Annotated in this window: 82 protein-coding genes and 3 pseudogenes (1 of these 85 only partly in view); 21 read left to right on the top strand and 64 right to left on the bottom strand. The window is 57.2% G+C overall.

The window, feature by feature from the left end:
- Positions 1–338 precede the first annotated feature (338 nt).
- The 28 genes and pseudogenes from SOP97_RS06195 to mtnA form a co-directional block, all read right to left on the bottom strand.
- Positions 339–662 (bottom strand): ComEA family DNA-binding protein, encoded by a 324-nt coding sequence (locus SOP97_RS06195; protein ID WP_322948622.1) that lies wholly within the window; start codon positions 660–662, stop codon positions 339–341.
- A gap of 303 nt (positions 663–965) precedes the next feature.
- On the bottom strand, positions 966–2,894 hold the full coding sequence (locus SOP97_RS06190; RefSeq protein ID WP_411912034.1) for a polysaccharide biosynthesis protein: 1,929 nt from the start codon (positions 2,892–2,894) through the stop codon (positions 966–968).
- Between the two features lie 375 nt (positions 2,895–3,269).
- Entirely contained in the window at positions 3,270–3,458 is a 189-nt protein-coding gene (locus SOP97_RS06185; RefSeq protein ID WP_322948613.1) for a hypothetical protein, read from the bottom strand.
- A 331-nt stretch (positions 3,459–3,789) separates the two neighbouring features.
- Entirely contained in the window at positions 3,790–4,824 is a 1,035-nt protein-coding gene (locus tag SOP97_RS06180; protein WP_322948612.1) for an MraY family glycosyltransferase, read from the bottom strand.
- Entirely contained in the window at positions 4,821–5,786 is a 966-nt protein-coding gene (locus SOP97_RS06175; RefSeq protein WP_322948611.1) for a UDP-glucose 4-epimerase family protein, read from the bottom strand. The genes SOP97_RS06180 and SOP97_RS06175 overlap by 4 nt, the downstream gene beginning before the upstream one ends.
- Positions 5,780–7,036 (bottom strand): glycosyltransferase family 4 protein, encoded by a 1,257-nt coding sequence (locus SOP97_RS06170; RefSeq protein ID WP_322948610.1) that lies wholly within the window; start codon positions 7,034–7,036, stop codon positions 5,780–5,782. The genes SOP97_RS06175 and SOP97_RS06170 overlap by 7 nt, the downstream gene beginning before the upstream one ends.
- Before the next feature lie 7 nt (positions 7,037–7,043).
- Positions 7,044–8,177: a non-hydrolyzing UDP-N-acetylglucosamine 2-epimerase gene (gene wecB, locus SOP97_RS06165; protein ID WP_322948609.1), complete on the bottom strand. Its 1,134-nt coding sequence runs from the start codon at positions 8,175–8,177 to the stop codon at positions 7,044–7,046.
- Between the two features lie 23 nt (positions 8,178–8,200).
- Complete coding sequence (wbjC, locus tag SOP97_RS06160) at positions 8,201–9,319, bottom strand: UDP-2-acetamido-2,6-beta-L-arabino-hexul-4-ose reductase (protein WP_322948608.1); 1,119 nt, start codon at positions 9,317–9,319, stop codon at positions 8,201–8,203.
- A 3-nt stretch (positions 9,320–9,322) separates the two neighbouring features.
- Positions 9,323–10,357 (bottom strand): polysaccharide biosynthesis protein, encoded by a 1,035-nt coding sequence (locus SOP97_RS06155; RefSeq protein WP_322948607.1) that lies wholly within the window; start codon positions 10,355–10,357, stop codon positions 9,323–9,325.
- Complete coding sequence (locus SOP97_RS06150) at positions 10,350–11,561, bottom strand: glycosyltransferase (RefSeq protein WP_322948606.1); 1,212 nt, start codon at positions 11,559–11,561, stop codon at positions 10,350–10,352. The genes SOP97_RS06155 and SOP97_RS06150 overlap by 8 nt, the downstream gene beginning before the upstream one ends.
- 101 nt (positions 11,562–11,662) lie before the next feature.
- Positions 11,663–12,343: an EpsG family protein gene (locus SOP97_RS20310; RefSeq protein WP_411912031.1), complete on the bottom strand. Its 681-nt coding sequence runs from the start codon at positions 12,341–12,343 to the stop codon at positions 11,663–11,665.
- A complete protein-coding gene (locus SOP97_RS20305; RefSeq protein ID WP_411912030.1) occupies positions 12,273–12,662 on the bottom strand; it encodes an EpsG family protein in 390 nt (129 codons plus the stop codon). The genes SOP97_RS20310 and SOP97_RS20305 overlap by 71 nt, the downstream gene beginning before the upstream one ends.
- Before the next feature lie 2 nt (positions 12,663–12,664).
- Positions 12,665–13,681: a glycosyltransferase family 2 protein gene (locus tag SOP97_RS06145; RefSeq protein ID WP_322948605.1), complete on the bottom strand. Its 1,017-nt coding sequence runs from the start codon at positions 13,679–13,681 to the stop codon at positions 12,665–12,667.
- Between the two features lie 116 nt (positions 13,682–13,797).
- Positions 13,798–14,982 (bottom strand): oligosaccharide flippase family protein, encoded by a 1,185-nt coding sequence (locus tag SOP97_RS06140; protein ID WP_322948604.1) that lies wholly within the window; start codon positions 14,980–14,982, stop codon positions 13,798–13,800.
- Positions 14,983–15,056: 74 nt separating this feature from the next.
- Positions 15,057–15,311: a hypothetical protein gene (locus SOP97_RS06135; RefSeq protein ID WP_322948623.1), complete on the bottom strand. Its 255-nt coding sequence runs from the start codon at positions 15,309–15,311 to the stop codon at positions 15,057–15,059.
- A gap of 129 nt (positions 15,312–15,440) precedes the next feature.
- Positions 15,441–16,171, bottom strand: a pseudogene (locus SOP97_RS06130) (GDP-mannose 4,6-dehydratase).
- Positions 16,172–16,286: 115 nt separating this feature from the next.
- Positions 16,287–17,782 (bottom strand): annotated as a pseudogene (locus SOP97_RS06125) (MBL fold metallo-hydrolase RNA specificity domain-containing protein).
- Between the two features lie 230 nt (positions 17,783–18,012).
- Positions 18,013–18,243 carry a GNVR domain-containing protein gene (locus SOP97_RS06120; protein ID WP_322948603.1) on the bottom strand — a complete coding sequence of 77 codons (231 nt, stop codon included), beginning with the start codon at positions 18,241–18,243 and terminating at the stop codon, positions 18,013–18,015.
- On the bottom strand, positions 18,240–19,268 hold the full coding sequence (locus tag SOP97_RS06115; protein ID WP_322948602.1) for an IS30-like element ISPa59 family transposase: 1,029 nt from the start codon (positions 19,266–19,268) through the stop codon (positions 18,240–18,242). The genes SOP97_RS06120 and SOP97_RS06115 overlap by 4 nt, the downstream gene beginning before the upstream one ends.
- Before the next feature lie 539 nt (positions 19,269–19,807).
- On the bottom strand, positions 19,808–20,092 hold the full coding sequence (gene ihfB / locus SOP97_RS06110; RefSeq protein ID WP_090238453.1) for an integration host factor subunit beta: 285 nt from the start codon (positions 20,090–20,092) through the stop codon (positions 19,808–19,810).
- 153 nt (positions 20,093–20,245) lie between these two features.
- Entirely contained in the window at positions 20,246–21,940 is a 1,695-nt protein-coding gene (gene rpsA / locus SOP97_RS06105) for a 30S ribosomal protein S1 (protein WP_274088356.1), read from the bottom strand.
- A 152-nt stretch (positions 21,941–22,092) separates the two neighbouring features.
- The gene (cmk, locus tag SOP97_RS06100; RefSeq protein WP_322948601.1) at positions 22,093–22,779 is read right to left on the bottom strand and encodes a (d)CMP kinase; all 687 of its coding nucleotides are present in this window, start codon (positions 22,777–22,779) and stop codon (positions 22,093–22,095) included.
- Positions 22,776–25,031, bottom strand: coding sequence for a bifunctional prephenate dehydrogenase/3-phosphoshikimate 1-carboxyvinyltransferase (locus tag SOP97_RS06095; RefSeq protein ID WP_322948600.1), 2,256 nt, complete (start codon positions 25,029–25,031; stop codon positions 22,776–22,778). Before SOP97_RS06095 ends, cmk begins: the two co-directional genes overlap by 4 nt.
- Positions 25,028–26,134, bottom strand: coding sequence for a histidinol-phosphate transaminase (gene hisC / locus SOP97_RS06090; RefSeq protein ID WP_322948599.1), 1,107 nt, complete (start codon positions 26,132–26,134; stop codon positions 25,028–25,030). The genes SOP97_RS06095 and hisC overlap by 4 nt, the downstream gene beginning before the upstream one ends.
- Positions 26,135–26,225: 91 nt before the next feature.
- Positions 26,226–27,332: a prephenate dehydratase gene (gene pheA, locus SOP97_RS06085; RefSeq protein ID WP_322948598.1), complete on the bottom strand. Its 1,107-nt coding sequence runs from the start codon at positions 27,330–27,332 to the stop codon at positions 26,226–26,228.
- The gene (gene serC / locus SOP97_RS06080) at positions 27,332–28,417 is read right to left on the bottom strand and encodes a 3-phosphoserine/phosphohydroxythreonine transaminase (RefSeq protein ID WP_322948597.1); all 1,086 of its coding nucleotides are present in this window, start codon (positions 28,415–28,417) and stop codon (positions 27,332–27,334) included. Before serC ends, pheA begins: the two co-directional genes overlap by 1 nt.
- A 91-nt stretch (positions 28,418–28,508) precedes the next feature.
- Complete coding sequence (gene gyrA, locus SOP97_RS06075; protein WP_322948596.1) at positions 28,509–31,277, bottom strand: DNA gyrase subunit A; 2,769 nt, start codon at positions 31,275–31,277, stop codon at positions 28,509–28,511.
- Between the two features lie 246 nt (positions 31,278–31,523).
- Positions 31,524–32,600, bottom strand: coding sequence for an S-methyl-5-thioribose-1-phosphate isomerase (mtnA, locus tag SOP97_RS06070; protein WP_322948595.1), 1,077 nt, complete (start codon positions 32,598–32,600; stop codon positions 31,524–31,526).
- Between the two features lie 124 nt (positions 32,601–32,724).
- Here mtnA and SOP97_RS06065 point away from each other — a divergent pair, with 124 nt between their 5' ends.
- The 5 genes from SOP97_RS06065 (at position 32,725) to SOP97_RS06045 (ending at position 37,533) form a co-directional block, all read left to right on the top strand.
- Positions 32,725–34,044 (top strand): TRZ/ATZ family hydrolase, encoded by a 1,320-nt coding sequence (locus SOP97_RS06065; RefSeq protein WP_322948594.1) that lies wholly within the window; start codon positions 32,725–32,727, stop codon positions 34,042–34,044.
- Positions 34,045–34,214: 170 nt separating this feature from the next.
- Positions 34,215–34,913 (top strand): bifunctional 2-polyprenyl-6-hydroxyphenol methylase/3-demethylubiquinol 3-O-methyltransferase UbiG, encoded by a 699-nt coding sequence (gene ubiG / locus SOP97_RS06060; protein WP_322948593.1) that lies wholly within the window; start codon positions 34,215–34,217, stop codon positions 34,911–34,913.
- A 5-nt stretch (positions 34,914–34,918) separates the two neighbouring features.
- Positions 34,919–35,590, top strand: coding sequence for an N-acetylmuramic acid 6-phosphate phosphatase MupP (gene mupP / locus SOP97_RS06055; protein ID WP_322948592.1), 672 nt, complete (start codon positions 34,919–34,921; stop codon positions 35,588–35,590).
- A gap of 58 nt (positions 35,591–35,648) precedes the next feature.
- Positions 35,649–36,389, top strand: coding sequence for a YciK family oxidoreductase (locus SOP97_RS06050; RefSeq protein ID WP_322948591.1), 741 nt, complete (start codon positions 35,649–35,651; stop codon positions 36,387–36,389).
- A gap of 217 nt (positions 36,390–36,606) precedes the next feature.
- Positions 36,607–37,533, top strand: a complete 927-nt coding sequence (locus SOP97_RS06045) for a GGDEF domain-containing protein (RefSeq protein ID WP_322948590.1) — start codon at positions 36,607–36,609, stop codon at positions 37,531–37,533.
- Positions 37,534–37,666: 133 nt separating this feature from the next.
- On the opposite strand, the gene rluB is transcribed toward SOP97_RS06045, so the two are convergent.
- From rluB to SOP97_RS06010, 7 genes and pseudogenes are all read right to left on the bottom strand, one after another.
- Positions 37,667–38,863 carry a 23S rRNA pseudouridine(2605) synthase RluB gene (gene rluB, locus SOP97_RS06040; RefSeq protein ID WP_322948589.1) on the bottom strand — a complete coding sequence of 399 codons (1,197 nt, stop codon included), beginning with the start codon at positions 38,861–38,863 and terminating at the stop codon, positions 37,667–37,669.
- A 132-nt stretch (positions 38,864–38,995) separates the two neighbouring features.
- The gene (locus tag SOP97_RS06035; RefSeq protein WP_411912029.1) at positions 38,996–39,175 is read right to left on the bottom strand and encodes a DUF1289 domain-containing protein; all 180 of its coding nucleotides are present in this window, start codon (positions 39,173–39,175) and stop codon (positions 38,996–38,998) included.
- Between the two features lie 81 nt (positions 39,176–39,256).
- A pseudogene (scpB, locus tag SOP97_RS06030) lies at positions 39,257–40,009 on the bottom strand (SMC-Scp complex subunit ScpB); the annotation flags it as partial.
- A 2-nt stretch (positions 40,010–40,011) separates the two neighbouring features.
- Entirely contained in the window at positions 40,012–40,710 is a 699-nt protein-coding gene (locus SOP97_RS06025; protein WP_167376732.1) for a segregation and condensation protein A, read from the bottom strand.
- A 149-nt stretch (positions 40,711–40,859) separates the two neighbouring features.
- On the bottom strand, positions 40,860–42,074 hold the full coding sequence (locus tag SOP97_RS06020) for a tryptophan--tRNA ligase (protein WP_411912028.1): 1,215 nt from the start codon (positions 42,072–42,074) through the stop codon (positions 40,860–40,862).
- Between the two features lie 48 nt (positions 42,075–42,122).
- A complete protein-coding gene (locus SOP97_RS06015; protein WP_322948588.1) occupies positions 42,123–42,752 on the bottom strand; it encodes an L-threonylcarbamoyladenylate synthase in 630 nt (209 codons plus the stop codon).
- Positions 42,753–42,765: 13 nt separating this feature from the next.
- On the bottom strand, positions 42,766–43,629 hold the full coding sequence (locus tag SOP97_RS06010; protein WP_274088340.1) for a PHP domain-containing protein: 864 nt from the start codon (positions 43,627–43,629) through the stop codon (positions 42,766–42,768).
- A 153-nt stretch (positions 43,630–43,782) separates the two neighbouring features.
- Between SOP97_RS06010 and SOP97_RS06005 the strand changes: the two genes are divergently transcribed.
- From SOP97_RS06005 to SOP97_RS05985, 5 genes are all read left to right on the top strand, one after another.
- Complete coding sequence (locus SOP97_RS06005) at positions 43,783–44,082, top strand: YciI family protein (RefSeq protein ID WP_322948587.1); 300 nt, start codon at positions 43,783–43,785, stop codon at positions 44,080–44,082.
- 53 nt (positions 44,083–44,135) lie between these two features.
- The gene (locus SOP97_RS06000; RefSeq protein WP_322948586.1) at positions 44,136–44,537 is read left to right on the top strand and encodes a translation initiation factor 2; all 402 of its coding nucleotides are present in this window, start codon (positions 44,136–44,138) and stop codon (positions 44,535–44,537) included.
- Between the two features lie 3 nt (positions 44,538–44,540).
- On the top strand, positions 44,541–45,218 hold the full coding sequence (locus SOP97_RS05995) for a response regulator transcription factor (protein ID WP_322948585.1): 678 nt from the start codon (positions 44,541–44,543) through the stop codon (positions 45,216–45,218).
- A 321-nt stretch (positions 45,219–45,539) separates the two neighbouring features.
- Entirely contained in the window at positions 45,540–45,950 is a 411-nt protein-coding gene (locus SOP97_RS05990) for a Spy/CpxP family protein refolding chaperone (protein WP_322948584.1), read from the top strand.
- Positions 45,951–46,022: 72 nt separating this feature from the next.
- Positions 46,023–47,366, top strand: a complete 1,344-nt coding sequence (locus tag SOP97_RS05985; RefSeq protein ID WP_322948583.1) for a sensor histidine kinase — start codon at positions 46,023–46,025, stop codon at positions 47,364–47,366.
- Here the strand turns inward: SOP97_RS05985 and SOP97_RS05980 are convergent.
- Together SOP97_RS05980 and SOP97_RS05975 are read right to left on the bottom strand one after the other, a co-directional pair.
- On the bottom strand, positions 47,332–47,898 hold the full coding sequence (locus tag SOP97_RS05980) for a nitroreductase family protein (protein ID WP_322948582.1): 567 nt from the start codon (positions 47,896–47,898) through the stop codon (positions 47,332–47,334). The two genes, SOP97_RS05985 and SOP97_RS05980, sit on opposite strands and share 35 nt — an antisense overlap.
- 76 nt (positions 47,899–47,974) lie before the next feature.
- Positions 47,975–48,346, bottom strand: a complete 372-nt coding sequence (locus SOP97_RS05975) for a YkgJ family cysteine cluster protein (protein ID WP_274088333.1) — start codon at positions 48,344–48,346, stop codon at positions 47,975–47,977.
- Between the two features lie 153 nt (positions 48,347–48,499).
- Between SOP97_RS05975 and SOP97_RS05970 the strand changes: the two genes are divergently transcribed.
- Together SOP97_RS05970 and SOP97_RS05965 are read left to right on the top strand one after the other, a co-directional pair.
- Complete coding sequence (locus SOP97_RS05970; RefSeq protein ID WP_322948581.1) at positions 48,500–49,954, top strand: TrkH family potassium uptake protein; 1,455 nt, start codon at positions 48,500–48,502, stop codon at positions 49,952–49,954.
- Positions 49,955–50,037: 83 nt separating this feature from the next.
- Positions 50,038–51,492, top strand: a complete 1,455-nt coding sequence (locus SOP97_RS05965; RefSeq protein ID WP_322948580.1) for a TrkH family potassium uptake protein — start codon at positions 50,038–50,040, stop codon at positions 51,490–51,492.
- A gap of 16 nt (positions 51,493–51,508) precedes the next feature.
- Here SOP97_RS05965 and SOP97_RS05960 read toward each other — a convergent pair whose 3' ends face one another.
- Positions 51,509–52,510 carry an AraC family transcriptional regulator gene (locus tag SOP97_RS05960; RefSeq protein ID WP_322948579.1) on the bottom strand — a complete coding sequence of 334 codons (1,002 nt, stop codon included), beginning with the start codon at positions 52,508–52,510 and terminating at the stop codon, positions 51,509–51,511.
- 150 nt (positions 52,511–52,660) lie between these two features.
- Here SOP97_RS05960 and SOP97_RS05955 point away from each other — a divergent pair, with 150 nt between their 5' ends.
- Positions 52,661–52,978: a DUF962 domain-containing protein gene (locus SOP97_RS05955; protein WP_322948578.1), complete on the top strand. Its 318-nt coding sequence runs from the start codon at positions 52,661–52,663 to the stop codon at positions 52,976–52,978.
- A 244-nt stretch (positions 52,979–53,222) separates the two neighbouring features.
- Entirely contained in the window at positions 53,223–54,611 is a 1,389-nt protein-coding gene (locus SOP97_RS05950; RefSeq protein WP_322948577.1) for an adenylate/guanylate cyclase domain-containing protein, read from the top strand.
- An 8-nt stretch (positions 54,612–54,619) separates the two neighbouring features.
- Here SOP97_RS05950 and SOP97_RS05945 read toward each other — a convergent pair whose 3' ends face one another.
- On the bottom strand, positions 54,620–55,663 hold the full coding sequence (locus tag SOP97_RS05945) for a glycosyltransferase family 4 protein (RefSeq protein ID WP_322948576.1): 1,044 nt from the start codon (positions 55,661–55,663) through the stop codon (positions 54,620–54,622).
- Entirely contained in the window at positions 55,660–56,478 is an 819-nt protein-coding gene (locus SOP97_RS05940) for a UDP-2,3-diacylglucosamine diphosphatase (protein WP_322948575.1), read from the bottom strand. Before SOP97_RS05940 ends, SOP97_RS05945 begins: the two co-directional genes overlap by 4 nt.
- A 132-nt stretch (positions 56,479–56,610) precedes the next feature.
- On the opposite strand from SOP97_RS05940, the gene SOP97_RS05935 reads away from it, so the two are divergent.
- From SOP97_RS05935 to SOP97_RS05925, 3 genes are all read left to right on the top strand, one after another.
- A complete protein-coding gene (locus SOP97_RS05935; protein ID WP_322948574.1) occupies positions 56,611–57,363 on the top strand; it encodes an AraC family transcriptional regulator in 753 nt (250 codons plus the stop codon).
- 82 nt (positions 57,364–57,445) lie between these two features.
- Positions 57,446–57,781 carry a tRNA-binding protein gene (locus tag SOP97_RS05930; protein ID WP_322948573.1) on the top strand — a complete coding sequence of 112 codons (336 nt, stop codon included), beginning with the start codon at positions 57,446–57,448 and terminating at the stop codon, positions 57,779–57,781.
- On the top strand, positions 57,778–58,629 hold the full coding sequence (locus SOP97_RS05925; protein ID WP_322948572.1) for a DMT family transporter: 852 nt from the start codon (positions 57,778–57,780) through the stop codon (positions 58,627–58,629). Before SOP97_RS05930 ends, SOP97_RS05925 begins: the two co-directional genes overlap by 4 nt.
- A gap of 22 nt (positions 58,630–58,651) precedes the next feature.
- Here SOP97_RS05925 and SOP97_RS05920 read toward each other — a convergent pair whose 3' ends face one another.
- From SOP97_RS05920 to recQ, 6 genes are all read right to left on the bottom strand, one after another.
- Positions 58,652–58,933, bottom strand: a complete 282-nt coding sequence (locus SOP97_RS05920) for an Rdx family protein (protein ID WP_322948571.1) — start codon at positions 58,931–58,933, stop codon at positions 58,652–58,654.
- Between the two features lie 113 nt (positions 58,934–59,046).
- Positions 59,047–61,071 (bottom strand): FimV/HubP family polar landmark protein, encoded by a 2,025-nt coding sequence (locus SOP97_RS05915; RefSeq protein WP_322948570.1) that lies wholly within the window; start codon positions 61,069–61,071, stop codon positions 59,047–59,049.
- 263 nt (positions 61,072–61,334) lie between these two features.
- On the bottom strand, positions 61,335–62,738 hold the full coding sequence (locus SOP97_RS05910) for a DHA2 family efflux MFS transporter permease subunit (RefSeq protein WP_322948569.1): 1,404 nt from the start codon (positions 62,736–62,738) through the stop codon (positions 61,335–61,337).
- A complete protein-coding gene (locus SOP97_RS05905; protein WP_274088319.1) occupies positions 62,738–63,172 on the bottom strand; it encodes a MarR family transcriptional regulator in 435 nt (144 codons plus the stop codon). Before SOP97_RS05905 ends, SOP97_RS05910 begins: the two co-directional genes overlap by 1 nt.
- 82 nt (positions 63,173–63,254) lie before the next feature.
- On the bottom strand, positions 63,255–64,271 hold the full coding sequence (locus tag SOP97_RS05900) for a DUF2804 domain-containing protein (RefSeq protein ID WP_322948568.1): 1,017 nt from the start codon (positions 64,269–64,271) through the stop codon (positions 63,255–63,257).
- Between the two features lie 127 nt (positions 64,272–64,398).
- A complete protein-coding gene (gene recQ / locus SOP97_RS05895; RefSeq protein ID WP_322948567.1) occupies positions 64,399–66,525 on the bottom strand; it encodes a DNA helicase RecQ in 2,127 nt (708 codons plus the stop codon).
- A 166-nt stretch (positions 66,526–66,691) separates the two neighbouring features.
- On the opposite strand from recQ, the gene SOP97_RS05890 reads away from it, so the two are divergent.
- The 4 genes from SOP97_RS05890 (at position 66,692) to lapD (ending at position 70,435) form a co-directional block, all read left to right on the top strand.
- Positions 66,692–67,279, top strand: coding sequence for a YecA family protein (locus SOP97_RS05890; RefSeq protein ID WP_274088316.1), 588 nt, complete (start codon positions 66,692–66,694; stop codon positions 67,277–67,279).
- A gap of 9 nt (positions 67,280–67,288) precedes the next feature.
- On the top strand, positions 67,289–67,687 hold the full coding sequence (locus tag SOP97_RS05885; protein WP_322948566.1) for a YbaN family protein: 399 nt from the start codon (positions 67,289–67,291) through the stop codon (positions 67,685–67,687).
- 95 nt (positions 67,688–67,782) lie between these two features.
- Positions 67,783–68,475: a cysteine protease LapG gene (gene lapG / locus SOP97_RS05880; protein WP_322948565.1), complete on the top strand. Its 693-nt coding sequence runs from the start codon at positions 67,783–67,785 to the stop codon at positions 68,473–68,475.
- Between the two features lie 10 nt (positions 68,476–68,485).
- Positions 68,486–70,435 carry a cyclic di-GMP receptor LapD gene (gene lapD, locus SOP97_RS05875; protein ID WP_322948564.1) on the top strand — a complete coding sequence of 650 codons (1,950 nt, stop codon included), beginning with the start codon at positions 68,486–68,488 and terminating at the stop codon, positions 70,433–70,435.
- 75 nt (positions 70,436–70,510) lie between these two features.
- Here lapD and SOP97_RS05870 read toward each other — a convergent pair whose 3' ends face one another.
- The 18 genes from SOP97_RS05870 to flgD form a co-directional block, all read right to left on the bottom strand.
- Complete coding sequence (locus SOP97_RS05870) at positions 70,511–71,917, bottom strand: sigma-54-dependent transcriptional regulator (RefSeq protein WP_322948563.1); 1,407 nt, start codon at positions 71,915–71,917, stop codon at positions 70,511–70,513.
- A gap of 5 nt (positions 71,918–71,922) precedes the next feature.
- Positions 71,923–73,134, bottom strand: coding sequence for a sensor histidine kinase (locus SOP97_RS05865; RefSeq protein WP_322948562.1), 1,212 nt, complete (start codon positions 73,132–73,134; stop codon positions 71,923–71,925).
- A 183-nt stretch (positions 73,135–73,317) separates the two neighbouring features.
- A complete protein-coding gene (locus SOP97_RS05860) occupies positions 73,318–74,790 on the bottom strand; it encodes a sigma-54 dependent transcriptional regulator (protein ID WP_322948561.1) in 1,473 nt (490 codons plus the stop codon).
- 228 nt (positions 74,791–75,018) lie between these two features.
- Complete coding sequence (gene fliT / locus SOP97_RS05855) at positions 75,019–75,315, bottom strand: flagellar protein FliT (RefSeq protein ID WP_322948560.1); 297 nt, start codon at positions 75,313–75,315, stop codon at positions 75,019–75,021.
- A 29-nt stretch (positions 75,316–75,344) separates the two neighbouring features.
- Complete coding sequence (gene fliS / locus SOP97_RS05850; RefSeq protein ID WP_322948559.1) at positions 75,345–75,725, bottom strand: flagellar export chaperone FliS; 381 nt, start codon at positions 75,723–75,725, stop codon at positions 75,345–75,347.
- Between the two features lie 94 nt (positions 75,726–75,819).
- A complete protein-coding gene (fliS, locus tag SOP97_RS05845) occupies positions 75,820–76,206 on the bottom strand; it encodes a flagellar export chaperone FliS (protein WP_322948558.1) in 387 nt (128 codons plus the stop codon).
- A gap of 3 nt (positions 76,207–76,209) precedes the next feature.
- Positions 76,210–77,613: a flagellar filament capping protein FliD gene (gene fliD / locus SOP97_RS05840; RefSeq protein WP_322948557.1), complete on the bottom strand. Its 1,404-nt coding sequence runs from the start codon at positions 77,611–77,613 to the stop codon at positions 76,210–76,212.
- Positions 77,614–77,682: 69 nt separating this feature from the next.
- Positions 77,683–78,057, bottom strand: coding sequence for a flagellar protein FlaG (locus SOP97_RS05835; RefSeq protein WP_322948556.1), 375 nt, complete (start codon positions 78,055–78,057; stop codon positions 77,683–77,685).
- Between the two features lie 77 nt (positions 78,058–78,134).
- On the bottom strand, positions 78,135–79,649 hold the full coding sequence (locus tag SOP97_RS05830; RefSeq protein WP_322948555.1) for a flagellin: 1,515 nt from the start codon (positions 79,647–79,649) through the stop codon (positions 78,135–78,137).
- A 309-nt stretch (positions 79,650–79,958) separates the two neighbouring features.
- Positions 79,959–81,206 carry a flagellar hook-associated protein FlgL gene (gene flgL / locus SOP97_RS05825; protein WP_322948554.1) on the bottom strand — a complete coding sequence of 416 codons (1,248 nt, stop codon included), beginning with the start codon at positions 81,204–81,206 and terminating at the stop codon, positions 79,959–79,961.
- Positions 81,207–81,318: 112 nt separating this feature from the next.
- The gene (gene flgK, locus SOP97_RS05820) at positions 81,319–83,406 is read right to left on the bottom strand and encodes a flagellar hook-associated protein FlgK (RefSeq protein ID WP_322948553.1); all 2,088 of its coding nucleotides are present in this window, start codon (positions 83,404–83,406) and stop codon (positions 81,319–81,321) included.
- Between the two features lie 6 nt (positions 83,407–83,412).
- Complete coding sequence (gene flgJ, locus SOP97_RS05815) at positions 83,413–84,585, bottom strand: flagellar assembly peptidoglycan hydrolase FlgJ (RefSeq protein ID WP_322948552.1); 1,173 nt, start codon at positions 84,583–84,585, stop codon at positions 83,413–83,415.
- 14 nt (positions 84,586–84,599) lie between these two features.
- Entirely contained in the window at positions 84,600–85,703 is a 1,104-nt protein-coding gene (locus SOP97_RS05810) for a flagellar basal body P-ring protein FlgI (protein ID WP_274088300.1), read from the bottom strand.
- A gap of 11 nt (positions 85,704–85,714) precedes the next feature.
- Positions 85,715–86,434, bottom strand: coding sequence for a flagellar basal body L-ring protein FlgH (flgH, locus tag SOP97_RS05805; protein WP_274088299.1), 720 nt, complete (start codon positions 86,432–86,434; stop codon positions 85,715–85,717).
- A gap of 82 nt (positions 86,435–86,516) precedes the next feature.
- Entirely contained in the window at positions 86,517–87,302 is a 786-nt protein-coding gene (gene flgG / locus SOP97_RS05800) for a flagellar basal-body rod protein FlgG (RefSeq protein WP_274088298.1), read from the bottom strand.
- A gap of 46 nt (positions 87,303–87,348) precedes the next feature.
- Positions 87,349–88,089, bottom strand: a complete 741-nt coding sequence (locus SOP97_RS05795) for a flagellar basal body rod protein FlgF (protein ID WP_322948551.1) — start codon at positions 88,087–88,089, stop codon at positions 87,349–87,351.
- A gap of 202 nt (positions 88,090–88,291) precedes the next feature.
- The gene (gene flgE, locus SOP97_RS05790) at positions 88,292–89,638 is read right to left on the bottom strand and encodes a flagellar hook protein FlgE (RefSeq protein ID WP_274088296.1); all 1,347 of its coding nucleotides are present in this window, start codon (positions 89,636–89,638) and stop codon (positions 88,292–88,294) included.
- A 43-nt stretch (positions 89,639–89,681) separates the two neighbouring features.
- Positions 89,682–90,169, bottom strand: the 3' portion of a protein-coding gene (gene flgD, locus SOP97_RS05785) for a flagellar hook assembly protein FlgD (RefSeq protein ID WP_322948550.1). It continues 181 nt past the right edge of the window; 488 of the gene's 669 nt are visible here — the last part of the coding sequence; its start codon lies off the right edge, out of view; its stop codon occupies positions 89,682–89,684.

Genomic DNA, 90,169 nt, shown 5'->3' with positions numbered 1-90,169 from the left:
GCTTATGCCTGTCGGATCTACGTCGCAGCGTTCCGTGCAAGTATCGGGCTTTGGCGATTATGGCCACCTCACCCCGCTGCGCCGCCTCATCCGCTTCCTGTTCGTCAGGCCAGCATTTTGCCTCGGGCTTCCTTCAGATTCGCAGTCGCCCGCGACACCCTTGCCTTCAGCTAACACTTCCCCTTGCCGGGTGTGTAGAGGACTTTCACCTCCAAGTCGCCAGGCTCACCACCACAGTGAACCCGACAGCGCCAGTCACGGCGCTACGCGCCATGCCTGGCGCACCATAAAAAAGCCGGCAGATAACCGGCTTCGTTTCCCGCAACAACTTTTATCCGTCAGTTGATACTCAACTTATCGCGATTCTTCTCAAGCGTTGCTTCGCCAATCCCTTTAACTTCCAGCAACTCATCCACCGAAGCAAAGTCACCATGCTCATCACGATAAGCAACAATCGCCAGTGCTTTAACTTCACCAATCCCCAACAATTCACGTTGTAGAGTGGCCGCATCAGCAGTATTCAGATTGACTTTGGTGACGGCAGCTACTTCAGCACTCGGTGCTTCAGCGCCAGATGGGCTGGGTACTTCCGCCGCTGATACCATCAGCGAGAAAGAAGCCAGCAAGGCAAACAGCAGAGAGGAAAGTTTAGCGTTAAACATCGTGTGCATCCTTTCGTTAGTTTTATAGAAGCGCATGGCAATCCAGCTCCATACTTTCTCAAAACTAGACGTTGTTACGCCACTGTCAAACTACCCTGACAAAAATTGTTTACTTTGCGGCTTATGACGCGTTCAAAAAGCATCCACGTGCTGCATGGGCAGGCACATAACTCGATATGTGGGAGCGGGTTTGCCCAAGCAATTCAGGGAAGCCTCCATGGCCAAAATCAACGATGCACCCGTCATTGATTGTGGCACCAGCCGCCACTAAAAATTGAACACAAGGTATCAGTGAGCGTTTCGTTATGGCTCTATTCGGCGCTGCTGATAAATCCAGTCGACAATTTCACCGTCTGGTTTGTAGCCACTCACCGTCTCGCGCAATAGCTGGCGTACCCGGTCATAGTCATCGAGCTCAACGGCACCGAGCAACTCGCTCAAACGTACTTTGAACACCTCCCAGGGCAGATGTTCTTCATTGGCCCGCATGATCATTGGGTGCTCAGTCGGGCTGACGTTATCGCCAATCAGCAACTCTTCGTAAAGCTTCTCGCCAGGGCGCAAACCGGAAAACTCGATGGCAATATCGCCCTGCGGACTCTTCTTAGAGCGAACACTCAAGCCACTGAGATGAATCATCTTTTCCGCCAAATCGGCAATTTTGACTGGCTCACCCATGTCCAGTACGAACACATCGCCACCTTCCCCCATCGCACCCGCCTGGATGACCAACTGCGCCGCTTCCGGGATGGTCATAAAGTAGCGGGTGATATTCGGATGGGTGACCGTAACCGGCCCACCCTTACGAATCTGCTCGTGAAACAGAGGGATTACCGAGCCGGATGAACCCAATACATTGCCAAAACGCACCATGGTAAAACGCGTTTTATTTAACTGGCGCAGCGCCTTGTCATCCTCAAACAACACAGGCGCCGCTTCACGGCTAAGCGCCTGCAACACCATCTCGGCTAAACGCTTAGTACTGCCCATAACATTGGTGGGGCGCACTGCTTTGTCAGTAGAGATCAGCACAAAGTTGCTTACCCCTGCCCTGACCGCCGCCTGCGCAGTATTAAGCGTACCCAATAAATTATTCAGCACACCTTCGGCAATGTTGTGCTCCACCATCGGCACATGTTTGTAGGCGGCAGCGTGATAGACGGTGTCCACCTTCCAGGTCTGCATCACATCCAGCAGCCTATCGGCGTCGCGAATCGAGCCCAAAATCGGCACCAAGCGAAGTGGCAACGACTCACGCTTGATCCGCGCCTCCAACTCGCTGTGAATGCTGTACAGGTTGAATTCGCTGTGCTCGAACAACAGCAGCGTTGTGGGCTCGTTAAGCATTATTTGCCGGCACAACTCAGCGCCAATCGAGCCGCCAGCGCCGGTCACCATCACTACCTGATTACGAATACAACGCTCAAATAGAACCTGTTGCGGCGGCACCGCATCGCGCCCGAGTAAATCGGCGATATCGACTTCCTGCACATCCTCGACTTTCACGCGGCCACTGGCCAAATCCATAAAACCGGGAATGCTGCGCACGTGCAGCGGAAAGCACTCCAACGCCTCAAGAATCTGCCGCCGGCGCCCACGCGAGGCTGAAGGCATGGCCAAGAGGATTTCATCGGCGCCCGTTTCGTTGATCATCTGCTGGATGTGCTTGGAGGTGTAAACCGGCAGCCCGGCGATGGTGCGATTAGCAATACCTGAATCATCATCAATAAAAGCCACCGGGCGCATAGCACGCCCAAGACGCAAGGCGGCAATAAGTTGGTTACCCGCCGCGCCAGCCCCATAAATGGCCACTTTAGGCAAACCGTGCTCACGTCCCTGCAGTCGGCTGGGGTTCTCGGCGGAAAACCAATCGCCCATAAAATACTGGCGCATTACCAAGCGCAGCCCACCGAGTAATACCAGACTCAACCACCAATAGTTGAGCACCATCGAGCGCGGCACGAGCTTGGGTGCCCCCTGATACCAATAAACCGCCAACGCCAGTATTAACGCAGACAACGTAACGGCCTTGCCAATGGCCAGCAGCGCATCGTTACCGAAATAGCGCATCACGGCGCGGTACATACCGAAGCGAACAAACAGCGGAATGGCGATAACCGGCGCCAATGCAAATAACCAGGCATGCCCAGCCAAGGGTTCGACAGCCTTGCTATCTCCCAAACGCACCACAAACGCCAACCAAAGCGCACTCCAGATAAGCACCACGTCCATGGCGACCTGAATCAGTCGCTTCTGACGTCGTGGCAAACTAACCAGACGACTGCGCAACTTTTCAGCAAGTCTTAACACGATGATTCCTCAATCTTTAGAGCATGAACATAGCGAGATGGAGCCCTTGGTGGCTAAGTAATCATGATAATTGTTGGAGAGCTCAGCAGCGAATGCGCGGCCACCTAAAACCCAAAGCAATCGCCGCTTTAAAAAGCGGATTCAGTTGCAATGACGAACAACATTCGCCAAATCATAAGTATCAGCTGATACCTGCACTCAGCCACACAACCACCTGAACCACGAGATAAACACCAACGACCACATCAGCTCGCAATACCGTGCCGGTTGCACACACCACGCCTTCGTCTACCACCACTAGATACCCTGCACTAGCCCCAGCCTGCAGCCAGGCTCGGGCAGCAATCTGTACACCGTCTGCCAACTGAACACCAACGCCAAGGTGGGAGACTGACTCAAGCTGGCATCGTGATCGACTGTGGCATTGGCATTGGCGATAGCGCCCTCACCAATCACTGCATCAACATCCACCATCGCGAGCGCCATGATCGCTGTACCTGCGCCAATAACAGCGGAGGCACTCACACAAGCCCGTGGATGCCCACAGTTACTAAAGGCAGCCCCGCAGCATAAATGGCCTTGACGCACTGTTCACGCACTGCATTATTGCCAACTGTGGCAATGGCTCCTGTTACCTCAACCTCCAGCGCAGCCAAACCTGCCACACTGGTTACAACCTGCCTGCCAAAGCTCTCGCTTAGCTCAGGCCAACGATCATCGACAAAAGTGATCCTCTACCATTCGCCACTCAGCAGCGCCGCCTCTGCAACTGCCTTGCTGTTCCGACCAGCGCCGATGATGACTAACATCCGATCGCTCACACCTGCCTCTCCAACTCACCGGCATGGTATTTCACCGCCAGCCCCAGTAACGGCAAATAAGCAATCAGCAACCCTAGCAAACCATCTATCCCGCCAAGGCCAACCCAAAGCGCAATGGGCAGCAGCCAGAGAATATTGATGCCGCCTACGACAAGCGTCACCGGCAAATGCCGACCAAACTGGCGTGAGGCGCATTGGTAAGCATGGCTGCGGTGAGCCTCATACACCTTGTCGCCCCGCAACAGACGGCGTAACAGGGTGAAGGTTGCATCGACGATAAACACCCCAAGCAGGATTAACCAACTCCACAACAACTGCGGCGCGAACCAAGCAGCCTGCAGAGACAACAAGCCCAGAGTAATGCCGAGAAAACCACTGCCCGCATCGCCCATAAAGATCCGTGCCGGCGGAAAATTCCAAAATAGAAAACCCGTAACGGCTGCGGCCAAAAGCAGAGGCACAACAAATCCCGTAGGTTGGGCTGAGCCCGCGAAGCCCAACAACCCATACGCCAACGCACCACCCACACACACACAAATAGCCTCGACACTGGCAATACCGTCGATACCATCCATAAAGTTATAGAGATTGAGCAGCCACACCAGATACACCGCCGCCAGCGCATGGCCAAACCAGCCCAGATCAACGGTGAAACCGAACATCACCACAGGCGGCAGACCTCCCAGCCAGAACAGCGCCCATATGGCCGCGGCGAAATGCCCAAGCAAACGCCAACGCGCAGCGATATGCCCGTGATCATCGAGAAAGCCCAGCACAGCAATCCCCGCTCCTGCCCCCAGGAACGCCCAAGCCAACGGCCACGCGATAAAGCCCATCCACGCGAGTAACGGTAAGGCCAACAAAAAACTGACCACGATAGCAACCCCTCCACCACGCGGCGTCGGTACCGAGTGCGAACTACGCGCATTGGGAATATCCATCAGGCTGCGGGCCAGGGCATAGCGGCGCAACGCGCCAGTCAAAAAAAGAGCAACACCGGCCACCACCGGCAATAACAACCAGATACTCATTTTGCGTGCTGTTCCAGAAAGTGCTTGGCCGTTTTACGCAACTCGTCATCGACGCTCACCGGCGGTGTCCAGTTGAGTAGTTCACGTGTTTTGCTGATGTCGACTTGCAGCGAGCCGCATAGCCGTTGAGAAAGCGCTTTCTTCCCAAGCATCATTACACCCGCTTCGAGCATCCAGCTGGGAACTGGCAACAACCGCGCCGGCTTCCCCAGCGCAGCGCCCATCCTGCGCAACAACTCGCTAGTCGAAAGATCTTCGCCATCACTGACTAGAAAGGTCTGGTTAGCGGCGGCGGGACGATCGATGCAGGTCACGATCAAGTCCACCAGATTGTCCAGAGCAACCAGACTACGGCGGTTGTGGATGGCTCCAAGAGGCAAAGGTACACCCTTGTGCAGCCAGTGCATCATATTGAGGAAGTTGGCCTTCACACCCGGCCCATACACCAGCACCGGACGGATAATCACCACCTCCATCCCAGTTTCGTCTGCCAATGCGCGCAACCCCTGCTCGGCCTCCATCTTGGAAATGCCGTAGGGGTCCGCCGGCAGCGGCTTAGCATCGGCAAGGTAAGGCATACCGACTGGCGTGCCCTCACCGTTGACCTTGACTGAGCTGATAAAGATAAAGCGGCGCACACCCGACTCTGCAGCCTGGCAGGCAAGATTCAAGGTGCCCTCAACGTTGACCTTGCGAAACTCCGCAAGTGGGTCAGACGACTCATCGTGCATAACGTGGACCCGGGCAGCACTGTGAATAACCGCCTCAATGCCGTCGAGTGCAAGTTTCCAGTCTGTATTAGAGCCGAGTCCAGCCACGGACAAATGCCTAACGCCGCGTGGAACATTCATCGTCTCCGCACGCGAACAAACGACCACCTGCATACCGTCCCTGCAAAGGCGATTAAGCACGGATCGTCCGACGAACCCTGTACCGCCAGTCAACAGTACTTGCTTCAGCATTGTTTGCCGTCCCGGCGAGTAGCCTGACGAAACAAACGCACCAGATCCGAGAAGAGTTTTCCCTTGGAAAAATGCTCTTCATAGTAATGTTTACCCAACGCCCCCATCTCTTCGCGCTGCGACGAGCTCATCAGCGCCATCTGCTCGACAATACTGGCGAACGCCTGACGGTCACCCGATGAGCAGGCAAGACCGGCACCAGCCTCCTCAATGACGCGGGCCGCTTCACCATCGATCATTCCTAGGATCGGCTTACCGGATGCTAAGTAGGCCTGTACCTTGCCAGGGATGGTTTTCTCGAAGACTACATTAGTTTTCAGCGAGACCAGCAGTGCATCTGCTGTCGCGAAAAGAGGGGGCATGGCGTCGAGAGGATGACGTCCCAACAGAAACACATTGTCCAATCCTCGTTCGGCGACCTGCTGCTCTAGCCACTCACTCATCCTGCCGTCGCCCACGATCACCCAGCGCATGGCCAACTTACCGCGCGAAGACTCGGCAACATCGAGAATGGCGGGAAAATCCTGTGCCTCCCCCAAGTTGCCGGCAAATAGAATAGTAAAAGACTGCGGATCACGTTTAATCAAAGGCGATCCTTCTGCCGGCAAACTAGAAAATCCATCTTCGGCCCAGCTTGGAAAATACACGAGGCGTTCGGAAGGCATCTCCCGCGTACAGTACTTCTTCACACTGGAGCTAAAAGCTTTCGATTGGAGGAGCAAATAGTCGGCCCTGTTATAGATCCAGGACACCACTTTACCCGCTAGAGCGAGCAGGCGTGCATTGCTCAATACTCCAACCGCCTTTAATGTCTCGGGCCACAGATCCAGAACCCAGATAAATACAGGCACCCGCTTAAACTTCCCGATCACCAACGCGGGTATAGCCGACATGATCGGCGATACTGCATAGACGAAAATCGCGTCGAATTCTTTGCCGCGCAACCTCCAACAGCCCAACAAAGACCCGCTAACAAAGAAAGACACGTAGTTCAGGATGAGAGTGAGGCTGCGTTTACCCCGCGCAATGATCGGCACTCGTACAATCTTTGCACCACGATACTCAACGTAGTGCTCAGGCGACCGGCGGAAATCCTCAAATACTCGCCCTTCCGGATAATTGGGCAAGCCAGTCAATACCGTGACTTCGTGGCCACGCTGAACCAACCCCTCAACAAGATCGTTGACACGCATGTTCTCTGGCCAGAAATACTGGCTTACGATCAGAACCTTTAACTTTTGTTCGGACATATAAGGCTCAGTTGTTCTGCTTCCATACATTACGCATCACATAATCACGATAACTATGCACGATGCGGACTACCTTATCGGATACGTTAGGCATGCTGTAGTCGCCGACCAAGCGCAAGCTGCGTTCTTCACCACGGGCTTGGCTTTCAAGAATCTGCAGCGCCTGCATGACACGCTCAACCTCAAGGCCGACCATCATCACTACAGCTTCTTCCATGCCTTCCGGGCGCTCATGGGCCTCACGGATATTCAATGCAGGGAAGTTGAGGATCGAGGACTCTTCATTGATGGTGCCACTGTCCGACAGCACCGCTTTAGCAGTGAGTTGCAGCTTGTTGTAGTCCTTAAAACCTAGTGGTTTGAGTAATCGCACGTTTGCATGAAACTGCACCCCCATAGCATCCACACGCTTCTGAGTGCGTGGATGAGTGGAGATAATCACCGGATAACCATAATGCTCAGCCACGGTATTGAGCACAGCGACCAGCTTTAGGAAGTTTTGGTCGGAGTCGATATTTTCTTCGCGGTGGGCGCTGACCACAAAAAACTTGCCTGCTTCTAGCCCCAGGCGCTCTAGCACGTCCGAAGCTTCGATGCCATCACGGTAGTGGTTGAGCACCTCGAACATCGGGCTACCGGTCTTGATCACCATGTCTGGCGGTAGACCCTCACGCAGCAGGTAATCGCGCGCGATAGTGCTGTAGGTCAGATTAATATCAGCGGTGTGATCGACGATCCGCCGGTTGATTTCTTCTGGCACGCGCATATCGAAGCAGCGGTTGCCAGCTTCCATATGAAAAATCGGGATCTTGCGACGTTTGGCTGGAATCACCGCCATGCAGCTGTTGGTATCGCCCAACACCAGCAAAGCCTCGGGCTGCACTTCAGCCAGCACACGATCTACAGCAATGATTACGTTACCGATAGTCTCGGCACCTGATGCACCAGCGGCATTAAGAAAGTGATCCGGTTTGCGAATACCCAGATCATCAAAAAAAATCTGATTGAGTTCATAGTCGTAATTCTGACCGGTATGCACCAGCACATGCTCACAATTTTCATCCAACTTGGCCATGACCCGCGACAAACGAATAATTTCCGGACGGGTGCCGACAACGGTGACAACTTTCAGCTTTTTCATTGCAAATCCTTGTTCAAAGCGACTTATGCTTCGGTGCCGACCGGGCGGGGGAAGGTGTCCGGATTCTCACGGTCGAAAATCTCGTTAGCCCACAGCATCACGATCATTTCATCATCACCGACATTGGTGATGTCGTGGGTCCAACCGGGGACTGTCTCGACGATTTCCGGTTGATCTCCATCAGTGAACAACTCATAAAACTCGCCCGATATGATGTGGCGAAAACGAAAACAGGCCTTACCTTTGATGACCAGAAACTTCTCGGTCTTGGAGTGATGGTAATGACCGCCACGGGTGATACCTGGATGAGCGGTAAAGTAAGAAAATTGCCCGGAATCTTTGGTTTTGAGCATTTCCACGAACACGCCACGCTGGTCACCATATTTCGGCACTTCATAGGTGAAGCGCTCGGGTGGCAGGTAACTGAGGTAGGTGGAATATAATGCCCTCACCAAACCAGTACCAACTGACTCAGTGATCATGGACGCACGGCTGTCGCGGAAAGTGTGAAGTTGCTCAGCCAGTTCGCCAACGGTAATGCTGTACTCTGGCGAGACACTGACGAAGGACTGACCAACCCGCTTGCCCTCCATTACTGCAATGAAACACCCAACTACATCGTCAATGTACACAAGGGTTATGCGGGCCTGCGGATCATTGATCTGTAACGGCAAATCACGCGCAACGTTGTGGCAAAAAGTCGCAACCGCCGAGTTGTAGTTGGGACGCGCCCATTTGCCAAAAACATTCGGCAGCCGAAATAGATAGACCGGCGAACCCTGCTGGGTAGCCAGCGCTTTAAGGGCTTCTTCAGCGCCACGCTTGCTAACCCCATATGGATTGTCCAGTTCCGCCTGAATAGATGAGGTGTACAGCAACGGAATCTGGCGGCCACTGGATACAATCGCATCGCAAAGCGTACGAGTTAGATCTGAATTGCCGCGCTTGAATTCATCGGGGTCTTCAGGGCGATTGACCCCAGCCAGATGGAAAATGAAATCTGCCTGAGCCACCAATGCCGGTAGCACAGCCATTGAGTCATCGCGAGTGAAGCGCAGCACCTCCACGTCGCTGCGCTCGCTAAGGTGAGCCTGCAAGTTTTTGCCGACAAAACCATCAGCCCCCGTGATTAGCACTTTCATCGCTTATTCCTCGGCAGCAGCGTGTTCGCCACGCTGAATGGCGCGCATGAAGTCCAACTTAAGGAGCAAGCGCTGCATACCCTCGACATCCAAACGTTGAGTGTTATGGGAGTTGTAATCTTCTGTGCGGGAAATCTTCTCCTCGCCCTGCTCCACAAATTTGCCGTAGTTCAGGTCACGCAAATCCGCTGGTACACGGAAATACTGGCCACGATCTTCCGCGCAGGCCATTTCCTCACGGCTTAGTAAGGCCTCATAAAGCTTCTCGCCATGGCGCGTACCGATAACCCGAATCGGATGCTCAGGTTTGCCCACCAACGTAGTCAACGCCTTGGCCAGAACCTCAACCGTAGCGGCAGGAGCCTTCTGTACGAAGATGTCTCCATTATTGCCATGCTCGAAGGCATACAGCACCAGATCAACCGCATCGGCCAAAGTCATCATAAAGCGCGTCATGTTTGGGTCGGTCAAAGTCAACGGCGTGCCCGCACGTATCTGCTCGATAAACAGCGGAATAACCGAACCGCGTGAAGCCATGACGTTGCCATAACGAGTACCACATATCACAGTTTTCTCGTCATCGACATTACGTGACTTAGCCACTATGACCTTTTCCATCATCGCCTTGGAAATCCCCATAGCGTTGATCGGGTAAACAGCCTTATCCGTACTCAGGCAAACCACACGTTTGACACCATTTTGGATCGCTGCTTCGAGCAGGTTCTCGGTACCCAGAACATTGGTTTTAACCGCCTCCATTGGGTGAAACTCACAGGACGGAACTTGCTTCAAAGCTGCCGCATGGAAAATGTAATCCACGCCGCGCGTGGCATTCAGGATGCTCTGGTAATCACGTACATCGCCGATATAGAACTTCAGCTTAGGGCTAGCATAGCGCTTGCGCATGTCGTCCTGTTTTTTCTCATCACGGCTAAAAATACGGATTTCAGCGATATCGGTATCGAGAAAACGCTTGAGAACAGCGTTACCGAAAGAGCCAGTACCTCCGGTAATCAGTAACTTCTTGCCTTTAAACATGATCATTTCCTTTAAAAATATCCAACAATTTAGCGACCTGCATATCAGGCATTTTATTTTCAACAATGAATTTCTTAGCCGACTCACCCTTGCTAATAAACTGATTATCAGAAAGCTTTGAAAGCTCTAACAATTTTATCTTCAACCCATCATCACCTCGGGGTATTAGGTAACAAAAATCATAGTAATCTTCTGGTATACCGTCGAGCCTATACATCAGAACCGGCACACCAGAAGACATGTATTCTATTATTTTTGATGGAAACGAATACTTTGTAAACTCAGAGTTATTATCCCGCGGATTGATCAAGAGCGCTGCATTTCTTTGCAGGGTGAGCACCGAATCCCGATCCAACTGCCCGAAATATTTGACTTTCGCACCAGTAGCAACGACGCCCTCGACATACTTTCGATCATCCCCATCACCGCAAATGAACAGTTCGTAGTCGTCGACTCCAGAACCAATGTAGGAGTCAAGTAAATTTCTTATTCCATAGCGGCGATCCAATGTACCGGTGTACAAAAAATATTTCTTGCGCTGGACCACTTCGGGAATGGAAATATAACGATTATCCGCAATACCTTCGATAACAATTTTTTTTATGCCTTCATCAAATTTATTCAGCATTTCTCTCGTAATTGCAACAATGCTGTCAGCTCTGTTTACGATCGAATATGACATAAGCGATAGCAAATGGAATATAAATTTAGCTAAACCTTTTCTGACTGCCATGTACTCCGGCAGATCGGGAACAATGATACAAAGATGCGTATCCCTCTTGACACGCTTCACAACATAGCAGGCCAATAAAAACGGCAAATGCATAGAATAGCAAACCAGGAAGTGAGGCTGACTTGGGTTAACCTTCATTTCTGCTAGGATGGACTTGATCGCCAGAATGGTTTTATGGAGATTTTTAAAAATGGTTAAATTGAAAAAGCCGACATTCAGAACAGTGGCACACCCCAAAGACTCACGAACGGTAACAGGCCGATAAAATAGATTTTTATAGCGTTTCGGGTAAGCACCAATGAAAGGAAGGCTTATTACCGAAATTGCATTCACAGAGTCATTCTGAGAAAAACCAGTTATATAGTTTTTCTGAAGTGTATCTGCGGCATACTGCATGCTGCCCTTAGAATTTTGAGAAATATTATCTTTGTCGCCCTCGCTGAAAATGCCACCTAAAAACAAAATATTCATGAGAACCTCACCTGAACCAATTCCAAAAGGCAGAACAATGCACATCACTCCACAAAAAAAATAGCACTCAACTACACCTTATTTACCGCATCAGTTCAAAATTAGATTATTTTTGAATAGCGGAACAAGAGAGAACTGTGCGACGGGAAAAATAAAAAAGAACATAAGATACCCAGAAAAAATAAAAATATAAAAACTAAAAATAAATAGGTGCGCCTTAACAAAAACAAGGAACCAGCACAATGCATAATATTAAAAAACAAGACAGTACGAAACAGCCTGATAAAAATTTCAGACTCAAAGTACAACACCAGGAAAAACAAGGAAAAGATATTCAAATTTAGTATAAATACGAGCTCTTTATCGCGACCGTAAGCGCATTCAACCCGGCACAAACTCTTCCGTTCCGCCAGTACAACAAACGTCATTAAGACCATGGAAACCAAGTGAACAAAAACAATGGTAAATGCGCTTTTTAAAGACGTATCATAATAATTAAAATGAGCAGCCACGGCCGCTGGCAAAGGCACATTAAACCTCACTAACACATAACAAATAACAAGCATCATGTATACTAAAAAGAAACCTCTCAGCGAAACCACTCGATTAAGCGGCATAAACATGAACACTATAAAAATCAGAGATGACTGGTGAACAGTGGCTGCGACCAAAACAAATAAAGCATATTTCATCTTACAATAGGGTTTAGCCTCAAACAGCGTCAGCATCCCCTGCAAAAGAATCGCAAACGAAAGAAAATTTCGCATTAGAACGAAATCCAAGGAAAAAAAAAATCAAATACAACACCAACGAAACGAACGGTGACACTGTTCGCTTGATCATATACCTGAAAACCAAATACAAGGTCACGAACGATATTAGTATTTGAAAGCTTTGAAAGGACAGGCCCGACTGACTGGCGAGGATGTTTAACGAACCATAACCAATTTCCGCCCCCCAACTCGCAAGCGTGTCACGCGTAGAATAGTAAAACTCATAGGCCTCTCTGTCCCCGTTCCAATAGTTCCAGCCATACAAAACCCACATCACCAGAAAAATCGGCAACGCTAGAAAGACCGACAACAGCTTATTTCTGGACATATCTACCTGCAGTTTGAAAATTTACTCTTAATAAAAAAAGAGATACTTTCAGTCTTTTTAACACCCAGTACTTTTCTGATAACGCGAGAAGCGATTGACCTTGGTGAAAAAAACTTTGGATGCAATATTATCTTTGCTACCGCGACCTCAAAGGGGAGGTCAGCTAGGAATGCGGTCGGATGCTTCAATGGAAAATCCATTGCTTTTGTTTGCAAGCCACAGAACCTTTCGACCATGACATCATGCGTTGTGTCCCCACCATGGGTAGAATCGCTATCAACACCGATATTCTTGATCTGATTGTATCTTGGGACAATCGCGTAAACATTATGCACGCGCATTGTAAAACTCATCTGATAGTCCCAAGAATAGAACCGGCCGAGATTATCCTTGGAGTCAATTTCATAGTCAAGATTATACTTGTCCTGATAATAGAGCCATTTGTACTGATAATCATCTTTTATTCTTTTCTTTATATAACTATCTCGCCAGAGCTCCAACTCACCATCGTATAGCTTTGTAAACTTGTCGGACCAAGATGCCCAACCGCACGGCATCATATTCTTAGTAAATACATAACAAGAACCATCCTTCGGCGCATACTCTTTCAGATAATTAGTCCCACACACCCACAAAACACGAGAGTCATGTTTGTACTTAATCAGCATTTCCTCGCAAAACTTGAAGAACGTCAACTCCGGAAGATTGTCGTCCTCAAGAAAAATGGCACAGTCTTCGCGCTCGAAAACCCACTTGGCACCTTCAGCTATATTTGAATAAACGCCGATATTTTTTTCTTCATACTTCCGGATAACCTCACAGTCCCATGTAATAGCCTCTTCAATGGACTGCCTGCAACGCTCTACCAGCGCCGTCTCTTCCTCATTTCTCCCCCCATCTGCCAACAAATATAACTTTGCAGGGGCCACTTTCGCTATTTGCCTTAGCACTTCCAAAGGCTTGTCTACTCGTTTGAACAGAAACAAAACAACCGGGATACTGAAATTCGCCACTATCATCACGCACTCCAAAAAACCTATAAGATTAACCTGCTTTATTAGCGATATTCCATCGCCTCTGATTCAAAAATAAACATATACACAGTTAAACCATCACCAATAATTAAACTATCAAGCTAATAACCCTTCACCTTATTTACTAACGAGTAACTATAAAATATTTCCAGCAGTGCAGAGCTGACCAAGGCCAACACAACAGAATAAACACTCCAACTGAGAGACAGATATGCCGCACAAAAAACATAAAATGAAATTACCGAAAAAACCTGATTCCTTAATACAAAATCATACCGCCGATGAGGAATAAATATAAAATATATATGACTACCCACAACTAGAAAAGTCATTATATTGAAACTAAGCAGCATCGACAAATAGTAGGCTTCCTGCATATCATGTACCGATATCAATCGAACGACCCAGTACCCCCCGACCACCACCGACAACATGCAGAGCAACCCGATGAAGACCTCAATTTTTATTATCTTATTAACGACATTTTTTTGCGCCTTTTTCACCATCATGGGAAAGAGCGCTGCGTTAATATTCGAAGCTAGCAAACTCGGCACAGAGAATATCTTATTTGCCAAATCGTAAATTGCAACCTCTTTCATTCCAAATAACGAGCCGATTATAATCTCTACACTTTTCTGTTTTAGTGTATTTGTTGCACTCGACCAAAAAAATGGTTGCACCTCAAACAACAGTGCTTTTACTTTAGCCATTACAGGCCACTTGAGAGGCTCACGGGAGAACTTAATAGCCATACCAAATGCTATCAACGACGCAAGCACATTGGTGATAATGACAATAAACGCATAAACATCTACATCACCAACACTATCAACAAGAAAAAAAATTGCAGGCAATGATATGAGTTTTAACGACAGCTGAATAATCGTAAGAATTTTCATTTTTTGCATACCGTGAAAATACCACTGAGGCAAAAATATGCATGAAACTGTGTTAGCAAAACACAAAACAAAGAGTAAGTAATTAGCCCTCATAAACGGAACATTCATAATTAGGAACGCAAATATGGCGACGGCAAACAACTCAAGACATAATTTCGCAGCTGTCACCAAGGATAGCAGCGAAGCTTGCAGCTCCTTATCATCTTGATCGAGCGATATCAGCTTTGCCGCATGCATATCAAATCCAAAGTTTATAAAAACCATGAAATAAGCAGCAATACTGGTTGCAAAAACATAAAGTCCGTAATTTTCGAGCCCTACCGTATTGATAACAAATGGGTAGATCAAGATATAAAAAAAAGAATTCACTACCTGTAAAATAGTCATATGGGAATAGTTACTTATAACCTTAACATTTTCCCTGTAGATTTTCTTGATCTGAGCCAGGTTCAAAATATACCTCACAAAAAGCTAACGAACCTATACGACATCAGATCAACACCATGACTTGCAGTAGCGCACAGCCCCCTCACCCGTTTTAGTGTGAACTCTGAGGTGTAGGTTTCTAACGCAATGCCCGGCTTCAAGCGCACTGATGGGTTGACATTAATATCAAACCCGAGCACCGAACGCTGCTTGTCAAGCTCGATAGCCAACGGCAACCCAACATAGCCAAGACCAATAGCAACTAACTTTAACTCGTCAAAATTCAACATAATAATTCCTACACTTCTAATTCAATCGTAATTCTCAGAAGGCCCTTAAAAAGCCATCAAAGAATAAATCGCGGCGGCGGTGCCGCTCCTACCGGTTGGGACGGATGCTCAGCTCCTCGTCCTTAACGTCTAACCACTCACGCCCAAGCGTTCTCGCTGATAGCTGCCGCCTTTGACATGGCGACACCATTCGAGGTTTTCTAGAGACCAAACGACTGTCTTGTGAATACCGGACGCAAAAGTTTCCTCCGGCGTCCAACCCAGTTCGCGCTGAATTTTGCTGGCCTCGATGGCGTAGCGTAGGTGTTGGTAATCAGCGTTGGCAATCCGTAAGTACGGCTCCAGGCGCGGACCAAATGATCGGAGCTTGCCTTGCTGGCGGAGTACGGCGAGCTTGGCGCGTAGGGGGTAGTTTCGAGAAACAGTTCGGCGGGGTCTTCGAGATCGCCATACACCTCGTCCGTTGAGATGTGATGGAAGCGAAAGGCTGCCTTGCAGGCATCGCCCAAGCCTTGCCAATACTGTCGTGTAGCTTCTAGCAAATGGTAGGTGCCAACGATATTGGTTTCAATAAAAGCTGCAGGGCCGTCGATCGACCGATCTACGTGGCTTTCCGCTGCCAGGTGCATCACGGCATCGGGCTGATGGTCGCGGAACACACGATCAACTTCAGCACGATTACAGATGTCCACCTGCTCAAAGGCATACCGCTCGCTGGCACTACTGTCAGCCAATGACTCGAGGTTACCGGCATAGGTGAGCTTGTCGAGGTTAATCACACTATCGGTTGTGTGGCTAATAATGTGGCGAATAACGGCAGACCCAATAAAACCTGCACCACCTGTCACGAGTATTTTCATAAAAACGCAGCAACCATCATTGGTAGTTAACTTAAAGCAGCTTGGCTGCTTAAGGATGAAAGGGCTTCACTTGATTGGGCTTGAACGGCTCAGCCTCTGAAAACACTCGCGACAGTCATGGATCGTTTGCACCACTGGGAATGACCAATTCCAGATCACACCCGGCCTGCTTGTACAGTGCCTTGAGACGTTCGCCGAGTTCGTGCTTAGCGCTCGGCTCACCATGCACAATGCGTACTTGGCTAGGCCAGTGGCGCATGCGTGTGACGAAGCCCACCAAGCCTTTTTGATCGGCATGGGCTGAGTAGCCGCCTATGGTATTAATTTTGGCGCCAATCTTGTAGCGCTCGTGGTCGAAATCCACGTAACCACCGCGCTCACCATACATCTGGATGGATCGACCAGGTGTGCCTTGTGCCTGGTAGCCGATGAAGAGCACGTCGTGACGTGGGTCGTGGAGCATAGCTTTTAGATAATTGACTATTCGACCGCTGCTGCACATACCGTTCCCGGCAATGACAATGGCCGGACGAGCGGTTTGCGCCAAATGACGCACCATTGCCAAATGTGCCTGGTGGCTGTCGACGGTGAGCAATTGCTCGAAAGCAAGTGGCTGACGCCCCTGTTTGACGCGTTCAAGCGCTTCGCTGTCCCAGAAAGGTTTTAGCTCGCGATATACCTGGGTAAAGCGACTGGCCAGGGGCGAGTCGAGGATGATCGGCAATGTTGGCCAATCAATTTCGACTGCGCTGGAGTGCTTGCCATCCTCCAGTGACAGATTAGGCGCGGCGGCTTTCGCCTGACCTTTACCGCCCGCATCAAGCCTTTTGCTGTGAATGATGTCTTCTAGCTCATAAAGCAGTTCTTGCGTGCGCCCAATGCCAAAAGCAGGGATCAACACTGTGCCGTTATTGGCCAGAGCTTGTTCAATGACCCGTTCCAGCCGCTGCCTCCGGGTGCGCCGGTCTTCGTGTAAGCGGTCGCCATAGGTGCTTTCGATCACCAGGATATCAGCGCGAGATGGCTGGCTTAGGTGCCAGCATGCGGCGCGCCGAGATCGCCGGAGAAGACGATACGTTTCTTCTCGCCCGTCTTAGGATAATGCACGTCGATCTCGACATAGGCTGAACCGAGGATGTGCCCAGCCCGTTGTAGACGGATACGGCAGGTCAGTCTCTCGCTCTCATGCAGGTTGAACCAGGCCTTATAGGGCAAGGCGATGATGCGCTGCTCGACCAATTTAATGTAGCGCTCAACCTGCTTTTGATCGCGACTGAAACCCAGCTTGAAGCCATCTTCGAGGACGACGGGCAGCAACTTGGCAGAAGGCTCGCTGCATAGAATCGGCCCCTCAAAACCGGCCGCCAGCAAATAAGGGATACGCCCCACATGGTCGATATGCACATGGGTGGCGACCAAGGCTTTGATCGTGTCGAGCGGGAACTCAATAGCCAGGTGATCGGCAGCAGATTTACCTTCACCCGACGTTTCCGCACCTTGAAACAGACCACAGTCGATCAGAAGGCTGTGCTCGTCATCCATCAGCAACTGATGACAGGAACCGGTCACGCCATCTTTGGCGCCGTGGTGAAGAATATCTGGGTAGTCCATGGTGTCGGTCCGTGTTAATCCGTTAACGGGGGGCGAGCGAAAGGGCTTTAGCGTGTAATCCTGCATTTACGATCACTGCATATGGGAACCAAAGCCCAAGAAATCAAATAATCAGCGACTGGGCAGCTGGTATGACCATAGGCCAATACAAGCAATGCTTACAGCTGTGGATGACCACCCGCGTAGAAAACAGAGATTCACGACAAATCCTTGCAACACGATTAGATTTATCAGCAATTGTTGATAGAACTAGCCATTTTGGCGGAGCGTTTTTTTAACATTAGGCGGATCAAGGCAATAAATATACCCAGCATACCGCCCAGCACCAAACCCAGCGCTACTATCAGGGGCTTCTTGGGTTTTATTGGTTGAGCCGGTAATGCCGACGCTTGTTCTACACGGTATAGCGATTCTGGTGTTATAGAATGGGCGGTTGCAGGAGCTGAGTGCAACACGGTCATTGAATTGAAGCTGGAGCATCATGCCGCATAGTCATGGCCTTCTGCATCACCTCACCCATAACTTCGATGGGGCACTTGAAGTCGAAGCGCTTACGCGGTCGCATGTTCAGTTGCAGTGCAATAGCGTCGAGTTCTTCTTGGCTGTGTACCGACAAGTCCGTGCCCTTGGGCAGGTACTGGCGGATCAGGCCATTGATGTTTTCGTTGCTGCCGCGTTGCCAAGGGCTATGCGGATCGCAGAAGTAAATCGCCACCCCGGTCTGCTGGGTGATTTCAGCATGCCGCGCCATTTCTCGGCCCTGGTCGTAGGTCATGCTCTTGCGCATCGCCAGCGGCATGCCATTGAGCGCTGCACTGAAGCCTTCCATCGCCGAGGTCGCCGTCGCGTCGTTCATCTTTACCAGCATCAGGTAGCCACTGGTGCGCTCTACCAGCGTGCCTACAGACGAGGCGTTGGCCTTGCCCTTGATCAGATCGCCTTCCCAATGCCCTGGCATCAGTCGGTCTTCGATCTCCGGTGGGCGCACATGGATGCTGACCATCTCGGGGATCTGGCCACGCCGATCCACGCCGCCAGAGCGCGGCCGGCGCGTCGTCTTACTTTGGCGCAGGCAGATGATCAGCTCCTTACGCAGCTCGCCGACCGGCAAGGCATAGATGGCGTTATAGATCGTCTCGCGACAGACGTATGCATCTCTGAGGCTGGGAATGTTCATGCTGCGCAGCTTGCCGGCAATCTGCTCGGGAGACAAACGCTCGCGCAGCATATGGGCCACCAACTGAAAGCGCTCACCACCCGGCAACAGCTTTCGTTTCGGTCGACAGCCTTGGCGGCGGGCCTGCATCTGCTGCTGGGCCATGCGGGCCGAGTAGCCACCACAGACATCTCGATTGCGGCGCAGCTCCCGGCTGATGGTCGAAGGGGATCGGGTGATCAAGCAAGCAATCTTGCGCAGGCTGAACCCTTGGGCACGGCTGATTTGAATGGTGGCGCGTTCTTCAACGCTGAGTTCGGAATAAGACATAGGGGCAGCACCGTACCGGAAAGGTCAGGTGTTGCACTCAGTTTTTGCCGCCGCCATGTCTTAAGACAGCTATCAATACTAAGGCGAACCAGTTTGTCGTGAATCAAGACAGGCATTTTGCCATTTCTTGGCCGAAAATCCCATGCCGGATAGCTGGAAATTCATCCACAAGGCATAACAAGGCCAAACCCAGTAACAACCTACTGCCCCCCCAGCATTACAAGCAGGACAGCAACACATCACCCATCAGCCGCTTTTGAACGTGCTGAGCAACGATATAGTACGTAGAGGTATTTCCAGGTGAGCATTGTGCGCACTGGACAGCACAGTAAACGGCATAACCTGATGAATGATGCTGCACAGCCAACCGAAGCATAAAGGGCAGCTCGGGCTCAGACAGCCAGCCCATCACGCTATATCTGGCATTTACAAGATGACCGCCTCATTAAACCTTAGAGGCTTCATTTTTTGGAAGGGCTAGGACCTAGATATTGCTTCGGCGTAGCCGCCGCTTAATGACTGAGTAAAACCCAAAGACGTTATTCGTCCTCATTCACCCGATCACGCAGCTCTTTTCCCGGCTTGAAGTGCGGCACAAACTTGCCATCCAAGCTCACGGAGTCACCCGTCTTGGGATTACGCCCTACCCGCGGTGCACGATAGTGCAGGGAAAAGCTACCAAAGCCGCGAATCTCGATGCGATCGCCGGTCGACAAGGCCTGCGACATTTGCTCAAGCATGGTCTTAATCGCTAACTCGACATCTTTTGATGAGAGCTGCCCCTGATGGGTGACGATGCGCTCGATCAACTCCGACTTGGTCATGGTTTTCCCTTCTTTTTCAAGCGGCTAGATCACTAGATAGAACGGTTTTAGCATGCCTGATTGGATTTGAACAGCCTATAAAACAATACCTTAGCGATTTTCAGGCAGAAAAAAGGGCGACCGAAGTCGCCCTTTTTTCTGGATTAGCTGAACTTAGTTCTGCTTTTCCATTTGCGCGCGGAGCAGATCACCAAGGGTGGTCGGGCCCGCAGCAATGTCAGAGGTAGCTGGCTTGTCGCGCAGGCTCTGAATTGCTTCTTTTTCATCTTCAACGTCTTTCGACTTGACCGACAAGCTAATTACGCGGCTCTTACGGTCAACACTGATGATCTTGGCTTCTACTTCTTCGCCTTCTTTCAGTACGTTGCGCGCGTCTTCAACGCGGTCACGGCTGATTTCGGAGGCTTTCAGTGTGGCTTCGATGCCTTCAGCCAGGGTGATGATTGCGCCCTTAGCGTCAACTTCTTTAACGATACCGCGCACGATGGTGCCTTTATCGTTAACAGCAACGTAGTCGGAGAACGGATCTTCTTCCAGCTGCTTGATGCCGAGGGAAATGCGCTCACGCTCTGGATCAACGGAGAGGATAACGGTTTCCAGCTCGTCGCCCTTCTTGAAGCGGCGTACAGCTTCTTCGCCTACTTCGTTCCAGGAGATGTCGGACAGGTGAACGAGGCCGTCGATGCCGCCATCCAGACCAATGAAGATACCGAAATCGGTGATCGACTTGATGGTGCCGGAGATCTTGTCGCCCTTGTTGAACTGACCGGAGAAATCTTCCCACGGGTTAGTTTTGCACTGCTTAATACCCAGGGAGATACGACGACGCTCTTCGTCGATATCCAGAACCATAACTTCCACTTCGTCGCCAACGTTAACGACTTTCGAAGGATGGATGTTTTTGTTGGTCCAATCCATTTCGGATACGTGCACTAGGCCTTCCACGCCTTCTTCCAGCTCTGCGAAGCAGCCGTAGTCGGTCAGGTTGGTTACGCGCGCAGTAACACGGGTGTCCTGCGGGTAACGCGCCTTGATGGCAACCCATGGATCTTCGCCCAGCTGCTTAAGGCCGAGGGAAACACGGTTGCGCTCACGATCGTACTTGAGGATCTTGACGTCGATTTCATCGCCAACGTTGACGATTTCCGACGGATGCTTGATGCGCTTCCAAGCCATGTCGGTGATGTGCAGCAGGCCGTCGACGCCACCCAGATCCACGAACGCGCCGTAGTCGGTGAGGTTCTTGACGATACCTTTGACTTGCTGACCTTCCTGCAGGGATTCCAGCAGCGCTTCGCGCTCTGCGGAGTTCTCGGCTTCGAGGACGCTGCGACGGGAAACGACAACATTGTTGCGCTTCTGGTCCAGCTTGATGACTTTGAACTCGAGCTCTTTGCCTTCCAGGTGAGTGGTATCACGCACCGGACGGACATCGACCAAGGAACCTGGCAGGAACGCACGGATGCCGTTAACGTCGACTGTGAAGCCGCCCTTAACCTTACCGTTGATAACGCCCGTAACCACTTCTTCAGCGGCGAAAGCTGCTTCCAGAACGATCCAGCACTCGGCACGTTTGGCTTTTTCGCGGGACAGCTTGGTTTCACCAAAGCCATCTTCAACCGCGTCCAGGGCAACGTGAACTTCGTCACCGACCTTGATGGTCAGCTCGCCAGCGTCGTTGTGGAACTGCTCAAGCGGGATGAGGCCTTCGGACTTCAAACCAGCGTGAACGGTTACCCAACCAGCTTGGTAATCGATGTCGACGATGATAGCGGTGATGATCGAGCCAGCCTGAAGATTCAGGGTTTTTAGGCTTTCTTCAAACAGTTCAGCAAAGCTTTCGCTCATTTTAATTCCTGTTGATTCAGGGCAGGGAATCCGCCCAAACCACACTCCAGACAATGTGGGTACGTTTATGTAAAAAGAAGCAGACGGGTCTAGGACTGGGTTCCCGTAAACTTCCTTGGCGAGCCGGTCAGCTTAAGCAGCTGTGGCTCTGGTCATCCAGCGAGGTCGCGACTGGCGACTTCGCTGAGGATTCGTTCAAGCACTTGTTCAATCGAGAGTTCAGTGGAATCCAGCTGAATGGCATCGGCCGCCGGCTTGAGTGGGGCCACTGCACGCTGAGTATCGCGCTCATCGCGCGCCTGAATCTCATCAAGAAGACTCGCGAGATTAACATCATCGCCTTTGGCCTTCAACTGCAAGTAGCGCCGCCGGGCACGTTCCTCGGCGCTGGCGGTGAGAAAAACCTTTAGTGGCGCATCGGGAAATACCACGGTACCCATATCGCGACCATCGGCGACCAGCCCGGGCATCTCCTGAAACGCTTGCTGGCGTTGCAGCAGCGCATCACGCACGGCCGGCAAGGAGGCGACCAGCGACGCGCCGGCACCGACTTGTTCATTACGAATCAGGTCGGTGACCTCATCGCCTTCAAGAATAATGCGCTGACCATGGCCATCACCGGCAGCAATAAATTGCACATCCAGATGAGCGGCAAGCAGCTTCATGGCTTCTTCATTGGTCAGGTCGACGCCGTGATTGCCCGCTGCGAATGCCAGCAAACGGTAGAGCGCGCCCGAATCCAGTAGATTCCAGCCCAACTTCTTAGCCAACAAGCCAGCAACCGTACCTTTGCCAGAACCGCTCGGCCCATCGATGGTGATAACCGGTGCGACGATCATGCCTTACCCTCCTCGGCGACACGGATACCCACCTGAGCCGACAACGCCAGAAAGTTAGGGAACGAGGTGGCCACGTTGGCGCAGTCGTGGATGCGGATTGGCGCCGTTGCACGCAGGGACGCCACGCTAAACGACATGGCGATACGGTGATCACCGTGCGCCCAGACCTCACCACCACCGATGCTGCCGCCGTCGATAATAATGCCATCCGAGGTAGGCTCAACCTTGACGCCAAGCGCCGCCAAACCATCAGCCATAACCTGAATACGGTCGGACTCTTTGACGCGTAGCTCTTCAGCGCCACGCAGCACAGTCCGCCCTTCGGCCACCGCGGCAGCAACAAACAGCACCGGGAATTCGTCGATAGCCAGCGGCACCAGGTCTTCCGGAATATCAATACCTTTGAGCTTGGCGCTGCGCACACGAATGTCGGCCACTGGCTCGCCGCCGACTTCACGCTGGTTTTCCAGGGTAATGTCGCCGCCCATCAATTTGAGGATATCGATGACGCCGGTACGGGTCGGGTTGATCCCAACATGTTCAAGCACCAGCTCGGAGTCTTCGGCGATGCTGCCGGCAACCAAGAAGAACGCGGCCGAAGAAATATCCGCCGGCACTTCAATATGGGTGGCGGTGAGCTTATGACCAGACTCCACAGTGGCAGTATTACCCTCAACCATGACTGGATAGCCGAAGCCACGCAGCATGCGCTCGGTATGGTCACGGGTCGGCGCCGGCTCGATCACCGTGGTCGAACCCGCCGCATACAAACCCGCCAACAACATGCAGGATTTGACTTGCGCACTGGCCATCGGCATTTCATAGGTCATGCCACCCAGGCGCGCACCGGCACGAATCGTCAGCGGCGGACGCCCTTCAGGCCCGGTTTCAATAATCGCACCCATGGTCCGTAATGGCTTGGCCACGCGATTCATCGGGCGCTTGGACAACGAGGCATCACCGGTCAAGGTGGTATCGAAGGACTGAGCCGCCAGCAGGCCCGCCAACAGGCGCATCGAGGTGCCCGAGTTACCCAGGTAGATCGGCCCAGGTGGTGCCTTCAAACCATGCAAACCAACACCGTGCACAGTGACGCGGCCATGGTGCGGCCCTTCGATGACCACGCCCATATCACGGAACGCCTGAATGGTTGCCAGCGCATCCTCACCCTCAAGGAAGCCCTCAACCTCAGTTACCCCTTCAGCCAGTGAACCGAGCATGATCGAGCGGTGCGAGATGGATTTATCACCTGGCACACGAATTCGCCCAGAGAGTTTGCCGCCAGGGTTAGCCAGAAAAATCAGATCGTTCGAGTGCATAGCGTCCACATAGGCCCTACGGGCGAGAATTTTGCCGAAATGCTCACGGGCCACGCGGGCGCGCGTAAATACGCCCAGCAATTGGTGCCCGTCCCCAGCGTCAACCGCGTCGCGCAAGGCGTCAAGGTCGTCGCGAAATACGTCCAGCGTGCGCAGCACCGCCTCGCGATTGGCGAGAAAGATGTCATGCCACATGACTGGATCACTGCCGGCAATGCGCGTGAAGTCGCGAAAGCCGCCGGCAGCGTAACGAAAAATCTCCAGGTTCTCACTGCGCTTGGCCAGCGAGTCGACCAGCGTAAAGGCCAGCAGGTGCGGCAGATGACTGGTCGCAGCGAGCACCTGATCATGATGCTCGACGTCCATATGCTCGACATCCGCACCGAGCTCGCGCCACAAGCCATCGACCAACGCCAATGCGGCCGCATCACTCTGCTCGCTCGGCGTCAGGATCACCTTATGCCGACGAAACAGCTCAACATTGGCGGCCTCTACACCGCTTTGCTCGGAGCCGGCTATCGGATGGCCCGGCACAAAGCGCACAGGCCGACCCGCAAAGGCCAGGCGTGCAGCGCGCACTACATTGCCCTTAGCACTGCCGACATCGGTCAGCACCGTAGCACCAAGGTCAAGCTTCGCCAGCTCACCCAGGAGCTTCTCCATGGCCAAAATAGGCACGGCCAGCTGAATCACCGCGGCACCCTGACAAGCCGCCGCCAGGTCGGCCTCACAGCGATCAACCACACCCAAGTCGACGGCCATACGCTGCGACTCGGGATCCAAATCGACCCCCACCACCTCACTAAACAGGCCGCGCTCGCGCAGGCCCTTGGCAAAGGAGCCACCAATCAACCCCAAGCCGATAACCACCAGGCGCCCGAGCTTAGGCGCAGCAGATGGCAGCGACGTGTCAGCCGCGTTTAAATCACTCACGCGCGCAACACCTCAGCCAGCGCCTCAAGAAAGCGGGCGTTCTCCGCGGGCAAACCAATCGACACGCGCAAGAAGTTCGGCATGCCATAACCGGCCACTGGCCGCACAATGACGCCAGCGCGTAGCAACGCCTGATTGATCGCCGCCGTGTCACGAGCAAAATCCACGGCAATAAAGTTGCCTTTTGACGGTATCCAGCTCAGCCCCAACTCGCGCAAGCCAGCTTCCAGCTGCGCCATGCCGGCATCATTAAGCTGACGGCTTTGCGCCAAATAATCGCCATCATCCAGCGCCGCACAGGCGGCGGCCAAAGCCAGGCTGTTGACGTTGAATGGCTGACGCACACGATTGAGCACATCCGCTATCTGCGCCGAACTGAGCGCGTAGCCAACACGCAGCGCCGCCAGGCCATAGGCCTTAGAGAAGGTGCGCGAGACCAGCAAATTGTCATAACGCGCCAGGTACTTGAGGCCGTCCGGCAGCTCATCACCCTCGGCGAACTCGATATAGGCCTCATCCAGCACCACCAGCACATTGCTGGGCACGCGCGCGAGAAAACGCTCCAGCGCATCAGGGGCAAACCAGGTGCCGGTTGGGTTGTTCGGGTTGGCGATAAACACCACACGGGTGTTTTCATCGATGGCGGCGAGCATGGCCTCAAGGTCGTGGCCGTAGTCCTGCGCTGGCACCACTTTGCCCTGCGCGCCAACAGCCTGGGTGGCAATCGGGTAGACGGCAAAGGCGTATTGGCTGAACACCGCATTCAGACCCGGCGCCAGGTAGGCACGCGCGACCAGGTCGAGAATGTCGTTGGAGCCGTTACCCAGGGTGACCTGATTAACCTGCACGGCGCAACGCGCAGCCAGACGGCTTTTCAGCTCAAAGCCGTTACCATCGGGGTAACGGGTCAGTTCAGCCAACTCAGCGCGGATCGCCTCAAGCACTTTAGGGCTAGGGCCGAGCGGGTTTTCGTTACTGGCAAGCTTGACGATGCTGGCCGGGTCCAGATCCAACTCACGGGCCAGCTCATCCACCGGTTTGCCTGGTACATAGGGCGACAACTGCTGAACGCCTGGCTGGGCCAAGGCGAGGAAATCGGTCATAACAAAGCCTCACGCTTAAAGCCGCAAGCCCCAAGTACAGCCCGGCGTCGATGCGCGTGTAGCTTGAAACCCGAGACCTGCCGCAGCAGTTTTAAAGTACCGCTTTGGGGTAGGAACCAAGGACCTTGAGCGCCACGGCTTCCTGATTGATCTTTTCCAGCACGTCCTTGATCAACGGGTCGCGGTGATGGCCGACGAAGTCGATAAAGAACACGTAGGTCCACTTGCCGCTGCGCGACGGGCGGGTTTCGATGCGCGTCAGATCGATGCCGTTGTTGTGGAACGGCACCAGCAACTCATGCAGCGCGCCCGGCTTGTTGCTCATGGAAATAATCACCGAGGTCTTGTCGTCACCGGTCGGCGGCACTTCCTGGCTACCAATGATCAAGAAGCGCGTGGAGTTGTCCGGGCGGTCCTCAATCTTCTCGGCAATTTTGCTTAGGCCGTACAGGCTTGCCGCCATATCGCCGGCAATCGCCGCGCTGTTCCACTCGCTTTTCACCCGTTTGGCGGCATCTGCGTTGCTCGATACGGCCACACGCTCAACGTTGGGATAATGCGCATCCAGCCACTTACGGCACTGCGCCAGCGACTGAGCATGGGAGTAGATACGGGTGATTTTGTCGGTTTTGGTGGTTTCGCCGACCAACAGATGGTGGTGAATGCGCAGCTCGACTTCACCACAGATGACCATGTCGTGCTCAAGGAAGCTGTCGAGCGTGTGGTTGATTGCACCTTCGGTGGAGTTCTCCACCGGTACCACACCAAAGTTCACCGCACCGGCGGCGACTTCACGGAAGACTTCATCAATCGCCGCCATCGGCACGCTGATCACTGCGTGACCAAAGTGCTTCATCGCCGCTGCTTGCGAGAAGGTGCCCTCTGGACCGAGATAAGCAACCTTGAGCGGGTTTTCCAAAGCCAGGCAAGAAGACATGATTTCGCGGAATAACCGCGCCATTTCTTCGTTACCCAGTGGGCCCTTATTACGCTCCATGATGCGCTTGAGCACCTGAGCTTCACGCTCAGGGCGATAGAACACCGGCTTCTCGCCTTCCGGCAGGGCCTTCATTTTGACCCGTGCCACTTCTTCGGCGCAGCTGGCGCGATCACTGATCAGCGCGAGAATCTTTTCATCGAGGTTATCGATGCGCAGGCGCAGGGCCTGCAATTCCTGCTCGGACACTACATCAGTCATCAGCCGTGCTCCTTTTCGAACTCAGCCATGTAAGCGACTAGCGCCTCTACAGCATCCAGGCCCACCGCGTTATAAATCGAGGCGCGCATGCCACCCACCGAGCGATGCCCTTTGAGGTTGAGCAAGCCACGGGCATCGGCGCCGGCAAGGAAGGCCTTGTCGAGCTTCTCGTCAGCCAGACGGAACGGCACGTTCATCCAGGAGCGCGCATTAACGGCAATCGGGTTGCTGTAGAAGTCGCTGGTATCGATGGCCTTGTATAACAGGTCCTTCTTGGCGCGGTTGATGCGTTCCATAGCGGCTACGCCGCCCTGCTCTTTCAGCCACTCGAACACCAGGCCCGAGAGGTACCAGGAGAACGTCGCCGGGGTGTTGTACATCGAGCCATTATCGGCGGCGACTTTGTAGTTGAGCATGGTCGGGCAGACGCTGCGGGCACGGCCGAGCAGGTCTTCACGCACAATGGTCACCACCAAGCCGCTGGGGCCGATGTTCTTCTGCGCGCCGGCGTAGATCAGGCCGAATTTCGACACATCGATCGGCCGCGAGAGGATGTCGGAGGACATATCCGCGACCAGCGGCACGTCACCCACCTCAGGAACCCAGTCGAACTGCAGACCACCAATGGTTTCGTTGCTGGCGTAGTGCAGGTAGGCGGCGTCTTTCGACAGCTGCCAGTCGTTCTGCCCAGGAATGGCGAAGTAGTCATAAGCCTTGGCGCTGGCCGCGACATTGATGTTGCCGTAGCGGCTGGCTTCTTCGATGCTTTTCTTCGACCAGATACCGGTGTCGATGTAGTCGGCGACGCCGTCTTCGGGCAGCAGGTTAAGCGGGATTTCAGCAAACTGCTGGCTGGCACCACCCTGCAGGAACAGCACCTTGTAGTCGGACGGAATGGCCATCAGATCGCGCAGGTCCTGCTCGGCCTTTTCCGCGATGGCGGTGTATTCCTCACTGCGGTGACTCATCTCCATCACCGACAGGCCTTTGCCTTGCCAGTCGAGGAGTTCCGCTTGGGCGCGCTGCAGAACAGCTTCAGGAAGCGCGGCTGGGCCGGCGCAGAAGTTAAAGGCTCGCTTGCTCACATCCACTCTCGCTCAAAAATGGTGAGCGGCTGGCTATCAACCAGCCGCCAAATCCTACGCCGTCACGGGCGGGGAAACCCGCCCTGACCGATTACTCGTCGCTGATTGGGCTTTCGTCAGCAGCGGCCTCAGGTGCAGCATCTGCATCCTCGACCACGCCTTCAACAGCCTCTTCACCGTCCAGCAGCTCTTCGTCGTCTTCCGCCGAAGGCTCCTGCACACGCTCAAGGCCAACCAGAGTTTCATCCTTAGCCAGCTTGATCAGGGTCACGCCCTGGGTGTTACGGCCGAGGCTCGATACTTCGCTGACACGGGTACGTACCAGGGTGCCCTGGTCGGAAATCAGCATGATTTCCTCGCCTTCCAGCACCTGCACCGCACCCACCAGCTTGCCGTTACGCTCGTTGCTGACCATGGCGATCACACCCTGGCCGCCACGCCCACGACGCGGGAACTCTTCCATCGCCGTGCGCTTGCCGTAACCGCGCTCGGAGGCCGTCAAAATCTGCGCACCTGCTTCCGGAATCAGCATGGAGATAATCTCCTGCCCTTCCGGCAGGCGCATACCGCGCACACCGCGAGCGGTACGGCCCATGGTGCGCACTTTGCTTTCTTTGAAGCGAATCACCTTGCCGCCGTCGGAGAACATCATCACCTCGCGCGCACCGTCAGTCACGGCAGCGGAGATCAGGGTGTCATCTTCGTCCAGCTTGAGGGCGATCAGGCCCGAGCTGCGCGGACGGCTGAACTGCACCAGCGGGGTCTTCTTCACGGTGCCTTTGGCCGTGGCCATAAAGATGTAGGCACCGGTCGGTTCATCCGGGGTTTCGTCGTCGGCGTCATCGCCTTCGGCGAGGTCTTCGACTTCTTCAGTCTCAACCACTACACCTTCGATATCGTCCTGCTCATCGCCTTCAGGCGCTTGCTGACGCAGCGCTTCCAGATCGATCTGCAGCATGGCGGTGATGCGCTCGCCTTCGTCCAGCGGCAACAGGTTGACCAGCGGACGACCACGGGCGGCACGCGAGGCTTCCGGAATCTCGTAGGTTTTCAGCCAATACACCTTGCCCTTGCTGGAGAACAGCAACAGCGTGGCGTGGCTGTTGGCGACCAGCAGATGCTCGATGTAGTCCTCATCCTTGATCCCGGTTGCCGATTTACCTTTACCGCCACGACGCTGCGCCTGGTAGGCGGTCAACGGTTGCGACTTGGCATAACCGGTGTGAGAGATGGTGACCACACGCTCTTCTTCGGTGATCAGGTCAGCCAGGCTCAGATCCAGACGATTGTCGAGAATCTCGGTACGACGAGCGTCGCCGAACTCGGCCTTGATCGCTTCCAGTTCTTCGCGGATGACTTCCATCAGGCGCACGGAGCTGGTGAGGATGCGGATCAGCTCGCCGATCTGGGTGAGAATTTCCTGGTACTCGGCCAGCAGTTTTTCATGCTCAAGGCCGGTCAAACGGTGCAAGCGCAGCTCAAGGATGGCCTGAGCCTGCTCGGGCGACAGGTAGTACTTGCCGTCACGCAGGCCGTACTGCGGATCAAGATCATCCGGGCGGCAAGAATCAGCCCCAGCACGTTCAACCATCGCTTCAACGGCAGTGGATTCCCATGCTTTGGCAATCAGCGCGATCTTGGCTTCTGCCGGCGTCGGCGAAGCTTTGATCAGTGCGATAACCGGGTCGATGTTGGACAGCGCCACCGCCTGACCTTCAAGGATGTGTCCACGCTCACGGGCTTTACGCAGCTCAAACACCGTACGGCGGGTGACCACTTCACGGCGGTGCAGAATAAAGGCTTCGAGCATGTCCTTGAGGTTAAGGACCTTCGGCTGGCCGTCGATCAACGCCACCACGTTGATGCCGAAAACGCTCTGCATCTGGGTTTGGGCGTAGAGGTTGTTGAGTACCACTTCCGGTACTTCACCGCGACGCAGCTCGATGACGATGCGCATGCCGTCCTTGTCGGACTCATCGCGCAGCTCAGTGATGCCTTCGAGCTTCTTCTCTTTGACCAGCTCGGCGATCTTCTCGATCAAGCGCGCTTTGTTCAGCTGATACGGCAGCTCGCTGACAATGATCTGCTGGCGGCCGCCGACTTTATCGATGTCTTCGATAATCGCGCGAGCACGCATATAGATGCGCCCACGACCCGTACGGTAGGCCTCGATGATGCCGGCGCGACCATTGATGATCGCCGCCGTTGGGAAGTCCGGGCCCGGGATGTACTGCATCAGTTCATCGACCGTCAGCTCGCCGTTGTCGATCAGGGCCAGACAGCCGTTGATCACTTCCGTGAGGTTGTGCGGGGGAATATTGGTGGCCATGCCCACGGCAATACCGCTGGAGCCGTTAACCAACAGGTTAGGCACCTTGGTTGGCATCACCGCCGGGATCATTTCGGTGCCGTCGTAGTTCGGCACCCAATCCACGGTTTCTTTATGCAGGTCAGCCAGCAGCTCATGGGCCAGCTTGGTCATGCGCACTTCGGTGTAACGCATGGCGGCGGCGTTATCGCCGTCCACCGAACCGAAGTTGCCCTGGCCATCGACCAGCAGGTAGCGCAGGGAGAATGGCTGCGCCATCCGTACGATGGTGTCGTACACCGCGGTATCACCGTGCGGGTGATACTTACCGATTACGTCACCGACCACACGGGCGGACTTCTTGTATGCCTTGTTCCAGTCGTTACCCAACTCACTCATGGCAAACAGCACACGGCGGTGCACGGGCTTCAAGCCATCACGTGCATCCGGCAGTGCGCGCCCGACAATTACGCTCATCGCGTAGTCGAGGTAAGACTGCTTGAGTTCGTCTTCAATATTGACCGGGAGGATTTCTTTGGCCAGTTCGCCCATGAGTAGCCTTGTTCCTTTTTCTGGTGAAACTCCGCGCCGCTCATCCTGAGTGGTGTGGAGCCTGTCGCCGAGCCTTGAGGCTCATAGCGACTCACGACAAATCAATAAGTTATGCCATGTATCTGCGCAGGTGAGAGGCCCATAACGAGCACCCCCGAAAACCGCCGGAGCTTACCACAATCGCCGCGACGCACCTATCCCCAGCACCAGCCTGGCGACTGGGTGCGTGCGCGCACTGGACAAAACTCAATGCAGACGCTTGCGGCACATCAATTGCGCCATTTTTTCGGCATCCGGACGATCAACCACACCCTTTTCGGTGACGATAAAGTCGATCAGGTCGGCCGGAGTGACATCAAACACTGGATTGAGCGCGTCTATTTCACCGGCGATACGCTTGCCGCCCAACTCCAGCAACTCACTGGCATCACGCTCTTCCAGCACGATGTCGTCGCCGTGCTCGGTGGCCATATCAATGGTCGAGCTGGGCGCCACCACCATAAAGCGCACCCCGTGGTGCATGGCATTGACGGCCAACTGATAGGTGCCGATCTTGTTGGCTACATCGCCATTGGCGGCGATGCGGTCAGCCCCAACAATGACCCAGGTAATACCGCGGGTCTTCATCAGGTGCGCAGCGGCCGAGTCGGCATTCACCGTCACTGGAATACCGTCCGCCGCCAGCTCCCAAGCTGTCAGGCGCGAGCCTTGCAGCCAGGGGCGGGTTTCATCGGCATACACGCGCTCCAGCAAGCCATCGTGAAAGGCCGCTCGAATCACCCCCAAGGCCGTGCCAAAACCACCAGTGGCCAGCGCCCCGGCGTTGCAGTGGGTCAATAGGTTCTGCTGATTACCCTGGTGGCGGCGAATCAAATCAACTCCCAGCTCGGCCATGGTCAGGTTGGCTTCGCGATCACCCTGGTGAATACCCACGGCGCAAGCCTCAAGCAGGGCCAGCGGGTCATCCGTGCTTTTAAGCCGATCGAGCCGATCGCGCATGCACTTGAGCGCCCAGAACAGATTAACTGCCGTCGGCCGCGAGTCGGCCAATAGCTGAAAGTCCGCGTCCAGCGCAGCACGCCAGTCACCCCCAGCCTGCAAGCGCGAGCGCAGCGCCAGAACAATGGCATAGGCCGCACTGATGCCGATAGCCGGCGCGCCGCGCACCACCATGCTACCGATCGCCTCAGCCACATCAGCGGCCGAGTGGTAGCTGAGCCAGGCTTCCTCGAAGGGCAGCGCGCGCTGATCGAGCAGATGCAGAACACCGTCACGCCACTCAATGGCCTTGACCTTCTCTGCCGCTAGCAATTGCTCGCGCATCACACACCTCCACCGAAAAAAGCCGGCCATTATACGCACAGCGCGCCAGATCGGCGGCAGCCGCTTCAAGCCCAGGGCGTTCCCCTATAAACTCGCCGTTCTCCTGACTGCCGGAAACGCCAACATGCCCCAAGCCCCGCTCGACCTTCTGCTCCTGCCTACCTGGCTGGTCCCGGTCGAACCTGCCGGCGTGGTGCTGGTAAACCACGGCCTGGGCATTCGCGACGGCCGCATTGCACTGATCGCACCACGCGCCGAAGCACTCAAGCACAGCGCACTGCGCGTACTGGAACTGCCGGACCGCCTGCTCACCCCAGGGCTGGTCAACGCCCACGGGCACGCCGCCATGACCCTGTTCCGCGGCCTCGCCGATGATTTGCCGCTGATGACCTGGCTGGAGCAGCACATCTGGCCGGCAGAAGCCAAATGGGTCAACGAGCAGTTCGTACAGGACGGCACCGAGCTGGCGATTGCCGAACAGCTCAAGGGCGGCATCAGCTGCTTCTCTGACATGTACTTTTTCCCGGAAACCGCCAGCCAGCTGGTGCACAGCAGCGGCATCCGCGCACAAATCACCATCCCCGTACTGGACTTCCCCATCCCTGGCGCGCGCGACGCTGATGAGGCGCTGCGTAAGGGCCTGAGCCTGTACGGCGACCTCAAGCATCACCCGCGCATTAAAGTCGCCTTCGGCCCGCACGCGCCCTACACCGTGAGCGACGACAAGCTGGAAAACATCTGCATGCTGGCTGCCGAGTTGGACGCCGGCATCCACATGCACGTGCACGAAACCGCTTTTGAAGTGCAGCAAAGCCTGGAACAACGCGGCGAACGCCCCCTTGCCCGCCTGGCTCGCCTAGGGCTGCTCGGCCCGCGCTTCCAGGCCGTGCACATGACCCAGATCGACGATGATGACCTCGCCCTGCTGGTGCACAGCAATACCAGCGTGATCCATTGCCCGGAATCTAATCTCAAGCTAGCCAGCGGCTTCTGCCCAGTGGAGAAGCTCTGGCAGGCCGGGGTCAACGTCGCCATCGGCACTGACGGCGCAGCCAGCAATAACGATCTCGATTTACTCGGCGAGACCCGTACCGCTGCCCTGCTGGCCAAGGCCGTCGCTGGCTCTGCCACCGCCCTGGACGCTCACCGCGCGCTGCGCATGGCCACACTCAACGGCGCGCGAGCCCTCGGCCTGGATGAGCACATTGGCTCACTGCAGCTGGGAAAGGCCGCCGATTTGGTGGCATTTGACCTCTCCGGCATGGCCCAGCAACCAGTCTATGACCCGGTATCGCAGCTGCTCTATGCCGGCGGACGCGCCTGTGTCGAGCACCTGTGGGTCGGCGGCAAACACCTGCTGGACGCCGGCCAACTGACCCGCCTGGACGAACAACGCATCATCGCCAACGCCCGCGCCTGGGGCGCAAAGATCGCTGGGCGCTAGCATGGCCCTGCAGGGCTTGCGGGAGGCGCTTTAGCCGCGACCAACAGCCCACACTGCGACAAACTGACATACATTGGTCGCCCAAGTGGCAGCCACTCCACCCGGCGAAACTGGCACCATGAGCACCTTGCGCTCCCACTCTCGCCGCAGCCTGATTTGTAGGGATTTATATGAGCAACGTCGACCACGCCGAAATCGCCAAATTCGAAGCCCTCGCCCACCGCTGGTGGGACCGCGAGAGCGAGTTCAAGCCGCTGCATGACATCAACCCGCTGCGCGTCAACTGGATCGACGAGCGTGCCGGCCTGGCCGGCAAGAAGGTGCTGGATGTCGGCTGCGGGGGCGGCATCCTCAGCGAATCCATGGCCCAACGCGGCGCGACCGTCACCGGTATCGACATGGGTGAAGCGCCACTGGCCGTGGCCCAACTGCACCAGTTGGAATCCGGCGTCAGCGTTGAGTACCGGCAGATCACCGCTGAAGCCCTCGCTGAAGAAATGCCCGAGCAATTCGATGTGGTCACCTGCTTGGAAATGCTTGAGCACGTGCCTGACCCGGCCTCAGTGATCCGCGCCTGCTACCGCATGGTCAAGCCCGGTGGCCAGGTGTTCTTCTCCACCATCAACCGCAACCCCAAGGCGTACCTGTTCGCCATCATCGGCGCCGAATACATCATGAAGTTGCTGCCGCGCGGCACCCACGACTTCAAGAAGTTTATCCGCCCCTCCGAACTGGGCGCCTGGAGCCGTGACGCCGGCCTGCAGGTTAAAGACATCATCGGCCTGACCTACAACCCGCTGAGCAAACGCTACAAGCTGGAAGCCGACGTTGACGTCAACTACATGATCCAGACCCTGCGCGAGGAATGATCGGCATGCGTTTACGAGCAGTTCTATTCGACATGGACGGCACCCTACTCGACAGCGCCCCGGACTTTATTGCCATCTGCCAGGCCATGCGCAGTGAGCGTGGCCTGCCCGCGATTGCCGACAAGCTGATTCGCGACCAGGTCTCCGGCGGCGCACGCGCCATGGTGGCCGCCAACTTCGCCATAGATCCCGAAGCCGAAGGCTTCGAGGCGCTGCGCCTGGAATTTCTCGAGCGCTACCAAGAGCATTGCGCAGTCTTGACCCAACCGTTCGAGGGCATGGCTGAACTGCTTGATGATATTGAACAGGCCAAGCTGGTCTGGGGCGTGGCCACCAACAAACCGGTGCGCTACGCCGAACCGATCATGCAGCAATTGGGTCTGGCGCTGCGCTCAGCAGCACTGGTTTGCCCGGACCACGTCAGCCGCAGCAAGCCTGACCCGGAGATGATCCTGCTGGCCTGCACCCAGATGGGCGTAGAACCAGCCGCCACCCTATTTGTCGGTGATGACGAGCGCGACATCGAAGCCGGCCGTGCTGCAGGCTGCAAGACCGCCGCCGTGACCTACGGCTATATCCACCCGCAGGACAACCCCCGCAACTGGGGCGCCGATGTGGTGGTTGATCATCCGCTGGAATTGCGCGCCGTACTCGACCGAGCACTGTGCAGCTGCTGAAGACTGCTCGCGGGCGCGCGCCGAAGCCGCCCGCCCCTAAAGAAATGAGGTTTTATTGATGTTTGACTACTCCGCCCGCCCCGACCTGCTCAAGGGCCGTGTGATTCTAGTGACCGGCGCCGGCCGTGGCATTGGCGCTACCGCCGCCAAAACCTTTGCCGCACATGGCGCAACGGTACTACTGCTGGGCAAAACCGAAGCAAACCTCAGCCAGGTTTACGACGCCATCGAAGCCGCCGGCCACCCTCAGGCGGCGGTGATCCCGTTTAACCTGGAAACCGCCCTACCGCACCAATACGACGAACTGGCCGCGATGATTGAGGCGGAGTTCGGCAAGCTCGACGGCCTGCTGCACAACGCCTCGATCATCGGCCCGCGCACGCCGCTGGAGCAACTCTCCGGCGATAATTTCATGCGCGTTATGCAGGTCAACGTCAACGCCATGTTTATGCTCACCAGCACCCTGCTGCCATTGCTAAAACTCTCGCAGGACGCCTCGGTGGCATTCACCTCCAGCAGTGTCGGGCGCAAAGGCCGTGCTTATTGGGGCGCTTACGCCGTGTCGAAGTTTGCCACCGAGGGCTTGATGCAGGTACTGGCCGATGAGGTCGATGGCGTCAGCCACGTGCGCGCCAACAGCATTAACCCCGGCGCCACCCGCACCAATATGCGTGCCCAGGCCTACCCGGCTGAAAACCCGGCGAACAACCCGCTACCCGAAGCGATCATGCCGGTCTATTTGTACCTGATGGGGCCAGACAGCGCAGACGTCAACGGCCAGGCCTTTGACGCGCAATAAACCCCAGCACCGCCCGCCGGTTTTCCGGCGGGCTTCCATTTAACTGGCAGCAAATTGCCATCAGCCTTGCCAATTTACCGGCAAACCCTTGCCGCATCCCGCCACTACCAACCAATAACCCACTGAAATAAAAGCCCTTTTATTGCAAAACTGGGATTGGCACGGAATTCGCTATATAGCCACTAGTCGTCGCGAACAGCGCTAGAGGTAGAGCTTCATGGCCCCGCACAATCAGTCCAACACCATCGATTTCGATGCTGCCAAATTACAGCGTCTTGGCTATGCCACTCGCCTGCAGAAAACCCTTAAGCCGGTTAGCCTCGGGCAACTGCGCCAGCAATTAAGCCTGCGCCTGCAAACCTCCCTGGAAGTCGAGCGTATCCTCGAACTGTTCTTCAGCGAAGTGCAGCGCCTGGTGCCCCTTGGCGCCCTGAGCTACCAGCTGGCGTCCTGCGACCTGCGCCTGGACTTAGGCGAGCGCGCCAACCACTCGGCCGGCTACCGCCTGAACCATGAAGGCGAGTACCTCGGCGAACTGACCTTCCGGCGCAACCAGCGCTTCAGTGAAGATGAGCTGGGCCAGCTCGAATCACTGCTCGCCAGTCTGCTGTTTCCGCTGCGCAACGCCTTGCTCTACCGCGCCGCCGTGCAAAGTGCATTACGCGACCCGCTGACCGAAACCGGCAACCGCATCGCCATGGAACAGACACTCAAGCGCGAAGTGGACATTGCCCGACGCACGTTGCAGCCCCTGTCGGTGCTGATGGTCGACATCGATCACTTCAAGCGCGTTAACGATGACCACGGCCACATCGTCGGCGACCAGGCACTCAAAGCCGTGGCCAACGCCCTGAAAGACAGCCTGCGCAATGTCGACATGGTGTTCCGCTACGGCGGTGAAGAATTTATGGTGCTGCTCTCCAGCACCAGTCGCGAAGCCGCCTCGATGGTCGGCGAACGCCTGCGCATGGCCGTAATGGGCATCCAATACCTGGTCGAGAACCAAGCCATCGAGCTGTCAGTCAGCCTCGGCTGCGCCACCCTGCTGCCAGGCGAGTCGATGGACAGCCTGCTGCGCCGCGCCGACAACGCACTGTTTGTTTCCAAACGCGATGGCCGCAACCGCCTGTCGATGGCCGGTTAAACACAACGACCAAAAAATGATGGGACATAGGCCTAACGTCGCCCAGCGACGACGCATAGGATGACCACCCTGGCTGACAGACCATAAAAAAAGGCGACCCGAAGGTCGCCTTTTTCATATCCGCTCGCGCGAATTACTCCGGCTTTGGACCGCGACCAAAACCTGGGCGCTGACCTTCACGGCTCGGCTGGCTGCGACGTTTAACCGGCGCACCAGCAGGCTTGCGGGCCGGACGATCGGCCAACTCAACGCCTGGGCGTTGCGCACCCGGCTTGGCCGGACGCTTGTTATTGACATCACGCGGGCGCTCGGCAACTGGGGTGCCTTTGCTTTGATCATCACGTGGGGCACGCGGTGTGCGCGCCGGACGCTCGCCACGCTCAGCACCTTCGCCACGCGCAGGACGCGAACGACCCTGATCACTGCCCGCTGCCGGGCCGCCACCATGGGCTGGGCGCAAAGTCCGCTCTGGACGCGCAGCACGCCCCACCGGCTTGGCCGATTTGCGCTGCAGACGGTCGATCTTGTCGCGGGCTTTTTCCTTCATGTCCGGCAACGCCACCGACTTGAGGCCGACTTCTTCGCTGAGGATATCCACTTCGCGCTGGCTCATTTCGCGCCAGCGCCCCATGGTCAGGTCCGAGGTGATAAATACCGGACCAAAACGCACGCGCTTCAGACGGCTGACCACCAACCCCTGGGATTCCCACAGCCGGCGCACTTCACGGTTACGACCTTCCATTACCACGCAGTGGTACCAGTGGTTGAACCCTTCGCCGCCAGGCGCTTCTTTGATGTCAGTGAACTTGGCCGGGCCATCTTCAAGCATCACGCCCGCTTTCAGGCGCTCGATCATCTCTTCGTCGACTTCGCCACGCACGCGCACGGCGTACTCGCGGTCCATCTGATAAGACGGGTGCATCAAGCGGTTAGCCAGCTCACCATCGGTGGTGAACATCAGCAAGCCAGTGGTGTTGATGTCGAGGCGACCGATGTTGATCCAGCGGCCATCTTTCGGCCGTGGCAGACGGTCAAACACGGTCGGACGGCCTTCTGGGTCGTCACGGGTGCAGATCTCGCCTTCGGGTTTGTTGTAGATGATCACGCGGCGCACGCTCTCGGCGGCTTCTTCGCGGCGGATCACTTTGCCATCGACGGCAATCGCGTCGTGCAGGTCGACACGCACGCCGAGGTTGGCGACGGCGCCATTGACCTTTACGCGGCCAGCACTGATCCAGGCTTCGATTTCGCGGCGTGAAGCCAGGCCCATACGCGCCATGACTTTCTGTAGTTTTTCGCCTGCGGGGCTGTATTCTTCGATTTCACTCATCTGGGCACCTCCCGGTGTTATCGCTAGTGATTCGGACGATCTAGGCTGGGCCTATTCGTCGAAGGGGCGCGGAGCATACGCGAAACGCGGCGCTTACGCACGGGTTGAGGTGAGCGATCTGATCGGTGGCCGTCAGCGTTTCTTCCGCCCCACGGCTGCCAGGCTCAGCAAACGCAGATCGGCCTCAGCCAAAACAGCACGCTGAGCCACTTTGCCGAGCTTCTTCCACGCTTTGATCTCGGCCTTAGTACGCCCGCAACCACGGCAGGTATCACGCTCGAACTTACACAGCTTGATGCAGGGGTCTTTCACCGGATCAATACCGCCAGCAATGCGCCAGTCGCACCGCAGACCTCAGTCAGGTAACTGCTCTTTATCCAGGATTTCGTGGGGTTCATCGGCCTCTTCATGCGCATCGTCCTGCTCGGCTAAATCGTCGAAGTCGGTCTTCAGACCCTGTTCCATCGAGTCGAGTTCAGCCAGCAAGCTGCTGAAGCTGGTTTCCTCGCCTGCGTCCACTGCCGGCTCATCAGCCAAGGCCAAATCGGCACGTGCCTGCAGGCTTTGCGGGGCCTCGGAGTCATCCTCAAAGGCCAGCACGGGCTCAGGTTCCAGCTCACGCAAGGCGGCCAGTGGCGGCAGTTCATCGAGGCTTTTCAGGTTGAAGTGATCGAGAAAAGCCTTGGTGGTGGCGAACATCGCCGGTTTACCCGGCACATCGCGGTGGCCCACCACACGGATCCACTCGCGCTCCAGCAGGGTTTTGACGATATGGCTGTTGACCGCCACGCCGCGTACGTCTTCGATCTCACCGCGGGTGATCGGCTGACGGTAGGCAATCAGCGCCAGGGTTTCGAGCATGGCACGCGAGTAACGCTGCGGTCGTTCTTCCCACAGGCGGCCGACCCAAGGCGCGTACTTCTCGCGCACTTGCAGGCGATAACCCGTCGCCACTTCAACCAACTCAAAAGCCCGCCCTTCACAGGATTTACCCAAGTGCGCCAGGGCCTTCTTGAATACGCTCGGTTGCGGCCGCTCGGCTTCTTCAAACAGTTCGAACAAGCGCTCCAAGGATTGCGGCTTGCCGGAGGCCAGGAGAAAGGCTTCAAGCAGGCTGGCCAGCTCACGCGGTTCATTAAGGTTCATGCTTATTCCGCCCGTGCGCGCACATGGATTGGCCCAAAAGCCTCGTTTTGCACCAGTTCGACCAGGGATTCCTTGATCAACTCCAGCACGGCCATAAAAGTCACCACCACGCCGAGCTTGCCCTCTTCAGCACTAAACAGGCTGACAAACGGCACGAAAGCACCACCTTTAAGCCGTTCAAGCACATCGCTCATGCGCTCGCGGGTCGACAGCGTTTCGCGGGTGATTTGATGGCTTTCAAACATGTCGGCGCGGCGCAACACCTCGGCCATCGACAACAGCACCTCTTCCAGGCTGACATCCGGCAACAACTTGCGCGCCCGCGCCTCGGGCGCATCCAGGCGCGGCACGGTCAGGTCACGGCCAACCCGGCTAAGCCCGTCGATACCTTCTGCCGCCGCCTTGTAACGCTCGTATTCCTGCAGGCGGCGGATCAGCTCGGCACGCGGGTCGTCTTCTTCGGCCTCGATTTCACTGGAGCGCGGCAACAGCATGCGTGACTTAATCTCGGCGAGCATGGCGGCCATCACCAAGTACTCGGCGGCCAGCTCCAGGCGCACCGACTGCATCAGCTCGACATAGCCCATGTACTGGCGGGTAATTTCCGCCACGGGGATATCTAGCACGTCGATGTTTTGTTTGCGGATCAAATACAACAGCAGGTCCAGCGGGCCCTCGAAGGCTTCGAGAAACACCTCCAGGGCATCCGGCGGAATGTACAGATCCAGCGGCATTTCGGTAACCGCCTGGCCATACACCAAGGCAAATGGCAGCTCCTGCTGGGCATTGGCCTGGCTATCGGGGTGTTCCTCGGGCGGCACGCTGGACATGGTCACTCTCGACAGTAGGTTCAGCGGTAATTCAGGCCAAGGGCCAGGCGGACTTCGCTAAGGGTTTCCCGTGCTTCTGACCGAGCACGTTCGGCGCCATCGGCAAGAATCTGCCGAACCAGATCAGGGCTGTCCTGATAGTCGTCCGCCCGTGCCTGCAGCGGCTGCAACTCAAGCTGCACCGCTTCAATCAACGGTGCTTTACATTCCAGGCAACCGATACCGGCGCTGCGACAACCCTGCTGGACCCATTCGCAGGTTGGCGTATTGGAGTAGAGCTGGTGCAACGACCACACCGGACAATTGGCCGGGTTGCCGGGATCATCCCGGTGCACCCGCGCCGGATCAGTCGGCATGCGGCGGATTTTTTCCTCGATCGCCGGCGCGGTGTCGCGCAGGAAGATCGCATTGTTGTTGGACTTGGACATTTTGCTGCCATCCAGCCCGAGCAACTTGGGCGACTCGCCCAGCAAGGCCTGCGGCTCAGCCAGAAGAATCTTGCCGCCGCCTTCCAGGTAGCCATACAGGCGTTCTTTATCACCCAGGGTAATGCTTTGCTGGTCCTTGAGCAGGGCGCGGGCAGTTTCCAGCGCCTCACCATCACCTTGCTCCTGATAAGCCTTACGCAGGCTGTTATAGAGCTTGGCCGTCTTCTTGCCGAGTTTGATGATCGCGGCCTCAGCCTTTTCCTCAAAGCCCTGCTCACGGCCATACAAATGATTGAAGCGCCGCGCCACATCACGGGCAAATTCGATATGCGCCAGCTGATCACTGCCCACAGGTACCACACCGGCGCGGTACAGCAGGATGTCGGCCGCTTGCAGCAAGGGATAACCGAGAAAGCCGAAGGTGCTGAGGTCTTTGCCGTGCAACTGTTCTTGCTGTTCTTTATAGGACGGCACGCGCTCCAGCCAGCTGAGCGGGCAGATCATCGATAGCAACAGGTGCAGCTCGGCATGTTCGGGGACTTGCGACTGAATAAACAGCGTCGCGGAACTGGGGCTCACGCCGGCAGCCAACCAGTCCACAGCCATATCCATGACCCGCTGGGACAAGGGGCCGACATCATCGTAATCAGTGGTTAATGCATGCAGGTCAACAATGCAGAAGAAGCATTCATAGCTGTGTTGCAGCTTGATCCAGTTCTTCAGCACCCCCTGGTAATGCCCCAAGTGCAACAAACCACTCGGGCGCATGCCAGAGAACACGCGACGTTCGGCGTCAGCAAGACTCAAAACGGGTTACCTGTAAAAACGAAGGAGCTCGATTATATAGAGGCGGGCTCAAAGATCATCCGTAAAAGGCGACGGATCACCACAGCCGACCCGAAACACCTCAGGCTCATCCTCGAGCAGGCTGACCACAGTGGAGGCTTCAAGCCCACCGAAACCGCCATCAATGATCAGATCAACCTGATGTTCGAGGGTCTGGCGCATTTCGTAAGGGTCGCTCATCGGCACTGTTTCACCTGGCAGGATCAAACTCACGCTCATCAACGGCTCGTTGAGTTCTTGCAGCAGCGCCATGGCAATCGGGTGACTGGGCACACGCAGGCCAATAGTGCGGCGCTTGGCATGCAACAACATGCGTGGCACTTCACGGGTGGCGTTGAGGATAAAGGTGTAAGGCCCGGGGGTATGGGCCTTGAGCAAACGGAACGCCGCAGTATCCACTTTGGCAAAGGTGCTCAGCTCTGATAGATCACGGCACACCAAGGTGAAGTTGTGCTTGTCATCCAGCTGGCGCATGCGGCGGATACGCTCGATAGCCGTCTTGTCACCAATGTGGCAACCCACGGCATAGGACGAGTCGGTCGGATAAACCACCACCCCGCCGCTACGGATGATTTCCACCGCCTGCTTGATCAGGCGCGCTTGCGGGTTTTCCGGATGAATCTGGAAGAATTGGCTCACACTCGAATCCTGATCAGATTGCAGTAGGCTGTTGGACATGCTTAAACCGTGCCCACAGGGGCGGTAGATCCTCGGGAACTGGGCGATAAACACCCAACTCAGACCACTGACCCGGCGCGTGAAAATCACTGCCCGCCGTGACAAACATACCAAACTCGCGCGCCAGAATTGCCAGGCTACCCACCTGATCGGCCGGCTGCATACCGTTGACCACTTCCAACGAATGCCCGCCGGCCCCGACAAAATCGGCAATCAACTTGCGGCGCTTACTCCGAGTAAAGTCGTACTGCCACGGATGCGCCAGGCTGACCCAGGCACCTGCACGGCGCAAGGTGTCGACGGTCTGCGCCAGCTCCGGCCAGTGCTGTTTGACATCACCCAGCTTGCCCGAGCCCAGCCATTTACGAAACGCTTCGGCGCGGTCTTTGACGTAACCGCCGCGCACCAAGAAATCGGCGAAATGCGGACGCGCCGGAGCATTACCACTGTCGCCCAACTCCTGCTGAATGGCCCGCGCGCCGTCCAGCGCACCGGGCATGCCTTTAGCGTCCAAACGCTTGGAGATTTCCGCCGCACGCAACCAGCGCCCCTCATGCAACTCGGCAATCGCCTGCTGCAAAGCCGGCGCTTCACGGTTGAAGGCATAACCCAAGACATGGATGGTCGCGCCGCCCCAAAGGCAGGACAACTCGATGCCATTGACCAGTTGCATGCCCAAGGCTTGCGCCGCCGCGCCGGCTTCATCGAGGCCATCCAGGGTGTCGTGGTCGGTTAACGCCAGCACCCGCACGCCGCGCTCAAACGCCCGCGCCACCACCGCAGCTGGCGCAAGTGCGCCGTCTGATGCGGTGCTATGGCAATGCAAATCAACTTCCATAAGGCGCGCTTTCCGAGTCATTTATGTTTGTTATTATGCCGGCAGATGTGGATTCTTGCTGGCTTGCGCCACTATTTCCTCGACATTGCCTGAACAGACTGTTTTTCTCCCACGGCTGCGGCCACCGCTAACGACTTCATACTAAGGATCAAGATGCTCTACGCAATCATTGCCACCGATGTGGAAAACTCGCTGGAAAACCGCATGAATGCTCGCCCGGCGCACCTGGCGCGCTTGGAGCAGCTGAAAACTGAAGGCCGCTTGATCCTCGCCGGCCCGCACCCAGCAGTCGACAGTAATGATCCAGGCCCAGCAGGCTTTTCCGGCAGCCTGGTCGTCGCGGAATTTGAATCGCTGCTGGCCGCGCAACAGTGGGCCGACGCCGACCCTTACCGCGCCGCCGGGGTGTATGCCTCCGTGCTGGTCAAACCCTTCAAGCTGGTTTTGCCTTGACGCCATCTTTGCGCTGAACAGCCCATAACAACAATGACACGCGAGGAGTTCCGATGCGTCCAGGCCCGCTGTTTCTACTCTTGACCCTGTGCTTGCCGGCCGTTACTCAGGCCGAAGAGAACCCGCCACAGCCATTGGCCGAAGCCACCTCGGCGCAGGCGCAAATCGACGATCTGGAACAGCGCCTGGCGATTAGCGAAGAACAACGCCAGGCCCTTAGCGTGGAGCTACAAAGCGCCAGCAACGAACACGAAACTGTGCAGTTGCAGCGCCTGCGTCAGGACAATCAGCGCCTCAAACTCGAACTGAAAAAAAACCAGGCTAGCGCCCCGAAACCTCTCATCAGCGAGCAACAAATGTGGTTTGCCACGGGCGCTGGAGCGGGGTTGCTGGGAGTGCTGATCGGTGCATTGTTACGCGGCGGGCGCCGCTCACGCCGCGAGTGGCTGAACTGAGCCATGAATGACCTGCTGCTTATCGACGACGATGTCGAACTCTGTGAACTGCTGGCCAGCTGGCTGACCCAGGAAGGCTTTCAGGTCAGCGCCTGCCATGACGGCCATAGCGCCCGTAACGCCCTTGCCGCACACAGCCCAGATGCCGTGGTGCTGGATGTGATGCTGCCTGACGGCAGCGGCCTGGAACTGCTCAAGCAATTACGCAGCGACCATCCGGACCTGCCGGTACTGATGCTATCGGCCCGTGGCGAACCACTGGACCGGATCCTTGGCCTGGAGTTGGGTGCCGACGATTACCTGGCCAAGCCCTGCGACCCGCGCGAACTCACCGCACGTTTGCGCGCGGTATTGCGCCGCAGCCTCGCGGCTACGCCCGGCAGTCCGCTCGACCTCGGCGATTTACATTACAGCCAGGCCCGCGGCACGGTGACCCTAGGCGAGCAGGAGGTCACCCTGACCCTCTCGGAAAGCCGCATTCTCGAAGCACTGTTACAACACCCCGGTGAGCCGGTGGATAAGCAAACGCTGGCGCAGCTGGCCCTCGGCCGCAAACTGACCCTGTATGACCGCAGCCTGGACATGCACGTCAGCAACCTACGCAAAAAACTCGGCCCGCATGCCGATGGCCGCCAACGCATATTGGCGCTGCGCAGCCGCGGCTACTACTACAACGTTTAAAACCTGCTGCGCGTCGGCCCTGCTGCGTTAAAAACCGGCTCGGCAAGCCGCTTGCGGCTAACGCGCTTTAGCGCGACCCGAAGGGCGAGTGAAACGAGTAATGCTCATTTACAGCAGTAAACTCGCGTGCGAGCCCAGTCCGCGTCCTCGCCGTTTTTTGCCTTGCATGACTCTAGCTCGCGAGGTTTTGCACAGTCTTTAAGTCAATCAGCTGCGCTGCGCCCTTTACCTAAGCTTTACCTTGCCCTGACGGCCCTTGACCTTGACCGCCCTAGACTGGGCTCATCCGGTGTTTACCGGTTTCAGACAAGGAAACACACCATGCGCAAAACACTTACCGCCGTACTGCTCGCCCTGACCCTGCCGACCCTCGCCATGGCCATGCCTGAAGGCGGCCCACGGCATAATGGCGGCGAGCACGGTGCCCGCATGTTCAAAGAGCTCGACCTGAGCAAAGAGCAGCACCGCGAAATCCGTAAATTGATGGGCGAGCAGATGAAAGGCCGCCATGCGATCACCCAGCGTTACCTGGAGAAACTCCCGGCCGCTGAGCAAAAAGCCATGCAGGATGAACTGAAAGCCGCCAAGGACAAACAGCACAACGCCATCCGCGCGCTGCTCACGCCCGAGCAACAGAAGGCCTTCGACGAACACCAGAAAAAAATGCAAGAACGCCGCGCCGAGCATAAAGCCTTCAAGGCCTGGCAAGCTGAGCAAGCAAAGAAAAGCTAAACCCATCCCCTTAAATCTGCGCCCATCAGGCCACAAGCCTTGATGGGCGTTTCTGTTACCCAAGGAGCTACCGTGCGATCACTGTTCTGGCGCATCTTTGCCAGCTTTTGGCTGGCCATTGCCCTGGTTGCCGGTTTGTCCATGCTACTTGGGCGCATGCTGAACCAGGACGCCTGGCTACTCAGCCAACACCCCGGCATGGATGACCTCGCCGAGACCTGGACCCAACGCTACGAAGAGCAAGGCCCGGCTGCCGCTCAGGCTCTGCTGGAACAGCGTAAACGCAGCTTTCGCATCGACGTACAGGTGCTTGATAACAGCGGCCAACCGGTGGTTAAAGGCACCTTCCCGGCCCGTGCAGCCGCCTTTGAAGCGCGCCACCGCAACGAGAAGCGCCTGCCCTGGCGCCGCCTGAGTGTTGATTACACCAGTCCCAGCAGCGGCGAAACCTACCTGTTTATCTACCGCATCCCGATCCCCGAAGTTGCGGCCTGGCAACGCGACAGCTTGCTCTGGCCGCTCAGCGCACTGGCGATTGCCATGCTGGTTCTGACGCTGTTCAGCCTCTGGCTCACCTTGTCGATCACCCGCCCGCTGAATCGTCTGCGCGGCGCCGTACATGATCTGGGGCAGACCGCTTATCAACAGAGCAGCCTGGCCAAGCTGGCCGAGCGACGCGATGAGCTCGGCGTGCTGGCGGCTGACTTCAACCGCATGGGCGAGCGTGTACAAGGCTTGATCAGCAGCCAACGCCAGTTGCTGCGCGATGTCTCCCACGAACTGCGCTCACCGCTGGCCCGCCTGCGTATCGCGCTGGCCTTGACCGAGCGTGCAGATGCTGTCGAGCGAGAGAAGTACTGGCCGCGCCTGAGCCAGGAATGCGATCGATTGGAAGCACTGATCAGTGAGATTCTCGCTCTCGCCCGCCTCGATGCAGAACCGGGCGCTGCGCAGCCAATCGACCTCGCGAAGCTGCTAAACACCCTGCGCGAAGAGGCGCACCTAGACGCACCGCAGCAACAGATCAATATTCAGCTGGAGCCCGACCTATTGCTCAACGGCTGGGCGGACATGTTGCAACGCGCGCTGGACAACCTGCTGCGCAATGCCCTGCGCTTCAATCCTGTCGGGCAACCCATCGAACTGACGGCCAGCCGAAACGCCGAGCAACTATGCCTGAGCGTACGCGACCACGGCCCCGGCGTAGCCCCCGAGCAGTTGGCGCGCCTTGGCGAACCCTTTTACCGCGCCCCCGGGCAAACCAGCAGCGGTCATGGCCTGGGATTGGCCATCGCCCGGCGTGCGGCCGAGCGCCATGGTGGCCAGCTGGAACTGAGTAACCACGCACAAGGTGGCTTTGTCGCCACCCTGCGTGTGCCGCTTACTCCGCCGAATCAGACGCCGGCCAAGAGCTGACAAAATCACTCACCTGTACCGCCGGCACCGCGCGCAATTCGCGCGCCGGCGTGCCAAGGTAGAGGTAGGCAATCAGCTGCTCATCTGCACCCAGGCCCAAGCCGGCAGTGACGTGTGGGTTGTAGGCCATATCCCCCGTGCGCCAGACCGCGCCGATGCCCTGAGCGTGGGCCGCCAATAAAATGCTGTGAGCGGCGCAGCCGGCGGCTAGCACCTGCTCCTGGGCTGGGACTTTCGAATCAGCCTGCACGCGGGCAATCACCAACACCAGTAACGGCGCACGCAACGGCATCGCCTGGGCTTTGCTCACCGCCTCCGGGCTGGCATCGGCCGGTAATGCACCGGCAAACAGCTCACCCAGCTGCGTCAGCGCGTCCCCCTCAACCGTCAGAAAACGCCAGGGCCGCAACTGACCATGATCAGGCGCACGTAAGGCCGCGCGAAACAACAGTTCGCGCTGCGCGGCATCGGGTGCCGGCGCCACCAAGCGCGGCGCAGAAACACGGTTTAGCAACGCATCAAGAGCGTCCATCAGTCACCTCGGCAATTCAATCAATTGGCCATTCTAGTGCCTGCGGAGCACGCGCGGGCAATCCCATGAGCAGGTTCTAGGCCACTCGCTCAGGCGAAACACTGGGCGATACCGGTGGCATCAACGGCGGCAAACCGTGTGCACTGCGCGCCGCATCACACTGCGGGTTGTGCTCGCCGTTAACCCAGGAGGCCTCGAATTCACGGCAGGTGCTGGAGCGTTCTTTATAGAGCGTGCAGCGCACGCCCTGGCCGACATCCCCCATCAAGGCATTACAACGCGTCGGTTTACTGTCCGTGCCGCGCATGGCAACACGCTGGGGGGTGATCAACACCACCTGATCGTCCGGCATCAGACCACCGGCCGACTGGCACTCACCCCAGAAAAAAGACACACGAAAGTGCGCGCAGCACGCGCCACAGCTCAAGCAAGGATTGCTATCAGACATGATTTTGAGGACTCAGAAACCGGCAGAGGGCCGGCACCGGGCGGCTATTCTATGCTGCGCCAAGCGCTTGTAAAGCGCCTAATGCAACCGCTGTACAGCCGCCACAGCGCGCGTAGAATAGCGCCCCTTTGCCCCAGTTACCGAGCCGACCCCATGTCATTGCCGACACTGCGCATCATTGCTTTTATCCTCGGCATATTCCTGATCACCCTAGCGGCCAGCATGCTGATCCCGATGCTGACGCTGCTGCTGTATTCACGCTCCGATGACCTCAATGCTTTTCTCTGGTCCAGCCTGGTCACGGCTGCTGCGGGCATTGCCATGGTCATCCCCGGCCGGCCCAAAGATGCGCAGCTGCGCCCGCGTGACATGTACCTGCTGACCACTGGCAGCTGGCTGGTGGTGTGCATCTTTGCCGCTCTGCCGATGGTGCTGATCCACCACATCAGCTACACCGATGCCTTCTTCGAGACCATGTCGGGCGTTACCACTACAGGTTCGACGGTGCTCTCCGGCCTGGATCACGCCTCACCTGGGCTGCTGATTTGGCGCTCGATGCTGCAGTGGCTGGGCGGGATCGGCTTTATCGGCATGGCCGTGGCCATTCTGCCGCTTTTGCGGGTCGGTGGTATGCGCCTGTTCCAGACCGAGTCATCGGACTGGGGCGAGAAGGTCATGCCGCGCTCGCACATGGCCGCCAAATACATCCTGTTTATCTACCTGACGCTGACCCTCGGCGGCTTCATTGGCTTCTGGCTGGCCGGCATGACGCCGTTTGATGCGATCAACCACGCAATGACCTCCATTTCCACTGGCGGCTATTCGACCTCAGACTCATCGCTGGCCAACTGGAACCAACCCGCCGTGCACTGGGTAGCGGTGCTGCTGATGATTTGCGGCGGCCTGCCCTTTACCCTGTATGTCGCGACGTTGCGCGGTAACCGTAAAGCCCTGTTTAAAGACCACCAGGTCCGCGGCTTTCTCGGTTTCCTGCTGGCCACCTGGCTGGTTTTCGGCACCTGGCTGTGGCTGCACTCGGACAACAGCTGGTGGGATGCTTTCCGGATTGTCGCGGTGAATGTCACTTCAGTGGTCACCACCACCGGCTTCGCCCTGGGCGATTACACCACTTGGGGCAGCTTCGCCGTGCTGCTGTTCTTCTACCTGACCTTTGTTGGTGGCTGTTCGGGCTCCACCTCCGGCGGGCTGAAGATCTTCCGCTTTCAGGTGGCCTACGTATTACTCAGGGCCAACTTGCAGCAGCTGGTGCATCCACGCGCGGTGATCAAGCAGCAATACAACAACCACAACCTCGATGAAGAGATCGTCCGCTCGCTGATCACCTTTTCCTTTTTCTTCACCATCACCATTGGCGTGATTGCCCTGGGCCTGACCTTACTCGGCCTGGATTGGGTCACCGCCCTCACCGGGGCCGCGACGGCGGTGTGCAACGTGGGTCCTGGCTTGGGCCCGATCATTGGCCCTGCTGGCAACTTCTCCAGCCTGCCAGATGCCGCCAAATGGCTGTTAACTATTGGCATGCTGCTGGGCCGCCTGGAAATTCTGACCGTACTGGTGCTGGTCACTAAGGCATTCTGGCGGCATTAAATGAGCACCTGCCGGATGATTAACTGACCAGGCGCGGCGACAGTCTCTAGAATCTCGCTATTACTGCAATGGAACACGCTTAAATGGCTTGGCCGACCTTACGGATCATCGCGTTTATCAATGGCATCTTTCTCCTGACGCTGGCCATCGGCATGGCCGTGCCCATGCTGACGCTGCTGCTGTTTGAGCGACCTGACGAACTCAATGCCTTTCTCTGGTCGAGCCTGATCACCTTTGTCGTGGGCATCGCGATGATCGCCCAGGGACGGCCCAAGGATATCCAGCTGCGCCCGCGCGACATGTACCTGCTGACGGTCTCCAGCTGGGTGCTGGTGGGGCTCTTTGCTGCCCTACCCTTTATGTTCTCTCTGCGCGTGGGCATCACCGACGCGGTGTTTGAAAGCATGTCAGGCATCACCGCCACGGGCGCCACCGTACTGACCGGACTGGATGACATGTCGCCAGGGATTCTGATCTGGCGCTCACTGCTGCACTGGCTCGGCGGGATCGGCTTTATCGCCATGGCCGTGGCGATTCTGCCGATGCTGCGTATCGGTGGCATGCGCCTGTTCCAGACCGAGTCCTCGGATCGCTCAGAAAAAATCATGCCGCGCTCACACATGGTCGCCAAATACATGGTCGCCGCCTACGTCGGCATCAGTTTGCTTGGCTGCCTGGCGCTTTGGATTGCCGGCATGGGCGTGTTTGATGCGATCAACCACACCATGTCGGCGATCGCCACCGGCGGGTTCTCCACCTCCGACCAGTCAGTTGGCAAATGGACCGAACCGGCTGTGCACTGGGTCACCATCGTGCTGATGATTCTCGGCAGTTTGCCCTTTGTGCTGTTTGCCTCGATGCTGCGCGGCAACTACAAAGCCTTGATCAGAGACCAGCAGGTACGAGGTTTCCTGGCGATTTTGCTCAGCACCTGGCTGCTGCTGGGCACCTGGTACTACCTGAGCACCGAACTGCACTGGCTCGAAGCCATTCGCCATGTGGCGTTCAACACCACCTCGATTATGACCACCACCGGCTTTGCCCTCGGTGATTACACGCTGTGGGGCGGCTTTGCCGGCATGTTGTTCTTCTACCTGGGGTTTATCGGCGGCTGCTCGGGCTCGACCGCCGGCGGTTTGAAGATCTTCCGCTTCCAGGTGGCCTATGTACTGCTCAGGGCCAACCTGCTGCAGCTGATTCACCCCCGTGCGGTGATCAAACAACAGTACAACCGCCATCACCTGGATGAGGACATTGTCCGTTCTATTCTGACGTTCTCGTTCTTTTTCACCATCACGATTGCCGTGCTAGCCCTGGGCTTGACGCTCTGCGGCCTGGACTGGATCACTGCACTTAGCGGCGCGGCCAGTACGGTGTCCGGTGTCGGCCCCGGCATGGGCCCGATCATCGGCCCGGCGGGTAACTTCTCCAGCCTGCCGGATGTAGCCAAATGGCTGCTGACCTTCGGCATGCTGCTTGGCCGTTTGGAAATCCTCACCGTGTTGGTGCTGATGCTGCCGGCCTTCTGGCGACACTGAGGACGAATGCGCTCCGCTACAGGCGCGCCCGGTACTCACCCGGCGTGGTGTCAAACCAGCGGCGGAAGGCGCGGAAGAAATTACTCGGGTCAGAAAACCCCAGCAGGTAGGAAATTTCCAACAGGGTCAAATTGACCTGCCCCAAGTACTGCTCGGCCAGCTCGCGGCGGGTGTCATCGAGCAGATGCTGGTAGCTGGTGCCTTCATCCTGCAAGCGCCGCTGCAAAGTGCGCTCTGACAACAACAGCGCCTGCGCCACCGCCTCACGCTTGGGCTCCCCCTGGGGCAGCAGGCGGCATAACACCTGACGCACCTGATGGGTGACCCGCGAGCCGGAAAATCGCGCCAGGTAATCACCGGCGAAACGGTCATGCAGCTGCGCCAATGCCTCATTGGCCGAGGGCAGCGGCGCATCCAGATCAGCCCGTTCAAACAGCAACGCATAGTGCTCAGCGTTGAATTTCAGTGGGCACTGAAACACGTCCTCATAGGGCAGCAGATTCTGCGGAGCCGGCCCCATCAAACTGACGCGCCGCGGACGCAGCGTTTTGCCTGTAAGCCACCGACAGAAGGCCAATGAGTGCGCCAGCGAGGCTTCCGCACTCTGCCGGGCCGACGGCAGGCGATCACCGTGGATCGCCAGGAGCATTTCATAACCTTCAGGCGTCGGGTGAAAACTGAGGTCTGCACCCTCAGCAATAATCCGCTGATAACGCACCAAACGGGCAAAGCCTTCCTGCAGATTGCGGCTGCTCATCACCGCATAACCCACCACATTAAACGCCGAGGGCCGCTGGATCTTCGCCATGTTCAGGCCAATGGCTGGGTTACCGGAAGCCTGCACCGCCAGGTGCCAGAGACGGGTCATGGCATCCTGAGCAAAACGCGCGTCGGGGTCACTCAACGCGGCGTATTCGAGACCGAGCTGAGCAAACAGGCTATGGCAATCAACGCCGCCCAGTTCCAAGGCCGCCACAATGCCCGAGGCCCAGCTGGATGAAGTGGTTCGTTCGCTCATCACTTATTCTTATTAGGGTCAGGAAGACGCAGAAGGATACTAAACTGGCACCGAATGTCAGTGGCCCGGTACGCCAGGCAACCTAGACTGCTAGCAAGCCGCTGCCGCTGCAACCCTGACGGCTACCAAACAAATAAGAGGTGCCTCTGGATGACCCGCGAAACCCACGAACGCTTCAACAGCTTCGCCGAGTTCTACCCCTACTACCTGCAAGAACACAGCAACAGTACCTGCAGACGGCTGCACTTCATCGGCACCACGCTGGTGCTGGCGATTCTGGCCTATGTAGTGCTCACCGGCGCGCTCGGCCTGCTTATCGCCCTGCCCTTTGTAGGCTACGGATTCGCCTGGGTCGGCCACTTCTTCTTTGAACACAACAAACCCGCCACCTTCCGCTACCCGCGCTGGTCGCTGATGGGCGACTTTGTCATGTTCAAGGACATGCTCACCGGGCGAGTGGCTTTTTAAGCCACAGAACGGCCCTCTAACTTCGCCACGCGGACCGACGCGCCCGGCTCAAGCCCGCGCCTTAGCGACGCATTAAGTGCCCTTACGCAGACGCCTGTCACAGCCCGCGCAGCCTTTCGACAGGTGCGCTTGGCGGTGGCCGCAGGCTTGGTTATGATCCTCGGCTATTTTGCGCAGCCCGTTCGGTGCGCCACCCAGGTGCCCGACAGAGGCGCCAGACGAGCAGCAGGGATTGTTCTATCGCATGAATGTCAAAAGCGCCCCTCGACTTCCCACCTTACCGTCACCACCGCTGCGCGAGTATTACTCACGCGTTCTGGCCTATATCGCCATTGCCGCCAGTATTGCCGCCGGAACTTATGTCCAGCATTTCGGCTATGACATTCTCTGGATGGTGCCCTACGCCCTGCTCTACCCACATTTGGCGCACCACCTGAGCCTGCGTTTCAAGCGGGAGCACCCTCAGCGCACCACCCTCAGCCTGCTTTTCATCGATGCACTGCACTGTGGCGCCGTGCTTACGCTGCTGGGCTTTTCGGTGGTGCCCTCACTGATGGCGCTGCTGATCATGGCCTTCAGCGCCTTAGTCATCGGCGGCCTGCGCTACCTTGGGCTGGCCGCGCTAATCGCCTTTAGCAGCGCAATTTTTATCTTTGCCCTAACCGACGTCACCGCGAACTTCCAGTCCCCGGTACTGGTGGCGCTGGTCAGCATTGCCTTCACCACCCTGTATATCTGCATCACGGCCTACTTCGTGCACCAGCAGGGCCTACGCCTGACCCAGGTACGCAGCGACATCAGCCGCGAGCAAGAAAAAGCCGCACGGCTGGCGCGCAACCTGGCCAAATACCTCTCGCCGCAAGTGTGGGAATCGATTTTTACCGGCAAAAAGAGCGTGCGCCTGGAAACTCAGCGCAAGAAGCTCACGGTGTTCTTCTCGGACATCAAGGGCTTTACCGAACTGGCCGAAGAGCTGGAAGCCGAGGCCCTGACTGACCTGCTCAACACCTACCTCAACGAGATGTCGAAGATCTGCCTGAAATACGGCGGCACCATCGACAAGTTTGTCGGCGACTGCGTGATGGTGTTCTTCGGCGACCCAAGCAGCAAAGGTGCGAAGAAGGATGCGGTGAATGCCGTGTCCATGGCCATCGCCATGCGCAAACACATGAAGGTGCTACGCCAGCAGTGGCGCGCCCAAGGCATCACCAAGCCGTTGGAAATCCGCATGGGGCTGAATACCGGTTACTGCACGGTGGGCAACTTCGGCGCGGACACGCGCATGGACTACACCATCATCGGGCGCGACGTGAACCTGGCCAGCCGCCTGGAAAGCGCCGCCGATTCGGGGGAAATCCTGATTTCCCATGAGACCTACTCGCTGGTCAAAGACGTGATCATGTGCCGCGACAAGGGCCAGATCAGCGTCAAGGGCTTTACCCGCCCGGTGCAGATTTATCAGGTGGTGGATTTCCGCCGCGACCTGGGCGCCACCTCCAGTTATGTCGAGCATGAGCTGCCGGGTTTTTCCATGTACCTGGACACCAATGGCATCCAGAACTTCGACAAGGAAAAGGTCATCCAGGCCCTCAGTCAGGCAGCCGATAAGCTGCGTGACAAGGTGATCATGTAAGCGCCTGATCACGCCCTACTGCGTGTAATTTCTGCACCAAACGGCCTGCACAGCTCACCGTCTAGCAGCGGCTGCTGCGCCAGAAATTCCAGCGCCGAGGCCCGCCAGGATTGCCGCGCGGCCAGCTCGGCGCAGCGCGCGCGATCCAGGCTCAAGGCCGCCACACAGGCCGCGCGTAAATCCTCATCCATGACGCCGCTGACGCCCGCCTGCAACACATCCAGCGGTCCGGCCACCGGAAACGCCGCCACCGGCGTGCCACAGGCCAAAGCCTCAAGCATCACCAAACCATAGGTATCGGTGCGCGAGGGAAACACCAATACGCTGGCGCTCTGAAAAGCCTCGGCCAGCGCCTGGCCATGCTGGTAACCGAGAAAGCGCACCTGCGGATAAGCCGCCTGCAGCGCCTCACGCAGTGGGCCGTCACCGACCACACGCTGCTCTCCCGGCAGGTCGAGGGCCAGAAACGCCTCAATATTTTTCTCTGGGGCAATCCGCCCCACATACAAAAACACCGGTTCTGCCGCACGCGGCGGCCTGACCGACGGCTGGAACAGCTGCGTATCAACGCCCTTGCGCCACAACAGCAAGCGCTTAAACCCCCAGCTAGCAAACACCTCGCGCATGCGCTCGGTGGTGACCAATACCGCCTGACTGGGTTGGTGAAACGCTCGTAAAAACCCATACCCCCAGCTCAACGGCACCCAGGGCCAACGGGTGTGCACGTATTCCGGAAAGCGCGTATGGATGGCGCTGGAGAATGCCAAGCCACGCTTGACCAACCAGCGCCGCGCGGCCCAACCCAGTGGGCCTTCGGTGGCCAAGTGCACGCAATCCGGCTGAAAGTCCCTAATGGCTGCGCCCACCCGCCAGAGATCCCACACCAGGGCAATCTCTGGATAACTGGGGCACGGCAGCGCCCGAAAATCTGCCGGCGATAGCAACTTGACCTGATGCCCCATGCCGCGCAGCTCGCTAATCAGCGCCTGTAAGCTGGTGACAACGCCATTGACCTGCGGCGACCAGGCGTCGGAGACGATCAGCATCCTCACAGCGCCGGTTCTCCAGCAGCCACTGAAGCCGCCTGCAGCTGATGCGCCTGATCATCGGCCAGGCGATACAGCTCGATACTGCCATCCAGGTGTTCGATCAGCGCCGTGCAGGACTCCACCCAATCCCCGCAATTCATGTACTCCACCTCACCCATCGAGCGAATTTCGGCATGGTGAATGTGCCCGCAGATCACGCCATTAAAACCACGCTTGGCGCACTCATGAACGATGGCTTGTTCAAAGTCGCTGATAAAGCTCACCGCAGTTTTAACCTTGTGCTTGAGGTAAGCCGACAGCGACCAGTAGCCGTAGCCATAGCGGCAGCGCCAGTAATTCAGCCAGCGGTTGAGGGTCAGGGTGAACTCATAGGCCGAGTCACCGAGAAAGGCCAGCCAGCGGTGATAACGGGTGATCACATCAAATTGATCGCCGTGAATCACCAACAGCCGGCGACCATCGGCGGTGATGTGCTCGGCCTCGTCGACCAGCTGCAGATTGCCGAGCATCAGGCTCGAATAGCGCCGCAGAAATTCGTCATGGTTGCCCGTGACGTAAATCACCTCGGTGCCACGCTTGCTCATGGTCAACAGGCGGCGGATGACGTTGCTGTGTGCCTGCGGCCAGTACACACCGCGGCGCAGTTTCCAACCGTCGATGATGTCGCCGACCAGGTAGATCTTGTCGGTTTGATAGCGCTTGAGAAACGCGGCCAGGTGTTCGGCTTGGCAGTCCCGAGTCCCTAGGTGAACATCGGAAATCCACAGGGTGCGGACACGTTGCTTGCGGCTGGGCTTGGCGAGCTGAGCGCTGGTCATAGACGACCTCCGGCTGGGTTTGCTCGAGTCTGCTAAGCGCCAGTGAAGCTGCCATGACAAGCGCATGGCAGTTGAATGACAGACCGCCAGGCAGATCTATGGGTAAACTTGGCGCCTGAAAAGGAGCCCTGCATGCCCACGCCGCTGTCGTTGCGTCATTACAGCCATGAACTACTCAGCCACAGCCATGACCACGCGCAGTTGGTTTTTGGCCTGAGCGGCATACTGGAGTTCGAAGTTGCCGGGCATGGCAGCCAAGTAAACAGGCAGACCCTGGCCGTGGTGCCCAGCGCTGCCCTGCACGCCTGCGGTAGCGAACGTGGCAGCCATTGCTTGGTACTCGATGTGCCTTGCGAGCGCTGGTTGCAGCAGCAACTGGGCAGCCACCTGGATGCCACTCGCCGACTGCTGGAAAAACCGGCAGCGGTCAGCCTCACTCCCGCGCAAAGCCAATTGGTCAATTGGCTGGCGGCCAGCGCGATCAATGACCCAGTGATTGCCCAGCAAGGCGCCGCACTGCTCTTGGCCAGCCTGACCCACGCCGATACGCCGGCCCACGAAAGTAATGCCCTGCCACTGGCCGCGCTGGATGCACATATCGATCAGCATGCCGCCCACCCGCTGCAGGTGGCGGATCTGGCGCGCCTGACAGGCCTGTCAGCGGCACGCTTTCATGTGCGTTTTCTCAGTAAAACCGGACAAACGCCTATGGATTATGTGCGCAGCCGCCGTCTGCAGTTGGCGCGTCAACTCTTGCAAAGCAGCAACCTGGCCATTGGTGACATCGCCGCACGTGTGGGTTACGCCTCACAAAGCGCCTTTACCGCGGCCCTCTCCCGGCAATTTGGCCTGTCAGCACGCGCCTTACGTGTACAGCGCGAGTAATGCGACAAACGCCGCAAGTCCTGCGACAGACTTTTGCCCGGCAGCCCCCTAGACTCCGCTGCTTAGTCTGAGGAGCCGTAGCATGCAACAGATCGAGTGGGAAGACTTTCAACGGGTAGAACTGCGCGTCGGCACCGTGCTGTCTGCGGCGCGCAATGAAAAAGCCCTGAAGCCCGCCTATGTATTGCAGGTCGACCTCGGCGAGTTAGGCGTCAAACAATCCAGCGCCCAGCTGACGGACCACTATCAATGCGCACAGTTGCTCGGCCGCCAAGTGCTCTGCGTGTGCAACTTTGCCGCCAAACGGATTGCCGGCGTGCGCTCCGAAGTACTGGTGACCGGCGTGTATGACGCCGACAACAAGGTGGTGCTGGCCAGCTTCGACAAGCCTGTAGCAAACGGTGCACGCCTGCTATGAACCCACGTAACGCGCTGTGGGCCATCCATCTTGGCGCCCTGCTTTTCGGCCTCTCAGGCATTTTTGGCAAGCTGGCTAACACCACCCCACAGATGATCTCTGCCGGCCGCGCGTTCTTCGCCGTGGTGGTGCTGCTGCTCTTTGCCAAGCTGATCAGCAATGCACAACTGGTGCGCCTCAGCCTAAAGCAGCTGAGCCAACTGGCCCTTGGCGGTGCGTTACTCGGTGGGCATTGGTGGAGCTTCTTTGAGGCGGTGCAGATATCTGGCGTAGCCATCGCCACCCTGGGTTTTGCCAGCTTCCCAGCGTTCACCGTGCTGCTCGAAGGGCTGCTGTTCCGGGAGCGCACGCAGCGAGTCGAATACACCATGGTGGCGCTGGTCTGCGTAGGCTTGGTGCTGGTTACGCCAAACTTCAATTTGGCCAACCAGGCCACCAGCGGACTGCTCTGGGCAGTCCTGTCGGGTTTTCTGTTCGCTTTGCTGTCGCTGCTCAATCGCGCCAGCACTCGCGGTATCGATCCGGTGCAGGCGGCGCTGTACCAGAACCTAACGGTGTTACTGCTCTTTATGCCGCTGGCCTGGCCAAGCCTACCCAGCGTTCAGACACAGGATTGGCTGTGGATGGCCATGCTCGGGATCTTCTGTACCGGCCTGGCGCATAGCTTGTTCGTGGCCAGCCTGAGGGTGCTCAAGGCACGTACCACCGCGGTTATTTTCGCCCTTGAGCCGGTTTATGGAATTGCCTTCGCCTGGCTGTTGTTCAACGAACAACCCACCCTGCGCATGCTTGCCGGCGGCCTGCTGATTGTCAGTGCCATCTTTCTCTCGGCGCGCATGGCCAAGTAATCTCAAGACAGACTGGCGGCGCTCAACGGTCGTTATGCCCCAGATCACGCGCGGGGTCGATCTGGTCACGCAGGCGCTGCTTGAGCACCTTGGCCTCGGGAAAGCCGCCATCGGCCTTGCGCTCCCATATCTGCACGCCATCACAGGTAATACGGAACACGCCGCCAGTACCCGGTTCGAGGCTGACCCGGGACAAATCATCGGTAAAGCTCGACAGCAACTCTTGGGCTAACCAGGCCGCGCGCAATAGCCACTGGCACTGGCTGCAATAGGTGATCACCACTTCGGCTTTTGAGGTAGACATTGGCAGGCTCACAACGGATGAAACGCGGATGATAGCGCGCGCCCACTCAAGCTCGACATAACAAAACGCCCGCGTACCAGAGGCACGCGGGCGTTAGTCAACGGCGCCTTGAATCAGGCGATCTTAGCCAATAGCTGACGGGCTTCCTGTTTCTGCTGCTCATCGCCCTCATTGATCACTTCATTGAGGATTTGGCAGGCACTGTCCAAGCTACCCTGCTCGATATAAGCCAACGCCGTGTTCAGTTTTGAGACGTTATCGTTGCTGTCCGCCAGCTCATCGAAATCATCCAAAAAGGCTACGTTAAGCTCGTCGGTCTCCCAACTGTCATGTGGGCTCTCCTCCACCAACATCGACTCAGCAAACGGGCTACGCGCATCTCGCGCTGAGGGCTCAAAAATATCTGAACCCTTGCGCTGCTCGGCAGCACTGCCTGGCTTGTCCAGCGCCTTATTCTTCGCCGCGGGGGCAAAGGGGCTCACCAGGTCCCAGTCGGCATCCAAGGACATCTCATCGAGGTTGAGCTGAACGTCATTCGCAAACGGCTCAACGGGCGCGGCCTCGACTTCATCGAGTTGCAGCACCATGTCATCAATCTGGCTGGGCGAAGGCACATCGAGCAGCTCAGCGTGCCGCGCTTTCAACTCGTCGATACGAGCCGGATTAAAGCCAGATTCACGCAGCCGTAACTCCTGCGCATTAAAGCCCTGGGCATCACCCAACAACGCCAGCACTTCGAGCAGACGAAAGCCAATATCACTGCGTTGCGGCTGCGCTTCCCAGGCCCGTTCCAAGGTGCTGGCAGCCTCAGTTAAGCGGCCATAGGCGATGTAGACATTGGCGCTTTGCAAGGCATCCTCACCCGCCGCAGGCCATACCGGGCCGGCACGCGTAGCGTCGCGAGGGCTTGTTGAAACCGCAACAGCGGGTTCGGCCGGCACTACACGCTGCGCCTTGGGTGGGTTAGGTATGACCGCAGGCATAACAGGCAGATGCGCGGGTTCTAGCGGCTTTCTAGCACGCCAGAACAAACCTGCAACAGCGGCGAGCAACAGCACCAGCAGCCCGGCGATGATCCCCAGCCAGTTGCTGCCTGACTCAGGCGCCACCGGTGGATTGACCGCAACCACGGCAGGTGTAACCGCAGCAGCGGCACTCGCGCGACTGGCAGCCAACTCAGCCTGGAGATCAGCAATCTGCTGATCACGGGTGCTCATCTGCTCCTGCAACTGCTGCACCTGCTGGCTCAGCTGCGCCAGGCTCTGCTGCAATTGCAAGGTTTCAGCGGTTTGGATGGCCAGCTCCTGCTCGACGCGCGCCTGCTCCTGGATCAGCACCTCAGCCGGCAAATCAGCGCTGACGGCGGGTGCGGGTGCAGCCTCGGCGTCCTCAACAACTTGTAAAAAGCCTTCTGCAACAGCCGGATCAACTGCGCTGGACGGCGCACTGGCGATGCGGTCGGGCAATAACAATTTCGCACCGGCACGCAGGCGGCTGACATCGCCCTCGATAAAGGCCTGAGGATTCAGGGCCTGGATATCGTCCATCAGCGCCTGGGGTGCCTGGCCAGTACCCGCGGTCAAGCGCGCGGCAATCTTCCACAAGCTATCGCCACTGACCACGCTGTAACTGTTTCCCTGTTGCGCAGTCGGCAAAACCTTCGGCTGGGCGCGTTCGCTAACCGCAGAACGCGGTGTGGCAGGCACCGCAGAAGGTTCGGGCAAACGGTTATAGGCAGCAGAGCTGGGGGGATCGAGCAGTACGGTGTACTCGCGGTATAACTTGCCGCTGGGGCGCACCACCTCAACGATAAAGTTCAGATAGGGCTCGCGCACTACTTGGGTCGACACCACGCGAATCACGCTTTTACCGCCTCGCAGCAGTGGGGTGAAGCGCAGGCTATTAAAAAAATACAAACGTTCAACGCCGGAACGGCTGAACACATCAGCGGGTGCCAGGCGCACGCGCATGTCGGCGTCACTCAGATCGCCCACATCAAACAATTCGATTTCAGCATCCAACGGCTGACTAAGCGCCGAATGCAGCGTGATTTCACCCAGCCCTAGTGCTGGGACCAGTCCCGAATAGAGGGCTGAGCCGGAGGCCAAACCAATCAGTAACTGACGAACCTTTGCCATAAAAAACGCTCCCGGTGAATCCGTCTCTGTGCTCTCGCCGCTTCCCATTGAAGGCGTGCGCGTCCAGCGCTTACGAACGTACAGAAGCCGGCAAATGCTGCGCGGGGAGATACATTCCGTGTTTAACCCGGCTGGTGCATGGCGGCAATAACGAAGGACTGACTGCTGAAAAGCCAACAGTTATTTGGCAAAAAGCCAGCACAGGCGCAAGCATAGGCTAACGGTCAAGAAAACGACAACTCCGTCACACTGAAGCCTAGCGCTCAGCGCCTGCTCGACTTGACGCCCCAGGCTGCCATTACCGTGACGGCGAACACCCCGGCCACCAGCCAAAAGCTCTGTTTAAAGGCCAGCATATCGGCCGATTGATCGCCGCCTTCAGCGCTGTGCCGCCACTCCAGAAAGAACGTCAGCAGATTCACCCCAAACGCGCCACCCAATTGACGGACGAAGGTAATGGCCCCTGCGCCCTGAGCCAGTTCTGCAGGGCTGAGGATATCCAGCGAGCCAGTGCTCAACGCCGGCAGCAATATCCCCAGGCCGACACGCCCCACGCTGGCCCAGAAGCACAGCACAAGAAATGACGCGCCCTGCTCGATCCAAGCTAACCCTGCCGCCGATAGGGCAAAAATCAGCAGGCCAGCACTCAGCAGCAGCGCCGCAGACAGTCGATCACTGAGCCAACCACCGAGAAAGGACGCCATGCCCATTAATAAACCGGCCGGCAACAGCAACATGCCCGCCCGGCCGGCGCTGAAACCTTCAACGGTTTGCAGATACAGCGGGATTAGGTAAGTCGAGCCATACAACCCCAAGCCCAGGGTCAGCGCGACCCAGCTGGCACTACGAAAACCCGCATGCCGCCACAACGTCAGCGGCAGTAAAGGCTGAGCGGCACGCCGGCTGCGCTGGATAAACACCAGGCCGGCCAGCAGCGCCAGAGTGCCGGGTAACCAGACGCGAGGAGCGTCCCAGGCAAAACGCTGCGCTTCAGCAAAGAAAAACAGCGCGGCGAATATCGCCACACTCAACCAGGCAAAGGCTTGGATATCCAGGCGCGGCGTGCTGCGCTCACGCACACTGGGCAACAACCACTGGCCGGCCAGCATGACCAGCAGACACAGCGGCAACGGCATCCAGAAGATCGCCGCCCAGCCGAAATGATCGACCAAGTAGCCGCCAATCCCCGGCCCCAATGACGGCGCCAGCATGACCCCCAGGCCATACAGGCCCAATGCCATACCGCGGCCGCCGTCGGCAAATACACGAAAGATCAGCACCATGGCCAACGGCTGCACAATCCCGGCGCACAGCCCCTGCACAATGCGCAGGGCGATCAGTTGCCAGGCGGCGTGAGCCACCAGGGCCAACAACGAGCTGATGATAAACAGCAGCAGACCGAACTGCGCCGTACGCCGTGCGCCAAAGCGCGCCTGGGCCCAGGCAGCCAACAACAAGCCAGCGGTCATGGCCGCGAGAAATCCAGTGGACAGCCACTGCGCCAGCGGCCGGCCTATAGAAAAGTCCGCCATGATTGTTGGCAAGGCGACGTTGATACTGGTGGAGGCCAGCACCATGGCCATGCTGCCGACCATCAACAACGCCAGCAGCCACTGCGGGTAACGCGGCCCGAAACGTTGCTGCAGCGCCTGCAGGTCATCACGCATTAGCGCTTTTCCAGGTTACTCAACACCTGGGCATAGACCTTCTGGCAGCGCCGTAATTCCTCTTCATCGATGCCGGCGAAGGCTTCCTCACGCAGTTGTGAGGAGATCGCCTCGATCTTTTCAATCAGCGGGCGGGCTTCTGGCATCAGGGCAATTTTCTTCGCCCGACGGTCTTCAGGCACGGCCAGGCGGCTTACCAAGCCTTGGGCTTCCAGGCTGTCAAGCAGACGCGCCAGGGTGGGCCCTTCGACGCCAACGCTCTGCGCCAATTCACGCTGGGTCGGCAACTCAGCAAAACGCCCCAGATGCAGCAGGACCAACCAACGAGCCTGAGAAAGCCCCAGGCCGACCAAGCGGCGATCCAGTTCAGCGCGCCAGGCGCGGGAGAGTTGAGCAACTTGCATGGCAAAGCGGTGTTGATCGGTAAGTGACATGGTTAACGGCTCTTAACTATAAAAAACTAATTATTAGCCAGCTAACCATAACCCCTTTAGCGAGGCAAGCCTGCAAAGGGTTTCACCACTTTACGTACTGATCCTCGACAAAGCCCCAGCGCTTATCGATGCGCACTTCGGGCTTTCCGAGCGGACGTAATACGCCGCTGAACTGACCGAAAATCTGTTTGAAGTTACTCGCCAGCAGCCCCACGTTCAGCCGCTCTTTGTGCAAACCACGGCCCTCGAACCTCAGCTCTACCTGACCGTCATAGGAGTGGATCAACCAGGGCTGCAATGGCTGCTCGCGATCAAAGGCAAAACGCACCGTATCCACCTTGTGCAGTTCACCGTCGAGCCAAAAACAATTTTCGGTAAAGCTGGTTTCATTAACCCCGCAGGACAGATTCAGCCCCACCCGCTGCTCGCCCGCCTGAGCGGATAAACAGGCCCAGTTCCAGTGGGTTTCAGGGCGCATATAACCGCCTGACCAGTCGTGATGCGCAAATGCGCCAATCTGCGCCAGGTCAAAATCACCCAGCGTGCTGCGTACCTGCCCCGTGCAGCGTACCCCGGCGACCTTCTGCGCATAGACCCAGCCATTAACACCCGCTGGCGTATTGATGCACAACGGCTGAAACGTTGGCGGCGCATCGGAAAAGCAGGCGTCGATATGCGTGCCGTCATCCAGCTCCACCAGCAGGCGTTTTTCTTGCGACGTGGCGCAGTTTTCTAGGCGCAATCGGTTGCGTCCGCTGCGCAACTCACACACGCCGTCATTCGGTTGCTGAGAGAAGTGCGTTCCAAACCCCAGCGGCAGCTTGAACTGACGTTCGATCATCCGCCCGCTGGCCGGGTGAAACAGGTAAACAAAACCCACTCCCAGCAGACTGAGATTGGCCAGGGCGCAGCCGCCAATCAGCTCATCACTGATCAGGCCGAAATACTGGAATTGATGGAAGCGCCGCCACTTGGCTAAAGCACCTAGCTTGAGACCCATGGGCGAGCGAAAGTCGAAGTCGCGGTAATTGATCAGCCCCGGCGCAGCGGGAAAGATGCCGTAGTGCGGCTGGCCGTTGGCCTGAATCAGTCGGTCCATGGGGCAATTCATGCAAGGGAGACCCGGCGATGCTAGCACCGGAACCGCTGCACACACATTCACCCCACGCGCCAAGCACAGCGGCAAAATCGGTCATTTGCGCAAAGCGCGCGATTACGGTCGCGCTCTAGGCTTCGAATTCTGCCTGCAAGGCCGCGCGCACGCAGTGCAGGATGCCCAGCTCAACGCGCCCGGCAAACTGCTCGCTGATGGCGGCTACCGGCGGTAACTCGCCCTCGCCGTCGAGAAAGGCGTCCTGAATCTCGCCAAGCAGGGCCTCGGGCACATCCAGCGCCTGCTCCAGCGACAACTGTTGCCGACCAATCGCTTCAGCCAACAGGCCGTAGACATTCTTTTCGCTGCAACTGAGCTGGCTGGCGATCTGCGCCGGGGTCATGCCGGCACGTGCCAGGCTGACCAACTCGTGACGCAGATCGACCACCGCGCGCGGCGCGTCATCACCTGCACCGAGCACAGCCAGGAAGGCCTCGCCGTAACGCTCCAGCTTGCGCGCACCGACGCCACTGACCCGCGCCATCTCGGCCAGGGTGCTGGGCTTGCTGCGCAGCATTTCCAGCAAGGTGGCATCCGGGAAGATCACATACGGCGGCACGCCATGTTCTTCCGCCAACTTGCGCCGCAGGGCACGTAGGGCGTCCCACTGACCGCGCTCCTCACCACGCACCAATTGGCTGGCGGCACTGCTGGACGCCTTGGCGCTTTGTTGCGGCTTCAGGTCGCGGCGCAGCTGCAGGCTGACCTCACCTTTGAGCAAGGGCCGGCAACTGTCGGAAAGACGCAGGCCACCGAAACCCTCAAGGTCGACATCCGCCAACCCGCGCGCCACCAGTTGGCGGAACAACGAACGCCACTCGCCTTCGGCAAATGCTTTACCAATACCAAACACAGCTAGATGCTGATGGCCGACCGTACGGATTTTATCGTTGTCACGACCGAGCAATACATCGACCAGATGCCCCACGCCATAACGCTGGCCGGTGCGGTAGATCGCCGACAGCGCCTGACGCGCCGGCTCGGTGGCGTCCCAGGTCTGTACGCCGTCCATGCAGTTGTCGCAGTGTCCGCACGGTTGCGGCATGTCTTCATCGAAGTAGGCCAGCAGCGACTGACGGCGGCAGCGGGTTTCCTCGCACAGCGCCAACATGGCGTCGAGTTTGTGCTGCTCGACGCGCTTATGCCGCTCGTCACCTTCGGAGTTGTTGAGCATCTGCTTGAGGAAAATCACATCCTGCAGGCCGTAAGCCATCCAGGCATCCGCCGGCAAACCGTCGCGGCCAGCGCGACCGGTTTCCTGGTAATAGGCTTCCAAGGATTTCGGCAGATCTAGGTGAGCGACAAAACGCACGTTGGGTTTGTCGATACCCATGCCGAAAGCAATGGTCGCCACCATGATCAGCCCTTCCTCGTTGAGAAAGCGCTTCTGGTGATAGGCGCGCAGCTCGTTAGCCAAGCCGGCGTGGTACGGCAGCGCCGGGTAGCCCTGCTCAGACAGGAATGAGGCGACCTCCTCGACCTTCTTGCGCGACAGGCAATAGACGATGCCGGCATCGCCTTTGCGCGCGGCGAGGAAGTTCAGCAACTGCTTGCGCGGCTGCTCTTTGGGCACGATGCGGTAGAAGATATTCGGCCGGTCAAAGCTCGACAGAAAACGCTCGGCATTCTGCAGGTGCAAACGCTGGACGATTTCCTCACGGGTGCGCATATCTGCAGTAGCAGTCAGGGCAATACGCGGCACATTGGGGAAGAGCTCGGCCAGCTGGCCCAATTGCAGGTATTCCGGGCGGAAGTCATGCCCCCACTGCGACACGCAATGCGCCTCGTCGATGGCGAACAGAGCGATCTCAAGGTTCTGCAAGAAGCTCAACATGCGCGGCTGCACCAGCCGCTCCGGCGCGAGGTAGAGCATCTTGACTTCGCCGCGCTTGATCCGCTCGGCAATCTCGCGCTGCTCGTCGTTGCTCAAAGTCGAATTCAGCGCCACCGCGGCCACGCCCAGCTCGTCGAGAGTCGCGACCTGATCGTCCATCAAGGCAATCAGTGGCGACACCACCACCGCCAACCCCTCACGCAGCAACGCCGGCACCTGGAAGCACAGCGACTTGCCGCCGCCAGTAGGCATCAGCACCAAAGCATCGCCGCCACTGGCCACGCGCTCGATAATCGCACCCTGGCGGCCACGGAAGCTGTCGTAACCGAATACGTCTTTAAGGATGCGTTGTGCGTGCTCGAGCATGAAGGGTCTCCGAAACGAGCTGCGCATTATACGCAAGTGCCGGATGCGCACGCGCAGCCGTGGCGGAGTTTGATCTGATTTTCACCGCCCGCGGCCTGCGGCTATGGCCGCTAGGGTCGCTCTAGACTAGAATCCAGCCTCGTTTACTCTTTCAAGGTAGCCCCCGATGTCCTTCGCCGAGCAACTCTCCCGCCTGCAAGCCTTCCTCGATGCTGATGAGCTGCATGATGAGGCCCTGGACTACATCGCCGCCCACGGCTACCTGACAGCCCTGTCGATTTGCCCGGAAAAAGTGCCTGAGCGCGAATGGATTGACGCGCTGTTCTCCGAGCCGCCGCATTACCGCAGTGATGCCGAGCGCGAAGAGATCGAAGCCACCCTGATCCAACTGCAAAGCCATATCGCCCGCCAACTGGCCAGCGATGATGAGCCGGACGTACCGTGCGAATTGGACCTCGGCGATGAGCCGGACGACTCCGACCTGCGCGGCTGGTGCATTGGCTTTATGGAAGGGGTATTCCTACGCGAAGCCGTGTGGTTTGACGACGCTGAAGATGAAGTCAGCGAATTGTTGCTGCCGATCATGGTCGCCTCCGGCCTGTTTGATGAGCAGCCCGAGTTCGAAGAAATCGCCAGCGATCGCGACCTGGTTGACAGCATGGTCGAGCAAATCCCCGAGCTACTGACCGCCCTCTTCCTGCTGTGCAATGCGCCGGAAGAAAAACCTGCCCTACTGAAGCCCCGCCAGCACTAAGCACGCGCGATGGCGCGTGATATTCAGCTGCAGCGCAACCCGGCCATCCGCTACGCATTGCTGGCCATCGGCTGGCTGAGCGTGGCGCTGGGGGTGATTGGCATCTTTCTCCCAGTGCTGCCCACCACGCCGTTTCTGCTGCTGGCGGCGGCCTGCTTTATGCGCAGCTCGAAGCGCTTTTACCTGTGGCTGGTCAACCACCGCAAACTGGGCCCGTGGATTGTTGATTACCTTGAAGGCCAGGGCATTCCGCTCAAGGGCAAGGTCTACGCCATCAGCCTGATGTGGCTGAGCATTGGCCTATCGTGTTACCTGGTACCGCTGTTCTGGGCCAGGGCTTTTATGTTGACCAGTGCGGTGCTGGTCAGCCTGTATATCCTCAGGCAGAAAACCCTGAGCAAGCGCTAGCAAGCGGTCAAACCCGGCGACATTGGGTATATTCAGCGCGGCAATTATCAACAGCAGCACCTAAACTCCCCCAATCTCCGGCCAAGGCGTGGCACATGCCTCTCCGTCAGCTTACTTATGGATGGTCCAAGCGCCTCAACCGAGCGTTGCTGGGCGGCTGCATCCTGCTGATCAGCCTGGCCAGCGCTCTGGCCAACTGGGACTTCGGCGTAATCCTGCAAAAAGCTGAAAGCCGCTACGGCAATCTCGGGCCAGCCAAACCGCGCATCCTGGCCTGGGAGGCGCAAATCAAGGCCAGTAGCTCCAGTAGCGAGACGGACAAGCTCAACGAGGTCAATCGCTTCTTTAATCGGCAGATTCGCTTTACCGATGACATAAAAGTCTGGAAACAGAACGACTACTGGGCCACCCCCGTGGAGATGCTGGTCAAGGGTGAGGGGGACTGCGAAGACTATTCCATCGCCAAGTATTTCACCCTCCGCCGTCTCGGCATCCCCAGCGAAAAACTGCGTATCACCTACGTCAAAGCGCTCAACTACAACCAGGCGCACATGGTGTTGACGTACTACGCCAGCCCCGGCGCCGAGCCGCTGGTACTGGACAACTTGATCAACCAAATAAAGCCCGCCTCGCAGCGCAAAGACCTACTGCCGGTCTATGCATTCAATGCCGAAGGGCTCTATCTCCCAGGTTCTAACAGCAAGAAGAGCGATTCAAAAAGACTCTCGCGCTGGCAGGATCTGTTGAAAAAAATGCGCACGGAGGGCTTCGCCATCGGCGAAGGCTAGGAGGAACCTTATGTCTCTACTCAAGCAGCTATTTCTTGCCATCTGCCTGTTTCTGGTTGTGGCCTTTACGGGCAGCTTTATCGCCAGCGTGGAAAGCTCGCGCGAGCAACTGCTCAGCCAGTTGCGCTCACACGCTCAAGACGCTGCAACGGCGCTGGGGCTGTCGATGACGCCGCACGCGGACGACCCGGCGATGATCGAACTGATGGTCAGCTCGATTTTCGACAGTGGCTACTTCAATAGCATCCGCGTGGTGCGCATCCCGGGTGACGAAGTCATTGTTGAGCGGCGCAGCAGCGACTCCACCGCCGAGAGCGTACCCGCCTGGTTCAGCCAACTGGTCGACCTGCAGCCCCAGGGCGGCGACGCCTTGATCATGCGGGGCTGGGAACAAGCCGCACGGGTTGAGGTGCTCAGTAACCCACAATTCGCCCTGGCCAAACTCTGGGACAGCGCCATCGGCAGCCTGATCTGGCTGCTGATTTGTGGCTTAGTCAGCGCGGTGCTCGGCGGCTGGCTGTTGCGCACGCAATTGCGCCCGCTGGACAACATGGTGCAACAAGCCCAAGCCATCACCCGCCGCGAGTTCCTCACCCTGCCCACCATACCGCGCACGCCGGAACTCAAGCGTGTGGTCACGGCGATGAACCAGATGGTGGAGAAACTCAAAACCCTGTTCGCCGAAGAAGCCGCACGCAGCGAAAAACTACGCACAGAAGCCTACCAAGACAGCATCACCGGCTTGGCCAACCGCCGCTTATTCGACATCCGCCTGGCCAACCAACTGGCGCTCCACGAACAAAATGCTGAAGGCTATTTGTTCCTGCTGCGGGTCAACGACCTGGCCGGGCTCAATCAGCGCTTAGGCGGCCAGAAAACTGACGCGCTGATTGCCGCCATCGGCGAGTTGCTCAAGCGCCTGCTTGAGCAAAACAGCCGTGCAGACTGGCTGGCCTCACGCAGCCGAGGCGGCGAATTCAGTCTGCTGATCCCAGGCATTGGCAGTGAAGAAGCCGAACTGCTCGCCGGCGAACTGCACAGCGGCCTGGAGAACCTGCGCCAGACTGGCGCCAGTGACTGCACACCGGTAGCGCACATTGGCATTGGCGCCTTTCGCCCCGGTGAAGAAGCCAGCCAGGTCATCAGCCGTGCCGACCAGGCCCTGGCACAAACGCAAAATGACCCAAGCCGCCATTGGGTACGCCTGGATGATTACCAGACCCAAGCGACCCAGAGCCTGCATGACTGGCGCACCTGGATCGACGATGCGCTGAACCAGCGCAAGTTACAGTTGTATTTTCAACCCGTCGTGCAATGCGCTGACCGTAACCAGCTGCTGCACCACAAGGTGCTGGCGCGCCTGCTTGACCCGCAGGGTGAAGCCATTGCCGCGGGGCGTTTTCTCCCCTGGATTGAGCGCCTCGGCTGGACCGCACGCTTTGACCTGGCGATGCTTGAACACAGCCTGGCGCACCTGAGCCAGCATGCCGCGCCACTGGCGCTGAGCCTGTCAGCAGCCACCCTGCACGACAGCGCCACACTCAAGCGCATCGTTGAAATTCTCAAGCAGCATCCGCAGCAAGCCAGCCTACTGACCTTTGAAATGGACGAACGCCACCTGCCACCGGCAGCCGAACTGGAAGCCCTCAGCCAGGCCATCCGCGACAGCGGTTTCAGCTTGGGTCTGCAGCATTTCGGGGGGCGCTTCAGCCTAATCGGCAACCTCACCCACCTAGGCCTGGCCTACCTGAAACTGGATGGCACCTATATCCGCGCGATCGACCAAGAAAGCGACAAGCGCATGTTTATCGAAGCGGTATTCCGCGCCACAAACAGCATCGACCTGCCGTTAATTGCCGAGATGGTGGAAACCGAAGGCGAGCTTGCAGTGCTCAAGGAGCTGGGGCTTTACGGCGCCATGGGCCGCCTACTTGGCGCACCGAAGCCGTGGAAGGATTAATCAACGTCGTAGCCCGGATGTAATCCGGGCTACAGGCGGTAGCCGGACTACTCAGGCGTATAGGTTTCAGCTGACCTAACTGGCAAACAGGTAGCCTTCCACATCCATCCCCGCATCACGCATCTGCGCCAGCTTGTAGCGCAGCGTCCGCGGGCTAATCCCCAGGCGCTCAGCCGCTTCTTTGCGCCGGCCACGCTCGGCACGCAGGGTGTCGATGATCATCTGAAATTCATGACGCCGCAGGTCATCACCCAAGGCACCGGAATCTGCCGCTGGCGCCTCGAATGACACCGACGCGTTGTCACTTGGCACGGCAAACAACGGTGGCGCACTCGGTAGTGGCGCAGAACCAATCGGCGCCTGCAGGCAGAGATCCTGCGGCTGAATCAAACCACCTTGTTGCAGGATCAACGCGCGCTGAATGGCGTTATCCAGCTCACGTACGTTACCCGGCCAGCCGTAGCTGGTCAGGCTCATCTGCGCTTGCGGAGAAAGACGAATCGGCGCGTGATTCATTTTCTTCACGTACTTGGCCAGCAGACGCTCGGCCAGCGGCACGATGTCCGCCGGACGCTCACGCAGCGGCTGCCAAGCCAGTGGGAACACCGACAAGCGATAGTAAAGATCCTCTCGGAAGCGCCCCGCCGCCACTTCTGCGGCCAGGTCACGGTTGCTGGTGGCCAGCACACGAATATCCAAGGTGATCGGCTTACGCGCGCCCACCCGCTCTACCTCGCGCTCCTGCAGCACGCGCAACAGCTTGGCTTGCAAGCCCAGCGGCATTTCCGAAATTTCGTCGAGCAAAATCGTGCCGCCCTCGGCCAACTCGAACTTACCCGGTGCACTGGCAATCGCCCCGGTAAAGGCACCCTTTTCATGCCCAAACAGCGTAGCTTCGAGCATGTTGTCCGGGATTGCCGCGCAGTTGATGGCGATAAAGGGTTTGCTCGCACGTGGCGACTGCTGATGAATAAAGCGCGCCAGCACCTCTTTACCGGTACCCGACTCACCGGTGATCAACACCGTGGAATCGCTCTGCGCCACGCGCGCGGCCAAGGCCAGCAGTTGCACGCTGGCTGGTTCTACCGCGACCGGGCCATCCTGCTCGCTGGCTGCGACTCGCCCCAACGCATGCCGGTCCACCAGGCTCAACAAAGCCTTGGGCTCAAACGGTTTGACCAGATAATCTGCCGCGCCTTGGCGCATGGCATCCACTGCGCGCTCAACCGCGCCGAACGCAGTCATCAGCAGCACCGGCAATTGCGGCTGACGCTGACGAATCTGCGCCAGCAGCTGGTGGCCATCCATACCGGGCATGTTGACGTCACTCACTACCAGGCCAAAGGACTCCTCGGCAATCGCCAGCAACGCTGTTTCGGCGCAATCGACCGCGCGGTAATCATGCCCGCCCAACGCCAGGGTATCGGCCAATGCCTCGCGCAATGAGCGGTCATCCTCGACCAACAGAATTTTGCTCGCCATGGGGATTACTCCTGAATCAAAGGGTGCACAGCACCGAGTAGCGGCAAGGTAATAGTGGCGCAGGTACCACGCCCCGGCCGCGAGCGCAGCTGTACGTCGCCTTGATGGGCGCGCGCCACAGCCTTGACCACAGCCAAGCCAAGCCCAGTACCGGTGGTTTTAGTGGTGAAGAAGGGTTCGCCAAGCCGGGCCAGCGTCGCGCTGTCGATGCCTGGGCCGTTATCGCTGATGCACAGCCGCAGAGTCTCGCCGCGCTGATACAGATGAACTTTCAACTGTGCTTCACGGCCGCCCGCTTGAATCGCGTTCTCAATCAGATTGAGCACCGTGCCAACCAGGGTGTCGCGGTTGCACAGCAACTCACCAACACGGCTATCGCACTGCCAGCGCACCTGCATGCCCAACACATGCGGGTCGGCGGCGCGACGCAGCGCATCAAACAGCGCGGTGGGAGCCAAGCGATCCGGTAAAGGTAATTCGCCACGGGCGAAGACCAGCATGTCACGCACCTGGTGTTCCAACTCGTGCAGGCGCTCTTTCAGGCGACCGGCAAAGCGCTGCTGCTGTTCAGCCGGCAGCACCTGCTCGGTGAGATGGCTGGCATAAAGCAGGGCGGCAGAAAGCGGCGTACGAATCTGATGCGCCAGCGATGCGACCATGCGCCCCAAGGCAGACAAGCGCTCATGGCGGGACAGTTGATCCTGCAAGCGCCGGGTTTCTGTCAGATCAGTGAGCAACACCAGCTGGCCCGGCTCGGCGTGCAATGAGCGGGTGGCAATCGACAAGCGCCGGCCATCTTTAAGGGAAATTTCATGACCATCGTCTTTACGCGGGGCAAAGTTGCGGGCGATGACTTCGCGCCACAGCATGCCAACCAACGGCCGGCCCAACAGGTTACGCGCCACCGGATTGGCCTCACGCACCACGCCCTGCCCATCGATCACGATCACGCCGCCGGGCAATAGATCCAGCAAACTCTGCAAACGGTTAGCCAGTCGCTCCTTCTCGGCCAACTCCTGCATGCGCTGGGCACTGACCAACGCCAGCTGACCTTTAAGCTCGGTTACCCGCGCTTCCAACATGCTGTAGGAGGCGTTGAGCTGGGTCGACATCTGGTTAAACAAGGCAAACGTCTGTTCGAGGCCGGCACGGCTAGCCTGCTCAACAGGTGCGGCGGGCTCGTCAGCATTTTGGGGGCGTTGCAGGTTGGCGTTCATGGGTCTCTCTCGCGCAGCGAGCCGTCATAAGACAGTCAGTTGCAAGAGAGTTAGCAATACCCGTGCCTGAAAAAATATCTATTAAAATCAAAGCCTTAAAAAACAAAGCCGAAGGTTGCGTCAAACCTTCGGCTTTATTGGTTGAGCAAACGCCAAGTCACTGACGAACGCGGGGAAAAGCCCTCAGTCGTCCTGCCCCTCGTCATCACGCCGGCTCATGCCGTATTTACGCATCTTCTCGACCAGGGTGGTGCGGCGAATACGCAAGCGCTCCGCGGCACGTGCAACCACTCCATTGGCATCATCCAACGCCTGCTGGATCAAGCCCTGCTCAAGGTTGCCCAAGTAGTCCTTTAGGTCCAGGCCTTCTGGCGGCAGCATCGCCGTCGAACTCACACCCGGTAAGCCTGAGATCAGCGTGGCGCGTTCATCAATGTCATCGCGCAGGCTGGCAACCATGTGCTCGTCTTCATCATCGACATGGCGGAACTTCTTCGGCAGCTCACCGACGCCAATCACGCCGTAGGGATGCATGATCGCCATGCGCTCGACCAGGTTGGCCAGCTCGCGGACGTTGCCCGCCCAGTCATGCTGACACAGCGACATGATGGCCGCCGAGTTAAACCGAATGGAGCCGCGTTTCTCGAACTCCATGCGTGAAATCAATTCATTCATTAGCAAGGGAATGTCCTCGATGCGCTCACGCAACGGGGCCATCTCGATCGGGAATACGTTGAGGCGGTAATACAGATCCTCACGGAAGCTGCCGGCCTCGATCATCTGCTCAAGGTTCTTGTGCGTAGCGGCAATGATCCGTACATCGGCATTCTGGGTTTTGTTACTGCCCACTCGCTCAAAGGTACGCTCCTGCAATACGCGCAACAGCTTCACCTGCATGGGCAGCGGCATGTCGCCGATTTCATCGAGAAACAGCGTACCGCCACTGGCCAACTCGAAACGCCCAGCACGGGTGGTGATCGCGCCGGTAAACGCGCCTTTCTCGTGACCGAACAACTCGCTCTCCAGCAACTCGGCAGGAATCGCCCCGCAGTTGACTGGCACAAAAGGGCCTTCACGGCGCTTGGAATGGTAGTGCAGGTTGCGCGCGACCACTTCTTTGCCGGTGCCCGACTCACCCAGAATCAGGACGCTGGCCTCAGTATCGGCCACCTGCTGCATCATCTGCCGAACATGCTGAATGGCCCGGCTGGTACCGACCAAACTACGGAACAAATTGGTCTCGCGCTGACGGCCACGCTCACGGGCCTGGTCATACATTTCGCGGTACACCTGGGCGCGGTGCAGCGAGTCGAGCAGTTTGTTGTAGCTCAGCGGCATCTCCAGGCAGGCCAACACACTACGGCGCAGCTCTTCCGGCCACTCGGCAGCCACCTGCTCGTCAAGCAATAGCGTCGGCAAGAACTCATCCCATTCGGCCAACTGCTTCAGCATGCCCAACACGCCACCCTTGGCGGTAATGTCGCCCAGCAACACGCTGAGCACCTCACGGCTCGACTCCAGGCCTGCGACAACCTGCTGACAGCTCTGGCTGTCACAGGCTATGTGGTCTTCACCCAGAAAATTCAGAATGACCGCCAAGTCACGACGGCGCTCGCTGTTATCGTCAATCAGGAGGATTTTTGTTTCACGCCACATAATTAATTTCTGATCCTGGAGTGAAAAACACACCCGCCGCTAAATACAACTCGCCCCAGCGCCGGTATTTGGCCGGTAGTAAAGTCAATTTTCTGTTCAATGTCAATTTTATGGCGTGCACTTTCCAATTTCTCAGTAAACCGCCTGAAATTTGCTCGAAAAGCATACAGATACATGAGGGGTAAAGCAGAAGATCATGCGAGCGCGCAGCTGCGCGCTCGGGGAGGGTCAGCCAAACAGCTGATAAACTTTTGCGCCTTGTTGCGACTGATTGAGTTGAACCAGTTCATGAGCCAAACGCTGTTGCTCGGCATGGCAAACGCTGACCAGCTCACGATAAAGCTCCAGCAACTCCTGCATGCGAGCGCGCAGCGTATCTTCGTCACTGGCCGATTCAACCATGGCTTCATCCACAGCCTGACGGCACTGCAAATCCAACTCACCAATAGCGGCCCAGTCTTGATTTGCCAAGGCGCTACGCAGCGCACTGCCGGTTTTTTCTAGACGCTGGACTGTCGAAGTCATGAGTACATTCCTTTAAACATCAAACTGGATCACTGACCGATTGCATCCCAGCCCGCTTTCACATCACGCAGTAATTTGGCAACTTCTTCGAGGGCAGTCGCGTCATTCTGAGCGTTCGCCTGTAGCAAGCGGGTAATCATGTATTGATAGAGATTATCCAGGTTGCTGGCCAACTCACCACCTTGCGCCAAATCTAGGCCGTCACGAAGGCCGCCAACTATACCAATCGCTTTGCCGATGAGGTCACCCTTCAACGCAGTTTGCTGACGTTCCATCGCGCCTGTTGCTTGGGCGATGCGGGTAAGACCACCTTCCATCAACATTTGGATCAAACGGTGAGGTGAGGCATCAACGGCCTGAGCCTGGGTGTTAACGGACTGATACTGCCGCATGGCTACCATCGCGTTCATGCTGAATGTACTCCAGTGTTTGCCGGGAATACTTCAGTTATCGGCGGCCAACCCGCCAGCTTGAGCCTTAATCTAGAAAAAATGCGCTAAATATTCAGCTGGCAGCCGGTTCAACTTCCGGGCCAATCGCTACCCACGCATCACGAATTTGCTCAAGTAGCGCTTGCACTTCTTCAAGCCGACGCGGGGTTTTATCCACCGCCACGCCCGCTAAGCGACGGGTCATGTAGTCGTACAGGCCATCTAAATTTTCGGCTAACTCACCACCAAGGGTTTTATCCAGGCTGGCCTGCAAAATACCGATGATTGATAGCGTCGCACCTACCGCTTCGCCGCGTACATCTGGGCTGTTTTCACGCTGGGCATGCAGAGCGAGAGAAATACGATCTAGCGCGCCATCGAGCAACAGCTGCACCGCCTGGTAGGGCGTTACGTCTTGGCTGGTTTTGACGCTTTTATAGGTATCAATCGGACTGTTCACGGCTCAATTACTCTGTTTAACCACACCTGGCAAACTGCCAAGGGCTTGGGTCAGGCGGTCGCTGGTCGCGTTTAAATTGCCTACTAACGCATCCATGGCATTGAATTGTGCGAACAGTCGGGTTTGCAGCTGGCTAACGCGGCGAGTCAGTGTTTCCTTCTGCTTGTCGATGTCAGTAAGGGTGGTCTGGATGCCTTTCATACGCTGCTCTAGCACACCTCCGGTCTGGATATAGCCGTCAATGCGCTTGTCAACCCGGCTCATCAACCCGCTATCACCGGTAAAAAAGCTACCCAGCGAGTCAAAGTTGTCGGTAATGGCTGTACCCAACTTGGCATCATCGATCTTAAGGGTGCCGTCTTTTTGCGTGGTGATACCCAAATCAGCCAGTACACGAACACCTTCTTGTCCGGCCGGATTAACCAACTCATTGCGCACGCCTGAAAGCAAGGTGCGCACCGTTGCATCACCGACCAAACCGCCTACTACAGGCGGTTTGCCTTCGCCAACCTGAGTAACGTTGGTTAACTCGCTGCTGGTTTTTATCAGCTTGTTATAAGCATCGACAAACTTCTTGATGCTGGTGGTGACTCCGGCCTTGTCCTGCCCTACGGTCAGGGTGAGCGGTTTATCCGCCTCAGTCTTGCTCAACAAGTTGAACGTGACGCCAGGTATTACATCTTTAAGAGTATTAGTGGCGCTGGTTTGCTCCAAACCATCGATACTGAATATCGCGCTTTGTGCCGGATCGCCTAAGTAACCTGCCGAACTTGCACCTGCCTTGACCGCGCCGTCCACTGCCAACGCCTCCAACCCGGCATCGGCGGCCACCACAATATCCTTACCTGCGCCGGTGTCTTTGGCATTGAGTACCAAGCGCGAGGTTCCATCGGCAGGGTTGTTAACGATATTGGCGCTGACACCCTTGTCTTTGAGCGTGGTATTGAGCTTGTTGCGGATTTGCTCAAGCGTATCGCCAGCAGCAATGTCGACGCTCAACCCTGCCGTGTCAGCAGCGCCTAGCTTGACGGTTAGCTTTCCATCCGCAGGTGCAGTGTAGGCGCTCGGAATCGCACCCGTAGCCACCCGACTGCTGGTCGCCAGTTGCTTGACTGCCAGTTGATAAGAACCTGCCAGTGCAGTTTTCTCGGCCGAAGCGCTGACCGCCGTGGTATTTGACGAAGTGGCCGTACGCTTCTCAAACAGCGCCAAGCTGTTGAGGTCCTTCATCGCCGTCTGGAATTCGCTTAAAGCACCTTTAAGCGTGCCCAAAGCGGAAAACTTGGTGGTAGAGGCTTTTTCCAGACGCGCGAGCTGCGCCTCTTTAGGGGCTTTTTCTGCATTGACCATGGCACCCACAATACTGTTGATGTCGATGCCCGATCCAATACCCGGAATGCTTGCCATGCTAACCACCTCGTCGTTAAATTGACGTTTGCTCTCGTTAAACCAGAGCCAATCAAGAAGCGTACCGCTTTATGCTTCTGCCTTGAATAATAAGCTACGCGCTTCTTCCAGGCTTTCCGCCAACCGCAAGGCGTCTTCAGAAGGAATCTGCCGAATCACATCACCAGACATTGCGTCAGTGACCTTCACCACCACCCTGCCACTGGAATCATCCAAGGCAAAGTTCAGATTACGCTGAATGCTTTGGGCGAATTGCTTAATGCTAGAGATGGCCTCCTCGACGGGTTGGCGCGCTTGCTCAGCTGTCAGGGCTGTTGGTGTAGGCTCCTCGGCCTTAGCAGCAATTAACTTCTCCGTACTAACCGCTGGAGATGCGCTACCTGGGCTAGACGATCGAGCGGTTGCACTTAGTGACGGTAACCCATTGATTGCATTGATATCCATGACCTCACCTCAAATGGCAAAGCGGGGAGTAGCGCTTAGCACTACCCCCCGAGGTTAAAACCAACTCGCTGTAAGGCTTAACGCAGGAGGCTAAGCACCGCCTGCGGCAGCTGGTTGGCCTGAGCCAGAATCGCCGTACCGGCCTGTTGCAGAATCTGATTTTTGCTCAGATTCGCGGTTTCTACGGCGAAGTCAGTATCTTGGATACGACCACGGGCTGCGGATACGTTCTCCGAGATGTTTTGCAGGTTTGAGATGGTGTTCTCAAAACGGTTCTGAGTAGCCCCCAGTGCAGCGCGGTTTTTATCGATACCAGCGATTGCAGCATCAATGACCGAGATAGCATTCTGCGCGCCTGATGCAGTACTGATATTTACATCTGCCACCTTAGCTAGCACGGAAATGTTGGTGCCTGCAGCTGCAACTGTGGCGGCGTCAGCACCAGCACTAGTAACTTGAAAGGCACCACTGCTATCCAAGCGGATATTCCCCGAGACACGAGTACTGTCGGTGTCTGTGGCTGGCGTAGCTCCCCCAGTCAGCGTAACAGTACCGGTAGTTGCCACCTTACCGTCGTAGTCGATCTTATTTAGAGCGATAGTTTTTGTAGTGCCTGAATTGTTAAAATCGGCAATGACGATATCATCGCCATTTTCACTGATCAGTTCGATTTTGGAGTTATTACTTGTCAGCGTTGCAGTAACACCAGTTTTTGAACTTTGAGCGTTAACTGCAGCAGCCAGGTCACTTAGATTAGTTTTATCATTAATCACAGCGTTGACTGAAACAGCTCCGCCAGTGGTACTGCCCGTCAACGTAAATGCCACATTACCAGTGTCGCCTAGGCTGGAAAGCTCGACACCTGTGCGTGCATCAGCGCTGACGCCAGTAGCGCCGGACAGAAGATTGACAGCCGTGGCCGCAGCCGCTGCGGAGCCAGCTGCAATAGTCCCCGTAGTACCTGTGCCAGCTGGCCCTGTGATAGTCAGTGTAGCTACACCGCCAATTGCAGCCGCGCCAGGAGTAGGTGCTGCGGCTCCAATCGCACCAACACCAGTACCGCCAAGATTTACCCGATTGGCACCAATATCACGAGCACTCGACGAGTTGATCTGCACGGCAATGGTTTCGTTGGCATTAGCGCCAACCTGGAACTGCTTGGTGCCGAATTCTCCGCTTAGCAGCTTCTGGCCACCGAAGGTGGTGGTGTCGGCAATACGGTTCAACTCTTCTTTGAGCTGACCTACTTCCTGGTTCAGTGCCTGACGTTCAGTGGTGGAGTTACTGCCGTTAGCCGACTGCAGGGACAGATCACGCATACGCTGCAGAATGTTGGTCGACTGCTGCAGAGCACCTTCAGCGGTTTGTGCCAGAGAGATACCATCATTGGCGTTACGAACTGCAACACCCAAGCCGTTTACCTGACTGGTCAGACGGTTGGAGATTTGCAGGCCGGCGGCATCGTCCTTGGCACTGTTGATACGGCTACCGGTGGACAACCGCTGCAAAGAAGTACTCAGAGCATTGGAAGACGCATTCAGGTTGCGCTGAGTATTGAGGGAAGCGACGTTGGTGTTAACTGTAAGAGCCATGATGGTGTCCTCCAAGGACTAGCGTGTTTGCCTGAGCGTGCGACCTTGGGTGGGCAGTGCCCAGGCACCCATAAAGTTCGCATTCGTACTTTGTATCGGCGCTTGCTACGGGAGCTTTAGGCTTTTTTTATAAAAAAACGCTTGCAGTATTTTTGGCTTTTAAAAACAGCTTGTTGCAGCGCTTGATCAGCGTAAACCCAAAGCTATGCCAAGGAACCGTCGTGCGTCTTAGGCTTTGCAGGGTGGGTTAGCGACGCAGGACAGCGTATTGATAGACTTCGACGGTGACTGTGCGCCACGTAACCCACCCTACAGCTTGTTAAACAGGTTAAGGCCACTGACTTTCACGTAGCTTTGCTGTGCAGCTTCAAGGATTACTGTTTGAAAGGCCAGTCGCGATAAGGCCTCAGCGTAATCCAGCTCACGCAGCTCGGCCTGCACCGATTTATTGACTAGGCCGACGTCTTCGTTATCGGTCTGGGTGGTTTCGACCACATTGAGGCGCGCGCCGATTTCACCGCGCACGCTGTCCACAGTGGTCATGCCGTTATCGAGGTTGGTAATAGCAACGGCTACCGCATCACCAACCTGAAAGCCACTGGCCGAGCTCTGCAAACTAGTTTTTAACTGAGCAATGGTATCGAGGATGCCTCGTTTTTGCTGAGTGGCGTCGACAGTGAGCTGAACAGTCTCCCCACCCACTGGTACACCCGAGAACTTCAGCGTTACACCGCGAAACACCAAACTGTCGGCCTTGTCCGGATCCGCATCGAGGGTGCCACTGCCGTCGGGCAAGGGTGTATCACCAACCGTTCTGGGCAACCCATAGACCGCATAGTTATTCTGGTTAGGTGCTACGTCGAACACCACTTCAACGCCACTATCCGGAAACGGGGTAACGCCGGAAAACGCGACTTCGTCCTGCACCAGCGGGGCCGACACCTGCAACGTTGACCCCGGCGCGGCCGTAACAGCGGCCTGCACACGCCCAGCGTTAATCACGTTTTCAAAGGTTTTCTTGCCGTTATCACTAATCGGTACGCTCAGTGAGCTGGCAATTTGCAGTTTGCGCTGGCCTTCGTCGCCTTGATAACTGTAACTGCCATCGGCCTGACGAACGAAGGGCTGGGTTTTGCCCTGAAAGCCTGCAAACAAATATTCGCCCCGTGCGTTGCGGGTATTCATCAGCCCGAGTAGCTCGTCTTCGCGCTCACCCAACTCGGCCGCGATGGATTCGCGATCGGCTTGACTCAAGGCGCCGTTACCGGCCTGTACCGCCAGTTCGCGCACGCGCTGCAATACGGTGTTGACCGAGTTGAGGGTGACTTCTTCCTGCGCCAGGCCGTTTTTTGCCGCCGTGAGGTTCTCTTTATATTGCCCTAGGACGTTTTGCTGTTGCTCCAATTGCAGCAGGCGCACCGAAGCAACCGGGTCGTCTGCGGGTGTCAAAATGCGGTTGCCGGTGCTGATCTGCTCCTGCGTGCGGATGGCATTGGCGTAGTTTTTTTGCAGGCCTTGCACACCGTTGTTAAATGCCTGAATGGTGGAGATGCGCATGTTTAAGCCTCTTGTCGCAATCCGGTGTTTGGCTGCTACTAGCCGCCATATACCCTAACCCTCTGCCGGGGGTTAGAGGATTGTTCTGTACGCGCCGTAAAGCGGCGCGCGTTTATCTGAATGTATTGATCAGGGTATCGAACAAAGAGCGCGCAACTTGAATGACCTGGGCCGACGCGTTGTAGTACTGCTCGAATTTGATCAGGTTGGCGGCCTCTTCATCGAGGTTGACCCCTGACAGCGAGTCACGGTTATCGGTGGCTTGCTTAAGAATCGCCCCGGTGGCCTCACTGTCTTGCCGCGCTTGGGCGGTCAAGGTGCCGACTCGCTCGACCATATCGCCGTAACCCTCGGTAAAGCTGACGCCCGTGCCAATACCCGTAACAGTCGGGTCTACGCCCACCGTTTGTTTATTTTGCAGGTCGGCAAGCTTTAGGGCGTTGCGGTTGTCGGAGACACCGTTTTGGTTAAAGCTGATGTCGAAACGGTCATTGTTTTCCGGCCGACCACTCAGGCTCATGCTCACCTGGGTACCATCTGCCAAAGCGAGGACGAAGTTGTTCTGTTGCCCAGGCTGAAACAATGGTGTCGGGGCGGGTGTAATAGGTACGCCTTTATTGTCGACACGGGTAAGGGTGGCACCTGCAGGTAAACCGCCGAAATCACCTGCAGCAGCGTTATAAGTCAAGGTCAGCGGTGGGAATGCGGCTTTCAGGGCAACAATATCTATAGCAGTGCCGGTGGACTGCAAATCAGGCTGACTGATTACTCCATTGCCTTTGTTTTGCAGATTGGCTTCGGACCTCACCGGTGCGGCAAAGGCCAACTGATCAGGCTGATCCAGTGTGGTACTGATGCTTGTGGCGCCCCGCCGAGTGGGTTGTAACAGATAAAGATCACCACTCTCAGCCTTGGCAAACTCGGCCGCACTGAAGGTCACATTGAACCCCTGATCCTTGGGCAAGGCCGGAGGATTGGATTGCGTCAGGCTGAGGGTGTAATTGCCGGAGCCATCGTTTACTGCCGTGACATCTACCGCCTCACCATCAGAAAGTCGACGGGCTTTAAACGTAGGCGGTGTGGCCGTTTCATCGTCGACTTCAAGGCGATAGTCACTGGTGGTCAGCACGCTGGTGTCAGTGATGTTCAGTTGCGGTTGCGCATTACCACTATTGGTCGAGAACGCACGAGCGCGCAAGCTGGCCAGGGCCGAGTCATTGAAATCGCCAAATAGCGCCGTGCCCACTTGCCCTTTTAGGTCCAAGCCCTGCCCCAACTGGGTGTTGACCTGATCCGTCACCGCCAGGGCCAAACGCCCCAGTGAGTTGAGCGTTGGATCAAGGCTCTCGGCGCGGTAACGGATCAAACCACCCAGCTCACCGCCGGTTAGCAGCGACGTAACGCCTTGGCGCGAGCCACCGCTGACAAATTCCACCTCAGATCGGGTCGGGTCGCCCTGCCCTGGCACCACTTGCAGGCTGTTGCTTTTGCTCCCTACCACCAGCGGCTGGCCGGAGCCAACGAACAGGTTGATGGTGTTGTCATCCTGCGGCACAGCCGTCACACCAATAAAGGTGGAGAGTTGGCGAATGGCTTCATCACGGCCGTCCAGCAGGTCGTTGGGCTGCGCTCCGTTGGCGCCGGCAATGGCGATGGCGTCGTTATAGCTGGCAATCGATGTAACCAAACGGTTGACTTGATCGGTGACCGCCGACATCTGTTTGTTGATGAACTGATTTTGATCGTTGATGCGATCGTAGACTGTATTGAACCGCTTAGACAGGCCTTCCGCTTCAGACAGCACAAGCTGCCGCGCGGGGATATTCGCGGGGTCTTCGGCCGCTGTCTGCAACGCCGAGAAGAGCTTTTGCAGTGCCGGCGTAATTCCCGTGGTAGAACCCGCAAGCAGCGAGTCAAGTTGTTCGATCTGGCTTTTATAAGCACTCACGTCGCTGCTCAGCGCAGTGCTGCTACGAACCTGGGCGCTCAGAAATTCGCTGTAACTACGACGCACATCCACCAAGGTGGTGCCTGAGCCGATAAAGCCAGCACCACTGAACTGAGGGTTACGCGTGGCCTGTACGGTGTCTTGCCGTGAGAAGCCCGGCGTGTTGACGTTGGTGATGTTATGGCCCGTGACTGCCAGCGAGGTTTTGTTCGCGGACAGGCCGGACAGGCCAATATTGAGGAGGTCAGCCATGATTCATCATCCGCTGGTGGACGGCGTGCTAACGGCCGCGACTGTTTGATAGGTCTGCATCTGCCGTGCGATCTGGGCGATCTTGCGGGCGTATTGCGGGTCTGTGGCGTAGCCGGCTTTCTGCAACTCCCGGGCGAATTGCTCAGGCTTGTCGGTGGTGGCCAGGGCTTTCTCGTAACGGCCGTTGCCCTGCAGGAAGCTCACGTAATCGTCAAAACTGTGGGCATAGGACTCGTAGGCGCGGAAGGTCGCCGCCTCTTTAACAGCCTTGCCGCCTTTGAATTCAGTGGTCAACACGCGCGCCGAATCGCCTTCCCAAGTGTTGTGGGTTTTGATGCCAAACAGGTTGTGGCTGCTGGAACCGTCCTGCTGACGAATTATTGACTTGCCCCAGCCAGTCTCCAGCGCGGCCTGAGCCACTAGATAGCGCGGGTCGACGCCAATTTTGTCAGCGGCTTGCTCGGCCATCGGCAACATGGCCGCAATAAATTCATCCTTCGAACCGAACGCGGCCTTGCTCGGTGCCAGCGGCGGCTGGGCAATGCGGCGACCGGTGATGGCGTCCATACCACTCAAGCCCAGAGCAGTGTCGGCGGGCGCGGCGAAGGATTTAGCTGGGATCCAGTCGTTCTGCGCCAGCGGCTGACTATCGGCAGCCGCCGTGGGCGGCACGATGCCGGCGAGCAAACGGTCGGTAAGTTTGCCTGGCAGCGACAAGCGCCGCTGGTTGAGCAGCGAGCTGTCATCGCGGCTGCTCTCAACTTTGGCCAGTGGTTTGCTCGGCGCGCTTGGCACCGGCTCATTGACCTGGGCAAAGGGGTTGGGGCGGGTGTCGGCGGCTTTGATTTGCGACATCTGCCGCACCAGTACATCGGCCAAGCCAATACCATTCTGGTGATTGGACAGGGTGACGGCTAGCTGCTGGTCGTGCATGTCCTGGTAGGTTTTGCTCTCGTTACTGTTCATGAAGTTGCCTTCACCGAACGCCTCGTTAGCCGAGCGCATGGCTTTGAGCATTTCATTGAGAAACAGCGACTCAAATTCTTGAGCGACTTTCTTGATGTTCTTTTCGCTGTCGCCACCAACCTTGAACTGCTGCAAACGGCCCAAGTCGTTATAGGCACCGCTGTCTACGGCGCTTTGGCCGCCAAGCAAGCCCGCTGAGAGTCGAGAGTCCATCGCCTGCCCTCCTCTTAAATCACAATCAGGTCAGCCTGTAGAGCGCCGGCTTGCTTGAGCGCCTCCAGGATGGCCATAAGGTCGGAAGGCGAAGCGCCAACCTGATTCACCGCGCGGACGATTTCATCCAGCGTGGTCCCAGGACCGAACTTGAACATGGGTTTTAATTCCTGATCAGCATTGACCTTGGAGCGAGGCACCACGGCCGTCTGACCACCAGAAAGGGCTTCGGGCTGGCTGACAATCGGGTCTTCAGTAATGGTCACGGTGAGGCTGCCGTGGGTCACGGCGGCAGGCTGCACCCGAACATTCTGGCCAATGACGATGGTGCCCGTGCGCGAGTTGATGATGACCTTGGCTACCGCCTGGCCGACCTCGACTTCGAGGTTTTCCAGAATCGACAGGTAGTCCACCCGCTGGCCTGGATCGAGCGGCGCGCTGACGCGAATCGAGCCACCGTCGACGGCTTGGGCGACGCCTGGGCCGAGCAATTCGTTGATGTGATCAACAATATTCTTAGCGGTGGTGAAGTCTGGACGATTGAGGTTAAGCGTAAGCGTGTTGCCCTGATCGAAACCGCTCGGCACCGGCCGCTCGACCGTCGCACCACCGGGAATGCGCCCCGCGGACGGCACGTTGACGGTGATACGCGAGCCGTCGCCGCCTTCGGCGTCAAAACCACCGACCACCAGGTTGCCCTGGGCGATGGCATAAACGTTACCGTCGATACCTTTAAGCGGCGTCATCAGCAGGCTGCCACCACGCAGGCTCTTGGCGTTACCAATAGAAGAAACGGTGATGTCGATGGTTTGCCCGGGTTTGGCGAACGCCGGCAGGTCAGCATGGATCGATACCGCCGCGACGTTCTTCAGCTGTACGTTGCCGCCCTGCGGCACCTTGATGCCGAACTGCGCCATCATGTTGTTGAAGGTCTGCACGGTAAAGGGTGTCTGGGTGGTTTGGTCGCCGCTGCCATTAAGCCCAACAACCAGGCCGTAGCCAATCAGCTGGTTGGTGCGTACGCCTTGAATACTGGCCAAGTCTTTAAGCCGTTCGGCCTGAGCCAGTGAAGCCAGCAACAGCGCAGCGGCGGCAATCAGGTATTTGCTCAGCGTCATGTTGACCATCCTCAGAACGGCCACATTGGGCTAAGGAAGAAACGGCTCATCCAGCCCGGTTGCGAGGCATCGGCAAAGGCACCAGTGCCCGAGTAGGTAATACGCGCGTCGGCAATCCGGGTCGATGACACGGTGTTGTCAGTGGCAATGTCATCGGCGCGCACCAGGCCGGCAATCCGCACCAGCTCATCGCCGGTATTCAAGGTCATCCACTTTTCACCGCGCACCAGCAGGATGCCGTTGGGCATCACTTCGGCCACCGAGACGGTGATCGAGCCGGTCAGGCTGTTGCTCTGCCCCGCCGCACCTGAGCCGTCAGCCGAACGCGTGGCATCAAAGCTGGCATCCAGCCCCAGGTTGTCATTGGTCATGCCCAAGGCACCTATACCGGCCAATGGATTTTTCGGCGACACGGCCATACCGAACAGATTAGGCACGCCGAGGTTGGCCGAGCTGTCTTTGCTGATCTGACTGCTGCTGTTCTTGCTGGCCTGGGTGCGCTCATTCAGGGTGATGGTGATGATGTCGCCGACCCGATAAGCCTTGCGGTCACTGAACAGACCATTCTCGAAACCGGCCTGATAAATCGAGCCATTGTTCTGCGCGGCAGGCAGCGGAGTACGTGGCATCACCGGCGCGTAATAGGGATCGTCCGGCTTAGGCGCGGGCGCCATGCAGCCGCTCAAAGCCAGAGGGCCAAGCAGTGCACTTATGATGATCAGCCGGTTCATATCGATTACCTCAGATGTTGCATTCTGCTGGGTGAAGACCTTGGTGAGTTACGCTGCTGCGCGCCTAACCCGCCCTACGCCATTAAAGATTTTGCGAAATAAAGCCGAGCATCTGGTCCGCGGTGGAAATGACTTTTGAGTTCATTTCATAGGCGCGTTGGGTGGTGATCATGTTCACCAGCTCCTCGACCACGCTGACGTTGGAGTTTTCCAGGGTGTTCTGCAGCGTTGTGCCCAAGCCGTTCAAGCCCGGTGTACCAACCTGCGGAGCGCCGCTGGAGGCGGTTTCCAGGAACAGGTTGTTGCCGATCGCTTCCAGACCCGCCGGGTTGATAAAGTCGGCGGTCTGCAGGTTGCCGACAATCTGTGGTTGCGGGTTGCCAGAAGTAGTCACCGACACGGTGCCGTCTTCACCTACGGTAAAGGTGCGCACCTCGTTGGGCAGTACGATGGCGGGCTCCAGCGCATAACCGTTGGAGGTCACCACTTGGCCATCGGAGTTGAGGTGAAAACTACCGTCGCGGCTGTAGGAGACGGTGCCGTCGGGCAGCAACACTTGGAAGAAGCCACGGCCATTAATTGCCATGTCCAACGGCTGCTCGGTGGTTTGCAGGCTGCCGGCGGTAAAGATTTTCTGCGTGCCGACTACGCGCACACCGGTACCCAACTGCAAACCAGAGGGCAACTGGCTGTCCTGACTGGACTGGCCGCCGGGTTGACGGCGGATCTGATACAGCAGGTCTTCAAACTCGGCGCGGTCACGCTTAAAGCCGGTAGTCGAGACGTTAGCCAAGTTGTTGGAAATGGTGGTCAGGTTCATGTCCTGAGCGGACAAACCCGTCTTACTGACCCACAGTGCCGGAAGCATATCGATTCTCCTCGGGCGTCGATTTACCGACGCCGCGTGCTGGTAATTAGGTCATCTGCAAGACGCGCGCCATGGCCGACGAATTATCTTCGGCGGTGCGCATCATCTTCACTTGCAGCTCGAATTGGCGGGACAACGATAGGATCGCCGTCATCTCCTCCACGGCATTGACGTTGCTTGATTCGAGAAAGCCCGAGGTAATTTCCGTGGTGGCGTCGGCCAGCACCGGGCCTTGGCCCTTGAAGCGGATCATGCCGTCAGTGCCCTTCTCCATCTGCTTAAGATCTGGGTTGACCAGTTTTAAGCGATCGACCTCAGCCAGCACATTGGGCGCTTCACCGAGGGCACGAATACTGATGGTGCCGTCTTTACCGATTTCGATTTTCTGCTCAGGCGGGACTGCAATCGGCCCGGCGTTGCCCATCACCGGCAAACCGTTGCCGGTACGCAGCACACCGAGGGCATCGACGTTCAAGCTGGCCGTGCGCACGTAAGCTTCAGTGCCATCAGGGGCCTGCACAGCCAGCCAACCTTTGCCACCCACTGCCACATCCAGATCACGCCCAGTTTCCTGCAACGAGCCTGGGGTGAAGTCGGTACCGGGACGCTCACTCATGGCGTAGACCCGCGACGGTAAACCGTCACCAAAAATCGGCATGGAACGCGCCTGTTCAAAATCCCGGCGAAAACCATTGGTGGTGATGTTTGCCAGGTTGTTGGCGTGGGCACGCTGGGCCAGGGTGTTGTTATGGGCACCAGTCATGGAAACGTACAGCATCTTGTCCATGGTTATTCTCCGAGTTGGGCGTGTCGCCCGCTGCTCTATACAAGGTATAAAGCAATGCCTATGCCAGCATCCGAAAAATATTTATAAACCATTGATAAATTTAGACTTTAAAAATAAAAAGGCTCCATAAAGGAGCCTTTTAAAAACCGCGGCGGCGTATTTTTGCCGCTGACGACAAGCACTTGCCTGCCGCCGGCCATTATCAACGCAGGTTGATAATGGTCTGAGTAATCGCGCTCTCGGTTTCGATGGTCTTAGCGTTGGCCTGGTAGTTACGCTGAGCGACGATCAGGTTGACCAGCTGGTCGGACAGCTCGACGTTGGAGTCTTCTAGGGCGCCAGCCTGCAGCGAGCCCAAAGTACCGCTGCCAGGTGGGTTTCGCACCGGTTCACCTGATTCGAATGACTGTACCCACTGGGTTTTACCGACCGGCGTCAAACCCTGCACGTTGGCGAAGTTGGCCAGAATCACCTGCCCCTGCACCTTGGACTGACCATTGGTGTAGCGCGCAAAAATCACTCCGGTTTCATCGATTTCCAGCCCTGCCAGCTCGCCAGTGGTGTAACCATCCTGACTGACGCGGTTGACCGCGAAAGCGCTGGAAAACTGGGTAGAACCACGCATGTCAAAGGTAAAACCACCTGGATTACTTTGCGCTCCATTGAGCGACCAGCCTGTGGGTGAGCCTGTATCCGGCGCAGCCGGGTTCCAGGTACCAATAGTAAATTGCCCTGCTGGAGTTATCGCGGGCCCTGTGGTCGGAGGGACCGCTGTGATATCAGTAATTTGCGCCAATGCACTGATCTGCCCGGCCGCATCGAAATTCAACTGATAGCGGTCCGGCTCAGTGCCCGCTGGTACTGCGGCAGCCGGGTTGGACGGACTGCGACCGTCGATCAGAATATTCATCTGCCACTGGTTCGAAGCGTCCTTGACGAAATACTGCGTCAGTACGTGGGCGTTACCCTGAGTGTCATAGATATTGGTCGAGGTCGACGAGTTATAGGTAGTCGGATCGCCCGGGTCGAACGGCGTATTGGTTGGGCTCGCGAGGGTTGAGTTAAGGTTGAAACCCTGAGAAATACTGGTGGTGGCCTTGGGCTCCTGGCTTGCAGTCTGCACTTGCAGGTTGCCGACCACACCCTGCTGCAGCACGCCATTGGCATCAGTGGTATAGCCCTGCAGGTTATAGCCGAAGTTGTCGACGATAAAACCCTCGCGGTCCGTACCAAAATAACCGGCACGGGTATAACTCAAGGCACCATTGTTGTTTACCTGGAAAAAACCATTGCCATTGATCGCCAGGTCCAGCGCGTTCTGCGTGTAATTGATGTTGCCCTGATTGAACAGCTGCGACACATCACCCAGCAGCACACCACTACCCTGAGGGTTCTTACCAGTGCCCAATACCGATGAGGCATAGACATCAGCAAACTCGGCACGCGACTGTTTGAAGCCTGCAGTGCCGGCGTTGGCAATGTTGTTACCGGTCACATTGAGGTCGCTGGTGGCAGCACGCAGGCCGCTAAGGCCTATGTTGAAACTCATGGAAGACTCCTTTGCCGGACAGCCGGCCGCATAAACCCGTTAATTACTGACCGATAACCTGCACTTGCGACAACGGCACACTGCCGAGCCCCGCCAGGTTCAACATCAACTCGCTGCCGCCAAGGACTACGCTATCGACGTTGGCCGGCAGCATGGTGTAAAGCCCCTTCGCCTCGCCGTCATAGGTGGCCTGCGCTTCAAACTTGTAGGTGCCGGGCGGCATCAGATTGCCGCTGCTGTCCTTGCCATCCCAAATAAAGCTGACATTGCCGGCCTGCTGTTCGCCCAGGTTGACCCGCGAAACCACCGAGCCGGAAGCGTCGTATACATTCACGTAGACGTTGCTGCTGCTGACGGGCAGAACAAGGCTCGCCTTAAAGCTCTCACTGGTATCAACCACCGCCTTATCCGTAGGCACGATGACCTTGCGCCCGACCAGCGAAGACGCCTGCAGCGCCTGGGATGACTGATAGCCACTGACCAAGGAGCCCATACTGGTGTTGAGCTTCTCGATCCCCTCAACCTGACTGA

Origin of the sequence: Pseudomonas spirodelae, from assembly GCF_034653255.1 — a bacterium.
GTDB classification, from domain to species: Bacteria; Pseudomonadota; Gammaproteobacteria; order Pseudomonadales; family Pseudomonadaceae; genus Aquipseudomonas; species Aquipseudomonas spirodelae.
The sequence above is the reverse complement of the archived record's forward strand: the minus strand, read 5'-3'. Positions and strand labels throughout refer to the sequence as shown.

Bases quoted from the DNA above. Each gene is read 5' to 3' on its own strand.
- SOP97_RS06195 (WP_322948622.1), bottom strand. From the start codon at position 662: ATGTTTAACGCTAAACTTTCCTCTCTGCTGTTTGCCTTGCTGGCTTCT.
- SOP97_RS06190 (WP_411912034.1), bottom strand. From the start codon at position 2,894: ATGGACGTGGTGCTTATCTGGAGTGCGCTTTGGTTGGCGTTTGTGGTG.
- SOP97_RS06185 (WP_322948613.1), bottom strand. From the start codon at position 3,458: ATGGCGCTCGCGATGGTGGATGTTGATGCAGTGATTGGTGAGGGCGCT.
- SOP97_RS06180 (WP_322948612.1), bottom strand. From the start codon at position 4,824: ATGAGTATCTGGTTGTTATTGCCGGTGGTGGCCGGTGTTGCTCTTTTT.
- SOP97_RS06175 (WP_322948611.1), bottom strand. From the start codon at position 5,786: ATGCTGAAGCAAGTACTGTTGACTGGCGGTACAGGGTTCGTCGGACGA.
- SOP97_RS06170 (WP_322948610.1), bottom strand. From the start codon at position 7,036: ATGTCCGAACAAAAGTTAAAGGTTCTGATCGTAAGCCAGTATTTCTGG.
- wecB (WP_322948609.1), bottom strand. From the start codon at position 8,177: ATGAAAAAGCTGAAAGTTGTCACCGTTGTCGGCACCCGTCCGGAAATT.
- wbjC (WP_322948608.1), bottom strand. From the start codon at position 9,319: ATGAAAGTGCTAATCACGGGGGCTGATGGTTTTGTCGGCAAAAACTTG.
- SOP97_RS06155 (WP_322948607.1), bottom strand. From the start codon at position 10,357: ATGTTTAAAGGCAAGAAGTTACTGATTACCGGAGGTACTGGCTCTTTC.
- SOP97_RS06150 (WP_322948606.1), bottom strand. From the start codon at position 11,561: ATGAATATTTTGTTTTTAGGTGGCATTTTCAGCGAGGGCGACAAAGAT.
- SOP97_RS20305 (WP_411912030.1), bottom strand. From the start codon at position 12,662: ATGTCCAGAAATAAGCTGTTGTCGGTCTTTCTAGCGTTGCCGATTTTT.
- SOP97_RS06145 (WP_322948605.1), bottom strand. From the start codon at position 13,681: ATGATAGTGGCGAATTTCAGTATCCCGGTTGTTTTGTTTCTGTTCAAA.
- SOP97_RS06140 (WP_322948604.1), bottom strand. From the start codon at position 14,982: ATGACTATTTTACAGGTAGTGAATTCTTTTTTTTATATCTTGATCTAC.
- SOP97_RS06135 (WP_322948623.1), bottom strand. From the start codon at position 15,311: ATGTTGAATTTTGACGAGTTAAAGTTAGTTGCTATTGGTCTTGGCTAT.
- SOP97_RS06120 (WP_322948603.1), bottom strand. From the start codon at position 18,243: ATGACCGTGTTGCACTCAGCTCCTGCAACCGCCCATTCTATAACACCA.
- SOP97_RS06115 (WP_322948602.1), bottom strand. From the start codon at position 19,268: ATGTCTTATTCCGAACTCAGCGTTGAAGAACGCGCCACCATTCAAATC.
- ihfB (WP_090238453.1), bottom strand. From the start codon at position 20,092: ATGACCAAGTCGGAGTTGATCGAGCGCATCGTCACCCATCAGGGGCAG.
- rpsA (WP_274088356.1), bottom strand. From the start codon at position 21,940: ATGAGCGAAAGCTTTGCTGAACTGTTTGAAGAAAGCCTAAAAACCCTG.
- cmk (WP_322948601.1), bottom strand. From the start codon at position 22,779: ATGATCGTCGCACCGGTTATCACCATCGATGGGCCGAGCGGTTCTGGC.
- hisC (WP_322948599.1), bottom strand. From the start codon at position 26,134: ATGACCGATTTCCTCGCCTTGGCCCAGCCAGGCGTTCAGCAGTTGTCG.
- pheA (WP_322948598.1), bottom strand. From the start codon at position 27,332: ATGACTGATGTAGTGTCCGAGCAGGAATTGCAGGCCCTGCGCCTGCGC.
- gyrA (WP_322948596.1), bottom strand. From the start codon at position 31,277: ATGGGCGAACTGGCCAAAGAAATCCTCCCGGTCAATATTGAAGACGAA.
- mtnA (WP_322948595.1), bottom strand. From the start codon at position 32,600: ATGCGCGAGCAATTGCTAGCGGCAGAGAAGGTCAAGGCCATTGAGTGG.
- SOP97_RS06065 (WP_322948594.1), top strand. From the start codon at position 32,725: ATGCCCCAAGCCCCGCTCGACCTTCTGCTCCTGCCTACCTGGCTGGTC.
- ubiG (WP_322948593.1), top strand. From the start codon at position 34,215: ATGAGCAACGTCGACCACGCCGAAATCGCCAAATTCGAAGCCCTCGCC.
- mupP (WP_322948592.1), top strand. From the start codon at position 34,919: ATGCGTTTACGAGCAGTTCTATTCGACATGGACGGCACCCTACTCGAC.
- SOP97_RS06050 (WP_322948591.1), top strand. From the start codon at position 35,649: ATGTTTGACTACTCCGCCCGCCCCGACCTGCTCAAGGGCCGTGTGATT.
- SOP97_RS06045 (WP_322948590.1), top strand. From the start codon at position 36,607: ATGGCCCCGCACAATCAGTCCAACACCATCGATTTCGATGCTGCCAAA.
- rluB (WP_322948589.1), bottom strand. From the start codon at position 38,863: ATGAGTGAAATCGAAGAATACAGCCCCGCAGGCGAAAAACTACAGAAA.
- SOP97_RS06010 (WP_274088340.1), bottom strand. From the start codon at position 43,629: ATGGAAGTTGATTTGCATTGCCATAGCACCGCATCAGACGGCGCACTT.
- SOP97_RS06005 (WP_322948587.1), top strand. From the start codon at position 43,783: ATGCTCTACGCAATCATTGCCACCGATGTGGAAAACTCGCTGGAAAAC.
- SOP97_RS06000 (WP_322948586.1), top strand. From the start codon at position 44,136: ATGCGTCCAGGCCCGCTGTTTCTACTCTTGACCCTGTGCTTGCCGGCC.
- SOP97_RS05995 (WP_322948585.1), top strand. From the start codon at position 44,541: ATGAATGACCTGCTGCTTATCGACGACGATGTCGAACTCTGTGAACTG.
- SOP97_RS05990 (WP_322948584.1), top strand. From the start codon at position 45,540: ATGCGCAAAACACTTACCGCCGTACTGCTCGCCCTGACCCTGCCGACC.
- SOP97_RS05980 (WP_322948582.1), bottom strand. From the start codon at position 47,898: ATGGACGCTCTTGATGCGTTGCTAAACCGTGTTTCTGCGCCGCGCTTG.
- SOP97_RS05975 (WP_274088333.1), bottom strand. From the start codon at position 48,346: ATGTCTGATAGCAATCCTTGCTTGAGCTGTGGCGCGTGCTGCGCGCAC.
- SOP97_RS05970 (WP_322948581.1), top strand. From the start codon at position 48,500: ATGTCATTGCCGACACTGCGCATCATTGCTTTTATCCTCGGCATATTC.
- SOP97_RS05965 (WP_322948580.1), top strand. From the start codon at position 50,038: ATGGCTTGGCCGACCTTACGGATCATCGCGTTTATCAATGGCATCTTT.
- SOP97_RS05960 (WP_322948579.1), bottom strand. From the start codon at position 52,510: ATGAGCGAACGAACCACTTCATCCAGCTGGGCCTCGGGCATTGTGGCG.
- SOP97_RS05955 (WP_322948578.1), top strand. From the start codon at position 52,661: ATGACCCGCGAAACCCACGAACGCTTCAACAGCTTCGCCGAGTTCTAC.
- SOP97_RS05950 (WP_322948577.1), top strand. From the start codon at position 53,223: ATGAATGTCAAAAGCGCCCCTCGACTTCCCACCTTACCGTCACCACCG.
- SOP97_RS05940 (WP_322948575.1), bottom strand. From the start codon at position 56,478: ATGACCAGCGCTCAGCTCGCCAAGCCCAGCCGCAAGCAACGTGTCCGC.
- SOP97_RS05935 (WP_322948574.1), top strand. From the start codon at position 56,611: ATGCCCACGCCGCTGTCGTTGCGTCATTACAGCCATGAACTACTCAGC.
- SOP97_RS05930 (WP_322948573.1), top strand. From the start codon at position 57,446: ATGCAACAGATCGAGTGGGAAGACTTTCAACGGGTAGAACTGCGCGTC.
- SOP97_RS05925 (WP_322948572.1), top strand. From the start codon at position 57,778: ATGAACCCACGTAACGCGCTGTGGGCCATCCATCTTGGCGCCCTGCTT.
- SOP97_RS05920 (WP_322948571.1), bottom strand. From the start codon at position 58,933: ATGTCTACCTCAAAAGCCGAAGTGGTGATCACCTATTGCAGCCAGTGC.
- SOP97_RS05915 (WP_322948570.1), bottom strand. From the start codon at position 61,071: ATGGCAAAGGTTCGTCAGTTACTGATTGGTTTGGCCTCCGGCTCAGCC.
- SOP97_RS05910 (WP_322948569.1), bottom strand. From the start codon at position 62,738: ATGCGTGATGACCTGCAGGCGCTGCAGCAACGTTTCGGGCCGCGTTAC.
- SOP97_RS05905 (WP_274088319.1), bottom strand. From the start codon at position 63,172: ATGTCACTTACCGATCAACACCGCTTTGCCATGCAAGTTGCTCAACTC.
- SOP97_RS05900 (WP_322948568.1), bottom strand. From the start codon at position 64,271: ATGGACCGACTGATTCAGGCCAACGGCCAGCCGCACTACGGCATCTTT.
- recQ (WP_322948567.1), bottom strand. From the start codon at position 66,525: ATGCTCGAGCACGCACAACGCATCCTTAAAGACGTATTCGGTTACGAC.
- SOP97_RS05890 (WP_274088316.1), top strand. From the start codon at position 66,692: ATGTCCTTCGCCGAGCAACTCTCCCGCCTGCAAGCCTTCCTCGATGCT.
- SOP97_RS05885 (WP_322948566.1), top strand. From the start codon at position 67,289: ATGGCGCGTGATATTCAGCTGCAGCGCAACCCGGCCATCCGCTACGCA.
- lapG (WP_322948565.1), top strand. From the start codon at position 67,783: ATGCCTCTCCGTCAGCTTACTTATGGATGGTCCAAGCGCCTCAACCGA.
- lapD (WP_322948564.1), top strand. From the start codon at position 68,486: ATGTCTCTACTCAAGCAGCTATTTCTTGCCATCTGCCTGTTTCTGGTT.
- SOP97_RS05870 (WP_322948563.1), bottom strand. From the start codon at position 71,917: ATGGCGAGCAAAATTCTGTTGGTCGAGGATGACCGCTCATTGCGCGAG.
- SOP97_RS05865 (WP_322948562.1), bottom strand. From the start codon at position 73,134: ATGAACGCCAACCTGCAACGCCCCCAAAATGCTGACGAGCCCGCCGCA.
- SOP97_RS05860 (WP_322948561.1), bottom strand. From the start codon at position 74,790: ATGTGGCGTGAAACAAAAATCCTCCTGATTGACGATAACAGCGAGCGC.
- fliT (WP_322948560.1), bottom strand. From the start codon at position 75,315: ATGACTTCGACAGTCCAGCGTCTAGAAAAAACCGGCAGTGCGCTGCGT.
- fliS (WP_322948559.1), bottom strand. From the start codon at position 75,725: ATGAACGCGATGGTAGCCATGCGGCAGTATCAGTCCGTTAACACCCAG.
- fliD (WP_322948557.1), bottom strand. From the start codon at position 77,613: ATGGCAAGCATTCCGGGTATTGGATCGGGCATCGACATCAACAGTATT.
- SOP97_RS05835 (WP_322948556.1), bottom strand. From the start codon at position 78,057: ATGGATATCAATGCAATCAATGGGTTACCGTCACTAAGTGCAACCGCT.
- SOP97_RS05830 (WP_322948555.1), bottom strand. From the start codon at position 79,649: ATGGCTCTTACAGTTAACACCAACGTCGCTTCCCTCAATACTCAGCGC.
- flgL (WP_322948554.1), bottom strand. From the start codon at position 81,206: ATGCGCATCTCCACCATTCAGGCATTTAACAACGGTGTGCAAGGCCTG.
- flgK (WP_322948553.1), bottom strand. From the start codon at position 83,406: ATGGCTGACCTCCTCAATATTGGCCTGTCCGGCCTGTCCGCGAACAAA.
- flgJ (WP_322948552.1), bottom strand. From the start codon at position 84,585: ATGGACTCTCGACTCTCAGCGGGCTTGCTTGGCGGCCAAAGCGCCGTA.
- SOP97_RS05810 (WP_274088300.1), bottom strand. From the start codon at position 85,703: ATGACGCTGAGCAAATACCTGATTGCCGCCGCTGCGCTGTTGCTGGCT.
- flgH (WP_274088299.1), bottom strand. From the start codon at position 86,434: ATGAACCGGCTGATCATCATAAGTGCACTGCTTGGCCCTCTGGCTTTG.
- flgG (WP_274088298.1), bottom strand. From the start codon at position 87,302: ATGCTTCCGGCACTGTGGGTCAGTAAGACGGGTTTGTCCGCTCAGGAC.
- SOP97_RS05795 (WP_322948551.1), bottom strand. From the start codon at position 88,089: ATGGACAAGATGCTGTACGTTTCCATGACTGGTGCCCATAACAACACC.
- flgE (WP_274088296.1), bottom strand. From the start codon at position 89,638: ATGAGTTTCAACATAGGCCTTAGCGGCCTGCGTGCTGCCACCAGCGAC.